The sequence below is a fragment of the Pseudomonas syringae pv. tomato str. DC3000 genome (genome assembly GCF_000007805.1).
Classification (GTDB): Bacteria; Pseudomonadota; Gammaproteobacteria; order Pseudomonadales; family Pseudomonadaceae; genus Aquipseudomonas; species Aquipseudomonas avellanae.
In genome coordinates this window covers 4,447,688-4,558,768 of record NC_004578.1, presented here as the reverse complement: position 1 = coordinate 4,558,768, position 111,081 = coordinate 4,447,688, and the positions used below count along the sequence as shown (strand labels likewise).

Below are 111,081 nucleotides of genomic sequence, written 5' to 3'. Positions count from 1 at the left end.
GGTCTCGGTCAGCGTCGGGCCGCATGATGTGGTGAATTCGAATTGACCACGGCGACCACTTGAACCGACGTTCGCGTGTCTCGTTGTCGTATGGGTTGAACAGCCACCAGCGGCCCATGTACACCTCTCGGCCATCAGCTGACCGGATGTGCAGGTATGGGGTGCGCTGGGCGCGGGTGATGAGCCAGGCAGCGATTGCCGGCCGCGCGAGTACCTTGGCGAGCAGCTGCCAGAAGAGATTGATCATGCTGCCACCTGATGTTGAGCTGATGTGCGCCACGGGTCGTTCGCTCGAGCGAGCGCTGCCATACCCCCACCGGCACCTGGGACACGCTGCGCCTGACCGGTAACGCGCTGACCCCGACCGTCAACACCGAAGTCAGTGACGAGATCACCGACACCCGCCTGAGCCAAGGCTCTGTGGCCACCAGCATCGATATCGGCGGCGATCTTTCGGCCGAGTTCTCGTTCGGCTCGTTCGATCAGCTCTTGGAGGCCGCTTTCTACGGCGCCTGGACGAACGACGTGCTGCGTGTGGGCGATACTCGCAACACCTTCAGCATCGCCAAAGGTTACAACGACATCGGCGTCTACGGCGTCTTCAAGGGCGCTCACGTGTCCACCTTCGCGCTGGAGATTCCAGAAGAAGGCAAGGTCACCGCCACGTTCAACATGGCATGCCTGGACTACACCGACAGCGAGACGCCGATTGTCGTCACGCCGAACGCGCCGACCACCACACCGTTCCTGTCGAACAACAGTGTCGGCACGATTCTGGTGAATGGCCAGTCGCTCGAAGACGTGGCCTGCGTCTCGGCCATGACCATCAACCTGGATAACAGTCTGCAGACTCAGCGCTGCCTGGGCTCCGATCGACTCGGCCCAGGCGCCCACATCGCCACCGAAGCGGCCATCACCGGCAGCATCACCCTGGCATGGTCCAAGCGCGCGTGGCAGATCTGGAAGAACACGTTCACCCGACTGCCGATCGCGGTCGAGTTCCCCATCACCGACTCGCTGGGCAACAAGTACACGTTCAACTTCCCGGCCGTGGAAGTGGATGGCGAACTGCCGAGCGGCGGCAAGCGCGACCTGATCCAGATCGAGCTGAACTACACCGTGGCCAAGCAGAGCCCGACCATCACCCGTGACGCTGCTGACCCAGCACCGTAAACCCTTTTGACCGCTCCGGTGATAACGCCTGCCGGGGCGGTCCTTTTATGGCGTGGCGTTGAGGTTGCATCATGGCTCTCAAGCTGAAGAACAAAGAAGTGGTAGACACTGCTGCGAAGTGGTTCGATTTCGACGCAGACACCAAAGTGCTCATCGCTCCAGTCGATAGCCCGGAATACCAGGTAGCCATTGAGCGCATGCAGCGACGCATCTGGCGCAATGACGCTGTGTTCGCCGAAGGCAGCGTGGGCGTGCTGGAGGGCGAGGTAAGCGAAAAGCGCAACCACTGCATGGTTCTCGCGAAATACATCGTCAAGGACTGGCAGGGCGCTCAGGATCATGACGGCAACGCGCTGCCTTACGACGAGGCGATTGGCGTGTCCATGCTCGAAAGCGACCTTGAATTCTTCCTGTTCGTGATCCGCTCTGCCGAGTCCTTTGCCAAGCAGGTTCAGGAAGAGCGCAAGGAAACGCTGGAAAAGCCGTCGCCCGCTTCCAGTGGGAAAGCGAGTGGGCAGGGCCGGAAGCCGCAAAGCGCAAGCTGATATTTGGTAAGTTCGGCATGGATGTGCCGGACGAGCCCCCGCAAGATCCAATCACGGCGTACCTGCTGAACACTTTCCGCAACGTATGCCGGGGGCGGCGCTACATCTCAGGCATGGGCGGCGTTTTCCCAATGCCGCTGTCTGCGCGCGAGATCACTGACTGGATCGAATCGCATCCGTCACCGATCCACCGTGAAGAGATAGACCTTGTTCTATTCGAGCTCGATCGCCTGTTCATGGATCAGGGCGACGAGGAAGAAGAGGATTAACGGTCGTTCGCCGTTGCGCCCGATGCTGGTAGATTGACGCCATTATCAGGGAGTAATGATTTTATGAAAAAATCTATAGCTGCGGCGTCTGTAATTACCTTGCTATTCAGTTTTAGTGCCAGCGCCAAGCCAGGACAAGCAGAGATGGAGGCTGCAGCTTTGATGGCATTCAATGCTGCAGAAATGTGCCATAACCAGCACGGTCTCTATCTCAGCGCAGCTGAAGCTCACCGAAACGGCCACACCGACCAGAAGATAAAAGACGTCAGCGGTGCCTCGCCAGGCTCAGCTGCTGAGGCGGCGATTAATCGTGCGCTTTCCGATGCAAATACAGGCAGCAACACTTCTGACCAAATGTATGACCAGTGCATGAAAAAGAGTAGGGATGAAGTTTACCGCTTGATAGAAGGCGGAAAGGCTGCCTGACCTAAAGAATCCATCACGACCCGCTACGGCGGGTTTTTTTACGCCCGGAGAAAAGTATGGCCCTCACTTCACGACTTGCCATTGAGGTCGATAGCCGCAGTGCTGAGCAGAAAGTGCAGGACCTTCGTCGCTCGCTTGAGGCTCTGAATAATGCTGGCGTCCGGACAGGCCCCGTCATGTCGGGGGCAGGTGGAGCTATCAACGACACCGGTCGAAGCTCACGCTCAGCCGCCACTCAGGTACAAGGCCTGGATAGGACTGTTCGTTCGTTAGCATCTGCTGCGGCTGGGCTTGCAGGGCCTTTGCTGGCAGCTTTCGCCACAAAGTCGCTGTATGACGCCAGTGAGGCCTATAGCACGCTGACAAACCGCATGAAGCTGGTCACAAGCAACGCCACTGAGCTTGCCGCGGCGCAAAAGGCTGTTTTCTCGATCGCCCAGAGCGCATACCAGCCACTGACGGCAACCGCCGAGCTCTATCAACGCATCGCGACGAACCAAAAGGAATTGAAGCTAACGGGCGAGGGTGTAGCTGGTGTCGTTGGAACGATCAGTAAGACCTTGGCCATCTCTGGCGCGTCAGCTGCATCTGCCAACGCAGCCCTGATCCAGCTGGGCCAGGCATTCGCGTCCGGAGTGCTGCGAGGCGAAGAGCTGAACAGCGTAATGGAGCAGGCCCCGGCGCTGGCTCAAGCTATCGCAGCCGGTATGGGCAAGACAGTCGGCGAGCTTCGGTCGCTCGGCGCGGCAGGCCTCCTAACTGCTGATGCGGTTGTAAAGGCTTTGCAGGCGCAGCGTGGGGCTGTGGACGCTCTGTTTGCGAGGACATCGGCCACCATCGGTAACAGCCTCACAGCGCTGGGCAACTCGACTACCTCGTTCATAGGTCAGCTTGATCAGGCAACAGGATCTAGCGCGTCACTTGCGAAGAGCATCCTGTCACTTTCTAGCGCGATCGACGGCGGGCTGCCGGCCGCAATCAAATTGGCCACTGACAATTCCGAGGAGTTGGGCCAGGTGCTCACCACCGGTCTCTATGTTGCTCTTGCGCGGGTTGCTGGTGGATTTGCTCAACAGGCTGCGCAGGCTGGTTACGCAGCGGTGGCCAACCAAAAGGCGCTGACCGTTTCAGCAGCCACGGCTACGCAGGATCTCGCTGCCGCTAAGTCGAAACAGGTAGACGCCAAAGCTGCAGTAGACCGCGCCAACGCGCAGGTAGCCTCAGCGCAACGGCAAGTTGCTGCCGACAAGGAAGTGATGGCTTCTGAGCTGAACAGGACCAGGGCTGTTCAGGCGGCGATGGTTGCCGAGAGGGAGATAGAGGTTCAGCGTCTAAAAGCGCAAATTTCAGATCAGGGCCGGGCTGCATCTCTTAATAGGCTGGCAGAGCTGAGCCGCGCACATGTTGTGGTAACAAACCAAGTTGCTGCCGCCGAGAAAGCGCTTGCAGCAACCACAGTTTCTGCGTCGGCGACCATCACCGCAGCATACGGCACAAGGACAGCGGCGGTTGCGGCTTACGGGGAAGCGACTGCAGTCGTCAATGCGTTAACGGTCGCATCCAATAACGCAGCGGCGGCGGCAAGCTTGACGTCCAGAGCACTTGGAGCGTTAACCGCAGCAGGCACCGGCCTCCTGGGAATGCTCGGCGGTCCGCTCGGGCTGCTCTTCATTGCAGGCGCTGTCGCTGTGTCCTTCATGGATTTCCGCAGCAGCAGCGACAAGGTGAATGAGGGGCTGCAGAATCTGAAGGGGCCGCTCGACGATGTTATTGCCAGATTCAAGCAGCTCACCAAAGATCAGCAAGCAGCAGCGCTGGTCAAGTGGGGAGAAACCCAGGCCGAGGCGGCAAAGGCAGCAAACGAAGAGTTTCAAAATCTCAACAAAAGCCTGCAGGCCGGCCTGGTCGGACCAAGATCAAGTGCTGCAGGCACAAAGATATTCAGCGACTACTCGGCACAGATCGCCTCAGCAAGAGAAGCGGGCGAGAGCCTGACGCCGATTTTCGAGAAGCTGCGCAGTGAGCCCGGAGTTCCGGAAAGCCTGATAAATAGCCTTGTCAAATCGGCGGGCGCTTATTCTGGCTTATCGGCTTCAGCAAAAGAGGCGAAGGACAGAATCGCAGCGCTAAAAACGGAATCGGCAAACGCCGCCACCACCGCTGCGCTCTCCACTGGCGCAACCAACGTAATGACCGGCGCAGGGAAGAAATACAACGAAGAGCTTCAAAAGCAGCTCGGCAAGCTCCAGGACAACAACGATGCGGTAAAGGAGGCCAACCGCTATATCGCGGAGCACAAAGACCTTACCGAGGCTGACAAGGTCGCCATTCTGTCCACGGCAAATGCGCTGAAATCTCAGGAGGCGGCAAACAAGGCTGCAGCCAAAGCGACCCGAGAGGCCGGCAAGGCGTACACAGAAAGCGCTGGCACGAAGGCTCTTGACGATGCTCGGAAGCAGTACGCCGTTCTCGGCGAGCAGTCGGCGATCATCAAAGCCCAAAGGGGCGACACTGAAAAGCTTGGAGCAGCCGCAACCGAGCTCATCAAGTGGGAGCAGCAGCTCGCCAACATCAAGAGCAAGCAAACCCTGACCGCCGACCAGAAGTCATTGGTGGCGAATCAGGACTTGGTCACGGCTCAATTGCGCCGCAACGCTGCCCTGGAAAAAGAGAACCAGCTCAGCATCACCCGACTGGAAAACGAGTCGAAGCTCAAAGCTTTTCGGGAAAACCTCGACTCACAGCTTGGTCTTGCAAAAGATGGACTGGACAGCGACCTGGCTGGTGCCGGTCTCGGGGATCAGGCCCGGCAGCGCCTCCAAGACGACCTCAAGATACGCCAGTCGTATCAAAAGGACCTGGACAAGCTCAGTCGCGACTACAACAAGATCACGAACCCAACCTCAGCTGATACGTCGCTTTACCAGAACGAGACGAACGCGCTCAACGCCGCGTTGCAGACCCGCCTGGCGATGCAGCGCCAGTACTACACGGATGTAGATCGGGCCCAGTCGGACTGGGCTTTGGGTGCTAATTCGGCGCTTGAGAACTACCTCGAGCAGTCGCGCGACGTGGCCGGGCAGACCAAGCAGCTGTTCACCAACGCTTTCAGCAGCATGGAAGACGCGGTGGTGAACTTCGTGAAAACCGGGAAACTGTCCTTCAAGGACTTTGCCAACGGCGTGATTGAGGATCTGATCCGCATTCAGGTGCGGCAGGCGGCGGCGGGGTTCCTCAGCACAGCATTCAGCTTCCTGAGTGGCGGTAGTGCGGCGCTTGGCCAAGGCACCATGACGGGCTCAAGCCAGACCATTTCCAAAACCGGATTCTCGGGTGGCGGATTTACTGGCATCGGTGGCAAGTACGAAGAAAAAGGCGTGGTGCATGGCGGCGAGTTTGTCGTGAAAAAAGAAGTAGTCAGCCAGCCCGGCGCGCGTGAGTTCCTGGAGCGCATGAATGCCAATACCAAGGGTTACGCCGACGGAGGTTATGTAGGCAGCGCCGCATCAACATCCAGGGTTTCTAGCTCTTCAGCATCGGTAAGCTTGCCAACGATCGAGCAGAACTTTTACTTTCAAGGAAGCGCTGACGAGAACACGGCTCAGCAACTGAAGCAGGCTGCTGACGACGGTGCATCCCGAGGCATGAGGGGTGGCTACGAGATGATGTTGCGCGATCTGCAGAGAAACGGACCGGCAATGCAAATTATTAGGGGTAAACGATGAAAGTTTCCGATGTGGATGTAGGGAAAATGATTGGCCCTATAAATAATGCCATTTCCCCCGTGGTCTTCGAAGGCATTGATGGAAGTACGCCTGCAAGCGAATTGCGGGAACGGGCAAAGCTTCAGGCGGAGATCATGGGCCGCATCATGGGTGTTCTGCTTTGTGGTGATGAGGTAGGTCAGGACGTGACGTGTTTTATCGAACAAAGCATCAAGCGCATGAAGGAATGTAATTCGCAGACCTTTGGCGAGCTGCTCGGCCCTGGCGGCTCTCTGAGCAAAATCCACAAGACCTAAGCCCCAGGCTTTCCCCAAGGAGTAACGCATGGCTCTCACGTGGCCTGCTTCGCTGCGCCCGTCAGAAATGAGCTGGGGCATCGTCAACAACAGCCGGGCGTTCACGTCGTCGCTTTCGAACGCCCAGCAGATCGTTGGCTACCCCGGCGCGTACTGGCAGTGCACCCTGACCTTTGGCCTGCTCACGCGCGCTGAAGAGCGCGAGCTTTCATCGTTCCTCGGCAAGTTGGACGGGATGTTCGGCACTTTCAATCTGCCGGACTTCACCCGATACCGGAAGGTGAGTGTCGGCGCGCTCAGCGTAGTCAGCGGTTTCGCCCAGGCGCGCAGCATGATCATTGCTGGCGCGCCGGCCAACTTACCGGTCTTCAGCGTTGGCGACTACATCACCATTGCAGGCGAGATGTTCGAAGTGACCGACCCGGTTTCGTCGAACGCCCAAGGCCAGGCCACGGTGCTGCTCAACAAGCGCATTCGCAAAACGCTCGCGCCAGGTGCGGCAGTTGAATACATGAACCCCTACTCGGAAATGCGCATGACCTCAGACACATGGGCCATGACGCGCCGGCCAGTGGTCGCCAACGGCAGTTACTCATTCAGGGAGGCATTCTGATGCCATCAGCATTCCCTTTCAGCCAGAACGTGGTGGATATCATCGCCACGGGCAAATTCATGCCGGTGTACGCCGTGCAGCTCGACTTCGCAGACGGCATGGTTTTCGCCCACACCGGAACCGGCGAGCTGGTTGTCGACGGCATCACTTACGAGGGTGTGGGCAATTTCGGACAGGTCAGCCAGTCGCAGGAGAGCGACAACTCTGGCTCGCCCATGTCGGTGGATCTGACGTTGAGCGGTCTGGACTCCTACATCTTGTCCGAAACGAACGTGCGCGGCTGCCGGGGCCGAATGGCCAAGGTCATCTTCGTGGTGTTTGACGAGGCTGGCAACTACGCCGCCGACATCCTGTTTTCTGGGCGCATGGACGCCGCCAAGTTCTCGTTCGCGGGCAATGGCCAGGACGGCAACACCATCACCGTGCCGGTCATTGACCGCATGGCCGAGTGGAGCCGAACCGGCACCGAGCGCTGGACTGACGAAAACCACCGCGCCCGGCACCAGGGCGACCGCTTCTTCTACGCAATCGCGCAAATGTCCGAATGGCCCATCTACTGGGGGTCTGCCAAGGATGCGCCGACCTTCACCTACGGAAGTTAGATATGCGCCATAGAGACTGGACCACGCGTCTGAACGACGTGATCAAGGCTGCCCAAGGGCGGCCTTTTTCATGGGGCGAATTTGACTGCTGCCTATTCGCCGCCGACTGCTCGAATGCGGTATGTGGTGTCGATCCTGCCGAGCAATACCGAGGCTCCTACAAAACGGAAGCGGGCGCCAAGCGTGCGCTGAAGAGGCGTCACGGCAGCCTGGAAGCTGCATGGGACGCCTGTTTTGCAAGGGTTGCAGTCCCGTTCATCCAGCGAGGTGACGTCGTCATGTACGAAGCACCAGCAGGTCGCAGCATGGCCGTGTTCTGGGCTGGTGATTATTGGGCGACGACCGATGACGGCGTTGCTCGCGTTGTGTGCGAGCCGTTGTCAGCCTGGAGGGTTGAATAATGCCCAGTGGCGTTAAAAAGATTGCCCAGGTCGCCGTAGGCGCTGTGATTGGCTTCGTCCAAGGTGGCCCGGTGGGCGCTGCAATTGGAGCTGGCCTGGCCTTCTACGCTGCGTCCCAGCAGGAAAAGCTAAACACCAAATCCCCGTTGCGCGACAACGAGCCGTCCGCTCAGACGGTAAGGTCGTCGAAAGCGCCGATCCGGTTCGTCCTCGGTCGTGTATCCACCGGTGGCGTTCTGGTCTGGGCGCAGGAGCAGTCCGGCACCCTCACAGAGGGCGAGCAAATTCACCTTGTGTACGTGCTGTGTGAAGGCGCGATCGATGCCTTGGAGAACATCTACCTCGGAGAGGAAGAGATCGGCTCGTTCGGTGAGTTCGCCAGCTATGAGCTGATCGTCAACCCGACAGAAGTTAATGCATTCCTCAAGGCAAACTGCCAGGACTGGAAAGACAGCCAGATCGGGCGCGGCCTGTCGTACGTGCGCATCACTCTGAAGTACAGCGCCGAGAAGTTCCCGTCCGGCATCCCTGACACCCGCTTTGTGGTCCGTGGCCGGAATGACATTTACGACCCGCGCACCGGCAACAACATCTATACCGCCAACACCGCACTGCACATCCTCTGGTTCCTGCGTAACCGCTGCAACGTCCCAGACGACGAGATCATTTTCGAGACATTCGCCAGCGCAGCAAACGTCTGCGATGAAGCACTGACCAATGCCGACGGCTCGGTCAGCCAGCGCTATCGCACTTCTTGCGTGATTGGTGCTGACGAGCAACGTCCGGGCGTACTGCAGAAGCTGGAAGCGTCATGCGCCGGCAAGTTGATCCGCGTCGGCGGCCGCTGGATGCTCCAGGCAGGCGCCTACTACGGCCCGTATGACTTCGAGATCACCGAAGACATGATCATTGGCACCGTATCCGGCAGTACCGAGTCGACGAACGATTCCGCCATCAACACGGTGCGCGGCACGTTCATCGATCCTGAGCAGTCCTGGACCGAGACCGATTACCCAGAAGTCAGCGTTTCCGAATGGATTCTTGAGGACGGCGGCGAAGCTGCAGAGACGATGACGTTCTCGTATGTGACCGACGCGTATCAGCCGCAGCGCTTGGCGAATATCTCCCTGCGCCAGCGTCGGGCTGGCGGGACAATCAGCCTGCCGATGAATTTCTCGGGCTACAACTGCCGGCCTGGCCGCGTAGTGCGTGTGAACCTGCCGTCACTGAACGTCCTTGGCGAGTTCATCGTCTCCGACTGGTCTATGGGTGACAGTGAAGGATGCACGGTTCAGGTCAAGCAGTACGAGGCGGCAATCTTCGATGATGCCGTGGGCCAGCCTTACAACCCGCTGGGGTTCATCAACCTGCCAAGCGGCGGGCTTGGCTCGCCCACCGGGCTTGCATGGGCTCCTGGCGATGCTGCTGAGGTGGTGCAGGGCGTACTGTCGTGGGTTCCACCGCAGGGCATCGTCACCTCCTATGTGGTCACGATCCGCCAGGGCGGTGGTGTCGCGCAGTCACGCTCGGTGCCCGCGACGGCCAACACGCTTGCCATCAACGGATTGGCGTCAGGCACATACACAATGAGCGTGGCCGCCTTGGGCCCAATGGCCCGATCTGGCGAAGCAACTATCTCGGTGAGTATTCAGGGTCCGCCAATCCCGGAATCCTGCGTCGTGCAATCTTCGATCGACAGCATCGTGCTGATCCCGCAGAACCCGAACCATGGCCTGAACGGTGGCACCTACGAGTACTTCTTCAGCACCAACCCCAACGCTACATCGGGCACGGCGCAGTACCTGGGGCAGGGCCTGTCGTTCACTCACAACGATTTGGCGTTTTACACAAACTATTATTACTTCATCCGCTCGACCAACGCATATGGGAAGAGCGCCTTTCTTTATGTGCCTACGTCGACATCAAACGATGTGTCGGCCTATCTGTCTGCTCTGGCCGGCAAGATCAGCAAGACCGAGCTTGCGCAGAACCTGCTTTCAGAGATTGAGCTGATTAGTGGCGACGGTGACGGATCGGTTAATGAGCGCCTGGCTGAGCTCAAGGCCGAGATCGGAGAAATCACCGACGCGCTGGTCTATGTGCCGACTGACGCCTATGTCCGCGACAACACCGTGCGCGTGGGTGACAACCTCTGGACGGCCATTGCAGCGGTGCCTGCGGCTGCCAATGGATCGAACGGCCCGCCGAACCCGGCTTACTGGGTGAACACAGGCCAGTCCATTCGCGCCGCTAACGCCCAGGCTGATCAGGTTTCCAAAAACACAGCCAACATCGAGACGGTGAACGGCAGGACCACGGCGACCGCAAGTCAGCTCCAGGCAGTGCAGGCGCAGTACCGGGCCGACAGCGGGGAAGGCGATCTGCTCGATGCGCTCAGAGGTTGGGACAGCACGGCCAGCGCGGCACAGGAAGTGAAGATCAGGGCGGAAGAGGATTTCGCCCAGGCTCAGCGCACCACGACTCTGCAAGCGCGTGTCGGCACCAATGAGGCACGAATCACCACCGTCGAAACGACGACTGCCACGGACCGCGAGGCGACTGCCCAGCGGATTACGGCAATCGATTCTCGCGTAGGTACGAGCGAATCGAAGATCACGACGATTGAGTCAACCGCAAACACGGACCGGCAGGCCACCGCTCAACAGATACAGACGCTGACCTCGTCCGTCGGTAGCAATCAGGCCGCCATCCAGTCTGAAGCAACCACCAGAGCCAACGCAGACGGCGCGCTGTCCACGCGAGTGGATGGGGTTCAAACAACTGCTAATAACGCCAGTGCTGCGGTTCAGACCGTAAGCACAGCCCAGGCGAGCACTGACGGCAAGCTGACGGCGATGTATACCGTCAAATTGCAAGTCAACTCCAACGGCCAGTACGTCATGGCCGGGATAGGCGCAGGGATTGAGAATGTTGGCGGTGTGCTGCAAAGCCAGATCCTCATGTCGGCTGATCGGTTTGCGCTGGTGAACACGTTAGCGGGTGGTGCTATTTCGACGCCTTTCGTTGCACAGAACGGCCAGTTGTTCCTTGGTCCGACGTTCATCCAAGACGGCACGATCACCAACGCCAAGATTGGGAGTTACATCAGTTCGACCAATTACCTGGCCGGGCAGAGCGGCTGGATTCTGAGCAAAGACGGTACGTTCGAAATCAACTCACCACTTGCCGGGGGAGGCAGGCAGGTCATTAACGGTCAAGGCGGCAAGGTTTATGACGAGCGAGGCCAGTTGCGCTACCAGTGGGGGAATTTAGCCGCATGAGTTACGGAGCCAGAGTTTGGGACGAAAACGGGAATTTGGTCATGGATACGACCACGTACACTTATCAGGTGATTTGGCAGGGGGTAGTGGATTTCAGCGATACAACCGGATCAACAGCCAAGGTAATCACGCTGAGCATTCCGGGTTTCGACCCGGCCAATTGCGTTTTCATGATTATTCCCACCCGAGCCCAAGATATCCAGAACGCTGAATCCGACCCTCTCGGAAACATAAAGTCCTACCCGTACGTAACAACGGCAAAAGACCTAGTAGTCATCCGCTCAGCAAATCCATCAGCAAATCTCGGGAACACCAACCAGACAAGGATTGTTGCCAAGGGGTACGCAGTGAGGTTTAAGGTATGAGCTTTGGCGTCATCAGCATCAATGAAAGCTCTTTCGTGCAGATTGATTCGGAAACGCCTAGGCTTTGCGTACTCACGAAGGGCACTTATTCAGGAACCACAAACGCAAACGTCACGTTTCCACGCGCGGTAACAAGTGCAGATCCTCCAATAGTGTTCATCAGGCCCGATCAAAACGGCATCGTCCAGGTGCCGATATCAGTATGGTTTACAGGTGGTCCGGGCAATTGGACAGGCTTCGCAATGAAAGCCTCAAACGTACAGAGTACGCTGAGCGGTCAATATTTTATTGCCGCATGGGCAGCCATGAGTACAGCCTCTTTTGGGATGCGTATTTGGGGAGCTGGCGGCGAGCTTGTATACGACAGCGGTGCACCTCCAGTTGTCGTAACGTTTGCTGCGGGTAACTGGACATACGTCGGGAGCGATCAGCTTAGCGTCGGTCGTCGGTATATATGGAGCATCGATAAATTGCTTGGGGCCGGCGAGTTTATATCAATAAATTCATTTGCTATGAGTTGTCACAACGGCGCAAGCGGTGGAGGCTGCGGAATAGCAGTCGATTACACCAATTCAAAAATAATGATGTATAGCCTCGCTACAACGGCATGGACAGATCAGGGCCACCGGCCATTCCTCTGCGCAAAACTAACCGCCTGAATCAAGGCATATAATTAGGAGAATTCAATGCCTTGGTATAAGACCGGGACGGTTTCCGTCACCCAAAATTCAAACGCCGTTATTGGCATTGGTACGGCATTCATTGCAAACAGCCGCGTCGGCGATGGCTTTCGTGGCCCGGATGGCGGCTGGTACGAGGTGACGAACATCGCCAGTGATACGGCCATGTCGATATCGCCAAACTATCAGGGTGCTACCAACGGCGCGGGCGGGTATGCGCTGGCTCCGCTGCAGGGCTACGTGCAGGCTTCCGCCGATGCGCTGCGCGCTCTGGTCCTTCAGTACGGCCAGAAGCTGGCCGCGCTGGGCACGACCGGGAACTACGACATTCTGCCGATTGCCAAAGGCGGGACCGGCGCTACTGATGGTGCCACGGCGCTCGTAAACCTTGGGCTGAGAGGCGGTGCCAACGATCTGCTGGTCAAGAGTATTGGCTTTCGCGGCACGCCCGTCGGATACAATATTCAAGGCCTGTATATGGGCTGGAACGGCAATGGCGACGGGGGCGCGAACTACATCTGTAATCGCGGGGGCGCGGGCGGCGGGCATTCCTGGTGGTCTGTGAACTCGGACAATACGGCTGCTGGGCCGGTGATGACTTACTCCTATGCCGGCGTTCTTTCCGTCGCCCAACTTAGCGTCACTGCCAGCCCTATTGCGATTTCGTCTGGCGGAACAAGCGCAAATACAGCGGCGGGAGCCAGAACAAATCTCGGGCTTGGGAGTGCAGCGATTGAAAATACAGTGCCGATCACAAAGGGCGGTACTGGTGGCACAGATGGACCCAGCGCACGCTCCGGGATAGGTCTCGGCACAACCGATGTCGCTACCTTCAGGGCGCTGGAGCTGACCCACACAACCCCGTGGATCGATTTTCACTTCAACAACACGGCCGCTGACTATGACGTCCGCCTGATCAATGACTCAGCCGGAACGCTGACGCTCGATGGTCGACTTGCATCGAAAGGAACGTGGTGCCGAACCGGTCTGAATGGTTCAAGAGGCGCTAATATTTACAACCTCAACTGGAATACAAGCAATAGCGGTTATGTAGACGTTTACATTGATGCAAGTTATGTTGGGGCTCTTACTTTGCTTCAATCCGATTACCGGGTTAAGCGTCAAGTAGAAGAGTTTTCCGCTCCGTTCCTTGAAAGAGTAAACGCCTACAGGATAGTTACATTCAAGAGAGCTGCATACGGAGAAGTCTTCAAGGACGGAGAAAATCTTATTCAAGGTCTGATTGCCCATGAAGTCCAAGAGATCAACCCTCTGGCGGCGACAGGAAAGAAAGACGACGTAGATGCGAATGGGAACATTTGGATTCAGCAGCTTGATTCTATAGCACTAATTACAGACGCATTCGGGGCTATAAAGGAGCTTAGCGTGCAGGTTAAAAAGCTGCGCGCCGAACTGGACGCACTAAAGGCATAAATCACGCCATCACATAACACCTGCACAGCATCACCGCACCCCGCCATCGAGCGGGTATTTTTTTGCCTGGAGAACCCAAATGCCGATCACCGCGCAGCAGTTGCTGCAGATACTCCCGAGCGCTGGCCAGAAAGCCGGCGTTTTTGCACCCGTCCTGAACACAGCGATGAGCAAGCACCAGATCTTGACGCCGCTGCGCATCGCGGCTTTCATCGCCCAGGTCGGTCATGAGTCCGGCCAACTGCGCTACGTCCGCGAGATTTGGGGGCCGACTCCGCAGCAGCTGGGTTATGAAGGCCGCAAGGACCTCGGCAATACCGTGGCGGGTGATGGTTCGAAGTACCGCGGGCGCGGCCTGATCCAGATCACCGGCCGGGCCAACTATGCCGAATGCGGCGAGGCGCTGGGCCTAGACCTGATCCATCACCCGGAACTGCTCGAGCAGCCGGAGCACGCCACAATGTCGGCAGCGTGGTACTGGAGCAGCCGTGGCCTGAACTCGCTGGCCGACAAAGGGGACTTTCTTCAAATTACCCGAAGAATCAACGGAGGCACCAATGGACTGGCGGATCGGCAGGCGCTGTACGACCGGGCGCTGAAGGTGCTGGCGTGACCGGCCTTTACGCCAGGGTCGGCGGTGTGCTGCTGATTCTGCTGGCCGTGGCAGGTGCGCTGTACGGCGCATACCGGCACGGCGTGAGCGTGACTGACAGCCAGTGGCAGGCGAAGTGGTCCGAACAGGTCAGCGCCCAGTCGCAGGCCGTGGCCACAACCACCGCCGAATATCGGACCGAAGAGCAACGCCGCCAGAAAGCGGCCAACCAGGTGGCAAACGATGCGAGACAAGAACAGACCGCTGCGCTTACTGATGCTGCTGTCGCTGACGCTGCTGGCGGCCGGTTGCGCATCGAAGCAGGAAAGCTGGCAGCCACAGCAGGTTGTGTGCCCGGCGATACCGGAGCTACCGAGCGAGGCAAGGCAGCCACCCGCGCCGCCATGGTGCTCTCCGACTTGCTCGGCCGGGCTGACGCGCGAGCGGGAGAACTGGCAAAGGCTTATGACGGCGCCCGAATAGCCGGAAAGGCGTGCGAGGCGGCCTCCTATACCTTGACGCGCTGAGTTATCGAAGGCAGCTTGTTCGGGCACTCCGGATCTTCGACGAAGCCCCGGCCAGCGCAGGCCGTGCAGTCCTCCCGCAGGTCGAATCTGTCACAGCAATGGAGGCACCTGATAAATATCGAGTAGCTGTGACGCTCCCATAGGGCTACGTAGGCTTTGAAGTCGCATTGATCGAGAGCTACTGCCGAGGCGTCGATGAGCGCTCGGTATTGATCTTCATCTGCCATGCGCTGGCAGTCCACGCCGTTGATCTGCCTGGATTGCTCCACCAGCGTTAAGGTCTGGCCGGTTTCGGTGTAGATGTACCGCCCCTCAACCGTTCCGTACTTCTTGTGGTCCCTCATGATGAGTTCGTTTTCAGCATTCAGGAATGCGAAGTGAGCGGCATGGTAGGGCGACTGATCCGCCTCATGGAGCACATATCGGGAGTTCAGCAGGCTGCCGACAACGACGCCGCCCTTGTTGAAGGCCAGGTAGTCCGATGCCTGGTGCCGCCATTCGTGGTTGCCTTCTTCTGTGAAGTGGCAGAACGCGGCGCTGGCCAGCTCAAAAAGTTCGAAGCGCTCCAGTGGGTCAATTGCTCCAGCTGCCTGCATATCCTCGGCCATGCGCGCTAGAAACCTGTAGGTGAATGCAGGGTTCGTCCATTGCCTCCTGTCATTGAGCCTTTTGTGCCATTCGGCCAAGGCTTCTGAGCTGTTGCTCTCGTTCATGGGGGTGATTCTCAATTGCTGTATGTGCATACAGTAGTTGAGTCTTTCAGATTTGGGGAGTGGTGTTCGTCGGCAGGACGCCTGGGGAGGGGGTTTCTGTCTAATACTCGGGCATCACAAATCGGCTTCATTGGCCCAAACTGGGCCAAAACCGCCTATGTATTTTAGACGATTTATCGGCTTTAGCCTTTGCCTGTAAGGACTTTGACCGACCTTTTCCCATACTGCTGCATCATCGGCGTATGTGCGGAGAGGTCGGAAATTGCTTTATTCATCAGTGGCTTAGGCAAGTTCTTGAGAAGAGTTGGGCAACCTTGAGGCATGACGGTTGATCCCTCTTTGAATCGAGGGGGCGTCTGCCGGGTCTGTGCGATGGGCGCAAGGTTATCACGCACGGCAGTGTGGTGCAGTGACGGCGTGGCCGCCGCTTATTGGTGACCAGGCGTTTCCTGGCAGCCATGAAGATCGATTTGCCGTATAGACTTTTCATCGCCGCCACTCGATAACCGAGTGGCAACTTATAAAAAGGGACTTTTATATGAAGAACTGTATGAAAAACAAGCGAGCAAGGGACTCTGTCAACGGGCGCTTTATCCCCTTGGACGAAGCCAGAAAAAGACCGAGAGAAACCACGGTGGAAACGGTCAAAAAGCCCGAGCGCAGGAAAAGCGACTGATTGGCCGGCCATTGCAGAGCCGCCGAACTGTGCTGGCGATCACTTTACAAACCTCGTGCATGAACAGGAGAACACTGTGGATCAGATAACCGGGCTTGCCGACACCCTGGGCAAGCTTCTCGACGCAATGAACGCTCAAGTGACCACGGCCGAATCCTGCACCGGCGGCGGTATCGCTGAGGCGATAACACGTATCGCCGGCAGTTCGGCGTGGTTCGAGGCAGGATACGTGACCTATTCCAATGCCCAGAAGACCAGGCAACTGGGCGTTTCAGAGGCGTTGTTCGCGCAGGTCGGGGCAGTCAGCCAGCCGGTCGTCGAAGCCATGGTCAGCGGTGCGCAACGTGAAAGTGGCGCGCGCTTCGCTGTGGCGGTCAGCGGTGTGGCTGGGCCTGGCGGCGGTTCGGTCGACAAGCCGGTCGGTACGGTGTGGCTGTGCTGGGGTGACGGTCATACGCTTGTCGCCCACTGTCGCCGGTTCGATGGCGACCGTGATCAGGTGCGTCGACAAACGGTCGAAGCCGCGCTGCAAGGGCTGATACAGCTTGCGCGTGGAGAAATGCCAAATCAGGGGTAGGCGCGCGCTCATCGCTGTGGAATAATACTGTTTACTTATACAGGTGTTGTGGCCATCAAGGCCCTAATTGAATTTGATTACGTGAGGACTTCAATGGACGACAACAAGAAGAAAGCCTTGGCTGCGGCCCTGGGTCAGATCGAGCGTCAGTTCGGTAAAGGTGCCGTGATGCGCATGGGCGACCATGATCGCCAGGCAATTCCTGCCATCTCTACCGGTTCGCTTGGTCTGGATATCGCACTCGGTATCGGCGGTCTGCCAAAAGGCCGGATCGTGGAAATCTACGGTCCTGAATCTTCCGGTAAAACCACGCTGACCCTGTCGGTCATCGCGCAAGCCCAGAAAATGGGCGCTACCTGTGCGTTCGTCGACGCCGAGCACGCACTTGATCCTGAATATGCCGGCAAGCTGGGCGTCAATGTAGACGACCTGCTGGTCTCGCAGCCGGACACCGGTGAGCAGGCACTGGAAATCACCGACATGCTGGTGCGCTCCAATGCCATCGACGTCATCGTTGTCGACTCCGTTGCGGCCCTGGTGCCCAAGGCAGAGATCGAAGGCGAAATGGGTGACATGCACGTGGGTCTGCAGGCCCGCCTGATGTCGCAGGCGCTGCGCAAGATCACCGGTAACATCAAGAACGCCAACTGCCTGGTTATCTTCATCAACCAGATCCGCATGAAGATCGGTGTCATGTTCGGCAGCCCGGAAACCACCACCGGTGGTAACGCGCTGAAGTTCTACGCTTCGGTACGTCTGGATATCCGTCGCACCGGTGCGGTGAAGGAAGGCGACGAAGTGGTCGGTAGCGAAACCCGCGTCAAGGTCGTGAAGAACAAAGTGGCGCCGCCGTTCCGTCAGGCCGAGTTCCAGATTCTCTACGGCAAGGGTATCTACCTCAACGGCGAAATCGTCGACCTGGCCGTTCTGCACGGTTTTGTCGAGAAGTCGGGTGCCTGGTACAGCTATCAGGGCAGCAAGATCGGTCAGGGTAAAGCCAACTCGGCCAAGTTCCTGGCAGATAACCCGGAAATCTGCAAAGCGCTCGAGAAGCAGATTCGCGATAAGCTGCTCACGCCTGGCGTCGACACCAAGGCTGTCGGTTCCCGTGAAGCTGTTGTTGCCGATGACGTGGCCGAAGCAGACGCTGATAGCTGATATCCATGCCTGCTGTGCTTGATACGCCTGTCGCCATACGGCGAACCGCAATGGACCTGCTCGCACGCCGCGAGCACGGTCGAGTCGAGCTGACGCGCAAACTGCGTCAGCGCGGCGCCCCTCCTGAACTTATCGAAGCGGCTCTTGATCGACTGGTCGAAGAAGGGCTGCTGTCTGAATCCCGTTACCTTGAAAGCTTTGTTTCCTATCGGGCGCGCTCGGGCTATGGCCCTGCTCGTATCCGGGAAGAGCTTAACCAGCGTGGCTTGCAACGCGCTGACGTCGAACGGGCGCTCAAGGAATGCGGCGTGAACTGGCAGGAAAAACTTCAGGAAGTCTGGCAGCGCAAGTTTGCCGGAGAACTGCCTGTCGATGCTCGTGAGCGCGCCAGGCAGGGGAGGTTCTTGAGTTATCGAGGCTATCCACTGGATATGATCGGCCGCTTGCTAAGCGGCCGTGGTGGGGATGACTGATAGTTCAGAGCGTCTGTTGTGGCGCTTGCTCCTGCGCGGCATCTCTTACTGCTGAGGCATCTGCCCAGTGTTCCTGCACGTTGATGTAGTCCACCAATTCACGAAGCCTGCCCTGATTGCGCCCTGTGAAGGTAAACGCAAGTCGCGTCAGGTGGCTGAATTGCGCCTCATCGTGCTCTTCACCCTGATAACCGTGCTGGTGGAAGTTTTCATTGATGCACAGGTCGGCGAACGCTGCCTGCATATGTTCAAGCGCCTGCTCACTGAGTGCATGGTGCATGCGGATCACGAATTTATTCTTCAGCCAGCGGCTGGAGTGGAAGTTGCGGTAAAACTGGTTGATCTCTTCCACTGCCTCGTCGGGGCTATAAACCAGTCTCATCAGTTTCATGTCGGCTGGCAGGATGTAGTGGTTGTCCTGTAGCTGATTCTTGATGAAGTCCAGCGCGCCTTGCCAGAAGCTTCCGCCAGGGGTGTCCAGCAAAACGACAGGCACCAGCGGGCTTTTGCCCGTCTGTATCAGCGTCAATACTTCCAGCGCTTCATCCAGTGTCCCGAACCCGCCCGGGCAAAGTACCAGTGCGTCGGCTTCCTTGACGAAGAACAGCTTGCGAGTAAAGAAGAAGTGGAAAGGCAGCAGGTTTTCAGTGCCTTCCACGGTCGGATTGGCGTGCTGCTCGAATGGCAGCGTGATGTTGAAACCCAGGCTGTGTTTGAGACCGGCGCCCGCGTGGGCTGCTGCCATGATGCCGCCGCCTGCGCCAGTGATGACCATCATGTCGGACTGGGCCAGTTTTTCGCCCAGTTCTCTTGCCTGTGCGTAAAGCGGATGCTCCATGGGCGTACGGGCAGAGCCGAACACGGTGACTTTGCGGCGGCCCTTGAAGCGTTCCAGTACCCGAAAGGCTTTGTCCAGTTCGCGCAGGGTCTGCAGCGTAATCTTGACGTCCCAGCGGTTGCGGTTGTCTTGGGCCATACGCAGCACCGTGAGCATCATGTCTCGGTACAGCGGCAGATTTTGTGTGCCGGGGGCCACTTCGTTGATGTGCGCTTCAATCTTGCCGGTCAGGTCGAGACCGTTGCTTTGAAAGTGTCGGGATAGAACATCGTCAGGTACATAAGGCATTCGGGATTTCTCCTCCTGCAGAGTCAATGGCCCACTGGGCGCGTTGAATCGATCATGTGCCGGTTCGCAGAGAAAGGCTACCCGTTCTCGGTTCGTTTGCAGGCTTGATAAGTTTCAGAATGTCTATGGCCGGTTGGCCGAGCGCGCCTGGTGGTCAGGCGCGCGAGAAGGGCGCTGCGTATCGGTGCAGCTTACTTCTTGGCTTTTACAGTGCAATCCGAAGCCTGAAAGGTCTGGGTCGCGACCGGGCGATTGGTCTTGTACTCGGTGAACTGATATTTGAGTACCGCGCCCTTGGTCATCAACTGGCGAAAGCCGTTGTTATGACAAACGCTGTTGCCCAGCTGATTGCGCATCACGTCCGGGTTGGCACGCATCTGCTGCGCCTGGCCTTCACGCACGCTGAGGTGATTGATCAACTGGTTGCCGCTGACGGTGTAGCCCTGATCGAGAATGTCTTCGTTGATCGCTCTCGGCGTGCCGACACTGCTTTCCTTCGCGACTTTTTCCAGCATTTTGCTGAGTTCGAAGTCCTGTTTCGACGCCGCTTGGGCGCACAGTGGAGCAACGAGCAAAAGCGTGAGGGTAGGGACGATAAGGCGCAGCATTAAACTCTCCTGATTAAGTGGCTGGCCGTTGGACCAGCGACTTCAAAGTGCGTTCCGGGCAACCCGCCGATAACACGGGTTGCGGTGGCGCAGCAGTATAGAGCAGGAGTCTGCACAGAGCCTAGGCTCTGATAAACTGCGCACACTTTAACCCTGCCGAGTTTTTCTGGTGTCGATGTACTCCCTGTATTGGCGTGACCCGCAATGAGCCATGCCGTTTCCCGCCTGCGCGACGAGCGTATGGCCCGCAGCACCAAGCCGTTTATCGCGCGCGGCTCCCGCGCCCCGCGCTGCCCGCAATGCCGGGTCATCGACAGTTATTGCCTGTGCGCGTGGCGACCGACGGTGGCCGCCGAGTCGGGCATGTGCCTGCTGATGTACGACACCGAACCGATGAAGCCGACCAATACCGGCTGGCTGATCGCGGATGTCATCAAGGACACGTATGCCTTCGGCTGGTCGCGCGTTGAAATCGACGCGCACTTGCGGGCCTTGCTGGACGACCCGCAGTGGCAGCCGTACATCGTCTTTCCTGGCGAGTTTGTCGCCCAGGAACGTGTGGTCGCTGAGGTGGCGCGCGAAGACGGCAAGCGCCCGCTGTTCATCCTGCTAGATGCCACGTGGAACGAGGCGCGCAAGATGTTTCGAAAAAGCCCTTACCTGGAAAAATTTCCGGTGTTGAGCCTGGCGCCTGAGCAGATTTCGCGTTACCGCTTGCGTCGATCCAAGCGCGACGATCACTTCTGCACCGCTGAAGTTGCAGCCTTGTGTCTGGAGCTGGCAGGGGATGTGAGCGCCAGCGGCGTGCTGGATGCTTATCTGGACGTATTCAGCGCCCATTATCTGGGTGCAAAATTTCAACGGCCGATTGATCCGGATGACGTGGCGCACACTTATTTAAAAGCTTTCATTTAGAGGCTTTTCGCCGCGGGGCGGTGCGGGTCCACTCTTGCTGGGCTAATTGCCATCCCTGTTCACAGACAACCGCGCTTCGCGCTTGACCGTCATGGTGTTGCTGGGCATGCTTGGCGCCGCCTGGAAGCCGATTCATCTGGTCTGGCGTTGCACTGCTGCCATCGTTGAATGACGATGAGCGCAGTGCGAGTTGCCAGCCTTGCTGTGCGGCCGGTTTTGCCGGCCACTCACTATAAAAACGGGATCACTACATGACCTACGACATCCTGATCGCTGATGATCATCCCCTGTTTCGCAGCGCGCTGCGTCAGGCGTTGACCATCGGTCTTGGGCCTGAAGCGCGACTGGTCGAGGCTGAAAGCATTGCCCAGCTGGAATCGCGTCTGGGCGAGAAAGCCGATTGGGATCTGGTTCTGCTGGACCTGAACATGCCGGGGGCGTATGGCTTCTCCGGGCTGGTCCTGCTGCGCGGTCAGTACCCGCAAATACCGGTGGTGATGGTTTCGGCTCAGGAAGAAGCGTCGATTGTGGTGCGTTCCAGGGAGTTCGGTGCCAGCGGGTTCATTCCCAAGTCCAGCTCGCTGGAAGTCATTCAGCAGGCGGTGCGCACCGTGCTCGATGGCGATGTCTGGTGGCCACCGCAGGTCAACGAATTCGTCAGTGTGTCAGATGAGGCCAAAGCTGCCAGTGCGGGCCTTGCCAGCCTGACACCGCAGCAGTTTCGCGTACTGACCATGGTCTGCGAGGGCTTGCTGAACAAGCAGATTGCTTCCGAACTCAGTGTGTCCGAGGCCACTATCAAGGCGCACGTCACCGCTATTTTCCGCAAGCTGGGCGTACGCACACGAACCCAGGCAGCCCTGTTGTTGCAACAGCTTGAATCCATTTCGTCCAGCTAAGGCTATTCAGGTAACAAGGCTTCACGCTTTTTTGACCTTTATTGCCTTAGCTTTCCTCATCTTTTTTACACAGCAGTCTTTCTATGTCGCCCTTCAAAGGCCAAACCGGTCTGAAACGTATCCTCAATGCCGCAGGTTATTCCCTGGACGGCCTGTCCGCTGCCTTCAAAGGCGAAGCCGCATTCCGTCAGTTGGTACTGCTTAACGTGGTACTGATTCCGCTGTCGTTTTTCCTGCACGTCAGCAAGGCGGAGCACGCGTTGCTGGTTGCCGTGTGCCTGCTGGCGCTGATCGTGGAGTTGCTCAACTCCGCCGTCGAGGCGGCCATCGACCGCATTTCTCTGGACCTGCATCCGTTGTCCAAGAACGCCAAGGACATGGGCAGTGCGGCGCAGTTTATTGCGCTGAGCATGATCGGTCTGGTGTGGGCGATCGTTCTGCTGGGCTGATTCAGTACAGGCTCGGCAATACGATCTCGTCGCTGCGCTGTACGCCAGCGGTAAAGGCGCGGCACAGTTCAAGAAACTCGCGCATGGCAGAGGTCTGGTATTTCTGCTTGTGCCAGATGAAATAGAACTGACGCGACAGATCCAGCTCAGGCGTGGCCAGTTCGACCAGATTGCCGCGACGAAACGCATCGCGCAGCGCCAGTCTGGAAATGCAGCCAATGCCCAGTCCCGACTCGACCGCTCGCTTGATGGCTTCGGTGTGCTCCAGCTCCAGCCGCACATTCAGGCCGTTGCGATGATGACGCATGGCCTGATCGAACGTCAGGCGCGTGCCGGAGCCTTGTTCTCGCAGGATCCAGGCCTCGCGGGTCAGTTCTTCCAGTGTCACCTGCGCGCGCTTGGCCAGCGGATGCTGGGGCGCACAAAACACCACAAGCTCATCCTCGACCCAGGATTGCACTTCGATGTCCGGGTGACTGCAATCGCCTTCGATCAGGCCCAGGTCAATCTCGTAGTGAGCAACCTGCTGGACGATATGCGCTGTGTTCTGGACGTGCAGCTTGACCTGGCTTTCCGGGTGACGCTGCATGTAGCCGCCGATGAGCAGGGTCGCCAGGTAGTTGCCGATGGTCAGCGTGGCCCCCACGGCCAGCGAGCCAAAGCCTGATTTGCCATTGAGCAGGTCTTCGATTTCCTTGGCCTGATCCAGCAGCGCAACGGCCTGAGGCAACAGTTGCCTGCCGGTGGCGTTGAGGCTCAGCCGTTTACCGGCACGATCAAATAGCTGGCAGCTCGACTGGCGCTCCAGTTCGGTGATGGAGGTGCTGGCAGCCGACTGCGACAGCGAAAGCAGCACCGCCGCTTTGGAGACGCTTTCCTGTCGCGCTACGGCGACGAACACTTGAAGCTGGCGGAGAGTAAATCGCATATCTATATAACCGATAACCTATATCTTGATAATTCATTTAACAGATATTGTGTCTGCCACTAGAATGTCGCGCAATAGCGCAGTGCTTCTGCGCGCACTATTTTTTCAGGAGTCCTCACGTACATGAGCAACATGAACCACGAGCGTGTCCTCAGCGTCCACCATTGGAACGACACCCTCTTCAGTTTCAAGTGCACCCGCGACCCTGGTCTGCGTTTCGAGAACGGTCAATTCGTCATGATCGGTCTGCAGCAGCCCAATGGTCGTCCGCTCATGCGCGCTTACTCGATTGCCAGCCCGAACTGGGAAGAGCATCTGGAGTTCTTCAGCATCAAGGTGCCGGACGGCCCGCTGACCTCGCAGTTGCAGCACCTCAAGGAAGGCGACGAAATCATCATCAGCAAGAAGCCTACGGGTACGCTGGTGCTGGATGACCTCAAGCCGGGCAAGCATCTATACCTGCTGAGCACCGGTACAGGCCTCGCGCCGTTCATGAGCGTCATCCAGGACCCGGAAACCTACGAGCGTTTCGAGAAGGTCATCCTGTGCCACGGCGTGCGTTACGTGAACGAGGTCGCCTATCGCGAATTCATCACCGAGCACCTGCCGCAGAACGAGTTCTTCGGTGAATCGCTGCGCGACAAGCTGATCTACTACCCGACTGTCACTCGCGAGCCGTTCGAGAACGAAGGTCGCCTGACCGATCTGATGCGCAGCGGCAAGCTGTTCAGCGACATCGGCCTGCCACCGATCAACCCTCAGGACGACCGCGCCATGCTGTGCGGCAGTCCGAGCATGCTCGACGAAACCAGCGAAGTACTGAACAGCTTCGGCCTGACTGTGTCTCCGCGCATGCGTGAGCCGGGCGATTATCTGATCGAGCGTGCATTCGTCGAGAAGTAAATCAGGCTGACAAGACCCGCCTTTTCCTTGACCGGATCAGGCGGGTTTTTAGTGCGCGGGATTTGTTGCAGACATCGTTTCAGGCGCGCAGCACTTCAAGCACACAAATAACGCCCGCTTGCGGGTAGTGCCAGCGCACATCCACATCCCAGAACCGGGCACCGTAGCGGCGTTCCGGCGCAGGCAGCTGATAAGCTGGACGCGGGTCCTGCGCCAGGCACTGTTCGATCAGCTCGACCAGAGGCTCACTCAGGCGTAGCGCGTGTTCACGGGCCTGTAGAAGGGCCGCGTCCTGCCATTGCACCGGTATCAGGGCCGGCGCAGAACTGGCAATTTGGTTGGTCGCCTCAGCAATGACATCGGCGTAGGGCACATAAGGCTTGATATCCAGCACCGGCGTGCCATCCAGCAAATCGATGCCCGACAACCACAGCCGGCCTGCTTCGACCTTGTCCAGCTTGACCACGGACTGGCCGATGCCATTGGGGCGATGCGTTGCCCGAGTGGCAAATACGCCCATCGATTGATTGCCGCCCAGGCGTGGCGGGCGCACCTTCAAACGCGGTTTGTCTTCCAGCGCCAGATGGAACAGAAACAGCAGCCAGACATGACTGACCTGTTCCAGCCCCTGTACGGCTTCACCCTGATCGAACGGCGCGACCAGCTCGAGCACTCCGCGAGCGGCCGGAGCCAGCTGTGGCTGGCGCGGGATGGCGAACTTCTCCTTGAAGCAGGAGCGCACGAAGCCGACAGGGGAGACGTTGTAACTCATGGTGTCAGCCGGTTCAGACACGTACACGCAGGGTCAGACCCTTGAGGAAGTTGCGCAGCAGTTGATCGCCGCACGCGCGGTAGTTGGTGTGCCCGACCTTGCGAAACAGTGCGCTCAGCTCTGGCTTGGAAACCGGAAATTCTGCAGCTTTGAGGATGGCGTGCATGTCGTCTTCTTTCAGTTCGAAAGCTACACGCAGTTTTTTCAGAACGATGTTGTTGGTGATCGGTAGATCGATCGGCTGCGGCGGACGGCTTTCGTCCTTGCCGCGCTTGAAGTACACCAGCCCATCAAGGAAATGCGCCATGATTTCATCGCTGCAATCCAGATAGCCTTCTTCTTCCTCTTTCTTCATGAAGGCGATGACATCGCTTTTCGATACTTCAAAACCGGTCAGGCCGATGATCTCGACAATCTTGCTGTCGCTGATATCGAGCATGTAGCGCACGCTGCGCAGTACGTCGTTGTTCATCATGAGGCGTGTTTCCTGATAAGTCGTATGGCGGCGCATGACGGTGACCATGCGCGCTGTAAATAGGTGGGGGTGGCGAAGGCGTCAGAACTTTTCCTTGGTCGTCATGTAGCGCCACTGGCCTTCGGGCAGTTTACCCATGGACACGCCGCCGATGCGGATGCGGCGAATGGCGACGATTTTCAGGCCGACGGCCTCACATAAAAGGGCGATGATGCCGGGCTGCGGGTTTTTCATCGCAAAACGCAGGCGGTTCTCGTTCTGCCAGCTGGCCTTCACGGCGGGCAATTCCTTGCCCTTGTAGGTCAGGCCGTGGTTGAGACGGTTCAGGCCGTGAGCGACCATCTCGCCCGAGATTTCTACCACGTATTCCTGCTCGATCTTGCTGCGGTCGTCGGTGAGCTTGCGCAGGATTTTCCAGTCCTGGCTGAACACCATCAGCCCGCTGGCATTGGCTTGCAGGCTCGAAATCGCCTCAAGGCGCATGAAATGGCCCTTGAGCGGACGCTTGCTGTAGCTATGCTCTGCAGAAAGGGTGCCCGGGGTAATCATTTGCAAGGCGCTTTCGGCGCTGGCCGAGGCAGGCTTGTGCAGAATGATGGTGACTGATTCCGGCGAATCGGCCTTGGCGTCCGGGCTCAGTTCGATTTTCTGGGTGCTGACCTTGAAGTGCGGCTCGTCGATAACCACGCCATCCACTGTGACCCAGCCACCCTCGATAAACAGTTCGGCCTCCCGGCGGGAGCAACCGACCAGCTCAATAAGGCGTTTGGAAAGGCGAATGGGGTCTGTCATGACAAAAAAGCCGCTTACTGATGAGAAAGAAGCCATTGTAACCGCCAAAGCCCGGTTAATCGCGGCAACATTGCATTTGCTCTGCAATCGACATCATGGCGGGCTGATCAGGCGCATTCTGAGCATGGGGTAAGGCTGGCCAAGACCATCGACTTCGGAGCGGCTGACAACCTCAAACCCGTGCTTGCAATAAAAGCCGAAGGCTCTGGGGTTCTGCTCGTTCACGTCCAGTTCAGTAATGCCGAAGTGGCCGACAGCATGTTGCAACAGCTGTGTGCCCAAGCCCTGATGGCGGTACTCCGGAGCGATGAAGAGCATGTCCAGCCGGCCACGGTTGACGCCGGCAAAGCCTGCGATGCTCTGCTTATCGGTACGCAGGCAGAACAACGTGACGCTGTCCAGGTACTGGGTGAGCAAACCCTTGAGCCGGATAACGTAAGCGTCCGGCATAAAGTCATGGGTGGCGCGTACCGAGCGCTCCCACACTTCAGCCAGTTCCGGGTAATCCTTTGTGTCCGGTGCACACAACTGCATAGCGCGTCCTCTTTGTCATACCAGTCGTCGGTAGACAGCATCCGCCGACAAAAAAGCCCTGCCGTGTGAAGGGCAGGGCTTTTTGATGACGCGTGGCCGATGTCAGAGCATCTCGGCCCACAGGTCATATTCGTCGGCGTCGGTGACGCGACACATGATCTTGTCGCCCGGCTGGACGGTGCTACCGTCTTCAAGGCCGATAAACACGTTGCCATCGATTTCCGGCGCGTCGAAGAAACAACGGCCTACCGCGCCGCGATCATCGACTTCGTCGATCAGCACTTCGATTTCCTTGCCGATCTTCATCTGCAGGCGGGCGGCGCTGATGGCCTGCTGATGAGCCATGAAGCGATCCCAGCGATCCTGCTTGACGTCATCCGGCACAATGGCGGCGTCCAGCAGGTTGGCAGGAGCACCTTCTACCGGCGAGTACTGGAAGCAGCCAACGCGGTCCAGCTGGGCTTCGGTCAGCCAGTCCAGCAGGTACTGGAAGTCCTCTTCGGTTTCACCAGGGAAGCCGACGATGAACGTCGAACGGATGATCAGATCAGGGCACTGCTCGCGCCAGTTCTTGATACGCGCCAGAGTCTTGTCTTCAAAGGCCGGGCGCTTCATCAGCTTGAGGATTTTCGGGCTGGCGTGCTGGAAGGGGATGTCCAGGTACGGCAGAATCTTGCCTGCCGCCATCAGCGGGATCAGCTCATCGACGTGCGGGTACGGGTAGACATAGTGCAAACGAACCCAGACCCCCATCGAGCCCAGAGCCTGACACAGCTCGGTCATGCGGGTCTTGACCGGCTGACCGTCCCAGAAACCGGTGCGGTATTTGACATCGACGCCGTAGGCGCTGGTGTCCTGGGAAATCACCAGCAATTCCTTCACGCCGGATTTGACCAGACGCTTGGCCTCATCCAGCACATCGCCAACCGGACGGCTCACCAGCTTGCCGCGCATCGACGGGATGATGCAGAAGCTGCAACTGTGGTTGCAGCCTTCGGAAATCTTCAGGTACGCGTAATGGCGCGGGGTCAGCTTGACGCCTTGCGGCGGCACCAGGTCGATCAGCGGGTTGTGATCCTTGCGGGGCGGCACGACATCGTGCACGGCATTGACCACCTGCTCGTACTGCTGCGGGCCGGTCACCGACAGCACACTCGGGTGTACGGCGCGAATCACGCTCGCATCGACGCCCATGCAGCCGGTGACGATGACCTTGCCGTTTTCCTTGATCGCTTCGCCGATCACTTCCAGCGACTCGGCCTTGGCCGTGTCGATGAAGCCGCAGGTATTGACCACAACCACGTCGGCGTCCTCGTAGGTCGCAACGACTTCGTAACCTTCCATGCGCAGTTGGGTCAGGATGCGTTCGGAGTCAACGAGCGCCTTGGGGCACCCTAACGATATCATTCCTACACGTGGGGCTTTTGCTGTCATCATAGGATGATCCTCATCAGGGCTTCTATTTTTAATGGCTAAAAACGGTGCGCGAGTATACAGCTATTTGCGGTTCTCAGACCCTCGACAGTCCACCGGCAGTAGTGCCGATCGTCAGTTACAGTACGCTCAGAAGTGGGCTGCTGAAAAAGGCCTGATTCTCGATGAATCGCTATCCATGCGTGACGAGGGTTTGTCCGCATATCACCAACGCCACATCACTCAGGGTGCGCTGGGAGTTTTCCTAGTTGCGATCGAGGAAGGACGTATTGCATCCGGTTCTGTTCTGGTCGTAGAAGGCCTGGATCGTTTGAGCCGTGCAGAACCGATCCAGGCCCAAGCCCAGCTTGCGCAGATTATCAATGCCGGCATTACCGTTGTAACCGCCAGTGATGGCCGTGAGTACAACCGCGCCGGTTTGAAGGCTCAGCCGATGGACCTGGTTTATTCACTCCTGGTCATGATTCGCGCTCACGAAGAATCGGACACGAAGAGCAAGCGAGTTAAGGCCTCGATCCGGCGATTGTGCGAAGCCTGGCAGGCCGGCACCTATCGGGGGCAGATCCGCAACGGCAAGGATCCTCAGTGGCTCAAATGGACGGGCACCAACTGGGAGTTCATTCCTAAGCGGGTTGCCACTGTGCGTCGAGCCCTGCAGCTGTATCTGGAGGGGATGGGTGCCGCTAGGGCGATTCGTGTCCTGCACGATGAAGGGCTCAGCTATAGCGATGTGGGTATCACTGCGCTACAAATTTATCGCCTGATAAAGCTGAAGGCCCTGCGAGGAGCCAAGAGCCTTACCATTAATGGCGAAGAGTTTGTTTTGGAGGGTTACTACCCGCGCCTCCTGTCGGAGACAGAGTGGGCAGAGTTGCAGCACATGAGCGGCCAAAGATTACGGCGTCGAATGAAAGGTGAAATCCCTGGGATTATCACAGGTATAGGTCTTACCTATTGCGGCTATTGTGGCACTGCTGTGATTGGCCAGAACTATATGAGCCGCGTTCGTGCCGACGGCACACTTGCTGATGGCCACCGGCGCCTGCAGTGTGTGTCTTACAGTAAAAATGATGGCTGCGGTTCAGGTGGGTCTTGCAGTGTCGTACCAATTGAGAAAGCACTGCTGAACTTCTGTTCTGACCGACTCAACCTGCAACGGCTGATGCAGGTGGGTGACGAGGGCCAAGGTCTTCGCCATCAACTGGTAGGTGCCCAGGCAACAGTGCAGAAAATTTCGGAGCAGCTTGAAAGAGTAACAGCCGCGCTGATGGCTGATGATGACGGCCCAGCGCCAATCTCATTCTTACGCAAAGCTCGCGAGCTGGAAGCCCAGAAGCTCGATGCTGAAAAAAACGTGATCAACATCGAATACGAATTGGCGGCAGCTTCAAGATCTGGCAAGCCAGAGCAGCAGGAACAATGGGGCGAGCTGGCTGCTTTGGTCAACGCTGGTGACTACAGTGCCAGAGAAAAAGTGCGCCAGTTGGTCATGGACACTTTTCAGCGGATCGTCGTTTACATGCGTGGCATGGGGGACGAAGACCGCAAGAGCAAGTTTATCGACGTGCAACTGATCTCCCGCACGGGTCAGCACAGATTGCTGCAGATAAACAGGCGATCAGGAGAGTGGGTGGCCAGCGAAGATTGGGACTGATCTTGTAGGTTGGCGAGTCGCTGCAATATACTGTTTTAATATACAGTATAAGCAAGGAGGTTTTATGTCTCGTAGCGTCTATACCGGCGGTCTTCAACCATCGCATACAACATTTCAGCAACTTGCACGCCGCATTCATCGTCAGGTGAACAGCCCGGCAGCGCAGGCGCGAAGGCGGACGATTATCTCCAGGCTATCAAGTGAAAAGCTGGACGACTGGGATTGCTTGCTTGACCAGCTGGACACTGAGGATAGTGTGCGGGTGACACGGCTGGAATGTGGTTCCGTAGGATTGGCATGGACAAACCAGTATGCCAGTCAGACAGCCTCCGCCTAATTATTTGCAAAATTAGTTAGCCTTAGGCTTGATGAATAATAAGCCTTAGGCTAACGTATCCTCCATCAGTTTTGGACAGCTCTTGTGTTGTCCTGATCGCCATGGAGGTCTTCCGCATGATTCGCCCAACTTTCAGCCTTTCGTTTGATGCCAGAGCGCAGCTGGCCGAGCACGTCAAACAAAACGGCATCTTCCCTCTATCTCTCGTCTGTAACTATGCGCCGAGCGTTCTCCTTGCCCATTTGACCATTGAGCAATGCGGCTCTGACGTTGCTGTACAGGTCAGGCTGGGTGAGACGGTTAACACGCTCACCGTTGGGCTCCTGAACGACACGGCTCAAAGAGTGGAGGGTTTCGTTGAAGAGTTGGCCAACGCTCATTACGAACGGATGGCCCAGCCTGTTTTTGATCGGGATCTTGAGTTTCTGTTGCGTAATGCTGCAACGAGTCACCGTGGACTCTATCTGTTGCCCCAGTCGGGAATGCACGACCTCCGGCTTTTACTGACAGCCGCCAACGATAATTCAGAGCAGACGTATTTTAGGTTCCTGCTGGGTGGTGCTGGGATCTCTGCTCCGATGCTCATGCCCGCGGATCCTCATAAAGCCTATGAACTGCTCTCCACGTTCGTCCGCGAAATCAAGGAGTGGCAATGACGACTGCTCAGCTCCTCTTGATATTGGGCGGCTTGACTGTTTGCCAGGTGATCGCCATGGCTCTGCCTTACTGGATGGGGTGGAGGTCTGGCCAGACAGCTGCCGCCGCATCGCTTCAAAGCGAGAATCGACGACTGAGAGATGAGTTGTGCTCAGCACATGCCCAGATCCGCCAGATCAAACAGGGGATGAACTATGCCTAAGCACCTCATCTGCCAGCGGATTCGCTGGCTGCTGCTGGCGATTGCTATCGCGCTTTCCAGTGTCACTGCTCTGTCTGTTGGCATCGCTATGTCGACGCTCATTGCTGACCCACTTCTGGCTGCAGTTTTTGCTACTGCAGCAGTGCTTCTGGATCTCTACAAGTACCTGGCCTGGCCGATCGCACTGGGCATGCTGGCAGCCGGTAAGCGTAGCTATGTGTCAACGCCAACTAAAAAGTGACCCCCTTCCGTGCTAAATCGCCAACTTAGTTTTGACCCCCCTCGGGTTCATATTTTCGAGCCGGTTCGGCCCGAGAAGATTTGGTTCCTGCTTTGCGCTTGTCCTTGAGTCGATAGCTTTCACCTGTCATCTGCACGATATGGGCATGATGTAACAGCCTGTCCAGCATGGCCGCTGTCAGTGTTTGATCATCCGCAAAGGTTCCGGCCCACTGGGTAAACGGCAAGTTACTCGTGAGGATCAGGCTGCCTTGCTCGTAGCGCTTGGCGACAACATTGAAGAACAGGTTGGCTTCATCACGACCAAACGGCAGGTAGCCGATTTCATCGATGACCAACAACCCAGGGGCCATCACCACACGACTGAAGTATTCCTTGAGCCGTTCCTGGCGGTGCGCAGCGGTCAGTTGCAGCATCAAGTCAGCCGCCGTGACGAAGCGGGTTTTGATACCGGCCATCACTGCCCGGTAGGCCAGGGCGATAGCCAGGTGGCTCTTGCCTACACCACTAGGCCCCAGGAACACGATGTTCTCGGCACGTCCAACAAAACTCAGTGCTGCCAGCTCCTGGAGCTGTGCCCGGGGGACGCCGGTGGCAAACGCGAAGTCGTATTGCTCCAGCGTTTTCACAGCGGGCAGCGCGGCAGTTTTCAGCAGGGCCTGTCGAGAGCGTTCACTTCGGGCATCGGTCTCGGCAGCCAGCAGCTTTTCGAGGAAGTCGGCAAAGCTGTCTTCGCCGCTTGCTGCTTGTTGGGCCAGGTGCGGCCAGTCCACCCCGACGCGCTCAAGCTTTAGCCCCTTGCATAGTTCTGTCAGGCGAGCATGTTGAAGGTTCATGCTCTCACCTCCAGCAGTTGCTCATAAACCGACAGCGGATGCTGCAAGCTCTCGTACGGCAGGACCCGTCCCAGGCGTAGGCCTTGGGCGGGTTGTGGGCGCAGGCTCTGTGTTGGCAGTGGTAATAGTACCTGCTGCTCTTGGGCCAGACGTACCGCCGGTTGAACACCCGTCGTGCCGTGAATCCGCTGATGAGCGACTTCGTCGAGCCATTGGCCGATATGTGCGTTGGCCGTCACCACATCCAGCGTCAGACCCGCACTCTTGAGCGTAGCGGCCAACGGGGTAATGAAACTGCCCTTCAGATACCCGTTGAAGCGCTCAACCTTGCCCTTGGTCTGGGCACGGTAAGGGCGGCAGACCTTGGGAATAAAACCAAACTCATCGGCCAGCGCAGCCAATCGGGGATGCCAACGGTGCTGGCCCTCCCCAAAAGCATCTCGCTCGGTGATGATGGTTCCGGCGTTATCAAACAATGCCTGCTCGGGCACGCCGCCAAAGTAAGCGAACGCCTCCCGAAGCCCTGTCAGCCAGGCTTCGCTGTCCTCTCGCTCGGAGAAACGGACAAAGCTTGCTCGACTAAAACCAAGTGTCGCCACGAACGCCTTAAGCGGCTGACGGCCTCGTCGAATGGTGGTGAAGTCCACCTGTATCTGCTTGCCGGGCAGTGTCTCGAAACGTACCACCGGCTCTTCTGCCTTACGTTTGAAGGGGCGAATATAAGCCTTCAGACGACTGACGCCGCCGCTGTACCCCAATGCCGTGATCTCACGCAGCAGGACGGTCGCCGGAATCCAGTGTGGGCGCGCCGCCTCAATACGCTCGTGCAGGTAGTCCTTGAAGGGGTCGATTTTGCACGGACGTGCGGGTCTCACCTTGTCACTGGGTAGCGACCGGGCCTTTCGCAGGTACTTGCGCACGGTGTTACGCGAAATACCCAGCTCACGGGCGATGAATTTGATGCCATGGCCCTGACGGGCCAACACTTTAATTTCCACAGACTGCTCCTGGGTCAACATATTGGCAGCTCAAAGCCGCCAGTTTTACCCAGGGGGGTCAATTCTAGGTTGGCGTTAGGGGGTCATTTTTACAGTGGCGGTGACAGCTATGCCATTCTGATGATCATATCGGCCCTAATACTGGCAGCGGTATCAGCATGGGCTACCTATGACCGACTACTGACGTCCATCGTTTCGGGCCAGGCGCGGTACGCCGCTTTCGCTGAACAACGGATAGTTGATCTTCAGACGGTAAGGTCTGATGGGCTGCGACAGCTCGATTTCTTGGACAAAGACGCTCGCTCGATCGGGGATCAGGCGCGGAAACTGCGCGAGCGAGGCATCATCAGCAAGGCGCAAGAACTTGAATCGTCTGCCTTGGCACGGATCGACGGTCAGCGGGAGCAGGTGCTACATCGGCTCGATCGTGCGTCGGTAGAACTGACAGAGCTGCGTGCTAGGCCGACTGCATCCGTTGGGCTGCCTGAGGCTCTAGCGATATTGCTGTGCGCCGGATTTGCGATCGCCCTGGAAGCGGTGCCCGCTCTGATTGGATCTGCACTTCGGGTTGGCGGCCTGTCCGAGCCCTCGCCTGCAGAGAGGACGGCCTCGACAACACCGACAACGATTACGACAACAACGACAACAGATCCAGAACATCCAGCATCTGGCGAGCAGCAGGATCTATTCGGATCACCGGACGGGGCGTTGATGAAGACGTTGCTCGACATCACACGAAAAGCTCAGCCAGGCACGCCGATATCGCTGCGTGACTTCACTGCTGCAGCTCGGGTCGGGAATCGACGAGCGATGAAGCTATTTCGTGCAGCGCTTGCTCTGGGCGAACTGCGAAAAACTACCGCCGGCTACGTGACCGCTTGAGGAAGCATGACTATGACTCTCGAATTTTCAGAGCAAGACATACGGATGCTTTCCCGCAGCGTGTCTGGTTGGAGAAACGCAAACGTGGAAATCGATGCTGCGATTCGGTCCGAAAACTGGTCAGCAATCGACAGCGCCCAGATTGATCGGTCATCGCACGCAAACACCATCGCGCTGATCGTAAACAAATACACAGACCCACTTGAACAAGGAACACGGCCATGATTGGTATCCCAGAGACAGGCACCCTGGAAAACGGCCGTATCGCTGCCAATGTCACCAGCGGCTACAAATTCACTACAGCGGATGGTCGACCTGCGCGCCTGGCAATCATCGACGACCAGGGCAACGTGGTGGAATCTGGCGATGCGGTGGCACGTGAAGCCTGGAACGTGTGCGTCGCGGTGATCAAGAACTTCAAGATCGGACAGGGCCACATTGTGGTACACAGCGCCCCTCCAGGAAGGGCAGTGGTAAATGCAAGCCATATTCGAGAAGGAGACTGATTGTGAAGACGTTTATATACAAAGCTAGGTCTGTTGGGCCAACGCTACGTGTAGCGGACTGTCAGTCTGTGCTGAAGCTGCATCATCTCCTTATATACTTTCCGAACCTCCCTAAGCGAGCGAGCGGGAAGTTCGATATCCCCGAATTGATAGGCCAAGTCTCCCTCGTTCATTATATCAAACCGCTTTTTGGCGAGATGAAGAAACCTAATCACGTCCAGGTCATCCGTGAGGGCGCGTCTCACGCCATCAATGTTTCTTCTTCCATATTCACGGCCAGGCTCAGGGAGGAACAAGATGGACTCATGTGTCGTCCAGTGGGGTGTGAGGTCGATCAATGCCCCATCAGTATCTTGCCAAACAGCGTGAAACTCAGCTTCGATGTAAAGATCAGCGACTTGCCAGATGGCCCAGCCATTAAGCTGTTTTCCCTTATGAGCAACGATATGCTTTGGGACAGTGTCGAAACTTTCACCGATTGGCTCGCCGTCCAACGGTTCATGAGGGACGACGATGGGGGGCTGGCCCTTGACTATTGAACTGCAGAAATCCAGTACGTGAGGTGAGTCATGACGTGGTACCTGGGAGATCAACATCAGATTATTACTCTCACATGCCTGTTATCTTTGCGTCGATTGCTCGACCGATAATTTCCCAGCCGTCATCCAACACAACTGGTTGATAGCTGGGGTTAAGCGGCACCAGGTAACCAACACCCGCGTCCATCACAAACTGTTTGAATGTAGTCTCCCCGCTGACGGTGTTGCGGGCGACATAGAATTTGCCACTGATGAGATCGAAGCCCTCCGGGCGGATCAATATCGGGGTTCCCTCTGGAAATGTAGGTGGGGTATCGGAGGTCATCGACTTGCCCTTGACCCTCAGCCAGTAGCCCTTTGGGCCAGCGCTCTCGGTGGAGCTGAGCCACTCGTCAGAGATGCCAGTAGGGTAGCTGGCAGACGATTCTATCCCCTGACCAGCATCAACCCAAGTTATCAGAGGGTACTCGGTGGCCTCTCTACGAGGCTGGGTCATAGGGCCTACGTTCGCCATCTCGGAAATTTCAGTCGCGAGCCGTGGGCTGAAGCTCTCGATCGGCTCCTCCAGCATTTTTGCCAAGACAGCAGCAAATCGAGCATTCAGTGGATTTATACCCCTTAGGTACTGGTTGACCGACGCGGGCGTGATTCCTGCTGCCTCTGCAAGCTTTCGCTGAGTGAGTTTCAGCGCGTTCTTCTTCGAAAGAAACAAAGCATTTGCTGCTTTGCTTTCGGCCATGAGGGTGTCGGACAAGGGTTTTTTTATGTATGCCATTAACAAATTATAAGCCGTAGGCTAACGATTGTAGACAAGCCGTTGGCTCTCATAATACGTTTAATGAGTAAGCCTATGGCATATTTATGTTGTGTATGTAAGAGCCATAGGCTAATATCTATGCGTTCATTGCTCCTTTAGGTATATGCCGTGGAAAGAATTTCGTTGAGTGACTTTGTCACGAAGATTGGGCAAGCCCGGGTTGCTCGCGCTTTGGGCTGCAAACCTGCATCCATTGCTAAGGCGCTTAAAGCTCGCAGGAACATCGAAGTGTCCGTGGATACTGACGGTTCATGCATAGCTCAAGAGGTGCGTCCGTTCCCTTCGATAGCTCCAGATGATCTGGAGCTTCAGCAGGCTAAAAGCAGTAGCCTTGCATGAACACGTCCAGTTCAGGACAGATGTCCACCTCCCGTGACCAGGTGCTGGTTGCCCATGCTGCCGAGATGATCGCGCGCACCGGTTTCAGCCAGGACGACTTTGCCCAGGTGCTGAGCAGCAATCTGCATCGCATCGTTCCAGACAAGGCTGTCAGCAAGGACGTGCCGGATTTCGACGAGTTGGCCAAGAGCAACGACGCCCCCGCGTTTCTGAGAGCATCAGGGGCCTGGTTGCGTCGAGTTGGCCGCTGGCTCAATGGTGAGGTAGATCTTCCGTGCTGGCTGGAAGAGGCTTGGGTACGCGCCGACCCGCACGTTTCCTCAGTCGCGGTTCAGTTTCAGCCGCTTGACCGAAGAGCTGCACGCTCAGTTTCCAAACATCAGCTCGTTGCGGTTCGCCAATAGCGACATCGTGTCGGCGCTGGACATCCCGCGCATCAGCACCCTGGCGGTGGTCCTGCAATGATCAAGCTCAAGCTGCCGTTCTGGCTCGAAGGGTTAGAGCTGACCAAGCTGGTGACCACCGCCCAGCTCTGGTGGGAGCAGGCCACCGAGTGGCTGCGCTGGCCTTACCTGCAGTTCGACGCTGACACCTGCCACCTGTCCATTCTGGAACTGTGGGCCTGGCAGCGCGACGTCACCCGCTTTGCCGCCGAGCCGGAAAGTCTGTTCCGGTTGCGGGTCAAGTACGCCTTCATCAATTCCGTCGACGCCGGCAGCACTGCTGGATTGAAACGCATCCTGGAGCGCCTCGGCGTCGGCTATGTCGAGATTCAGGAGCGTATGCCCGAACGCGACTGGGACGTCGTGCTGCTCACCCTGAGCGATTCCCAACTGTCCGAGAACCCCGACCTGTTGCGCGTGCTGATCCGTCAGTACGGGCGCACCTGTCGCCGGTACGACTTCGTAACCATCACCCCGGTGCGGCTTGCTGTTGCCCTGGTGGATTTCAATGACGATCAGCAAACGCTGGTCGCCAGCCTTTAGGAGCCCTCATGGCTGCAAGCATCACCATTGCCGGCGAAAAACTGATCGCCCAGAAACAAGCGGCTAACCTGCCGCTGACCGTTGCCCGCTTCGTGCTGGCCAACGTGCCAGGCCTCAACGTTTCCGGCCCGGTCAACCGTGCCGGCGTCAAGCCGCCAGCGGCTCAGATCGTCTACACCGCAAGCATCACTCAGCAGGGCTTCGTCAATCCCAACCAGGTCGTGTACAGCCTGTTGATGGGCACCGATATCGGTGACTTCGACTGGAACTGGATCGGCATGGAGACCAGCGACGACGTGCTGCTGTCGGTCGCCTACGTGCCGTTGCAACAGAAGCGCAAGAACGTGCTGCCCGACCAGATCGGCAACAACGTCACGCGCAACTTCCTGGTGGTGTTCGACGGTGCCCAGCAACTGACCGGCATCAAGATCGACGCCAGTACCTGGCAGTTCGATTACACCGCGCGCATGAAGGGCATCGACGAGCGCGAACGCATCAGCAACCGTGACATGTTCGGGCGTGCCTGCTTTTTCGGCGCAGGCCTGCAGTTGCAGAAGGTGGGCGCTGCCTACCAGCTCAACCCCGGCGTGGCGTATGTCGACGGCGTTCGTCTGCAGCTCGATGCGGTGTTGCCCGTGACCGTGCCGGCAGTGCCAACCAAAGCCTGGCTGGACGTGGTGCTGCAGCGCGAACTGAGCGATGTCGTGGCCTCGTTCAAGGTTGTGTTCGGCCAGGACGTAAAGGTCGATTACACCGACAGCGCATCGGCCAGGCACTACCTGGTGCCGCTGGCCGACATCACCGGTACCAGCAGCCTGGTCGACCTGCGCCCGGTCGAGGCGATCGACAGCGAGCTGGTGAAGTACTTCGCGGCTCGGGTTGGGGATTATCCGGCGCTGCGTGCGCGCGCGACGACCAAAGGCGACGTCGGTCTGGGCAACCTGCCCAACGCGATCAGCGACGATCCAAACAGCAACAGCGGCGGGGTGCTGGCCACCACCAGAATGGTCAATGCCGTACGCACGGTAATCAACCAGGCGATCGCATCGATTGTTGATGGCTCGACCGCCGTCGGCAGGGCTGCACGTCTGGCCACAGCGCGAGCCATTCGGTTCAACGGCGCGGCCAGTGGCATCGGAACCTATGACGGCGCGGGTGATACCGATATCACCTTGACCCTGGCTGATAGCGGCGTTGCAGCGGGCACTTACACGCGGGTTGCCGTCAATGTGAAAGGCCTGGTGACCAGCGGCGGCAACCCTACGACGCTGGCCGGATACGGTATTACTGACGCGTACAGCAAGGATGACGCGAACAGCAGTTTCGTGAAGCAAGGCGGTGCCCCGGGCATGCTGGGCAACCGAATCAACATCGGCTGGACCGGAGACAGGGTCAAAGTGAGTGTCGACGGCACCGACGGGGGCAGGATCTGGACGGACACCACGTTCAATCCCAACGACAAGGCCAATAAAGCCACCTCGCTGAGCGGCTACGGGATTACTAACGCCTACACCGTCGAGCAGGTAAACGACCTGGTGAACAGGCGGGTACAGGCCGACTCCATCATCCATGCTGGTTTTGCCAGCAACAATACTGACTATCCGTATTTCCGTCGTAGTTCTGATGAAAAGGTTTATTACCTGCAGCCGCAGATCGGTTACACGCCATTGCAGCAGGGCGGTGGTGCTGGTCAGAAGACCAACAAGGTGTTTATCGGTTGGTCGGACGTCGGTCTAAAGCTGACGGTCGACACCATAGACATTGGACGGATCTGGACGGAACAGTCGTTCAACCCCAACGATAAAGCCAACAGGTCCAACTCAATCGCCGGCTACGGCATCACCGATTGCTACACCGTTAACCAAGTGAATTCACTTCTTGGCGACAAAGCCAACAGGTCTAACTCAATTGCGGGCTATGGCATCACTGACTGTTACACGGTCACTCAGGTCAACTCTATCGTGAACCAGCGCGTCGCGGGGGATGCGATCCAGACCGCCGGTTTCGCCAGTGACAACCCTGAATTCCCTTATTTTCGTCGTAGCTCGACAGGTGGCATTCATTACCTGCAGAACCGCCTCGGGTTTACGCCGGTGCAGCAGGGTGGTGGCGCAAACCAGGCCGGCAATCAGTTGCGTCTGGGATGGGCGACCAACGCTGCAGGTATTCGGGCGCAGGTGGATGCCACTGACCTTGGCCTGTTGTGGGGCGAGCAGAACTTTTATCGTCCTGACAACAACAACTTTCTGGCTGTTTCCATCACCGCGACCGAAGTGCGACTGCCTGCAGGCGGCACCTGGTGTTACTCGCTGATGCATTACTACTCAGGTGGTGCAGGTGTGGTCGGTCGAAGTGGCCAGGCAGCCGGCGGCACCGTTATTTCATTCAGTGGCGGAAGCACCATTTACGGTTTCGCCTGGAGGTACGCAGCATGACAGACGCAATTCTCGACACTCCCGAAGAGGTTTTGCCGCCCACGTTTGCGCCTCCCGAAGAACCGGTGACCTTGAGCGTAACGTTCTCCGATGTGGCCCTTAAAAACGATGGCTCGTTCGTGATAACCGTTGCTGGCAACCGTTGTCACGTTACCCAGGACTACAATCCGCCGCTTTACCAAGCCGTTGTCGAGTACCTGGACGCCGGTGGCCACGCTACCGAGTACGCCGAGGACGTTGTTGTCCAGGCCGATCCTGCGTTGCTGGCCAAGCTCTGGGTAGAACTGCGTTTGAAGGTGTCGGATAACCTGGTATCGCAGTACCGCGATGCTCGCGATCTGGGCGGTGAACTGCCGATCACACCCGAACAGTTCACCCAGTTGCTGACCTGGCGGCAAGCAGTGCGCGAATGGCCGCAGGTGCCTGGCTACCCGAAGCAGACAACACAGCCTGTTACCCCTGACTGGATTGAAGCGGTCGTGCTCGATGGCGAATGAATGGGCACCGATCAAACTGCAGTGGCCGGTGCAGGCCACGCAGTGGATGGATCAGATGGCAGGTGCACGCGACCTGATCCAGAGCGAAATGGCAATCACCGGTCAGCGCGTCTCGATGCTGGCCGATATCGCCAAGACCAGTCCTGGTCTGATTGCGGGTGCCGCGAAGTCGGCCATTAGCGCTGGGCGCGATGCATTGGTCGCCCAGTTTGAAAACGTCCCGTCGTGCATCGTCGTGACGCCCTTTCAGCACGGTGTAGGGCAGGGCAGCGGTGGTCACCAGCGCTTTTTGTCTGCGCCGAACCTGCTGCAGCTACTAGCCGACAAGCTCACTGATACCACTGACGCTGTGCGGCCCCAAGGTCAGCAAAGCGCCCTGGTACTGATATTCCTCGCCACGCGCCTGGACCAGCTCGCCGCGACGTTGGGTCGGTTCAACGTGGTGTTGCCTATGCCTGACCTGGTGCGCGCCGAGCGCCGTGCCGAACACCTGGCCAAGCTGGAGGTGGAAAAGTGGGTGATGCCGATCGCCGGGCAAATGCCGCTCTGGAGCCAGTTGCCGCTGCAGCGCTGCCCGATCACCAAGCTGGCCAGCCAGTCCATGGCCGGCCAACTGGCGGTACTTGAGGGCTATGCCGCCGACAGTTCGCCGATGGCGGACCTGGCCGATCTGCAGGCCCGAAAGAAGGCACAGGTACAAGAACGCGAGCAGCAGCTGGCCGACCTGAAAGCCCAGTTCATCAACAGTGCCGACGATGTATCGATCCAGTCCAGGATGCTGGGACCGGGTGACGTGGGCCAGCTCCGCCGCGAGCTCCTCGAGGGCGAAGCACCAGGTCATGAGTGGCCGCTCTGTGCCGGCGCACTGTTGGTGGGCTCTGCAGAGAGCCTGAGCTTTGTTCAGGAACTGGTGGGCCTATGACGCTGCTACTCAACGGCGAGCAGATCATCGGCCACCGCATGAAGCTGACGGCCAACCTCAAGATCGAGGCCGACGAGCTGGGCGGTCAGACATCGGGCACCGACAAATCCCATAAGGGTTTCAAACCCAAGACGCTGACGGTGGCCCTGACGATCCCTTACAAGTCGCTCGAGAACCTGCGCACGATCATGCGCCTGGCCGAGGCGACTGCAGGCGGTGGCCAACTGCAGACCTACCGGATCGTCAATGACACGGCCAAGGCCTTTGGCATCCGGCAGGTGACGTTCTCCGACGGGGTCAGCGCCCGTGAAGACGACACACTGGCCCAATGGATCGTCCAGTTCACCTTGAGCGAGAAGCTATCCAACCCGGAGAAGGTCGAGAACCGACGCGCCGGCAACGGCGTGACATCCCAGTCAGCGCCTGGCGATGGTGTGGCGGGCAGTGGATCCGGATCGGGCGCAGCCGAAGAGCTGACCGGCTTTGAGGCCGTGCTCAAGAAGGTGGACAGCTACCTGGGCGGCACGCCATGAGCATGAAGCTGCACAAGGTGCTGACGATCGGCGGCGTGACCATGCCGCTTATCAATGACGATGTTCGACTGGACCTCAAGAGTCCGGGCCGCGCCACGTTCACGATCAAGGCGGGCGCCACCGTCAAAGGTTTGGTCACGTTCGATATCGGATACAACGAAGCGGTCCTGCAGCGTCACTTCATTGGCTATGTTGAGCGTTGCACCGCTACCAACGGCATCGAGCAGGTGGTGCTGTGCCGCGAGTTAGCCGCGGTGCTGGCCAACCCCTTGCCCATGAACCTGCGCCATGTGGATCTGCGCGCGGTGCTGGCCGATATCGGCGGCAAGACCGGGCTGCGTTTCCGGGTTCCGGATCAGGCCTACACACGCGTCAAGACTCCGTTTTTCTACAACCTGGCCGCTGGTTACCAGGCACTGGACAGCATGGCGCGGGTGTTCGGCATCAAGGACTTTATCTGGCAGCAACAGGGTGACGGCGAGATCTACGTCGGTGCCTGGGCTGACAGTTTCTTCGGCGCTCGGTCGCCATTGCAGTTGCCGGTCAACCTTTTCGACGGTTACCAGGGCAGCCAGAGCGCAATGATCGCGGCCTTGCCAGGTTTGCGACCAGGCGTATCAATCAACCAGGGCGAGCGGATCACGAACGTGACGCTGGCCGGCACACAGATGGCCATCAAATGGACGACGCAATAAAGCGCAGCGTAGAACGACAATTCCCTGAACTCACCGGCGGCTATCACTTGCCGCGCTTCGCCAAGGTCGTGGCCGTGGCGGATGCACCGGCAAGCGCCGGACTGTGTGACGACTTCCGCCCGCGCTTCTCGGTAGACCTGCAGGTGATGGGGCCTGACGGCGAGATCGATACAGCGCTGCCGGTACTGGCCGGTGTGCCGCTGCCCATGCCGGTGGGCGGTGATGAAATGGGTTTCTTTGCCTTTCCGGAGGAGGGCACCAGCGTGGTGGTGTGCTTTGCCTATGGCCTGCCACATAAGCCCTACATCCAGACCATCCTGCCGCACGGCCTGACACTGCCGAAGGTCCCAAAGGGCGACCAAGTGTGGCAGCACAGTGACGCCGTGCAGCAGCGCGTCGACGCGGATGGCAACTGGCTGCGTAAGACTGACGGCAAGATCCAGGACCAGGCGATCGAACGCGAGGTCGACGCGATGACCAACGCCGAGCGCTTCCAGAGTCACACCAGGACAGTCGACGACCATTCGACCGAGTCAGTGGGTGGCGTGAAGAAGATCGAGGCCCTGGGAGCGCTCAAGCTGCTGTCCGGCGGATCCGCGAGCCTGGCGGCAGTGGACGACCTGCACCAGGCAACCGGTCGAGATCTGAACCTGGTGGTCGGCCAGAAGCACAATGCCACGGTGGGTGGCGACATGGTGGAGAGGATTCAGGGTCTGCGTGAGAGCATCACCAGTAAGAGTCAGCGTTTGCAGGCTCCTAAAAACTGGGTTGGGTCGGGCGGTGTTAACATCTTTCAGGTGGTGTGCGACTTGCTGGATCTGGTCCAGGAAATGAATACCCAGCTTGCCGCGCACCAGCATGGGCCATCCCCGATACCGAGTAACGCAGCTGCGTTTACGGCGGACGCAGCCAAGGCAGCGTTACTGTGCGCCAAACTCAAGTCAGTGACGCTTTGATGTCTAAACCCGGCGCCAGCAAAATTTTGGGGAATTATCTTATAAGCTTGGAACCGATCCGCTCCCTATGACCACTCAAGTGGCGTCATAAATGCTGTACTAAAGAGGGTATACGAATGGGAAATATATGTGTCGGCGGATCCAGGATGGCCCATCAGGTGAACTCCCCAGACCGAGTTAGTAACAACTCGGGTGACGAAGATAACGTAACGTCCAGTCAACTGCTGAGCGTCAGACATCAACTTGCGGAGTCTGCTGGTGTACCAAGAGATCAGCATGAATTTGTTAGTAACCAAGCACCTCAAAGCCTGAGAAATCGCTACAACAATCTTTACTCACATACGCAAAGAACACTGGATATGGCGGACATGCAGCATAGGTACATGACGGGAGCGTCAGGAATCAATCCGGGAATGCTGCCACATGAGAATGTGGACGATATGCGTAGCGCTATAACTGATTGGAGTGACATGCGCGAAGCTCTGCAGTACGCAATGGGTATCCATGCCGACATCCCACCGTCTCCAGAGCGATTTGTTGCGACTATGAACCCGAACGGATCAATTCGAATGTCAACACTTTCTCCTAGCCCGTACCGTAACTGGCAATGATGTCAAGCCGTGTGTGGCGTCATAATGTCGACGCACACGGCCTGCATCTGTGATGCAATCCGTTGTGATCGCCTGATCTAAAATTCTACGTATTTACAGGTGAGTGCAGAGGTTCTTCAGTGCGTCACAACGGTCGATAGACAAAACTAAAGAGCAGTTAATTATAAGATGTGTCTCTAGAAGAACTGGAGTGTAGCAGCGCTTAACAGCACTACGATTAAAAAAGTATCACCCCCTTTTAAGAGGGGGGTGTATTCATTCAGTAATGTAATCTTTCCTTGTGAACCAAAATACTCCGCGTCGCAGCATGCTTCGATATTCTCAATAACACAAGCCTACGCGTATGTACAGCCGTCGACGCATTCAATACCACTGAGCACAAACCGTTGTGGGCCATTGGTGGCCAATGTGACGTCCACCAGCTCCGGAAGCCGCTGTTCCTCTTTTGGGCATGCCTGCCTAAATATTCGCAGTGAGTCGATCGGACTATCACGTTCCCTTGTATCGCTTCGTACCGCTCCCTCTCTCTCGGTTCCAACGCTATATCCTTGCGCCTCATTGGAATGACCAAGACCTGCATCAGGCGGCACTTTCTGATGCAGGGAGGTATAGCTGCTCCTCAATTGCATATGCTAGCGCTCCGTCAGCGAGTTCCAGCATGTCGCTGTACTCCTCTGCGTTCACGATTTGCGAGGTATGCAGAGCGCAAGCACGTTGCAGCAGCAATTTGTGATGGACTCCGGGACAAGCGAGCAACGCAGTGATGTCCTCAAGCAACGCGACCCATGCATCAACCTCTGCTTTTTTCTCTGTGATAACCACTGCAATGACCATCTGATCTCCGAATTTAACTGTATGTACGTACAGTTCCTTAGCTTGCTTTGGCTTCGCCACCACTCTCCGATAGAAGGACTAAATCTCAGATGATCTTGGCTTGAGGGAAAATTGGCCTAGGAATAAAAAAACGCAAGGAAAAGCACTTATCCCCCTCCCGCCGACGAGCTTCGTGTCCCGTTTTTGTGCAAAAAGGCGATGGGGTGCAACCAAGACTCAAGGCCAGGCTGAATGTGGGCTCGCGTAAGCCGGACGGCCACCTTCGCCCTTTGGATAATGTGGTTCGATAAGGGCAATCAAGCCTTTCCAGGGCACAACCTGATCCATCTCGATGAGAAAGCGCTCGCGGCGGGTATGCTTACGTTTACCCGCGTACTCGGCATCGGCGAAGGTCATCTGTTTCATCAGGGAAGCTCGGTGAAAGGTGTTGGGGTATTTTGCCAAATCAGGAAACCTTTTTCAGAGTTTCCTTAGTACTGTTTATGCACGCACCGTAGGCGTGTTGTTTTGTAAGCGATCCACCAACCACACCTACCATCAGATGCGGCTTCCGTTTATCTTGGCATTTCCGGTGAGCAGTTCCACGGCAGCAACGCCTCATAGTCGGCCACCGACTGCGCAAGTGGCAACCTCTCCAGTACGTGGCGCAGCCACGTATAGGGCTCCTGGCCGTTGACCTTGGCGGTCTCGACCAAGCTATAGATCTGTGCACTGGCGGTGGCGCCTTTAGGCGTGTCGCTGAACAGCCAGGCTTTGCGCCCAATAACAAACGGCTTTATTGCGCGCTCTGCCGGGTTGTTGTCGATCGGTAAAAAGCCGGCTTCCACGTAACGCTTCAGCCGACTCCAGTTATTCGCCAGATAACCAACTGCCTTGCCCAGCACGCTTTGCGGCGTCACGTGGGACTGAGTTTTATCCAGCCAGCTTTTCAACTGAGCCAAGATTGGCAGGCTTTTCTCCTGCCGACCGGTAAAGCGCTGTTCGTCGCTGCCGTCTTTCAATTCGCGCTCGATACCGTACAGCTTATTGATCATCGTCAGCGCGATATCGGCACGCCCGGTCTTGCCCTTAGGTTGCACTTTTTGTGCTTCGACAAATTTGCGCCGCGCATGGGCCATACACGCCAAGCGCTCCACGCCCGGTTGTAACGCCAGCGCGTTATAGCCCGCGTAATCATCAGTCATCACATAGCCGCGATAACTTTCCAGCAGCCGTAACGGTACGTCCTGCGCGCGGCTGGAAGTGTAGTCGAACAATACGACTTTATGATCTGGAGGCCCGCTGGCCTGTACCCACATCCAGGATTGGCTGGTCGGGTCTCGATCTGGTTCTTTCAGTACCTGAACGCGGGTTTCGTCACAGTGGATGACCGGGCTTTCCAGCAATCGATCACGCATCAGATTTAACAGCGGCTGCAAATGTTCGCCGCACTGGATAATCCAGCGGGCCAACGTTTGACGCGGGATTTCTATGCCATGTCGGCTTAGCACCGTTTCAAAACGATGCAGCGGCAAGCCGTCGACATACTTGGTGGTCAGCAGCATGGCCAACACGCTGGGGCTGGCCATGCTCTTTTCAATCAACTGCGCAGGCTTGCCGGCTGTGACCGGTGCCGACTCACAGCCACGACAGCCGTAGACTTTGCGGATGTGTTTGATCACCCGAATCTGCATCGGCACGATATCCAGTTGCTCGCTGGTTTCCTCGCTGACGACATGCTTGCGGCAACCGCAGGCACAGGTCAGTTCGTGTTCGGGCAGCTCGTGGATGACTTCAATGCGCGGCAGATCAGCCGACAGTGGCTTGCGCTTGCCACGGCGTGGCGCAGGAGCAACTACTTCCTCATCAGCATCGCCGACCGGGAGCATAGGCTCGCTTTCAGGTTCATTGAACAAGGCAAGTTGAGGGGTATTAGGCTCGACGGTTTGTTCGGACTTTCGACCAAAAATACGGTCACGCAGCAGCTTGATCTGCTCTTTGAGATCAACGATGTGAGTGGCGTAGGCGTCTTTAACTTCCTGTTCGCGCGAGCGTGCTTCGTAGCTCTCAAGCAGCATCTGTTTGAGCAATACGGGATCGTCAGGAAGGTTGTCGGGCAATGGTCGCATGCCCTGGATTATACCCGTCAGGCAACAAACCTTGGAGTCAAAATCTTATGAGGACGGTTGCGCCACAGATCAAATCCATCCAGCAGCCAATTCAATTCCTGAACCGTCAGCACAATGGCTTCGTCGACATCATCTGGCGAGATTTTGAAACGCTCGGACTCGAGACGCTTGAGCCAAAGGCAGAAGCCGTTACGCTCCCAATACAAAATCTTCACTCGATTCCGGGATTTGTTGAGAAAGACAAAGAGCACCGGATCAAAGACCGCCACTTTAATATCCAACTCGACCAAAGCAGCTAAGCCATCGATGGATTTTCTGAAATCCACGGGTTTGGGATAGAGGTAGACTTTCTCGACTTTGGCGTCGGGTCGCATCATGGTGCTGGCTCCTGAAAGAAAACGGGAGCACAGCATCAGGCGTCAGCCAGTGGCTTGAAATGTGGGGTTCGTGGATCGGATACGTTGTTTTGGTGTCTCCCCCTATAGATCCCTAGATGGGCGGTGAGCTCCTCGCAGATCGTCTGATCCCCCGCCGAATGAATGCTACGGTAAGGTGTTCGCCGGTGGCGCAGTCCTGTACTTCATGTGTCTTCTAAGGTGCCGCTGTCGAATTTACAAATGATCTAAACGGCGATTTGGTCACGTTACATCGCTTGGAGAAAAAGCATTTGGAAGATCTTGTGCATCAATTCAAATGGGTGCTCAGTACGAGCGTGGGCAGACCTCTCGGGGCGGTGCAGAGGGAAGGTGATGGTGAGTGTCCATTAGTATCCGATCCACGAACCCCACATTTCAAGCCACTGGCTGACGCCTGATGCTGTGCTCCCGTTTTCTTTCAGGAGCCAGCACCATGATGCGACCCGACGCCAAAGTCGAGAAAGTCTACCTCTATCCCAAACCCGTGGATTTCAGAAAATCCATCGATGGCTTAGCTGCTTTGGTCGAGTTGGATATTAAAGTGGCGGTCTTTGATCCGGTGCTCTTTGTCTTTCTCAACAAATCCCGGAATCGAGTGAAGATTTTGTATTGGGAGCGTAACGGCTTCTGCCTTTGGCTCAAGCGTCTCGAGTCCGAGCGTTTCAAAATCTCGCCAGATGATGTCGACGAAGCCATTGTGCTGACGGTTCAGGAATTGAATTGGCTGCTGGATGGATTTGATCTGTGGCGCAACCGTCCTCATAAGATTTTGACTCCAAGGTTTGTTGCCTGACGGGTATAATCCAGGGCATGCGACCATTGCCCGACAACCTTCCTGACGATCCCGTATTGCTCAAACAGATGCTGCTTGAGAGCTACGAAGCACGCTCGCGCGAACAGGAAGTTAAAGACGCCTACGCCACTCACATCGTTGATCTCAAAGAGCAGATCAAGCTGCTGCGTGACCGTATTTTTGGTCGAAAGTCCGAACAAACCGTCGAGCCTAATACCCCTCAACTTGCCTTGTTCAATGAACCTGAAAGCGAGCCTATGCTCCCGGTCGGCGATGCTGATGAGGAAGTAGTTGCTCCTGCGCCACGCCGTGGCAAGCGCAAGCCACTGTCGGCTGATCTGCCGCGCATTGAAGTCATCCACGAGCTGCCCGAACACGAACTGACCTGTGCCTGCGGTTGCCGCAAGCATGTCGTCAGCGAGGAAACCAGCGAGCAACTGGATATCGTGCCGATGCAGATTCGGGTGATCAAACACATCCGCAAAGTCTACGGCTGTCGTGGCTGTGAGTCGGCACCGGTCACAGCCGGCAAGCCTGCGCAGTTGATTGAAAAGAGCATGGCCAGCCCCAGCGTGTTGGCCATGCTGCTGACCACCAAGTATGTCGACGGCTTGCCGCTGCATCGTTTTGAAACGGTGCTAAGCCGACATGGCATAGAAATCCCGCGTCAAACGTTGGCCCGCTGGATTATCCAGTGCGGCGAACATTTGCAGCCGCTGTTAAATCTGATGCGTGATCGATTGCTGGAAAGCCCGGTCATCCACTGTGACGAAACCCGCGTTCAGGTACTGAAAGAACCAGATCGAGACCCGACCAGCCAATCCTGGATGTGGGTACAGGCCAGCGGGCCTCCAGATCATAAAGTCGTATTGTTCGACTACACTTCCAGCCGCGCGCAGGACGTACCGTTACGGCTGCTGGAAAGTTATCGCGGCTATGTGATGACTGATGATTACGCGGGCTATAACGCGCTGGCGTTACAACCGGGCGTGGAGCGCTTGGCGTGTATGGCCCATGCGCGGCGCAAATTTGTCGAAGCACAAAAAGTGCAACCTAAAGGCAAGACCGGGCGTGCCGATATCGCGCTGACGATGATCAATAAGCTGTACGGTATCGAGCGCGAATTGAAAGACGGCAGCGACGAACAGCGCTTTACCGGTCGGCAGGAGAAAAGCCTGCCAATCTTGGCTCAGTTGAAAAGCTGGCTGGATAAAACTCAGTCCCACGTGACGCCGCAAAGCGTGCTGGGCAAGGCAGTTGGTTATCTGGCGAATAACTGGAGTCGGCTGAAGCGTTACGTGGAAGCCGGCTTTTTACCGATCGACAACAACCCGGCAGAGCGCGCAATAAAGCCGTTTGTTATTGGGCGCAAAGCCTGGCTGTTCAGCGACACGCCTAAAGGCGCCACCGCCAGTGCACAGATCTATAGCTTGGTCGAGACCGCCAAGGTCAACGGCCAGGAGCCCTATACGTGGCTGCGCCACGTACTGGAGAGGTTGCCACTTGCGCAGTCGGTGGCCGACTATGAGGCGTTGCTGCCGTGGAACTGCTCACCGGAAATGCCAAGATAAACGGAAGCCGCATCTGATGGTAGGTGTGGTTGGTGGATCGCTTACGTCCATTACATCACGACATTCAGGAAGTGTTCGAATCGTTTCACTTCGAGAACTTGAAGATTCGATACGGCAACTTTAATCGACCGGATTGTATAGCAGAAGTAACAGGCGGGCAGTTATTGCAAGTTGGGAGTCAGTGACGCTAGGTATAAGTTTTTAGGATTAGGGAGCCCGGTATGCTTTGAAGCTTCTCGGGCTATGACTTGAGCCAAATGTAGATCTACGCAATTCTGCAAAAGCTCAGACTGCAGTATGGCTACCTCTTTTCAGATAGATAGAACTTATGTTCCAAGTCAATAAAGACAACATAAAAAGTGTTAAAGTCATAACTAAAGTGATCTGTAGTTTCATGCGGTCTGAATGTTCCGGGTATGGTGAATCCTATCAGTCTTGAAAGGTTCTCCAACCGGAATCTTCCCCAGTTGACGTCATGCGGTATTGCCTTAGGGAACTTAAATTCGCTGCGGGCTGGGAAGGATTTGTAATCTGCATAAACTTTAAGGCTATGAGCTCCACATCTCTCATTACGCCAGTAATTTAGATCGTTCCGAGTGAACGATTTTATTTTGAGGAGTATATCAGCAAGGACCCCAGCCTCCAGTTCGTGAAAGCCGGAGCCATGAGGTTGCGAATCATCAAAAAAAGAAAAGTTAAATTTACATCGTGATCGTATATCGCTGTCCGATAAACTGTTCTCGGGGAATTCGCTAATGAATTTGGTCTTACGAGGACTACCGAATTTTTTCATATCTTAGGAACACCCCCCAGCTTGCCATCACGATAAAGAGCTGAAATCGACCGGTCATTTCTAATGATGTCTCCCGGGATCTCATCTAGGCGATAGCAAAAACTTTCTCCGCATTCTTTAGATACCAAGTAGGTTCTGTATTTTCCGAGGTAGTCCATGATCTCAAGGTTGTGAGATGTGAAGATAAATTGTGCATCATTCGGGTTGGAGTCTTCGCTCAAAAATAGATCAAGAAACTTAGGTAGTAAGTCGGGGTGGAAGTTTGTATCGAATTCATCCATTACCAACACGCCTCCCGTTTTAAGCACTTTCCAGTACTGGTACAGGCGCCGGTATAGAGCCGAGGTCCCGTCGGACTCCTCATGATAGGTTAGCCAGTTTTCCCCGCCATAACCACATTGGGCGTTATGAAGGAATACGGGAAAATATCGAGTTTTGCCATCTGCACTTTCGCTTTGGTGTATGCCCAAGCCACTAATTCCAAGATCTGCTTCTTGGATTATTTTGGATGCAAAACTTAAAGCTTCGGGATGCTCATGATAAAGCTTGCTTATAGACCCATAGTTGTACAGGGTCGTATCTGAAACGATTCCGAAGCCGTGAACGTTCCCTCCAAATGTGCTAAAGAAGCGATGGATGTTTGAAAGGTCATCACCGATATCCTTCAGCTTGTAATGTTCAACGGTATCAATTATGGAGGCGTTATCTCTCAGTGTGATTAAGTCTATGCCCGCCAAGTCAGAAGTTCGGTAGGTAATAGAATTGTGTTTTCTTTCCAAAAGCGGGGTTTTGCGCGTTACTTTCTTGTAAACAGCTTCGCGAATCACCAAGGTCCTCGTGGTGGTGAGTTCATACCTATATCTCACGCCATTTTGCGTGAAGTCTATATAGAAATCTGAAGGTTTTGTATTTCCGAAAAATGCACTAAGATGCATGGCGTCGCTAGGCTCGGATTTGAAAGACTCAGTAGTGAACCATGCGAGGAACTTTAAGCATTTGAGTATGTTGGTTTTACCAGATGCATTGGCACCTTTTATGCCCAATATATTTGAAACCTTTTTAGACCTTGAGATGCTTTTTGGGACTTTGGAATTGAATTCGAGTGAAACCTCAAATCCGTCTTTGAAAGAGAAATAATTTCTTGCGCCGAAAGAGTAGATCACTGAGCTTATCCTTAACCGTGAAACGCGTCAAAAATGACGTGAGGTTAGGATAAGGCATGTCCGGCGGCTTGGCTACACCTTATCAAGCATCCCCTGACGGCCAGTCAGGTAGCACTCATGGCGTATAGGCGCAACGTCGGTATATTTTTGATTTCGTTAGGTCAACCCAGAGAAACGAATCCGACCTTGGGGGCGGATGGCGTGGTGACGGTGGACATGGCAAACCTCGGCGTGAAGGGCACCTGAACGCAACGCGCAGGCACTGACTGGGCGCTCGTTGCGCCTCTGATCAAAAAGTGCGCAATTCTAGCGGTGAGTGGCCGGGATGACCAGCGTTTGGGTGAGAATAACGATGAGTGTTGTGTGGGGGAGGGCATCAAACGTGACTGAGCTGAGCAAATTATAATGCACCACTCAGCAACGTGTTCAAGGCGATGCCGGGTACTGGAGAGGGGGGTGTGACAATGTCTATGTTGATATCGGGTAAGCCGGTTCCCATGATTTTGTCAGTCCAAAGCCCGCAATTGCGGACTTTGACTCATGTGCCGTTTGCCTCACGGGCTCTCCCTCAGCCCCGCGGCTCACGCATCGGACACCCATTATGCTGGCTGCGAAACCCGGCCGAGTGCTCATAAGCAGGTTTGCGTACGCGCATGACCCCGCCCAGCGGGCGGTGTGCTTCCAGGCCGTGCCATGGGCTGAAGGCCATCGCTTCGTCGATTTCCTGAACGCTTTGCTCCGACCACGACGACTGGCGTGGCACATTGATCCGAGCGACGGCCACGTAAGGGCTGAGGTCTTCCGGCCAGACGGCTGAGGCGTCTTCGATGGGCATTTTTTCAAGGTCTGTTGCCAGCTGGATACGGACCTCCCAGCTGGCATCGTTTTCGAGGAAGAACGTTTTGACCGCTTCACGCAAGCCGTCAGGATTATCCTTCAGGTCCACAGCCTTGTCGGTCAGCGCAACCAGCTCTGCAGAGACGGGAACGATGCTCAGTTTTGCGTAGTAAGGCCCGTACAGAAAAGGCACGACCGTGTAGTACGTTTCGCCGAGGATATGAGTAATCGGATGCCCGCCCAGACTTTTCAGGGTCCCGCTTTCACCCCCCACCGACTCGATCACAGACTCGATGCCCCGAAGTACGGCGGACAGCGCCTTCTTCATGCCCGGTGCCTTGTCGGTCGTTTTGGCCAGCAGCTTCAAGGTCTTCAAGAAGGCCTTGGGGTCCTTGGCGGTGAATGCCTTGGCGTTCTGCATGACAAAATCCTGCGTAGACGCCTCGGCACTGCCCGGCAATCGCGCCCCTTCGACACCGACGATTTTGACCGCCAGGCCGCGGGGCGTCGATACCTTGTCATCAAGGATGTCTCCGGGATTGGTCGAGAAGCGCATGACGACTGGCAGATTGCCGGGTGTCGCAAACGCGCCTTGAGCCAGAGGCTCGGGCAGCTCGCCGTACACCTGTATATGCCCGTGCAGCAGGCCGTGAGCTTTTGCGTGCACACTGCGTATGGCGTGGCCGGTGTCCTGAAACGTGGTTTCAAGGATGGCGTGCATCGCTTCCACCAGCTCTTTACTGGTTTGCGCTTCATCGTCAGGGATCACTTCAAATGAGGGCTGGAAGTGCAATGCCTGAACAGTCAGTTCGTTGGTCATCAGAGCATCTCGGTCAGGAAAGAATCAGGGCGCCTGAGCGTCGATGCGGTTCTTGAGTGACCCTATGAGCGACAGGCCTGACTAGTGACTGGCCGGTTTTGCGGTCGTTCCAAAAGAAACGTCGCGCCGCGATGGCGCGTCAAGGGCGTCGTAACAAGACCATCACACGCAAGATCTGCGTTTCACCAAGAATTACAACCGGTGCTGCGTTATGCTTCGCGCCATCGTGGTCGGGCGTGTCAACGTCTGGCTGAATCTGAATTGTTACGCGTTGTGATGTTCTCAGTGTTGAACCTCATGTCTGGTTTCCGGGAGTAGTGGATGAGTCAAACAAACAGTCATGCCCAGGCCGGAGGCACTGCGAAGCCCATCGGGTTGTTGATTGCAGCAGTGGGGGTAGTTTACGGCGACATCGGCACCAGCCCGCTGTACACCCTCAAAGAGGTGTTTCAGGGCGGATACGGCGTAGAAGTCACGCATGACGCGATACTTGGGGTGTTGTCACTGATCTTCTGGTCGCTGATCTGGGTGGTTTCGTTCAAGTACATGGCGTTTGTTCTGCGTGCCGATAACCAGGGTGAGGGCGGCATCATGGCGCTGATGGCGCTGGCGCGCAGGGCGTCGGCCAAACACCCCAAACTGCAAATGATGATGGTGGTGTTCGGCCTGTTCGGTGCTGCACTGTTCTATGGCGATAGCATGATCACCCCGGCGGTGTCGGTTCTGTCGGCGATGGAAGGGCTGGAACTGGCGTTCGATGGCCTTGATCACTGGATCGTGCCCATGGCACTGGTCGTGCTGGTGGGGCTGTTTCTGATTCAGCGCCACGGCACGGCGCGCATCGGCGTGCTGTTCGGGCCAGTGATGGTCGTCTGGTTTCTGGTGCTGGGCGCGCTGGGCGTTTACGGCATCATGCAGTCGCCGGAAGTGCTGAAAGCGGTCAATCCGGCATGGGGTCTGAATTTCTTCATTATCCATCCAGGGATCGGCGTTGCCATTCTGGGCGCTGTGGTCCTGGCGCTGACCGGCGCCGAGGCGCTGTACGCCGACATGGGCCACTTCGGTCGCAAGCCCATCTCGCGTGCCTGGTTCATCCTCGTATTGCCCGCGCTGTTGCTCAACTATTTTGGTCAGGGCGCGCTGGTGCTGGGCAATCCGGAAACAGTGCGTAACCCGTTCTACCTGCTGGCGCCGAGCTGGGCGCTGCTGCCACTGATCGGCCTGTCGACGATGGCGACCATTATTGCCTCCCAGGCGGTCATCTCCGGCGCGTTCTCGATGACGCTGCAGGCCATCCAGCTGGGCTACATTCCACGGATGCATATCCAGCACACCTCCAGCGACGCGCAGGGCCAGATCTATATCGGTGCCGTGAACTGGGCGTTGATGGTGGGTGTGATCATGCTGGTGATCGGTTTCGAGTCTTCCGGCGCGCTGGCCTCGGCCTATGGCGTGGCGGTAACCGGGACCATGCTCTGCACCACTATTCTGGTCTCGACGGTCATGCTGATGCTCTGGAAATGGCCGCCGTTGCTGGCCGTTCCGCTGTTGATCTGCCTGTTGCTGGTAGACGGCCTGTTCTTTGCGGCCAACGTGCCGAAGATCTTTCAGGGCGGTGCCTTTCCGGTGCTGGCAGGCGCGGTGTTGTTCATCCTCATGACCACCTGGAAGCGTGGCAAGCACTTGCTGGCCGAGCGGATCGACGAAGGCGGGCTGCCGCTGCCAATCTTCATTGGCAGCATTCGCGTGCAGCCGCCGCATCGCGTGCAGGGTACGGCGGTGTTCCTGACCGCGCGTTCGGACGCTGTGCCTCATGCGTTGCTGCACAACATGCTGCATAACCAGGTGCTGCATGAGCAAGTGGTGCTGTTGACGGTGGTGTATGAAGACACACCTCGCGTGCCTTCTGCGCAGCGCTTTGAAGTGGAGTCGTATGGCGAAGGCTTCTATCGGGTGATCCTGCACTTCGGCTTTATCGACGAGCCTGATGTGCCTGCTGCGTTGGCGCTGTGTCATCTGGCCGAGCTGGACTTCAGTCCGATGCGCACCACCTACTTCCTCAGTCGCGAAACCGTCATCCCGTCCAAGATGGATGGCATGGCGCGCTGGCGTGAAGCGCTGTTCGCCTTCATGCTCAAGAACGCCAACGGCAACCTGCGCTTCTTCAAGCTGCCGTTCAACCGCGTGATCGAGCTGGGTACGCAAGTGGAGATGTAACCCGCTGCTGTACAGCCGTCAGTGCAGACAAAAAAATCCCGGCGACCTTACGGTGCCGGGATTTTTTATGGCAGCAGACTTCGATAGGCGATGCTTACTGAGCGGCAACCTTGCCCTGACGCTTGTTGATGGCATCGATCAGGCGCTTGGCCAGTGCCGGGTAGTCTTCATCAAAGTGATGACCACCGGGCAACTGAACGGCCTCGCCGACTGCGGTGGTGTCGGTACAACCGCTGTCTTTCTTCTCTTCGATGCCGTACACACAGAACACCTTGGCGGCTGGCAGTCTGGCCATTTCCTGCCCGGTGGTGGCTTCCTTGCCTGCGTTGCCAAGCCAGCCGTCTACGTGAATCTCGAAGCTGCCGGTGCGAGCGAAGGCGAGCAGAATGATCGCATCGACCCGGTTCTGATCATCCGCTGCAAGGCGATTGTAGATGGCAGGCATGACATCGGCGCCGAACGAATAGCCCGCCAGAATGAAGCGCTTGGTGCCCCACTTCTGCCGGTAGTGGTTCATCAGGTCGGTGAGGTCGGCAGCGGTCTGTTCCGGCGTCTTGTGTTCCCAGTAATAGCGCAGCACGTCGATGCCCACGACCGGATAACCCATCTTGGCCATGTCGCCTGCGACGACCTTGTCCAGGTCGCGCCAGCCACCGTCACCGGACATGAACAGCGTCACGGTGTCGGAAGGCTGGCTTGCCGGCACTTCGACGGTCGGGATGCCCAGGCCGCCGCTGTCGTTTTCACCAAGCAGCAGGTGACGCAGCTCGCTGTTGAGGACCTGCGGCAGCGGAATGTCGTAGTCGCTGATGCTGGTTTCGGCATTGGTCTGATCGCGCACGAACGCTGCACTCGGATCATCCGGTGCGTCGTTCCAGGCGGCCAGCCAGTGCCCGTGTGCAGCTTTTTGTGGCAGCGGCACGTCACAGATTTGTGGCGGCTTCTCGTCCTCCTCCAGAACAGGCGGAGGATTGGAAACATGTTCAAGCGCAAAGCCGACGGAGATGGCCTGCGCTTTGTCGTCAGTTTGTTCCGCCAGCCAGCGCCACGCCAGCGTTGCGCCAGGGCCTATGCCGCCGACAACCTTCGCTGGGCCGTCGAGCTTCTGCAGGGCAGCCTGAAAGGTTTTCTGTTGCAGTACGCAGTCGTCCTTGGGCAACACCACCTGAATGATACGTGCCGAAGCATCTTTACTGATCGCCAGCAATTGCTTGTCAGTGAGCATTTCTTCGGCGGTGACTGCCAGTGCAATGCGGGTCTTGATGGTGGTGGCCGGTGTCACGCTGGTCAGTGGCGCACCGCCTTCCAGGTCCAGGTGTTCCAGCGATGCGGGTGGAGCGGGGCGAGTCCAGATCCATACGCCCGAAGCTACGATAAAAAGAACAATTGCCAGGGCTGCGAGCAAAAGGCGCCAGGAGCGTCGAATCATCAGCGTTTCACCAATCCAGTCAGGCCGCCCGCAATCAGGGCGGCGGTGTCAGCCAGTGCCACAAGCGGATCAAGTCCGGCAGGCACGGCCATATATCGAGGTTCCCAATCGGGCTGGAACTTGTCCTTGAAGCGGCGCAGCCCCTGGAAGTTGTACAACTGTTCGCCGCGTCGGAAGATCATCGACCCCAAACGCTGAGTGATCGGCGCGCCGCGTCGCGGTTGCAGGCCGGAGAGCGGCACCATCCCCAGGCTAAAGCGTGCGTAGCCCTGGGCTTTGTAATGCAGAATCAGACCGACCATCATGAACTCCATGGTCAGTTTCGGAGCGTCCGGGTGCGAGCGCATCAGGTCTAGGCTGGCCAGTTCCGGGCTGGTGGTTTCCAGCAGGTTGGAAAAGGCTACCGGCTTGCCCTGAAAGTGCACGATGGCAATGCGGAAATACTCAAGGTACTCAGGGCTGAAACGGCCCAGCGAGAAGCCTTTTTCGCGCACGTTCTTGCCGGTTAGCCAGGCATCGGAAATGACTTTCAGCTCGTCGATGGGCGCTTGACCCGGCTCGTATATTTCCAGCGAAAGCCCGTCACGCCCACCACGGTTCCAGGTGTAGCGCAGGTCTTTCATCTCCTTGCCCTTGGCTTCGATGTCGAAGCGTCGCAAATCCACACGCGCTTCTTCGCCAAGCTTGATCGCCGTCAGGCCGATGTCCATATAAAACGGCAGGTTTTCCGCGCGCACCTGGTAGAACACCGGGCGAGCATGGTGCACGTCGCACAGGTCGCGGAATTGCCAGATCAGCTCGGCACGCTGTTGGGTCGGACCGATCGGATCGTACAGCGCCACCAGACTGCGCCCGCGATGCGAGTACATCAGAAACGCGTTGCCGGTCGGGTGAAACAGAATGGCCTTGTCGCCGGTCAGAACCAGCCCACCATCGGGCTGGCTGGAGGCCTTGAGAATTTCGGCGGCCTTGTCCAGGTCGGCGGCATCGGGCAGCTTGATCACCGGCCTTGCGGTGCGCAGCAGCCAGGTCAGCGAGACCACGACCAACAACACCGCACTGCCCAACGCCGAACGCAGCCCGCGCGGCGCGTCCGCATCAAGGGTGAATTGCCACCACAGTTGATGGCTGTAGGGCACGTCCTGATAAGCGAACAGCAGCAGCCAGATAGACGCACCGACCACGCAGATGCTGGCAATCAGGTAGAGCGGCGAGAACGGCAACTCCAGCAGGCGACTTGGACGGTAGAACGAACGACGGAAGGTCAGCAGCAGGCAGGCGGTCAGCAGCAGCATGCTGGCCTCTTCCCAGTCGAAGCCCTTGAGTATCGACAGCACTGCACCTACCAGCAGCAAAATGGACGTCAGCATCCAGGCGGCAGACAGTCGACGACGCAGGCCCTGGGCAAGCAGCAGGCACAGCACGCCGACCAGGCTGGCACCAAAGTGCGAAGCGTCGATCAGCCGATGCGGAATCATGAAGCCGACGTTTTCCAGCCGGGTATCGATTTCAGGGGTGGCACCAGAGAAGAGCAGCACCACCCCCGACAAGAAAACCAGTAGGGCCAGAATGGGCGCCGCCAGCCCCGAGGCAACGCGCATGGCTTGCTTGGTCGGCAGCAGGCGCTGGGCTTCGGTAAACAGCAGGGTCAGACAGGCCAGCAGCAGTGGCAGCACTACGTAGATCAGGCGGTACAGTAGCAGCGCAGCGGCGAGAGGGGCAGCCCCCAGTTCGTTGGCAAACGCTGCGAGCAGAATGGCCTCGAACACGCCAACGCCGCCAGGCACATGACTGAGTACGCCTGCCGCGAGTGCCAGCAGGTAAATGAGGATGAACGCGCCGAGAGGTGGCGCATGCGGCAGCAACAGGTACAGCACCATCGCGGCGGCGGCGACGTCGAGCGCGGTGATCACCAGCTGGATCAGGGTCAGCTTCAGGTTCGGAAGGCGCAGGGTGCGGCGACCCAGGCGGACCAGAATATTGTGCGCAATGTTCTGTTCCGGCAAGCGACGACGATAGACGAAGGCCGCCAGCAGCAGGCTGCCGATCAATACGGCTGTGGCAACGACGGCCAGCACTTCTACCGGAAGCTTGAGCGCCAGTGAGGCACCGGACAGGTTGCTCAGCGTTGCCAATGCAGCGAGTGGTGGCAACGCGCAGCCGAGTGAAAGGCTGGCAAATACGGTCATGCGGGCGATTTCGATTGCCCCCACGCCGTAGCGTGAGTACAGGCGATAGCGCACCGATCCACCGGAGAGCATCGACAGGCCTACCGCGTTACCGATGGCAAACGAGGTAAAGCCGCCGAGTATCAGCGTTTTGGTCGGCAGGTCGACGTTGGCGTAGCGACTGGCGGACAGTTCATAGCCCATGAGAATGACATAGCCAATGACTGCCGCCAGCAGCGCTCCGCCCAGAGCGGGCAGGGGGACTGCGAACAACGAGTCGTGCAGCGCATACCAGTCCATTTCGACCAGCATGTGGCGGCAGGCAATCAGGGCAAGACCGAACAACAGCAGCATCACCGCCAGCCCGATAGGCTGTCGGTATTTGCTCAGCAGCTCCCGCCAGTTCAGGCGCGGTGCGGAGCCTTGTTGTTCTGCATCATCTGTTTCATCGGAATCGGACATTTTGTCGCGCATCAATCACTCCTTGGATCGTGCGCGACAGGATGGAGGTATACAGCCAAGTTACCAATCCCTACGCAGAAAATATTTCAGGATGTTAGCGCGTCAACGCCTAACGAGCGAATAGCGAATCGAGCCGGTTGAAGCTGTTCAGCTACGGTTCAGTCGTGATCAGCTTAGTAACAAGCCTATCGGCAGCGCATGCTAAAACTGTCGTCAATGAAAGCATTACGTTACAGATGTGATGATAGGGTTTCAAAGGGCTTTGGAAATAGTCTTTTTTGTCAGACAGTTAGCAGTTGCGTGGAGTGTTTTTCCAGCGCAAACAAAAAAGGCCACTCTTTCGAGTAGCCTTCTTTGATGTTTGGTTGCGGGAGCCGGATTTGAACCGACGACCTTCGGGTTATGAGCCCGACGAGCTACCAGACTGCTCCATCCCGCGTCTGTGTGGCGTCATTCTACAGCCGAACGCGAAAGTGTCAACCCTTAATCTCGAAAGGAGGTAAATGAGTGGTGATGCGTGTTTTTCTCCACAGGGAGTTTTCGTCGCGAACCGGAGAAGCAAGCGTGAGCGAAGCACTTTTCAGGCGCGCACAAAAAAGGCCACTCTTTCGAGTAGCCTTTTTTGATGTTTGGTTGCGGGAGCCGGATTTGAACCGACGACCTTCGGGTTATGAGCCCGACGAGCTACCAGACTGCTCCATCCCGCGTCTGTGTGTCGGCATTCTACAGAGAGATGGCGGGGTGTCAATGGCTAGTTTTAAAAAAGTGCTTTTTCTTCAATCGCTTAGCGAGGCAGATCAACCGTTTGGTCCAGCACTGGTGCAGTTATGACTGGATTGTCGGGCCATAAAGGTCGCGCTTGTGGCCGGCTACGCGATTTTTCCGCTGCCTTTTGCATCATGGGGTGTTACTTGTTGATACGGGTGAGATACTGCGCAGCCATTGATTGCAAAATCCCATCAGGTCATGACGCAGCGCAAAATCATCCACATCGACTGTGACTGCTTTTATGCAGCCATCGAAATGCGTGACGAGCCCGAACTCGCCGGCAAGCCGCTGGCGGTGGGCGGCTCTGCGGAACGGCGCGGGGTGATTGCTACCTGTAACTATGAAGCGCGTGCGTATGGGGTGCGCTCGGCCATGTCGTCTCGCCATGCGCTCAAGCTCTGCCCGGACCTGACCATCGTCAAGCCGCGCATGGAGGCTTATAAAGAAGCCTCGCGGGAAATTCACAGCATCTTTCGTGATTACACCGACCTGATCGAGCCTTTGTCGCTGGATGAGGCGTTTCTGGACGTATCTGACACCCATCACTTTTCCGGCAGCGCCACGCGCATCGCCCAGGACATTCGGCGTCGGGTCTCGAATCAGTTGCACATCACGGTTTCGGCGGGCGTGGCCCCCAACAAGTTTTTGGCCAAAATCGCCAGCGACTGGAAAAAGCCCAACGGTTTGTTCGTGATTACGCCGGATCAGGTCGAGGATTTCGTTGCTTCGTTACCGGTGACCAAGCTGCACGGCGTCGGAAAGGTGACTGCCGACAAGCTGGGTCGGCTAGGAATCGTCGATTGTGCGGACCTGCGCAGCCGTAGCAAGCTCGCGCTGGTACGCGAATTCGGCAGCTTCGGCGAGCGTCTCTGGAGTCTGGCGCACGGGATAGATGACCGGCCGGTGCAAAACGACAGCCGACGTCAGTCAGTCAGTGTTGAAAATACTTACGACACAGATTTACCCGATCTGGCCGCCTGCCTGGAAAAGCTCCCCGCCTTGCTGGAAACCCTGGGTACGCGCATGGAAAGAATGGAGGGGCAGTACCGCCCCGGCAAACCGTTCGTCAAAGTGAAGTTTCATGACTTCACACAGACCACGCTTGAACAGTCCGGGGCAGGCAGGGATCTGGGTAGCTATGAGCAGTTGTTGACGCAGGCGTTTGCCCGGGGTGGCAAGCCGGTTCGGTTGCTGGGCATCGGCGTGCGTCTGCACGACCTGCGCGACGCTCATGAGCAGTTGGAGTTGTTTTCAACGTAATGGAGGACTGCGGTTGCATCCCGCAGCCGCTCGCATTACTCGCTTTGGGCGGGAACCGCGACCAGTCGACCAGCGTCCCTGGCAAGTGATTTGAGAAACTCGCCCTGCAACTGCGGATCGTTGCGCGTGAGTTCGATCAGGCTTTGCTCAAGCTCGCTCGCTTCCTCTTCCAGGCCCATGTCAGAGAGGCGTTTGACTCGATGCACCCACTGGCTGACCTCGTCATCTTCCAGGTCGTCGTAGATCAGCGCATGCGCCTCCAGCAATTTACCGCGCAGAGAATGGCTGATCGGCAAGCTGGCATTGGCGTGTGCGCTGTCCTGATCATCTTCGACATTGATGTAAATGCGCGTGATGCGGCTCAGGTCCTGTTCGGCAAACGGACTGTCCAGCAGATTCAGGCGCAACACGCCGTTGCGGTCAGTGCTCATTTCATGCGTTTGGTTGCCGGCCTTGACCATCACCGGGCGCTCATTCCATGGCAGCGTGGAGTTCTCGATTCGCTTGTCCTTCTGGACCTCATCGATACTCGCAAGATTCTGCTGGGCGCGACCATGGGAAGGGGCGTTCATGAATGGATTCAGGCCAGCCACTCCATAGTGAATCCAGTCCTTGGTCATGCTTTCCGGCAAGTTGCCCAGTGCAAACACGTTGACCACATTCGCGCCGACGCCAGCGACGACTGCAACCGCGCCAAGCGGGATCTCGTAGATTTCCCGCCACGGCTGATAAGGGGTGTAGCGGTCATAGTGACGCGTCACCTCGAAATCGGTGACTTCGAATGACTTGTGTTCGTGAATCCGCACACGCCGTTGCGGCAACTCCAGCGTTTTGGGTTCGCCAATGTCGACTTGCAGCGTGTGTTCGAGCAGTTTGCGCTCGACGCGCTCTTCGTGCTCACTGCGTTGCGATAACTGGTTGGCACAGCCGCCGACGAGAAAAGTGCCGCACAGAACGGCGCTGCCGAGGCTTAAGGTGCTTCGTTTGAGCATGGGATCTCTGATGCGGATGGGGTAAGTGATGAGCGGCGCACCTGTAAGGCAGGTGCGCCTTGTGGCTCAGCGTTTCACTCGGCCCTGAATGAACGACAGCACATCCGCGACGGCAATGGCTTGCGGTTGCGACTCGGTACGGCTCTTGTATTCCAGATTGCCTTCGGCCAGGCCACGATCACTGACCACGATGCGATGCGGAATACCGATCAGTTCCATGTCGGCGAACTTGATGCCCGGGCTGGTCTTCTTGTCGCGGTCATCAAGTAGCACTTCAAAGCCGGCGGCGGTCAGCTCGGCATACAGTTTGTCTGTCGCTTCACGGACGGCGTCGGTTTCGTAACGCAGTGGAATCAGCGCGATCTGGAAAGGTGCCAGTGTGTCGTTCCAGATAATGCCGTTTTCGTCACTGTTCTGTTCGATGGCGGCGGCAACCACTCGAGAAACGCCGATACCGTAGCAACCCATGGCCAGATTGACCGGTTTGCCGTTTTCACCCAGTACCTGACACTTCATCGCTTCGCTGTATTTGGTGCCCAGCTGAAAGATGTGGCCCACTTCGATACCGCGTTTGATTTCCAGCGTGCCCTGGCCATCCGGGCTTGGATCGCCGGCAACCACGTTACGCAGGTCAGCAACGGTCGGCACCGGCAAGTCGCGCTCCCAGTTGACGCCGAAATAATGTTTGTCGTCGATGTTGGCGCCGACGGCGAAGTCGCTCATCAGCTCGACCGAACGGTCGATGATGCACGGCAGCGGCAGATTCAATGGGCCGAGCGAGCCTGCGCCTGCGCCGATGGCGTCACGCAGTTCTGCTTCGGACGCCATCACCAGCGGGCTGGCGACCAGTTCTTGCTGGCTGGCCTTGATTTCGTTGAGTTCGTGATCGCCGCGAATGATCAGCGCGATCAGCTTGCCTTCTTCGGCAGCGTGCACAACCAGCGTCTTTACCGTCTTTTCGATTGGCAAACCGAAGCCTTCGACCAGTTGCGCGATGGTCTTGGCATTCGGTGTGTCGACCAGGCGCAGCTCTTCAGTAGCGGCCGCACGCGCTTTTTCGCGAGGCACTGCCTCGGCTTTTTCGATATTGGCGGCGTAATCGGAGCCGTTGCTGAACACGATATCGTCTTCGCCGGATTCGGCCAGGACGTGGAACTCGTGCGAGCCTGCGCCACCGATCGAGCCGTTGTCAGCCTCGACCGGGCGGAACTTCAGGCCCAGGCGACTGAATACGTTGCTGTACGCCAGGTGCATGCGGTCGTATGTGACCTGCAACGAAGCGTTGTCGGCGTGGAACGAGTAGGCGTCTTTCATGACGAACTCGCGGCCGCGCATCAGGCCGAAGCGCGGGCGGATCTCGTCACGGAATTTGGTCTGGATCTGGTACATGTTGATCGGCAGCTGTTTATAGCTGTTGAGCTCATTGCGGGCCAGATCGGTGATGACTTCTTCGTGGGTCGGGCCCAGGCAGAATTCGCGGTTGTGGCGGTCGACCAGGCGCATCAGCTCCGGGCCGTATTGCTCCCAGCGACCGGATTCCTGCCACAGCTCTGCAGGCTGAATGCCGGGCATCAGAATTTCAAGTGCGCCGACAGCGTTCATTTCTTCACGAACGATCGCTTCGACCTTGCGCAGCACGCGCAGGCCCATGGGCAGCCAAGTGTAGAGGCCGGACGCCAGTTTACGGATCATGCCGGCACGCAGCATCAGCTGATGGCTGACCACGACCGCATCGGAAGGGGTTTCTTTCTGTGTGGCGAGCAAAAATTGACTGGTGCGCATGGTAGGCCGTTGTCGGTTGCTGAGACTGGAAATGACCTTGCATTGTACGGAGGTGTTCCGGTCGCGTACAGGGCAGGGCGGGCATGCAGATGGCGGGAGGGTATTTCAGGTCTTGATGAAAATGAAGAAGCCCGGCATGCGCCGGGCTTCTTCTATTAACGAGTGCTGAGTTGTGATTACAGGATCGAGATCGGGTAATCGACAATCAGGCGGAACTCGTTGACGTCGCCGTCTGACTGAGCATCATTGCCGCGGTGCCAGGCTTGACGCATGCGGAAGGACAGATCTTTCGCCGGGCCAGCCTGAACTACATATTTAGCTTCAAGGTTGGTTTCGTGGTGTTTGCCGTCTGCGCCGTACATGTTGGCGTACAGGCTGGAGGCATCCACTTTGGTACCGTCAATATTGTCACCATTGAGGTAGCGAGTCATAAAGCTCAGGCCAGGAACGCCATAAGGAGTCATGTTCAGGTCATAGCGAATCTGCCACGACTTTTCGCCCGGGCCGTTGAAGTCAGAGTACTGAACGGAGTTGGCCAGGAAGATAGAGTCGCCACCACGATTATTGTCGCCGATGCCGATGTAGTCGAATGGAGTGTCACCGTCGACCTTCTGATACGCGACAGTAACGGTGTGCGCTGCCAAGAAGGAATAGGCTGCCGAAGCTGAGTACGTAGTGTTGTTGATCGAGTCAGCTTTGGAGCTACCCTCGTCAAGTGTGCGATAAAGGTTGACGTCAAACGCCAAGGACTGGTCATTGCCCAGAGGCAGCGCGTAGTTCACGTTGCCGTAGTACTGATCCCAGATATCTTCGAGCTTGGCTGCGTAAAAAGCTACGCCCAGGCCGTCGGTTATTGCGTATTTACCGCCCAGGAAATCCGCACTATTAGCTTTCAGGCCATTAAAACCATTGGCGTAGGTTGCCCAGATGCTACCGTTGTGGCTGGTGTCATCCTGGCTTGTGCCTGAGTAAAAATGTCCAGCTTCAAGGTCAAGACCGGCAATCTCGCTGCTCTGCAGGCTCAGGCCGCTAGCGGTCTGAGGCAGTATGCGCGAACCGCCAACTGCGAATACAGGGCTGGTCGGCTGCATGTCGCCCACTTTCAGCTCTGTCTTCGAAACGCGGAATTTCACAGCACCGCCAAATTTACCTTGTGTTGCTTCGTTGTCGCCATTGGAGTCGGTAACCAGGTTGCCCGAGCCCGAATACTTGTCTGGACCCCAGAGTCTGAGGGCGCCGTAACCGAAGGCCTCTGCGGCGACACCTATAGTGCCTTGGGTGTAGCCAGTGCTGAAGTTGGCCCAGATGCCCTGAGTCCAGTCTTTGTCACTACGGCCGCCCGGAGCGGGATTATTCTTTCTGTCACGGTTGTAGTAGTAATTGCGCAACTTCAGGTCAAGCGTGCTGCCTTCGACGAAACCCTTGGCCTCAGCCTGATCGCTGACGAAAGGTGCCGCTGTTGCCAGTTGGGTGCTGGCTGCCGTAACGGCCAGTGCGATTGCGCTCCACTTCATCACTCTCATCGTGATTGCTCCTTTGGTTTTTAGAAGATTTTTGCCGTCCACCTGTTTTTTTATCTGGGCGGCTCTTTCTATTTTTGGTCGGCGGAATCTATATCACGCTGACGCTGGTTGCTATAGGTACAGCTCTATCCTTTCAGATTCTTTACGACAGGGTGTTCGGCACGTCGTGTGAAGCAGGCACAGTGCCTTTACTCAAGTGTGTCCGGATCTCGTCGCTACGTTCTGTGCCTGATCAGATCGACTCAAGCCCAGACCACCGAAACGTCTCCCAGGGTCGTACGCCTTTTCCCTTGATCCTTTCATCCCTGTTTTCCGCCAGGGATGCTTTGATCATGTGGGTGATAAAGCAACAAGCGTGCACAAAGTTCCTGGAAATGAAAAAATTTGTGAAAAATCAGAATTCGCATTGCGTTTTTATAATAAGTAATTGATTTATATAGATATATTAATTTTGTAAAAATAGCGATAGCTTTTCATCGGTGCATCTATGCGTGGTTTTTTCACCCCAAAGCGTTACCTGAGGCCCTGCCAATTGAGTAGAAAAAGAACCCGCAGTGTTGCTGTTGCAACAGCGGTGTGTTGTTTTGGTGCAGTGATTGCCCGCTTCGCTTGAACCTGGAGCACGGTCCGGGCGACGCCTATGGTGAGGGAAGGGTTGTTTCATTTTCGTGTACCAGAGTCAGGCGGCAGGTCTGCATGTGGCGGCTTGTCCCGTATTCATCGGCATGGGTACCCGGTTACGGCGTCAAATCGGTGCGATTCGAATTCTGTGGGGCGCATTCTGGTGCGCGGACACGCCAGCGGGTGAAGCTTGGCAAGAACCCTAGTATTCTGCGTGGCATCTCGCATCACCCTGTTACCCACAGGGCAGGTACATTCACCTGGCCGTCAGGAGTTTTTTATCGTGTTCGTTCTGGATTCTCGTCTTCAACAAGACACCTTGCCCATCGGCGACTTCCCGCTGTGCCGCCTGTTGCTCTCCAACGATACACATTACCCATGGTTCATTCTGGTGCCGCGTCGGGCTGATATCACCGAGGTGTTCCAACTGAGCGCCGCGGATCAACTGCAGCTCTGGCAGGAAACGACTGCGCTGTCGAAGGTGCTGAAGGAGGTCTTCGTTGCGGATAAAATCAACGTTGCTGCACTGGGCAACGTGGTCAGCCAGCTTCATATGCACGTCATTGCGCGCAAGCGTGACGACATTGCGTGGCCTGCGCCCGTCTGGGGCAAGCATGCGGCGGTTGCCTATTCCGATGAGCAATTTGCAGAGATCTGCCGGCAGCTCAAGCCTGCACTGACCAATGATTTTCGATTTGAGGGAGAGCGGCCATGAACCTTGAAGAGCGAGTCATGGAGCTGGAAAGTCGTATGGCCTTTCAGGACGACACGATTCAGGCACTCAATGATGTGCTGGTAAAGCAGCGGCGCGAGTTTGATCATCTGCAGCAGCAGATGGCGGCGATGATCAAGCGCCAGGAGGAGATGGGCAGCCAGTTCGATACGTTCGAGGAAGATGCACCGCCACCTCACTATTGATCTGTCTGCATAAAAAAACCGCGACGTCCGCTGGGATGTCGCGGTTTTTTAATGCCTGAAGCAAATTATTGATTCAGGCAATCAGCGGCGGGGCAGGGCAGCGATGACATCTTCAGCCTGCAGGCCCTTGTCGCGGTTCATGACAGAGAACTCGACGCGTTGGCCCTCGACCAGCACGCGGTGACCTTCACCGCGAATGGCTCGAAAATGCACAAAAATATCGTCGCCCGAATCCCGGGAGATAAAGCCGAAGCCTTTGGATGTGTTGAACCACTTTACGGTGCCAGTATCGCGATTTCCCATGTCGTGACTTTGAGTGGCGGGCGAAGGGGAGTAGGACCTGTAAAAGCTGACACCCAGATGCAGGGCGACGGCCACAATGGCGATGGCAAGGCTCACAATGACTGCAGGTTGACCGGCAATGATCTGTAATGGAACAAGCAATGTCAGCGTTTGCGCGACTACCGCAATGACAAGCAGGGCGCTGACCAGATTTTGCAGATTGTGTCGTGGGCCTCGATTCCAGTAAGGGATCACCGGAGCGAGTATCAGGTTAAGCAACCCAAGAAAGGCGAGGCAAAGCGCGTCAGGGTTTTGCAGGTAGGGGGACACGGCTTCGCTGCGCAGACTGGGTATGAAAGAAAGCAGCAGGGCTGCTGCTCCCGTTACCAGATGGACGATTTTCAACATTTTAAAAAGCTCACATGCAAGAAGGATTACAAGAAATAGCGGGTAACGCCCGGTACGCTTCTGAACAAGATGAGGCGTGATGCACGAGCGGTGGGCCAGCCTATGCGCCGATGCTGAATGGCAACTCATTGGCGACACGCCGTGTATTTAACAGCAAACACCGATGCTACTCAAATCAGCAATCAATAACGCCCCCTGAGCCAGCCCTGCATGGGCAGCAAGGCGCTGTAGTGCGCCTCTACAAGTACCGGCGCAGAGCGCTCGAGTCGGGTTTGGTGATGTTTCCCCTCTATGTGTCTGAAAGGTCCGCTGATAACGACCCCTGCTACGGCGTCGAACCGCTGGAAGAATTTCTGGCTGGCCCTTTACGGACGGCGTGGGCTGCACGGAAAGCTGCACCATTCGGGTTCTCTTGATAGAGTAGCGGTCGTTACTGATTTTCAATCCTCACTAAAAGGGCATGAAACATGGCAATCGATATTGGTATCAGTGAAGAGGATCGCAAATCGATCGTGGACGGTCTTTCGCATCTGCTGTCGGATACTTATGTGCTTTACCTCAAGACTCATAACTTTCACTGGAATGTCAGCGGGCCGATGTTTCGCACGCTGCACCTGATGTTTGAAGAGCAATACAACGAACTGGCGCTGGCGGTTGACTCTATCGCCGAGCGTATTCGCGCGCTGGGCTTCCCGGCACCCGGCACTTACTCGACGTATGCTCGCCTGTCTTCCATCAAGGAAGAAGAAGGTGTGCCAAGTGCTGAAGATATGATCAAAAGTCTGGTTCAAGGTCAAGAAGCCGTTGTCCGCACTGCTCGTAGTATCTTTCCTCTTTTGGATAAGGTTAGTGACGAGCCGACCGCTGATCTGTTGACCCAGCGCATGCAGGTTCATGAAAAGACTGCCTGGATGCTCCGCTCGATGCTTGAGTCGAAGTAACCGCTATGGCGAGTGGCTTTCAGTGCCGCTCGCCTGCTCTGTATCTCTGCTTTCACCTGCCGCCTTGCAGTCAGCACTTGTCTGGCTGCTACTACGTTTTCGGTTCAAGGGCGCTGCGCTGTAGGCCCCAGACCTTGGCGTGCTCTGCCTGTCGCTAATTTCGTGGGCTTTCAACGTCTATTCATTAGCCCTTCAAAGTTAAACGATATTCCGCTGCGTGCTGTAGCCATGTCCTACAGTTACAGAGTGTAGGGGCGGCTGGATATATAGTCTTGAATCCTGTTTTATACATCGAAGCATTTATTTGTTTTTTAATATTTCTTCTGGTGTTTTGAATTTAATGATTCGAGGTGGTTGTCATGATATTACGAGGTGTTGAACGAGAGGTTAAAGCTTTACCGCGGGAGGTGGAAATACGCCATGATCCTTTTGTCGAGGATTTCAATATGACGCTGGCGCAGCCTCACTCGAAATCGGTTCGGCTCAACGGTCTGGCAACGTGCCTGCGGCTAGAGAACGTCTATTGGAATATTCTTACAGGCATCGCAACTTCCAATGAATGTTCCGTCAATGCGGTGTTGTCCTACATCGATAGGGAGGTTCACTTGCGCTACGGCGGGGTCAAAAATTTCAGTGGCCTGATTCGTGTTGTCTGCGTTGCGCATCTGTTGAAAGGCGATCGCCTGGAAAATTCCCACGCCTAGCTCGACCTTGTCCTCATTTCTGCGGGTCCGCTTCGGCGGGCCTGCTTCCCTCCACAGTAGCACTGCCGGGCTGTGGGGGGCGCTCACGAACTTATCCGGACGGGATAGGTTCGTTCGGCTGCACGCTGGCAATTAACTCTATATAATCCTCCGTCTTGCTAGCGGGCGTGACTCTGCATGGGCCAAGGCTGGTTTGAACCTTGTGCCGGTGTCTTGTGCCACCGAGCGCAAGCCAGGAGCGAAAGCGCCACCGAATTCGAATTACGAGAAGTGAAAACACCATCATGATGCGCAGCCATTATTGCGGCCAACTGAACGAGAGTCTGGAAGGCCAGGAAATTACCCTTTGCGGATGGGTCCACCGTCGTCGTGACCACGGGGGCGTTATCTTCCTTGATATCCGCGACCGTGAAGGCATGGCTCAGGTAGTGTTCGACCCCGATCGTGCAGACAGCTTCGCTGCCGCCGACCGTGTGCGCAGCGAGTACGTGGTCAAGGTCGTCGGCAAGGTCCGCGCCCGTCCTGCCGGTGCCGTCAACGCCAACATGGCATCCGGTGCCATCGAAGTGCTGGGCTACGAGCTCGAAGTACTGAACGAGTCCGAAACTCCGCCGTTCCCGCTGAACGAATATTCCGATGTCGGCGAAGAAACGCGCCTGCGTTATCGCTTCATCGATCTGCGTCGTCCGGAAATGGCTGAAAAGCTGCGTCTGCGTTCGCGTATCACCACCAGCATTCGTCGTTATCTGGATGAAAACGGCTTTCTCGATGTTGAGACGCCGATCCTGACCCGTGCCACACCGGAAGGCGCTCGTGACTATCTGGTCCCTAGCCGCACACATCCGGGCAGCTTCTTCGCGCTGCCGCAATCGCCTCAGTTGTTCAAGCAACTGCTGATGGTGGCCGGCTTCGACCGCTATTACCAGATCGCCAAGTGCTTCCGCGACGAAGACCTGCGTGCTGACCGTCAACCGGAATTCACCCAGATCGACATCGAGACCAGCTTCCTCAACGAGGAAGACATCATTGGTCTGACCGAGAAGATGGTTCGCCAGTTGTTCAAGGAAGTTCTGAACGTTGAGTTCGGTGACTTCCCGCACATGACCTTCGAAGAAGCCATGCGTCGCTACGGTTCCGACAAGCCGGACCTGCGCAACCCGCTGGAACTGGTAGACGTCGCCGATCAGCTCAATGCCGTGGAATTCAAGGTGTTTAGCGGTCCGGCCAACGATCCGAAAGGGCGTGTTGCCGCACTGCGTGTACCGGGCGCTGCCAGCATGGCGCGCAGCCAGATCGACGACTACACCAAGTTCGTCAGCATCTACGGCGCCAAAGGCCTGGCCTACATCAAGGTCAACGAGCGTGCGAAAGGGCCTGAGGGCTTGCAGTCGCCGATCGTCAAGTTCATCCCTGAAGAAAACCTGAACGTCATCCTTGATCGCGTGGGCGCGGTCGATGGCGATATCGTTTTCTTTGGTGCGGACAAATTCAAGGTCGTCAGCGAAGCTCTGGGCGCGCTGCGGATCAAGATCGGTAACGACCTCAAGCTGCACACCTGCGAGTGGGCGCCGATGTGGGTCGTCGACTTCCCGATGTTCGAAGAAAACGACGACGGCAGCTTCTCGGCGTTGCACCACCCCTTCACTGCACCCAAGTGCACGCCTGAAGAGCTGGAAGCCAACCCTGCCACGGCGCTTTCCCGTGCCTACGACATGGTGCTCAACGGCACCGAACTGGGTGGCGGTTCGATCCGTATCCACCGCAAGGAAATGCAACAGGCGGTATTCCGTCTGCTGGGCATCGCCGAAGACGAGCAGCAGGAGAAGTTCGGCTTCCTGCTCGATGCCTTGAAGTACGGTGCACCGCCGCACGGTGGCCTGGCATTCGGTCTCGACCGCCTGGTCATGCTGATGACCGGCGCGCAATCGATTCGTGAAGTCATCGCCTTCCCGAAAACCCAGAGCGCGGCCGATGTCATGACCCAGGCGCCTGGCGTTGTCGATGCCAAAGCGTTGCGCGAGTTGCACATCCGTCTGCGCGAGCAGCCAAAAGCCGAGTGATGCCGGACAGGGCGTATCGTCGATACGCCCTGTATTACCCTCATTGAGTGAAGCTTTTTGCCTGGTTGTTCGGGGCAAAAGGTGAAGGTGTTTCAAAAGAATCTGGAGCGGAAAATGGCAGGTCATTCTAAGTGGGCGAACATCAAGCACCGCAAAGAGCGTCAGGATGCCAAAAAAGGCAAGATTTTCACCAAATGGATTCGTGAGCTGACCGTTGCTGCGCGTCAGGGCGGTGGCGATCCGGGTTCCAATCCGCGTCTGCGTCTGGCGCTGGACAAGGCGCTTGGTGCGAACATGACCCGTGACACCATTGATCGCGCCGTGGCGCGTGGCGTGGGTGCATCAGATGGCGACGATGTCGAAGAGCTGGGTTACGAGGGCTACGGCCCGGGTGGCGTAGCGGTCATGGTCGAAACCATGACCGACAACCGCAACCGCACCGCGGCGGCGGTTCGCCATGCGTTCACCAAGTGCGGTGGTAATCTTGGCACCGACGGCTCTGTTGCCTACCTGTTCGATCGCAAGGGCCAGATTTCCTTTGCTGCTGGCGTCGATGAGGATTCCCTGATCGAGGCCGCCATGGAAGCCGATGCCGACGATGTCGTGACCAACGACGACGGCTCGATCGACGTGTTCACATCGTTCTCCGGGTTCTACGCGGTTCGTAACGCTTTGGAGGCGGCCGGTTTCATGGCTGCAGATGCAGAAATCGTCATGTTACCGACCACCAGTGCTGTGCTCGATCTGGAAACCGCTGAAAAAGTCCTCAAGCTGATCGACATGCTTGAAGACCTGGATGACGTGCAGAACGTGTATTCAAATGCGGAAATCCCCGATGAAGTCATGGAGCAACTGGGCTGATCGCCGACAGGTAACACCGTGTCAGAAGCCGGGGGAACGACGCTGTGCACATCACGCAGCTATCGGCCTCCGGCTTCTGCCTTTATGCTGCACCTATTGTTTTGCGTGACCTTCTCAAGCTGCAGGCGTTATGACTCTTATTCTTGGTATCGACCCCGGTTCGCGAATCACCGGCTATGGCGTGGTGCGTGACACCGGGCGTGGCTGCGTTTACGTGGCCTCGGGGTGTATTCGCACCGGCACCGGCAGCGGCGAGCTGCATGAGCGTTTGCAGATCGTCTATCGTGGTGTGCGTGAGGTCATCAAGACCTACGGGCCCGTGACGATGGGCATCGAAAAGGTGTTCATGGCGCGCAATGCCGATTCGGCGCTCAAGCTGGGGCAGGCGAGGGGGGCGGCTATCGTCGCAGGGGCCGAAGAGGCACTGGAAATCGCCGAGTACACAGCCACTCAGGTCAAACAGGCGGTGGCCGGGACGGGCGGGGCCAATAAAGAGCAGGTAATGATGATGGTCATGCATCTGCTCAAACTGACCCAGAAGCCGCAAATCGATGCGTCCGATGCCCTCGCCATCGCGTTGTGTCACGCACACACGCGTTCCAGTCTGATTCCCCACGGGCTGGGCACGGCGCGCAGTCGTGGCGGTCGGTTAAGGCTCTGATTGCATCATTCGCACGCATATTTTTACTTGCAGGCCGGTTACTCCTGCGATGATTGTATTCAACTTCTTCTTCGCGCAAGCGACAGGCAACACGAGAGGATCTGAAACGTGATTGGACGTTTACGCGGCGCCATTGCCGAAAAACAGCCTCCGCACCTGGTGTTGGATGTCAACGGCGTTGGCTATGAGCTGGAAGTGCCGATGACGACGCTGTACAGGCTGCCGCATGTCGGCGAGACCGTGACCTTGCACACCCATCTGGTGGTTCGCGAGGACGCGCATCTGCTGTATGGCTTCTATGAAAAACGCGAGCGTGAGCTGTTTCGTGAGCTGATCCGTCTGAACGGCGTCGGGCCGAAGCTGGCGCTGGCATTGATGTCCGGTCTGGAAGTCGATGAGCTGGTGCGCTGCGTTCAGGCTCAGGATACGTCCGCGCTGACCCGTATCCCCGGTGTCGGCAAGAAGACTGCCGAACGTCTGCTGGTCGAGCTCAAGGATCGTTTCAAGGCCTGGGAGAGCTTGCCAGGCACTTTTACACTGGTTTCCAATGGTCCGAATCACGCAGATCCCGTGGCCTCGGCCGAGTCCGATGCGGTCAGTGCGCTGATTTCGCTGGGCTACAAACCTCAGGAGGCGAGCAAGGCCGTCTCCGCGATCAAGGAAAAAGACTTGAGCAGTGCAGATCTGATTCGCCGTGCGTTGAAGGGGATGGGTTAAGTGATAGATGCCGACCGCCTGATAACCGCCGTTGGCGGCCGTGATCGTGATGAACAGCTGGATCGTGCGATTCGCCCGCTCAGCCTTGCGGACTATATCGGCCAGCCCACCGTGCGCGAGCAGATGGAGCTGTTCATCCAGGCTGCCCGAGGCCGCAGCGAGGCGCTGGACCACACGCTGATCTTCGGCCCGCCCGGTCTGGGCAAGACGACCCTGGCCAATATCATCGCCCAGGAAATGGGCGTGTCGATCAAGAGCACCTCCGGCCCGGTGCTGGAGCGGCCCGGTGATCTGGCGGCAATCCTGACCAACCTTGAACCGAACGACGTGCTGTTTATCGACGAGATTCATCGGTTATCACCGATTGTCGAGGAAGTGCTGTATCCGGCGATGGAGGACTTCCAGCTCGACATCATGATTGGCGAAGGCCCTGCAGCACGCTCGATCAAGCTTGATCTACCACCGTTTACGCTGGTTGGCGCAACCACCCGCGCGGGCATGCTGACCAACCCGCTGCGCGACCGCTTCGGGATTGTGCAGCGCCTGGAGTTCTACAATATTGCCGATCTTTCGACGATCGTGGCTCGTTCGGCAGGCATTTTGGGGCTGGTCATCGAGCCCGCAGGTGCGTTCGAGATCGCCAGACGCGCCCGTGGTACGCCGCGTATAGCCAACCGTTTGTTGCGCCGCGTGCGGGACTTCGCCCAGGTGCGTGGCAATGGTCAGATCACCCGGCAGACAGCCGACAAGGCGCTTAACCTGCTGGATGTCGACGAGCACGGCTTTGATCATCAGGACAGGCGTCTACTGCTGACCATGATCGAGAAGTTTGACGGCGGGCCTGTCGGTGTCGACAGCCTCGCGGCCGCGATCAGTGAAGAGCGTCACACAATTGAAGACGTACTGGAGCCCTATTTGATCCAGCAAGGCTATATCATGCGCACACCTCGCGGGCGCGTGGTCACCCGTCATGCGTATCTGCATTTCGGGCTGAACATTCCGACGAGGATGGGCGAGATGCCGGTCGCAGGTGAATTTGTCGACGATGCCGCGGATTTATAGCAATGGTTTGCAATTTATTTGCAGTCGGCGTGGTCACATTGCCAGTTCTGCTGCCATTACCGCTCACCGAGTGGCAAATCGTTGAAAAACAGTTGCCTGACCCGATTGGCAACCCGAGGAGTAAGCACTAGAGTATGCGCGCGCAAAACGGGGTTCAGTCGTTCGCACATCGCTGTCGCGTTTATTACGAGGACACCGATGCAGGCGGCATCGTCTACTACGTCAATTATCTGAAATTCATGGAGCGGGCTCGTACCGAGCGGCTACGGGAATTGGGTTTTGCCCAATCCGAACTGGCGCAGGAAAACCTTTTATTTGTCGTGCACTCCAGTGAGGCCCGTTATCACAAGCCTGCGCGGCTGGATGACGAGTTGCTCGTCAGTGCACAAGTAACCGAATTGAACCGTGTCAGCCTGCGCTTTCAACAGCAGATCAGGCGGGCGTCGGATGCAACACTGCTCTGTGAAGGGCAGTTTCTGGTGGCGTGTGTACGCGCCGATAGTTTCAAACCCCGGGCCATTCCCGAAGCTCTGCGAGCGGCCTTTGCCGACCAGGGCGGCGCGGGCATACATTCAGAGCAGGAGATAAAGCGTGGAAGCTAACGTCGTCGACCATTCCTCCATGTGGAGTTTGGTCAGCAATGCCAGCATTGTTGTTCAGTTGGTCATGCTGATTCTGGTGGCCGCTTCGGTCACCTCGTGGATCGTGATTTTTCAGCGCAGCAACATGCTGCGTGCAGGTCGGCGTGCACTGGACAGCTTCGAAGAGCGTTTCTGGTCGGGTATCGACCTGTCCAAGCTGTACCGTCAGGCAGGTAGCAATCCTGATCCTGATTCGGGCGTCGAGCAGATTTTCCGTGCCGGTTTCAAGGAATTCTCCCGCCTGCGTCAGCAGTCCGGCGTTGATCCTGATGCGGTCATGGAAGGTGTGGCGCGTGCCATGCGTGTAGCCATTTCCCGCGAGGAAGAAAAGCTCGAAGCAGGCCTGCCGTACCTGGCAACCGTAGGTTCTACCAGCCCTTATGTCGGTCTGTTCGGTACGGTCTGGGGGATCATGAACTCCTTCCGCGGCCTGGCAACTGCCCAGCAGGCAACATTGGCCACCGTGGCGCCAGGTATTGCCGAAGCACTGATTGCAACGGCCATCGGCCTGTTCGCAGCCATCCCGGCCGTTATTGCCTACAACCGTTTCGCCGCGCGCAGTGAGACCTTGATCAGCCGTTACTACACGTTCGCTGACGAGTTCCAGGCCATCCTGCACCGTAAAGTGCACACCAGCGAAGAGTGAGCAGGTAATTCCCCATGGCTTTAATCGCTCGAGATCGTCGCAGAAAACGCAAGCCGGTCGCTGAAATGAACGTAGTGCCCTACATCGACGTGATGCTGGTGCTGCTCGTGATTTTCATGGTGACGGCTCCCATGATCAACCAGGGCGTGAAAGTCGATTTGCCCAAGGTCTCCAGCGAGGCTTTGCCGCAAGACAACAACAATCAGGTCCTGACCATTTCGATCAAGGCTGACAAGACCTATTACTGGAACCTTGGCAGCGAAGTCGATACCGACAAGCAGATGGACAAGGCAATGACCCTGCCGCAACTGACCGCTGCAGTGACCAAGATCGTCGCTGCCGGTCGTGACGCAGGCAAGCAGACGCAGGTTTTCATTCGTGGTGACAAGACCGTCGATTACGGCTCGGTCATGGGCACGATGGGCGGGCTGCAGAAGGCTGGGGTCGGGAATGTTGGTTTGATTACCGAGGCACCCTGATGCAGCCGATTCGAGAGCCGTCCGCCTCGGAAAGCTTCTTCTGGCCCAGTGTCTGGGCCGTGGCATTGCATATCCTGATTTTCGGCATGCTGTTCGTCAGTTTTGCCATGACTCCGGATCTGCCCGAAGCCAAGCCTATCGTTCAGGCAACGCTCTATCAGCTCAAGTCCAAGAGCCAGGCCACTACCCAGACCAACCAGAAGATTGCCGGTGAGGCGAAGAAAACTGCTGCGCGACAGACTGAAGTCGAACAGCTGGAGCAGAAAAAGATCGAGCAGCTCAAACAGGAAGCTGTAAAAGCTGCGGAACAAAAGAAAGAAGAGTCGGCTCAAAAAGCCGAAGAGCAGAAAGCCGCCGACGAGGCCAAGAAAGCCGAGCAGAAGGCAGAAGAGGCCAAAAAGGCTGATGATGCAAAGAAAGCTGACGAAGCCAAGAAGGTCGCTGACGCTAAAAAGGTTGAAGAAAAACAATTGGCTGATATAGCCAAGAAGAAAGCCGAAGACGAGGCGAAGAAAAAAGCCGAGGAAGACGCCAAGAAAGCTGCTGCCGAGGAAGCCAAGAAACAGGCTGCTGATGAGGCCAAGAAAAAGGCCGCAGAAGACGCCAAGAAAAAGGCTGCCGAGGACGCGAAGAAAAAAGCCGCTGCCGATTCTGCCAAGAAGGCGCAGGAAGCAGCTCGTAAATCAGCTGAAGACAAGAAGGCGCAGGCACTGGCCGATTTGCTGTCCGACAAACCGGAACGGCAACAGGCTTTGGCTGACGAACGTGGCGATGAGACGGCTGGCAGTTTCGATGATCTGATTCGTGTTCGGGCGTCCGAGGGCTGGAGTCGTCCTCCATCGGCACGTAACAACATGTCGGTAACGTTGCAGATCGGAATGTTGCCGGACGGTACGATTGCTTCCGTATCGATTGCCAAGTCCAGTGGAGACGGGCCGTTTGACAGCTCTGCAGTTGCAGCGGTGAAGAACATTGGACGTTTGACAGAAATGCAGGGTCTGAAGCCGGCTGACTTCGCTCCCTATCGTTCATTCAAGATGACATTCACACCTGGAGATCTAGCCTTGTGATCAACCTTTTTCGAGGACTGCTCGTCGTTCTCTGTTTCGCCTCCGCAATGGTGGCGGCAGAAGAAAAGAACATTCTGGTCACCAGCGGCAGTGACCGCGCGGCTCCAATTGCTGTTGTGCCATTCGGTTGGCAGGGCGGTAACGTGCTGCCGGAAGACATGGCAGAGATAATCAGCAACGACCTGCGCAACTCCGGTTACTACGCGCCGATTCCAAAGCAGAACATGATCAGCTTGCCGACTCAGGCCAGCGAAGTCATTTTCCGTGACTGGAAAGCGCTGGGTGCACAGTACGTCATGGTCGGCAACATCACGCCTGCTGGCGGACGTCTGCAGATTCAGTACGCGTTGTTCAACGTGGCCACTGAGCAGCAGGTCCTGACCGGTAACGTGTCCGGCACCAACGATCAACTGCGGGACATGGCGCATTACATTGCCGACCAGTCGTTCGAGAAGCTCACCGGTATCAAAGGTGCATTCTCTACTCGCATGCTGTACGTGACTGCCGAGCGTTTTTCGGAGAACAACACGCGTTACACGCTGCAGCGTTCGGATTACGACGGTGCTCGTGCGGTAACCCTGTTGCAATCCCGTGAGCCGATTCTGTCGCCGCGTTTCGCGCCAGATGGCAAACGTATCGCCTACGTGTCGTTTGAGCAGAAGCGTCCGCGCATCTTTGTTCAGCATATCGATACCGGTCGTCGCGAGCAGATCACCAACTTCGAAGGCCTTAACGGTGCACCTGCGTGGTCGCCGGATGGCAGCAAGCTGGCGTTCGTACTGTCCAAGGACGGTAACCCGGAAATCTACGTCATCAATCTGGCTTCGCGTCAGTTGAGCCGCGTAACCAATGATTCTTCGATTGATACTGAACCTTTCTTCGGCAAGGACGGGTCTACGCTATACTTCACGTCGGACCGTGGCGGGAAGCCACAGATCTACAAGACAAACATTAATGGCGGCGGTGCCGAACGTGTAACGTTCGTGGGTAACTACAACGCCAACCCGAAATTGTCAGCCGATGAAAAGACGCTGGTAATGATTCACCGGCAGGACGGCTTCACTAATTTCAAGGTGGCAGTGCAGGATTTGGCCCGCGGTAGCGTAAAAATCCTCACAGATAGCAACCTTGATGAGTCGCCTACTGTTGCGCCCAACGGCACCATGGTAATCTACGCCACCCGCCAGCAGGGCCGGGGAGTCTTGATGCTCGTGTCCATCAATGGACGCGTAAGGCTCCCGCTTCCTACCGCTCAAGGCGAAGTCAGAGAACCTTCCTGGTCCCCTTACCTGAACTGACGCGGCGCTACACGATTTGCTTAACACACTGGGGTTCATTAGGAGTTTCAAGATGGAAATGCTGAAGTTTGGTAAATTTGCTGCGCTGGCTCTGGCCATGGCTGTAGCTGTAGGTTGCTCGTCCAAAGGCGGCGACAATGCCGGTGCAGGCGGTGCTGTTGATCCTAACGCTGGTTACGGCGCCAACACCGGTGCAGTTGACGGCTCCCTGAGCGAAGAAGCTGCTCTGCGCGCAATCACCACCTTCTACTTCGAATACGACAGTTCGGACTTGAAGCCAGAAGCCATGCGCTCCCTGGACGTGCACGCCAAAGACCTGAAAGCTAACGGCGCTCGCGTTGTTCTGGAAGGCAACACTGACGAACGTGGTACTCGCGAGTACAACATGGCACTGGGCGAGCGTCGTGCGAAAGCCGTTCAACGCTACCTGGTTCTGCAAGGTGTTTCCCCAGCTCAGCTGGAACTGGTTTCCTACGGCGAAGAGCGTCCAGTTGCTACCGGCAACGACGAGCAGTCCTGGGCTCAAAACCGTCGCGTCGAACTGCGTAAGTAATTTGACATGCGAACGTGCCGACGTGCTCTAACCGTTTTGGCCCTCGCCCTTCCGCTTTCAGCGTTGGGTGCGGCACCTGTGGTCGATAACAATTCTGGCTCTGGCAGCAGCAGTTATCCGCCAGCGGGTTATGGCACGTCCGGCGCCTATGCCGGGGGAGGGGTTACGGCCCCTGCCTCGGCACAAGGTCAGCTGTTCATGCAATTGCAGCAAATGCAGGACGAAATCGCGCGTTTGCGCGGTGTTGTCGAGGTCCAGCAAAACGACATCCAGCGCATGAAGCAAGAAGCTCTGGAGCGTTATCAGGAACTCGATCAACGCATAGCCAGTGGCGCATCCGCTCCGGCTACCAATAATTCTCAACCTTCTGGTGGCGCTATCGACGCCAGTGGGACGCCTTCGGCCTCAGCGGCTCAGCAGGCACCGGCAGCAGGCACCGAGCCTCCTGATCCGGCGAAGGAAAAGCTGTATTACGAAGCGGCCTTCGATTTGATCAAGGCAAAGGATTTCGACAAGGCCAGTCAGGCCTTCACCGCTTTCCTGCGCAAATACCCCAACAGTTCATACGCGGGCAATGCCCAGTATTGGCTGGGCGAAGTGAATCTGGCCAAAGGCGACCTTCAGGGTGCCGGTCAGGCGTTCGCCAAAGTCAGCCAGCAGTACCCCAAGCATGCCAAGGTGCCTGACTCGCTGTACAAGCTGGCTGATGTCGAGCGTCGTCTGGGTCATACCGACAAGGTCAAAGGCATATTGCAGCAGGTTGTCGCCCAGTATCCGGGCACTTCAGCTGCACAGTTGGCGCAACGAGATCTCCAGCGCCTCTGATGTTCTGACCCGCTGATCAAGAAAGCCGCGCTAGTCGCGGCTTTTTTCGTTAGAATCTCGCACCCGAAATTCCGGTACACCTTACGCTTTTCCGGATTCTGCGATTGCAGGGTTCCTTGAAGTGCCTGACGGAGGCGGACGGCCTGTTTAGCTGTTACGCCCGTGGCTGATATGCAAGAAACATTACGCATCACCGAAATCTTTCACTCGTTGCAGGGTGAAACCCGTACGGCTGGCCTGCCCACCGTGTTTGTCCGCCTGACCGGCTGCCCATTGCGCTGTCAGTACTGCGACAGTGCCTACGCGTTCAGTGGCGGCACCATTCAGACGCTGGATGACATCGTCGGGCAAGTCGCGTCCTATCGTCCCCGCTACGTCTGTGTCACCGGTGGCGAGCCGCTTGCCCAGCCCAACGCCATTCCATTGCTCAAGCGTCTTTGTGATGCGGGCTATGAAGTGTCGCTGGAGACCAGTGGTGCATTGGATATCTCGGCAGTGGACCCTCGTGTCAGCCGCGTCGTCGATCTCAAGACCCCGGGGTCGAAGGAAGTCGCACGCAACCGCTACGAAAACATGGCGTTGCTGACGCCGAACGATCAGGTCAAGTTCGTGATTTGCTCGCGCGAGGATTATGACTGGGCGGTTTCCAAGCTGATCCAGTACGGCCTCGATCGGCGTGCGGGTGAGGTGCTGTTCTCGGCCAGCCATCACGAGCTTAAAGGCCGCGACCTGGCAGACTGGATAGTGGCCGACAATTTGCCGGTACGCTTGCAGATGCAGTTGCATAAAATTCTTTGGGATGACGAGCCGGGGCGCTGACATGAGTGAATTGACCAATACTGAAAAAAGAGCCGTAATCCTGCTGTCCGGCGGCCTCGACTCCGCGACCGTAGTCGCCATGGCCCGCGCAGAAGGTTACGCCTGCTACACCATGAGCTTCGACTACGGCCAGCGTCATCGCGCCGAGCTGGATGCCGCAGCCCGCGTTGCCCGCGATCTGGGTGCGGTCGAACACAAGGTTATCGGCCTGAACCTCAGCGGCATTGGCGGCTCGGCACTGACTGACAGCTCCATTGCCGTGCCTGAGTCGCCCTCTGAGGGCATTCCGGTAACCTACGTACCGGCACGCAACACCGTGTTCCTGTCGCTGGCGCTGGGCTGGGCAGAAGTGCTCGGTGCGCGGGATATCTTCATCGGCGTCAATGCGGTGGATTACTCAGGCTACCCTGATTGCCGTCCCGAGTTCGTGGAGTCTTTCGAGCGCATGGCCAACCTGGCGACCAAGGCTGGAGTGGAAGGGCAGGGCTTCACAATCAGGGCGCCGCTGCAGAACCTGAGCAAGTCGGACATCGTCAAGGCGGGCATTGCTTTGGGGGTCGACTACGCACTGACGGTTTCCTGCTATCAAGCCGATGATCAGGGACGTGCCTGTGGCAAATGCGACAGCTGCCGCTTGCGCGCAGAGGGCTTCACAGCCTCCGGCATGTCAGACCCGACACGTTATTTTTAAAGTTTTTCAAAAAAAGTGTTGAATTACTGATAAAAATCAGTAATATACGCGCCACACAACAGAGGGTCGTTAGCTCAGTTGGTAGAGCAGTTGGCTTTTAACCAATTGGTCGTAGGTTCGAATCCCACACGACCCACCATTTCAAAAATCTGGAAGGCCCATGAAAATGAGGATTTCCGGATTTTTTTTTGCTTTGCGGATCTAGACGCACGGATCGCTGCTCTGAGCCAGCAAGGCCAAAACTTGGTTTTCGCAGTCTTGAGAAACAAGCCAAGCGGTTGGGGGCACCAAGCCTGGCAATGGCCAGCGAGTAATAAACGTACTGATCTCAACTAGCTTCATAGAAATTCCTCCGATACGGATAATGTGCGGGTAGATCCACTTGGCTGACGCTAGGACAAGGGAGTCCCCCGATAACTCACGTGAAGGCCATGCCTGGGCTTTGCTGAGCTGAGCTGAGTAGATGACTTCACCGGACGAATACTAGCAGTGTGCTTAATCATGACGACTGGTTTGATTTTTACGGAGCACTGCCATTCCCATCGCATTCGCCGATTCGCTGGTGTACCAAGAATTTTCATATGGGGTAGCAGTACAAGCTTTCAGGGCATTCATGGAATCTGCGGGAGGGCGGACGGCGAGCATCAGGGCTGGCGGGTGCTGAATGAGTAGGGCGTGGAGATGTGCGCCAGACGCTCAACACCCGGTTGCAACGCCAATGCGTTATAGCCCGCGTAATCATCGGTCATCACGTAGCCGCGATAACTTTCCAACAGGCTCAGCGGCACCTCCTGCGCACGGCTGGTGGTGTAATCGAACAGCACAACTTTTCGGTCTGGCGGGCCACTGGCTTGCACCCACATCCAGGATTGGCTGGTCGGGTCACGATCCGGCTCTTTTAGTACCTGGACTCGGGTTTCATCGCAGTGGATAAACGGGCTTTCGAATAATCGATCACGCATCAAATTCAAGAGCGGCTGGAAGTGTTCGCTGCACTGGATAACCCAGCGTGCCAGTGTTTGACGCGCTATCTCGATGCCATGTCGACTCAGCACCGTTTCAAAGCGATGCAGAGGCAAGCCGTCGACATACTTGGTGGTCAGCAGCATGGCCAATACGCTCGGACTGGCCATGCTCTTTTCGATCAACTGAGCCGGCTTGTCAGCGGTGACCGGTGCCGTTTCACAACCGCGGCAACCGTAGACTTTGCGGATGTGTTTGATCACACGGATCTGCATCGGCACGATATCCAGCTGCTCACTGGTTTCTTCGCTGATGACATGCTTGCGGCAACCGCAGGCACAGGTCAGTTCGTGCTCGGGCAGTTCGTGAATGACTTCGATGCGGGGAAGATCTGCCGACAGTGGCTTGCGCTTACCACGGCGCTTGACCGGTGCAACGACCTCTTCGTCGGCGTCGCCGACGGGAAGCATCGGCTCGCTTTCGGGTTCGTTGAATAGTGCGAGTTGCGGCGTGTTGGGTTCGACCGCCTGTTCGGACTTGCGACCAAAGATACGGTCACGCAACAGCTTGATCTGTTCTTTCAGATCAACGATGTGGGTGGCGTAAGCTTCTTTGGCGTCCTGCGCTTCAAGCAGCATCTGCTTAAGCAAAAACAGGATCGTCAGGAAGGTCGTCGGGTATCAATTTCATGCCCTGGATTATACCCGTCAGGCGACAAATCGTGGAGTCAAAACCTTGTGCGGACGGTTACGCCAGAGATCAAATCCATCCAGTAACCAGTTCAGTTCCTGGACCGTCAGCACGATGGCCTCGTCCGTCTCATCGGGAGAGGTTTTGAACCGCTCGGACTCCAAACGCTTGAGCCAAAGACAGAAGCCGTTGCGCTCCCAATAAAGTATTTTCACCCGGTTACGGTGGCGATTCAGAAAAACAAAAAGCACGGGGTCGAACACGGCGACTTTGATGTCCAGTTCAACCAGCGCAGCAAGGCCATCGATAGATTTTCGGAAATCCACAGGCTTGGGGTAGAGGTACACTTTTTCGACTTTGGCGTCGGGTCGCATCATGGGGAGCTGGCTCCTGAAAAGAATCGGGAGCACAGCATCAAGCTTCAATTGCTGGCTTGGAATGTGGGGTTCATGAGGCGCTTACAAAGCAATGGTTGCAGCAGGGTGATCAATCGTGTCGATTGGTTAAGGCACGCTGTTAGTCGCTTATTACTATTTCGCTGCAAAGACGGTGCGAATAATCTTCGCCCGATTGAGTCGTGCAGTAGATACCAGTCCACGGGGGCGCGCGCGTCCCCGTGGACTGTGCCTTACACTGCCGGGGCACACATTGTGAAATTATCCATATAACAATGATCCCCCACTTCCACCTCTACCCGTGAAAGTAGCTTGTCTATCGGCGCCTTGAACTCCACCCACTGGTGCCTTCCACCCGCGTTTGAGTTCAGTATTCTTGTTTCTAAAATCTCGCCCCCCTCATCATAAAATCGAATTGTCGCAGCACCATCAAGATGAACAAACGCAAAACGAAGACACTTGCAAGCGACATTGAATTGCAACCCCGTTATTTGGGGTGGCACGGCGAATCCACTTTGGTTAAAACACATCACTATGGCCGGCCCCGACATGTAGCCAGGAACATCCCCATAGTTGTATATTCCCCCATGGCTAGTTGTAGCCGCTTGGATCATGGTGATGGTCATTGCGGCTGTGGTAATGATTTCGCCGGTGGCAATGAATTTATTTGGTTCCCCATCGAATCCGTCGAAGATCTCCAGGCTTTTGAACAGCCTCAGCAGGACAGGATTAAAGGGAACCGGCTCATCTCCAGGGAACGTCACATCCAGTTGCAGGGTGATAGAGCTGCCATCGAGAAAGGGCGATAACTGGGCGTTTGAAATCGCCATCTCCAATCCTTGCTGAACTTCCGCCGTTGTTACCGCTCGTAGTGGTGTCAAGGTCACGGTGATATCCTCGCCACCGACTGAGGTTCCCTTACAGCTCAAGGAAATTTTGTTAGTTGTGGCGATATCCGGCCACGCTCCTACCACAAGGTGCGCGGATCCGCAGCACAGCTCGACGAAACTCAATACACCTTGTAGCGACTCCGGAACCTGCGGTTGCGGCAAATTCAGGGTGGGGTCTACCCGCAGCAGCGTGGTGGTGCGTAGGTGAAAGTCTTGGGCATTAATGGGCAGCGGGTTCTCGTGGACAGGGTCATCATGCTGAGGCAGCACTGGTTCAGCGCCGTCCCAAATGACCCCCATATGAGTCGTTAGCGCCGAATAGTCCTGCCGTCGCGACATCCAATTACGCGATAACCTGAACTCAAAGACATGATCTGGGTTTGCTTCAGCCACCGTCACTATATGGTCAAAAGCAATCCAAAAAAATGAATACGGTAATTGATGTTGATCACCTGCTACAGTAACAAACAGGCGTTGCCCGGCCTGAATCATCGGCCATGACTTGATCTTAATGGTTTCATCACCCTGCAATTCGTACATGTTCAACCACCAAGTGCTCGACTCCAGCTTGGAGTGCACGAACACCGGCAACGACTTTCGAAGATCCGCCTCTCTGATGTCCTGAATCTCCAACTCTAAGACCAATGATGTTTGGAGCCGTTCGGAAACTGTTGCCGTGTACCAGATCAATACCGTGTGCCCGATGCAAGCACTGACGTGCTCCTTGGGGATAGGGATTTCAATGCTGCCACTGGTGCTACCAAGCCGAACGATTGGCTCGAATTTAGGTTCATCCTGGCCTTTGATTGCCCAACACAGCGTAATTGGTGTCGCCTCCATGTGTGTGAAAGCAATGCTTGCAGAAGTGCCGTCTATCGCGTCAATTGGATACAGCACGCTGTTATTCGTTGCGTATTCAATCGTCGGGTAAGGTAATTCGTGGATGAGGTTCGAATGTTGCTCTGCAGCGGTAGCCGGTTTTCCCCCAAAATAAGCCGCTATTTGTTGAAAAATCGATCGATTAATCGCGCATGTGCCGCTTTTTCGCGCGGTTTCCCATGTTAGACGCGCAGCTCGCCCGTACCCATAAGCTGTTTTCGTACCATCCACAGGTTCGACAACGCGAACAGGGTAGTCAGCTGAGCCGTTTTTTTCATCAGTCCACGAAAGCGCACTTTCACGTAACCAAACTGGCGCTTGATCACGCGAAACGGATGCTCGACCTTGGCTCGTGTCTTGGCTTTGCAGTACTCAATCTTGCGCTTGATCTTGTAAAACACACTGTCCTTATACCAGCGTGGAATAGGTACTGTGGCGCGCTGCGATCTGCCAGACAATCTTACTATTTTCATGCTCTTTGCGCTTCTCGGCACCGGTGTATCCGGCGTCTGCATAGATAGCGTTTTCTTCGCCATGCAGAAGTTCTGCAACCTGTGTGACATCGGCCACGTTGGCGGCGGTACCGTAAACATGATGAACCAGTCCGGATTCAACATCGGTGCCGATATGAGGCTTCTTCCATGCATGGATCGCTAAGGGAGAACCAGTTTTGCAACAGGTGAATGCGCAACATGGTTTCCAGCGGGTAGGGTTTTCGACCGCCACCGGCCTTGAGGTAGAACGGCTCTATCAGTCCCGGCAGACCTTTCCAGGGTACAACCTGATCCATTTCGGCAAGGAAACGTTCGCGGCGGGTTTGCTTGCGTTTGCCAGCGTACTCAACGTCGGAAAAGCTCATTTGGCCATGGGAGGCTCGGATCAGGTGGTCAGGCGATTTTCGCATATTTGAGACTTGTTCGGAGATTCCTTAGGGAAACTCTGAAAAAGGTTTCCTGATTTGGCAAAATACCCCAACACCTTTCACCGAGCTTCCCTGATGAAACAGATGACCTTCGCCGATGCCGAGTACGCGGGTAAACGTAAGCATACCCGCCGCGAGCGCTTTCTCATCGAGATGGATCAGGTTGTGCCCTGGAAAGGCTTGATTGCCCTTATCGAACCACATTATCCAAAGGGCGAAGGTGGCCGTCCGGCTTATCCGCTGATGGCGATGCTGCGTATTCACCTGATGCAGAACTGGTTTGGTTACAGCGATCCGGCGATGGAGGAAGCACTTTACGAGACAACGATCCTGCGCCAGTTCGCAGGGTTGAGTCTGGATCGAATCGCCGATGAAACCACGATTCTCAACTTCCGGCGTCTGTTGGAAAAGCATGAGTTGGCAGGCGGGATTTTGCAGGTCATCAATGGCTATCTGGGTGATCGAGGTTTGATGCTGCGCCAAGGTACGGTGGTCGATGCGACGATCATTCATGCGCCGAGCTCGACCAAGAACAAGGACGGCAAACGCGATCCCGAAATGCATCAGACGAAGAAAGGAAACCAGTATTTCTTCGGCATGAAAGCGCATATCGGCGTCGATGCCGAGTCGGGTTTAGTCCATAGCCTGGTGGGTACTGCGGCGAATGTGGCGGACGTGACTCAGGTTGATCAATTGCTACATGGTGAGGAAACCTATGTCAGCGGTGATGCGGGCTACACCGGCGTGGACAAGCGTGCGGAGCATCAGGATCGTCAGATGATCTGGTCAATTGCGGCCCGCCCAAGCCGTTATAAAAAGCATGGCGAGAAAAGTTTGATCGCACGGGTCTATCGCAAAATCGAGTTCACGAAAGCCCAGTTACGGGCGAAGGTTGAACATCCGTTTCGCGTGATCAAGCGCCAGTTTGGTTATACGAAAGTCCGGTTTCGCGGGCTGGCTAAAAACACCGCGCAACAGGCTACTCTGTTTGCCTTGTCGAACCTTTGGATGGTGCGAAAACGGCTGCTGGCGATGGGAGAGGTGCGCCTGTAATGCGGAAAAACGCCTTGGAAAGGTGCTGTTTGAAGGAAAATCGATGAGTTAAGAGCGGAAAACGTCTAATTATCTGATCGGGCGAGCTTTTTTTGAACCTCAGGCCATGAGAGCGTCAAAAATCGATGCCTACTTCAGACCTTCCTTAGATTGATGAAAAAATATTCTTTGTCGTGGGTAATTGGCGTCGGTGATCAGGTCAATGGTGGGAATAAAAAGCTTCCGGCTTGGCAAGATGTTGACTACTATCTCGATAAAATTAATATAGGGAAAGGCTCTCTAACGTTAAGTATCGTTGGTGGTGCAGATATAGGTCCACAGCGCCTAAAATTTTTCGGATGAAGGTGGTTATGTTTTATCCCTAGGGTGAAGATGATGGAACGGATTCTGTTGTGCGTTCCTATTTGAACCCAGAGCCAAAGAATAGTGAATATGAGATTTTAAGAAAACTCTGAAAAAGGTTTCCTGATTTGGCAAAATACCCCAACACCTTTCACCGAGCCTCCCTGATGAAACAGACCTTCCTTAGGTGATATTTGGAACGGTGAATTGGTCTGCTTGGATTTCTCCATTGTAAAAGAGGCGCTTGAGGAGTTTTTCTTGACAGGTGATGTTAGCTTAGATCTATTGAGTTGAATCAATCTCCTTTGTAGCGGTATCTATTAAATTTGAGGTGGGCCTGATTTCGGTTTTTTTGCACCCTGTGTGCCCCTTCTTGTAGCCCTTTTGTACCCCCGCTTGAAGACCTTCGGCCGCCCTGTCTTTAACCGGTGTTCAGGCATTCGCATTTAAAAAATGCGCTTATTTGACATTTTCAGATTCATATCCTCACAGTGTTTTATTGTTCCCATGAGGATCTCCAAAAACCAAACAGCCGTCTGCGAGGGATTCCCCCCCCCCCCCCCCCCGCAGCACTACCCGACAACCACCACCCGTTAAAACGGAGCCCCAGGCACCACGGATTTCATCGGCACAAACGCTGCCGTGCAATCGACCGGCGTGCCCTCTCCAGGACTGCCGGAGACCGTGACGTTATCCTTTATCGAAGGCACCAGCTTGTTGGCAAAACTCACCGGCCCTGGCCCCAGAATGAAGTGGGTCGCCGTAAGACCGGTGAGGTTGGGCTGGGTGCCATCGAAAACAACGTTATCCAGCGTAATGGAAATCGGCCGTTTCTGACCGTTGTCGTTGTAGCCAACAAAAGTCATCTTGCCGCCGCCGAATCTCGGGCTGCCCAGGTAGTGGAAGCCTTTGACGGTGATACCGCTGAAGTCAGGGTACGAGGTTCCGCTGGCGCTGCCGTACTGGGTGTCGAACACCAGCGGGAATTTGACGTTACGCATGCACACATTCTCGTAGCTGACGCCGTCTACGATTCCGCCGTTTTTGGCTCCCGACTTGATTCTGAGCCCAATGCCGTCCTGGCTATCTGCGCCGTCCGCTGCAAGATCCACAACGCTGACGTTATGTACGCCGCCGTTGGTTTCACTGCCGATGGACAAGCCGTGCCCATAGTAGAAATGGTTGTGCGCAAACATCAGGTCGCGGCTGCCGGAGGTCCGGCTGGACTTTATCGCTACATTGTCGTCGCCGGTGCTGATGTAGGAGTAGGCCAGCAGTACCTTGTTTGACTGGCCGGGGTCGAAGCCATCGGTGTTCTTCACGGTTTCCGGGGTGAAACAGGTGCCAGGGGTCTTCTGGTCGGGCGTCGAGCCGGTAGGACAGTGGTAGCCTTCAACCGTGTAGACCCGGCTTGGAGTCAGAATCTTGATCCCCCAGACAGTCACGCCTGTCACGCCGTCAGTCACAATGTTGAAGTCCGGGGCGTTTTGCAGTGTCACTCCCTGGATGACGAAGTCCGTTCCGCCACTGACCTGGATGAGGCGCGGCTTTTGCTGATAAGCGTTGGACAGGGTCTTCTGGTAGACGAGGTCCCACCAGCTGCGCTGGTTGGCATTTGCCCCGGAGGTGAGCAGGCTGCCGCCGCGACCGTCTATCACGCCTTTTCCGATCACGCCGCTGGCGCGGGTATTTTTTGCTGAAATCAGCGAGCTGCAGGCGTCCTGATTGGCGATCGTTGTTACGCCGCAGGTGCCTTTGCCGTTGTCGTAGTCTTTGGGGTTGCGTGACGCGAAGAGCGTAACGCCGTCGTCGATCCACAGCGTAACGCCGGATTTAAGCTGCAGGGCTCCGCTGAGGAATGCCGAGTTGTCGCCAGTGCCTTTAATCAGTTGGACGGCTTGCCCGGCTGCGCAGCCATTGATTGCGCTCTGAATTCTGTCCTGGTCAGGTCTGGAGTAGAGCGCCGCGCTGTCGACGCTGTCCAGCGAGCCATCCTTGGGGGCCAACGCGGCCGATAATTGCTTGCAGACCTGCGGGCTGGCGGGCTCGTTTATCGTGCCCCAGGGCGTTACCACTGCAGCCTCGCCAGCGGCCTGTACGGGCGCGGCGATCATCAGCGAAGCGGTCAGAGAGGTAATTGCCCAAGAGGTTTTTCGGAAAGCGGAGTTGGAGAAGTGTGCGGCGCCTGACATCAAGAATCCCTGTGAAATTGAGTAGTCTTATTTGGAGCACGAAAGATAGTTTACGAATGTGTCAAAGTGAAATTTATTACTGATTGTTGCCAGATATTATTTTTAAATGAGCCTGCGTATTCTGAGCAGTCAAGTGCTCAAGAACGCTTCTCATCAGCATCCGAGAAGCCAGAAACTGCTGTTAAATCAGTTTTTTAGCGTTAGAATCGGCGCGCCGTCAGATGTCAGTCTGATCTCTACTGAACATTTGCAACCTGCTTGATCGCAGGCAGTAGCGCCTAAACAGGGCGATGCATGCGTAAAGCTGGATTGGCCATCTCAGATGAGGTTTCCGGCTTTTTTATGGCCTGTCTTTATCGGGTGTAAACTTGCCTCTCGCGCTCAAGCGCCTTCAGGTATCGCGAACATGACACAGATTTCCGAACGCTTTCTGGTGCAGGCGCACCTTGATGCCAAGCAGCCCAAGGCGCTGAGCCCCGAAGAGCAAGCGCACTACCGTGCCGCGATTGCTGCCGAGCTCAAGAAGCAGGACGCGGTCATGGTCGCTCATTACTATTGCGACCCGGTGATTCAGGCGCTCGCCGAAGAAACCGGCGGCTGCGTGGCTGACTCCCTGGAAATGGCGCGTTTCAGCAACAATCATCCGGCCAGCACCGTACTGGTCGCCGGTGTGCGTTTCATGGGCGAGACCGCCAAGATCCTCAACCCGGAAAAACGCGTGTTCATGCCGACGCTGGAAGCCACCTGCTCGCTTGATGTGGGTTGCCCGGTCGATGAGTTTTCCGCGTTTTGCGATCAGCATCCAGAACGTACCGTGGTGGTCTACGCCAACACCTCGGCGGCAGTAAAGGCCCGTGCCGACTGGGTGGTGACCTCAGGCTGCGCACTGGAAATCGTCGAAAGCCTGATGGACAACGGCGAAAAGATCATCTGGGCGCCTGACAAACACCTCGGTCGCTACATTCAGCGCGAAACCGGCGCCGACATGCTGTTGTGGGACGGTGCCTGCATCGTCCACGAAGAGTTCAAATCCAAGCAGCTGGAAGACATGAAAGCCCTGTACCCCGAGGCTGCGATTCTGGTTCATCCAGAGTCTCCGGAAGCGGTCATCGAGCTGGCTGACGTGGTCGGCTCCACCAGTCAGATGATTGCAGCCGCCCAGCGTCTGCCGAACAAGATGTTTATTGTGGCCACGGATCGAGGCATCTTCTACAAGATGCAGCAGCTGTGCCCGGACAAGATCTTCATTGAGGCGCCTACGGCCGGTAACGGTGCGGCGTGCCGCAGTTGCGCACATTGCCCGTGGATGGCGATGAATACGCTTGAGCGCACCTTGCAGTGCCTGCGCGAGGGCGGCAACGAGATCTTCGTTGAGCCTGCGCTGATTCCCAATGCAGTGCGCCCGCTGCAACGCATGCTGGACTTCACGCAGGCCGCTCGCTTACGTCAGGCGGGCAATGCCTGACCGCTGCAGCGAGAAATGCAACGAAAAAGCCCGACTGACGTGTCGGGCTTTTTCATTCTGGTGACGGTAAGGCCGTTTTAACGGAGCTCGCTCATGAACTATCAGTTCATCATGTCCTTGACCATGCGTTCCTGCTCGATCAAATCCTTTTGCCGGGCATCGATTCGCGAGGCCAGCTGGAAGTTGTTGGCGGCCCGGCGTTTGGCGAAGTCCAGTTGCTGGATCGCCTGACGGAAGTCGCCGACCAGCGCGAAGTACTCGGCACGGGCCTGATGCAGGCCGACCGTGTTGCCGTTCAGGCCACGGGTTTCTGCCACCACGTACCAGATGTCCGGATCATCGGGACGGGTCTTGAGCAACGCTTCAAGGCTTTTTTCGGCTTCGGCGGTACGGTTCTGCTTGAGCAGCACATCAATACGCACATCGTTGAGCGGGTAACTGGTCGGGTACAGCGTCAACATGCGATCGACCCGTTGCTGTGCATCCGCCAGCCGGTTGTTGGTGATGTCCAGGTCGATTTGCGTCAGGTTGTAAGTGATGTCGTTCGGCGATTTTTCCAGCAGAGGCTTTAGGCTTTCCCGTGCTTCATTGAGCTGTCCACCCTTGATCTGCGCGATGGCCAGACCGTAGCGCGCGGGCTCGGATTTCGGATTTTCAACCAATTGGGCACGGAAGCGCTTGGCGGCAATGCCTGGCGTTTCTTCATAGATAAGCGCCACCCGCGCGCGCATCAGTTGGTACAGCACGCTGTCTTCCTTGCCGCCCGGTTTGGCCTGCTCGGCGCGGTTGCGCGTGTCGGCGATACGCGATTCGCTGACCGGGTGAGTCAACAGAAACTCCGGAGGCCTGGCGTCGAATCGGTACTGGCGCATGAGACGCTCGAACATGGTCGGCATATTGCGCGGGTCATAGCCGGCTTTTTCCAGGTTGAGAATGCCGATGCGGTCAGCTTCCTGCTCGTTCTGACGCGAGAACCGGCGCTGCTCCTGAATCGCAGCCGCCTGTGAGCCGGCGATGGTCGCGATACCGGCATCACCGGCACCCGCAGCCGCCATGACAATACCCGCCAGCATCGCCGCCATTACGGGCACCTGCATGCGCTGCTGGGCTTCTATGCCTCTGGCGAAGTGGCGCTGGGACAAGTGAGCCAGTTCGTGAGCCAGAACCGATGCGTATTCCCCCTCGGTCTGAGCGTTGAGAAACAGGCCGCCGTTGACGCCGATGATCCCGCCAGGTGCTGCGAAGGCGTTGAGCTGCGGGCTATTGATGAGGATAAATTCAAGTCGCCGGTCCTGAACCTGGCTGGTTTCGGCCAGACGATAGACCGATGTCTCGACGTAGTCCTTGAGTTGCGGGTCCGACAGTTGCCCGACCTGACCACGCAGTAAACCCAGCCATGCACGGCCCAGGCGGTGTTCCTGCTCCGGGGAAACAATCGATGAGCTGGAGTCGCCCAGTGACGGAAGATCGTCAGCGATGCCGTGTGTGGCGAACAGGCAGGCGAGGGTGAGCAGTGTAGGACGCAAAAAATTCATGCACGAAGCTCTGGTCAGAAGAACCTGTACTGTAGCTGGCCCAATGGCGTGCTGACCAGAGTGAGGTATTCTTGCTGCCTTGTCCGCCTTGCCTTTTCGGACCTGCTTTGTAATTCGATGTGTCCGCCTGGAGAGAAACGATGTCTGACGCTGTACTGCGCCCCGAGGCCTGTGACGCCGAACTGGATGCCAGCGGGCTCAACTGCCCGCTGCCCCTGCTGAAGGCCAAGATGGAACTCAATCGTCTGGCCAGCGGTGCGGTGCTGAAGGTGATCTCGACCGATGCCGGGTCGCAACGGGATTTTCGAACCTTTGCCAGGCTCGCCGGCCATGAACTGTTGCATGAAGAAGTCGAGGCCGGCATTTACCGCTACTGGCTTCGCAAGGCCTGATCTACCGCCGTTTTTTCCGAAAAGGATGTTTGATGTTCAATGTGCTTCGCAATTGGGTGCAACGCTATTTCTCTGACGAGGAGGCGGTGGTACTGGCGGTCTTGCTGTTTGTGGCGTTTACCCTCGTCCTGACGCTGGGCGGGATGCTCGCTCCGGTGCTGGCCGGGCTGGTTCTGGCTTTTTTGATGCACGGGCTGGTCGGTCTTCTGGAGCGCCTGCGGATGCCCGAGGTGGCCGCAGTCGGCGTGGTGTTCACGTTGTTCATCGGCGCGCTGCTGGTGTTTCTGCTGGTGCTGGTGCCGTTGCTCTGGCATCAGTTGATCACGCTGTTCAACGAGGCGCCGGGCATGCTTGCCAAATGGCAGTCGGTGCTGCTGTTGCTGCCCGAGCGCTACCCGCATCTGGTTTCCGACGAGCAAGTGCTGCTGGCAATTGAAGTCGCCCGTGGCGAGGTCGGCAAGATCGGCCAGCTGGCACTGACGTTCTCGATCTCCAGCCTGCCGTTGCTGGTCAACCTGATGATCTATCTGGTGCTGGTGCCGATTCTGGTGTTCTTCTTCCTCAAGGATCGCCATGTGATCGGTCGCTGGGCGCGTGGCTATCTGCCTCGCGAGCGTGCGTTGCTCAATCGGGTGGCGGACGAGATGAAGCGCCAGATTGCCAATTACATTCGCGGCAAGGTCATCGAGATCTTCATCTGTGGCGGCGTGACCTACATCGCCTTCGTGGCGCTCGGGCTCAATTACGCCGCGCTGCTGGCAATGCTGGTGGGCATCTCGGTGGTGGTGCCTTATGTCGGCGCGGTGGTGGTCACGGTGCCGGTGGCGCTGATCGGTCTGTTCCAGTGGGGCTGGAGTGATCAATTCATCTACCTGATGATTGCTCACGGTGTCATTCAGGCGCTGGATGGCAACGTTCTGGTGCCGCTGCTGTTTTCCGAAGCCGTCAATCTGCACCCGGTCGCGATCATCTGCGCCGTGTTGCTGTTCGGCGGGCTGTGGGGCTTCTGGGGGATCTTCTTTGCGATTCCGCTGGCGACCCTGTTCAAGGCCGTGCTGGATGCCTGGCCACGCAATGAGCCCACCGTAGCGCCGCTGCTTTAGCGCGTTGCTGCGAATAGCAGGGCGCAATCGCTGCGGCACCTTGCGTGCCGCAGCCGGTATCGGTCATCAGCCTTTGTTAAGGGCTTGGGCCTTGGCCAGCACATCAGCGACATGGCCGGGCACTTTCACGCCGCGCCATTCCTCACGCAACACGCCTTCCTTGTCGATCAGGAACGTGCTGCGATCAACGCCCAGGTATTCCTTGCCATAAAGCTTTTTCAGCTTGATCACGTCGAACAGCTGGCAAAGCGCTTCTTCCTTGTCCGAGATCAGCTCGAACGGAAATGACTGCTTGGCCTTGAAGTTCTCGTGGGTTTTCAGGCTGTCGCGGGAAACGCCCAGTACCACAGTGTTGGCTGCCTGGAATTGAGCGATGTGATCGCGAAAGTCCTGACCCTGCGTGGTGCAGCCGGGCGTGTTGTCCTTGGGGTAGAAATAAATCACGACCTGCTGACCCTTGAACGCAGACAGCTCTACCGTCTGTCCGCTGGTAGCAGGTGCCTGAAAATCGGGAACCGGTTGATCTACTGTAACGGCCATGAGGATTCCTTACATTGGGGCTTGTGGGCGCCACGGTTCGATCAGCGCATCAAGATTCAGCGCATCGGCAAAATCGAGGAACTGATCACGCAGCCAGCTGATTTGCGTACCGGCGGGCAGTGTTACCGTGAACGTTGCATTGAGCATGGTGCCGCCGGTCTGCGGGGCCTGATAGGTATCGCAGATCAGGTTTTCCAGCTCGACATTGTGGTCGATAAAGAACTGGCACAGCTCGTTGATGATGTCCGGGCGGTAGGCCGAACTGACATACGCCACGTAGGGCAGGGCCTCGGGGCGGCTTTCCAGCGTGGCACTGCGCACCACGCTGGTGGTGAAGGCGTGCTTCTTGGAGAGGCTCGACAGGCCGGTTTCAAGACGCGCCAGCGCGTCCCAGCTACCCGATACCTGCAGAATCAGTGCACTGCACTCACCATGACGGGTCAGGCGAGAGGTGACGACCGAGCAGCGGTTTTCATGGCTGGCGCGGCACAGGACGTTGGTCAGCTCCATGGGGTTGGCGCCAAGGGCACTGATGACAAGGAATTGTTCGCGAACTGTGGGGGTGGACGACATGCAGCATTCCTAGACGATGAGCGGTCGGTACTTTTTCGGACTTGCGGGGCTGTTTCGCCAATCGGCGGCGCGAGATAGCTGCCCGGGTCCCGGAGCGTCTGGCTTGCATGGACATGCCATGACTGGGCTGGAGTGCGCTGGGGCGGGGCTTCTGGCGACAAATTCGACCGATTGAGCGAGGTGCGCAGGTGACCAGTACCGATCAAAGCACGAAGGGTAGCGAAAACCATCGCTCAGGGGAATGCTCAGAGCGCGGTACTTCGCTTGTACAAGGTTGATAGCGCCAGTACCATTACCGCTCTCTTTTTCCGGCAGGAGCGGTTGCATGATTGCGGGCAGTATGGTGGCACTGGTCACACCAATGGATGCACAAGGTCGTCTGGACTGGGACAGCCTGAGCAAACTGGTTGACTTCCACTTGCAAGAGGGCACCAACGCCATTGTTGCCGTCGGCACCACAGGTGAATCGGCGACGCTGGATGTGAGCGAACACATCGAAGTCATCCGCCGTGTGGTTGCTCAGGTTGCAGGACGTATTCCGGTCATCGCCGGTACAGGCGCCAATTCGACGCGCGAAGCCGTCGAGCTGACCACCAACGCCAAGACCGCTGGCGCTGATGCGTGCCTGCTGGTAACGCCTTATTACAACAAGCCGACGCAGGAAGGCCTGTTCCAGCATTTCAGCCACATCGCCAATGCCGTAGACATCCCGCAGATCCTCTACAACGTGCCGGGCCGTACGGCCTGCGACATGCTGCCAGAGACTGTTGCGCGTCTGTCCAGGGTCAAGAACATCATCGGCATCAAGGAAGCCACCGGCAACCTGCAGCGCGCCAAGGACATTCTGGCCAGCGTCAGCAGCGATTTTCTGTTGTACTCCGGTGATGACGCGACGGCTGTCGAACTGATGCTGTTGGGCGGCAAGGGCAATATTTCCGTCACGGCCAACGTTGCACCACGCGCCATGAGCGATCTGTGCGCAGCGGCCATGCGTGGCGACGCCGAGACTGCACGGGCGATTCACCAGACGCTCATGCCGCTCAACAATACCCTGTTCATCGAATCCAACCCTATCCCCGTGAAATGGGCCTTGCATGAGATGGGTTTGATGCCAGACGGTATCCGTCTGCCGCTTACCTGGCTCAGCGAAGCCTGTCACGAACCGCTGCGTCAGGCCATGCGCCAGTCCGGCGTCCTGGTTTAATTGAGGAAGTATCACGCAATGAAGCGATTGGCCGGACTATCCGCACTTGCTCTTATTATCTCCAGCACCAGCGGTTGCGGTTGGCTCTGGGGTGAAGATGGCTACTTCCGTGATCGCGGTAGCGATTACCTTCAGGCAACCCAGACCCCTCCCATGCAGGTGCCTGCCGATGTTTCCGGCGTCAAGCGCCTGGATCCGTTGTTGCCGATCCCGCGTAACGTGGCTGACAGCACCCAGAAAGACGGTGAATACACCGTTCCTCGTCCTCTGCCGCTGGCCTCGACGTCCGAGTCGAGTGATTTCAGCTTGCAGAAGAGCGGTGATTCGCACTGGATTCTGGCCCAGCGCCAGCCAGCCGAAGTCTGGCCGGTGGCCCACCAGTATTTTGAAGACAATGGTTTTCGCATCGCTGAAGAGCGTCCGCAGACGGGCGAATTCAGCTCTTCGTGGCAGCGTCTTGATGAGCTATCTGCCTCGGTGGCCAAGCGTCTGAGCGCGGCGGGTGTCGCGGCCGACGCAGAAACCCGTGTGCGGGTTCGCATCGAGCCAGGCGTGCAGCGCAACACCAGCGAAGTTTACGTGGTCAGCGTCGAGCGTCCTGCCGGCAGCACGGCCGATGTGGCGTTCCCGACACGCACCACCAACCTGGGGCTCGATGCAGCACTGACCGATGACCTGCTGGCCAGCATGGGCCGCAACGCCGAGAAGGGCGGTTCGATTTCCCTGCTGGCAGCGCGTGACTACGATACCCCGAGCCGTGTTGCCTTGAGCGAAGACGGCAGCGGCAACCCGGTCTTGAACCTCGGTGCCGATCTGGACCGTGCGTGGTCGAGCGTCGGCCGTGCGCTGGATCAGGGCGACTGGCGTGTCGAGGACATCAACCGTAGCCTGGGCCTGTACTACATCAACCTGGCCGAAAAAGCCAAAACGCCTGAGAACGAGCCTGGTTTCTTCGGTCGCATGTTCGGCAGCAAGTCGAGCAAGGAAGAGATCGATGCCCGCGCCGAGCGTTATCAGGTGCGCCTGAGCAAGGTCGGTGACAACGTTCAGGTGACCGTCGAGAAGAACATCAACACTGTTGCACCTGCGGATATCGCTCGTCGGGTGTTGAGCGTTATTCAAGATAACCTGGGTTAAGTGCGTTTCGCAGTTCTCGGCAGCGGCAGCCGTGGCAACGGCACGCTGGTCGCAAGCAACGATACGTATGTATTGGTCGATTGCGGTTTCTCCCTGCGGGAAACCGAGCGGCGTCTGGCTCGTCTGGGTGTCGCGGCAAGCCAGCTGAGTGCCATTCTGGTGACCCACGAACATGCCGATCATGTGCATGGCGTGGGTTTGCTGTCGCGGCGCTACAATGTGCCGGTCTACCTCAGTAGCGGCACCTTGCGCGGAATGCGCAAGCCGGTGGAAGTTGCCGGTTTGCTGGCAGGCGGGGAGAGCTTGCAGATCGGCGCACTGGACATCGACGTGGTGTCTGTTGCGCATGATGCACTTGAACCGACGCAGTTCGTCTTCAGTGACGGCTCGCGCCGCTTCGGCCTGCTGACCGACCTCGGCTCTTACTGCTCCAACGTATTACAGCGTTATCAAGGCTTGGATGCCTTGATGATCGAGGCCAATCACTGCCGCGACATGCTTGCCCGAGGCCAGTACCCGGTCTTTCTCAAGCAGCGCGTGGGCTGTGAAACCGGTCATTTGAACAACCATCAGGCCGCCAGCCTGGTGAGCGAACTGGGATGGCAGGACCTTCAGCACCTGGTGCTGGCGCATCTCAGCAGCAAGAACAACCTGCCGCACCTGGCCCGGCAATGTTTTGTCGACACCCTTGGGTGCGACCCGGACTGGCTGCAACTGGCCGATCAAGATTCAGGGCTCGACTGGCGACATATCGCCTAGCCCAACCACTTAGCAAGCGGAGCCCATCATGGAAAAACGTGAAGAACTCTACCGCGGCAAAGCCAAATCGGTTTACAAGACCGACGACGCTGACCGCTTGATCCTGCTGTTCCGTAACGACACCTCGGCGTTCGACGGCAAGCGCATAGAACAGCTGGACCGCAAAGGCACGGTGAACAACAAGTTCAATGCCTTCATCATGCAAAAACTCGAAGAAGCGGGTATCCCGACCCAATTCGACAAGCTGCTGGGCGACAACGAATGCCTGGTCAAGAAACTGGACATGATCCCGGTCGAATGCGTCGTGCGTAACTACGCCGCTGGCAGTCTGGTCAAGCGTCTGGGCATCGAAGAGGGTACCAAACTCAATCCGTACACCTTCGAACTGTTCCTCAAGGACGACGCCAAAGGCGACCCGTTCATCAACGAATCCCACGTTGTGGCGTTCGGCTGGGGCACTGCTGAGCAACTGGTTCGCATGAAAGAGTTGTCGATCAAGGTCAACGAAGTCCTGACCAAACTGTTCGACGACGCTGGCCTGCTGCTGGTCGACTTCAAACTCGAGTTCGGCGTATTCCACGGCGAAATCGTCCTCGGCGACGAATTCAGCCCCGACGGCTGCCGCCTCTGGGACAAGGACACCCGCAAGAAAATGGACAAGGACCGCTTCCGCCAGGGTCTGGGCGACGTTATCGAAGCGTACGAAGAAGTCGCAAACCGTCTGGGCGTACCGCTGTAACCCGAAAAAACACGCAAGCGCTTGATAGCACAAAAAAAATCAGCGGAAGGGCTTCGCCTTCCGCGCCGATGCTGTTATTATTCGCGCCGTTGGAGAGATGCCAGAGTGGCCGAATGGGACGGATTCGAAATCCGTTGTACCTTCACCGGTACCTAGGGTTCGAATCCCTATCTCTCCGCCATACATAAGGCCCCGAGCGTTAATAGCGCTCGGGGCTTTTTTCGTTTGGGGGAATTATGGGGGAATGGGGGAGGATGTTATTCCCCCGTACCACCGGTTATGATTCCGTTTATGGCCTATTACGAAAAGCGTGGCGACGCCTGGCGCGCCCAGATACGACGCAAAGGATATCCGACGTTATCCGCAACCTTCGACACCAAAGCAGAAGCCCAGCGCTGGGCTGCTGAACTCGAAGGTGATATGTCGCGCGCGAGATTTGTGGACGTGCGTGAGGCTGAAGCAACCAGTCTGGCCACAGCTCTTGAGCGGTACGAATCAGAAGTCACAGAGAGCAAGAAGGGAGCCAAGCAAGAAAGGGTTCGCATCAAGAAGTGGATGGAGTCCAAGTTCGCGGGTAAATCATTGGCTTCTTTACGATCGAGCGATATGGCCTCCTATCGTGATGCAGAGATCAAAGCTGGCCGATCCACTGCTACCGTCCGTCTTGACCTCGCGGTCATCAGCCATCTTTACACCGTCGCGACAAAGGACTGGGGTATCGAAGGGCTGACGAATCCATGTCGGGCATTGCGTATGCCCAAAGGCAGCAAGCAGCGAGAACGCCGGCCGACTGCCGATGAATTGAAGTCGCTATACAAGGCTGCCGGCGAAATCAGTCCAGAGTTGCCAGTTATCATCGAGCTGGCTGTTGAGACGGCGATGCGCCGATCCGAGCTGGTCACATTGCGTAAGGATCAAATTCAGGGAAAGGTAGCTTTCCTTGAGGACACGAAGAACGGCGAGCGCCGGTCAGTGCCGCTTTCATCGAGAGCGCGCGAGCTGATAGAGGGGGTGCCTGCGCCTATCAAGGGCGGGCCACTGTTCCGGCTTAAGGCCGATACGGTCAGTAACTACTTCCCGCTCGCTTGCGAGAAGGCGAATATCCAAGGGCTCCGCCTTCATGACCTGCGGCATGAAGCCACAAGCCGCCTGTTTGAGCGCGGCTTCACCATGATGGAAGTTGCCAGCATAACCGGGCACAAAACTCTTGCGATGCTGAAGAGGTATACCCATTTAAGCCCGCAAGACCTCGCTGAAAAGCTCGGTTAAAGCATACGCTTCGTCGGCCGATAGCTTTGTTGATAGCAAAATGCTTCAAATGTGCTTTCGTAAGGTGTGAGCGGTCTATAGAATGCGACGACTTTTTCGCCGGCATTAGGCGAACGGAATCGTGGGCGATAATAGTTCTTATGGATTTTGAGATTGCACGGGAGATATCTCCTGAAACCGTTGGCCCGATCATTGCAGCATTGAATGAATCGGACGACAACGGCGAGATAAGAGTCGTTTTACGCCATAATAATGGCGGTCAGGTCCCCTCAGCCTTTGCTTTGATCCTTGCGATAATCAATACAAAAGCTAAAGTGGAGATTCTGATGGACCGGCACATCATGAGCGCAGCGGCGTTCATATGGGTGTGGTTTGCGATTCGTAAGCAGGATAATGTGTTGGCTCTCCATCCGTCCGAGCCAGCAGTGGTGATGTACCATCGCCCTAGGCATACCAACCTTGAGTCGGGCGAGCATTACCTTTTCAGGGATGATTTAGAGGAAGGACATCCTCTTCGTGATCACCTGGCCGTCGGGGAGCGTGTTTTTGACACGCTTTTCGAGGAACTTATCCAAGCGTTAGGGTACTCAGATGAGATGGAATACCTAACGCATGATGGTGCGCAGTACCGGCATAATCTCAGTCATATGAGAGCCGCCTACTACCAAAATCGGGACTGTGTCCTGACTTTCTGAAGGGAATAGCTATGACTACCGTGGCCATGAATAATCTTGACCTCAGCAAAATTAAGCGTTCGAAGTCGAATGCGGAGCTGACCGGCATGCTAGCCGAATATATTCGATCGGATGAGCGACTGCGAGCAGAATGCCAGCGCCAAGGAAAGCCGATTCCGAATGTCAGGGCCCAGCAGAAAGATTAAAAAAAGCCCCGCTAGCCGGGGCTTTTTTACGCCACTTGTTTAAGCGACGGAGGCGTTTTGCGCTTTCGTCCAGGCTTGACCTTTTCGTGCTCGCCGTCTCGAAAGTCATGCAGAAACCTGCGTACGTCCTCTTTCAACCAGCAGTGCCTGCCGCCCATCTTGAAGCTCTTCGGCAGCCACTCTACGCCTCGGCGAATCCCTTCCCTTATCGACGCCTCCGTGCGTCCGAGCATCTTGGCCAGCCCCTCAACATGCAGGACTTCCGTCTCTTCTGTCATGGTGCACCTTCCTGACGCGTCAGATTTTGGTTTGTTGCTAAAGCTGTTGCATCACGGCCGCGCGCCACGCGCGCAGGAAAAGCCTCTCCCTCCCACTTGCCTGGCTTGCCGCGAATCTGCTCGCGCTCTTGATACAGGTGCGGACGCTTTGCGCTGAACGCCTCGGCGCATGCCTCAAAGCGCTGGCCCCCGTCCTCGATCGCAATCAGCTGCTGGCCAACCTGCGAGCCGATCTGTACCCAGCCGGACTTGTCGCGCCCGAAGTTTTCCGTCTTGAACAGGCGGTACCGGTTGCGGTGGCCTGTGCCTGGCGAGCTGGACTCGGTGTTCATGTAGAACTGAACACCGTCCTGGCGGGCGTGTAGGACTGTCTTAGCCACGACGGCCCCCTTGAGCTTCCACCGGCGGCAGTGCAGGCTTGGATTCAATAAACACACTGCTTTCAACCTTGCCACCCACATGGCGGATGTAGTCGATTTCGACGCGTGCGGTGTCGACGATCACTTTGGCCACATTGCTGACGGCGTCTGCCTTGCGCACGGCTTTATCAAGGTCTTCGCCATCTGCATCCACGAGGTTTTCCAACGCCAGGAACAGGTGGTCCCGCAGATCGGAGAGTTTATTTTTCATTGCCACGTTTCCTTTTGATGGTCTTTCGGATTTCGTTCTGCAGGTGCAGGACGTCGACGAGTTCGTTGGGCAGGTTCTGATAGTTGGGACAGGTGCGGACTACATGCTCGCTCACCGTTCTAAGGCACAGGTTGTCCAGGCTTATGTTCTTCCGGTTACTGTCCTTGGCAGCGACGATGTGGCCGTTGGGCACCGGCCCGTTGACCAACTCCCACGCGTGGATGTGTAGGCCTTTCCAGATATCGGGCTGACCAAGCTTGATCAGCACCCTCGTTTGCTCATGTCGCAACGAGCCCAGCGGTTTCTCCCAAAACTCCCGACCGAGCCGCTCAGCGCCGGCTTGCATATTGGCCGCGCCCAGGTCGCGCATGTACTTGCTGCTTTTCTTCACTCCCAGCAGGTACGCACGGTGTGTAATCGATGCATAGGACCGACCTGGAAGATGGGGAGACAGCACGTCGTGGCTGCTCTCGGGGTAGCGCTCCCGCAGAATCTCGTCCTCGACCGGGGTCCAGCTGACTCGCTTGGTCCTCGGCCGAGGGTTATCAGCTTTCATCGTCGCGCAGCCCTGACTCAGCGATCGTCCGCAGCTTGAGCGCGATACCGCATGAGCTGGCCAAGCTGGTTAACTGGCCCACAGTGGTGGCCGGGTCTTGAAGCGCCTGACCGAACCGAATCAGACGCTCGCCCAGGCTTTCGAACTCGGTGCGCAGGTGGATCTGTGTGCCTTGAGTGATCGTGCTCATGGTCGCCGCTCCTGGCCCCACGCACGTGGGTAAGCCTGCATAGCCCGATCTATCTCGGCATCCAGCTCGCTATCGGCCAGCATGTTCTGGTGGCGGTCACGCAGCGCCAAGTCCTGACGTGGTGTGTCCCAAGCTACGTCTCGCAGCCAGCGGTAACGCCGGGCGTCGGAAGCCGCATTGAGGTGTTCATCAGCACATGCACACCGGGCAACTATCGAGGATTCCTCGGCAGTTCGGTTGATGTTTTCGACGGTCTTAGCAATTGCGGGGTTTTCCGTAATTAAACTACCCGGGGCATGGGTAGTTAACAGATCGGGCTCCATCGCCCGCTCAAGACGCTGCTTGAACATCATCAGCACTCGCAGCGCCTGGCCCGCTTTATATTCGGCCTCCGCCTCGTCGTCGCCGTCATTCAAGGCCTCCCGCTTGACCTCATTAGAGACTTGCAGATAAAGCCCTGGAACTTGATCTATCAGTCGGCGCAGGCTTGGCGTGTGATCCTCTTCCATGTCGAGCAACCCGTTCACTGCGTCGCCCTCATACACAGAGCTGATAACGCCCAGTGCGCGCCCTACCGACACCGGTGCGCCGAGAGTTGAATAGAACTGCAGGCCGTCCAAAGTTTCGCCTTCGCGCGGACGCAGCACCAGCGTGATTCGATTATCAGCCGACATGGCGCTCACTCCCGTTGCGTGGGTTGGCCAGCTTGGCGGTACGGATCTCGGAACGGTCAACGGCCAGGCCGGCCGGAGCATCAATGCCCAGGCGGATCTGGCCGTCACGACCAGATATCACGGTGATTTTGATGTCGTTACCGATGATGATTGATTCGCCGAAGCGACGGGTTAGACACAGCATGGTGGCTCCTTGCAGGCGCTGCGCGCCCAAAGCAGTTAATGAATCAGCGAATGAATCTGCGGACGGGGCGGACGCGAAGCTCGTTGAACTCGTCGTAGTCGTGCTGAGTGCCACCATCGAAGCCCTGAGTGAATGCGAAGTCGGCGGAGCGCTGCGTGCTCGACCAGTAGCTGCCCTCTTCAAAGCGGTCGGAAAGGTATGCCCAACCGTGATTCAGTTCAGCGGCGGAGGGCAGGTAGAAGTCGCTTTGACCGTCTGCCGTGTACTGACTCGCATAGAAAGCTGCAGGAAAGTCAGCGTTCAGAGTAAGCAGTGCCTGGGTATTGGTGCGTCCATCGAACCTGCTCGTCGCACCAGTTTCAGTGCCGCTCGGACCCCATTTGAAATTCCCGGCATCCTCTTGCGCGTAGATCACATGGCACAGCCCTTCGGGATACTGGCGCACGCCGCCGTAGATGCCGCCCTGCCCAGCCCAATACGCGCCGATCTCAGGGGTTACCAGTGTTTCCGAGTGCGCATCCTTCGCCGGCTCTGGCCGGGTTGCTCCGCTTGCCAGAAAACCGCGCACAAGACAGGCCGCGACAGGGGATAACCCTTCGACGGAAATGTTCACGTTCAGCGTGTTGATCAGTGGTGCCTTCTTCATTTCACTTTCTCCAGGCAAGCCGAGGGCCTGCCGCGATTGTTGGCTTTCGCAAAATCAGGTTTGGGTTATGCGGCTAGCGTCACTTCATGGCGCTTTGCTGCAATTCGGGTTTCGATCTTGGATTCACTGCCGCCGCTGCGGCGAACCTTGGTGATAGGGTCTTCGGCGAGGGCGCCGTGGGCAGCTAGGACAAGCGCAAGTGCAGCGGCGGGGGAGATCAGGCCGCGCTTGAAGGCCTCGGCGATGGGGCGGGTTCGTGACTCACGCGACTGGCTGCACTGGGCGCATGCGTACGCACACCCGTCTGTTCTAACCCGGCGTAAATCAGAGGCACCACGGATTCAGGATCTGGCTGCTATCGGCGACCTGACACTGGTGCAGAAGATAGGCGATGACGTCGCAGCTCTGGCCGTCATTGTTCAACGCATCAACGATGCTGGCCTGCTCGATAAGGTGGGCCTTGACCCGGCCGGCATCGGCGCGGTGCTCGACGCGCTTTCGGATGTTGGTATCAGCGAAGAGCAAATCATCGGCATCTCTCAAGGCTGGAAACTCACGGGCGCTATCAAAACGACCGAGCGCAAGCTGGCCGAGGGCGCTTTCCTGCATTGCGGGCAGCCGCTTATGGCTTGGGCTTGCGGCAATGCCAAGGGCGTGCCCTCGGCAAATGCATTTTTGATCACCAAGCAAGCGTCGGGCACCGCGAAAATTGACCCGCTCATGGCCACGTTCAACGCCGTTTCGCTGCTTTCCCTCAATCCAGAGGCTAAAGGCGGCCTGGACGACTACCTCAATAACGGATTTTTCGGACTAGTAGGCTGAACATGGCATTTCGTTGGTACAACCCCCGATCGTGGGGATTCCTTGGCTACACCGATCCAACGACCGGCAAACACGTCGAAGTCGACATGGCGGTCGGCGGCAAGAAAACCAAAGCCGGCGTTACGGTGACCACCAAGACCGCGCTGTCGATCAGCATGGTGTGGTCATGCGTGAAAATCCTCTCTGAGTCGTTGAGCGGACTGCCTTTGAAGCTGTATGAGGACAGCGCAGAAGGTCGGAAGCTGATTCCTGGCACTGATCGCGCGCTGAAGCTTTTGCGCAAGCCGAATCCCTACATGACGATGCTGAACTTCCTCAAGTTCGTCGTGGTGAACATGGCGTTGAGGGGTAATGCGTTTGCCTTGATTGAGCGGAACCGCAATGGCGAACCTGTCGGGTTCGTACCGCTGGACTGCAACACCGTAACGATCGACACAGATGACGACCTTATCTACTGGGTAACTCCAAAGGCCGGCGATCGCTTCCCGGTTTCGCCAGAAAGCATGCTGCACTTCAAGCTTTTCAGCCTGGACGGGATCGTCGGGCTTTCACCGATTGAATATCAGGCAGAGACGATGGGGCTGCCTACGCCGTGTTGCAGGACCTTTCGGCCATTTTCCACGGCATGAGCACCTGGGATGGCAGCCAGATCACGTTCACCGCTGATATGCCTGGCGACCCGGTCTACACCTACAACCCTTCGCAGATCCTGAACAACGGCGAGATCCAGTATTCGGGCACCCGGGCGCGCGACCGCCACAACCTGGCAATGGTGACGTGGGACAACCCGGACCAGAGTTTTACGACGGACAAAGAGCCTGTCTTTGATGATGTGGCGATGGCTGAATCTGGATCAGTCAATGAACTGTCGGTGGACGCATACGGCTGCACGTCACTCGGGCAGGCGCAGCGCGCTGGCCAGTACGCGCTGATCACCGAGCAGACGCAGACAAGGCCCGCGACCTTCCGTGTGGGCCTGGACGGCGGCATTCCTAAGACCGGGCAGATCATCGCCGTGGCCGACCCGATGCTGGCCGGCCGCGCGAATGGCGGGCGTATCAGCTCGGTGGCAGGGCGGGTGATTACCGTTGACCGTGACATCGATCTTTCGACCGGTGCCAAGCTGCGCGTGAACCTGCCCAGCGGCAAGACCGAGGCGCGTGTGATCAGCTCGCTGGATGGGCGTCGCGTCACCCTCGCGGCCAGCTTTAGCGAGGTGCCGGAAGCCGAATGCGGCTGGATTCTCGAATACGACGACCTGAAAACCATGCAGTTTCTGGTGCGCAACATCACGCGCCCGGAATGGCACCAGTACCAGCTCGAGTGCATCCAGCACGAGCCGAGCAAGTTTGACGCCATCGACTTCGGTGCCGTGGTTGATATCCGGCCCATCAGCGGCATACCGGTGGGCGTGCAGGCTGCGCCGGGCGCGGTGTTCGTGACCCAGCACGTTGTGATTGAGCAGGGTATCGCCGTCACCAACATGACCATCAGTTGGGATGCTGCGCCAGGCGCGGTTGCGTATGACGTGGAATGGCGCTGGGGCTCGCGTGAGTGGGTCAAGATGCCACGCACGGGCGAGCAGTCGGTTGATGTGCCCGGAATCTACTCCGGCCAGTACATGGCCAGGGTGCGCGCTGTCAGCGCCCTGAACGTCTCGTCTCTGCCTGTCACGTCGCTGCTGACGAACCTGCAGGGCAAGACCAGCTTGCCACCGGCTGTCACCTCGCTGACTGCCGCTTCGCTGATCTTCGGTATCAAGCTGAAATGGACCTTCCCACCAGGCGCAGAGGACACGCAGCGCACTGAAATCTGGTACGGCCCGACGACCGATCTGGCCAAGGCCACGAAGCTGAGCGACCTGGCGTACCCGCAGTCGGAACACGTCATGCAGGGTCTGCTGGCGGGTGTCACGTTCTTCTTCTGGGCGCGGCTCGTGGACCGGACCGGCAACGTGGGGTCGTGGTATCCAACGGGTGTCGGCGTGATGGGGCAGGCCAGCAGTGATGCTGGGGCAATCCTTGAAATGATTGCCGACCAGATTTCGGAAACGGAGCTGGCCAAGAACTTACTGGACCGTATCGACCTCATTGACGGCAGCGGACCTGGCTCTGTGAACGAACGCCTGGACGAGCTCAAGGCCGAGATCGGAGAAATCACTGACGCGCTGGTCTACGTGCCGACTGACGCCTATGTCCGCGACAACACCGTGCGCGTGGGTGACAACCTCTGGACGGCCATTGCAGCGGTGCCTGCGGCTGCCAATGGATCGAACGGCCCGCCGAACCCGGCTTACTGGGTGAACACAGGCCAGTCCATTCGCGCCGCTAACGCCCAGGCTGATCAGGTTTCCAAAAACACAGCCAACATCGAGACGGTGAACGGCAGGACCACGGCGACCGCAAGTCAGCTCCAGGCAGTGCAGGCGCAGTACCGGGCCGACAGCGGGGAAGGCGATCTGCTCGATGCGCTCAGAGGTTGGGACAGCACGGCCAGCGCGGCACAGGAAGTGAAGATCAGGGCGGAAGAGGATTTCGCCCAGGCTCAGCGCACCACGACTCTGCAAGCGCGTGTCGGCACCAATGAGGCACGAATCACCACCGTCGAAACGACGACTGCCACGGACCGCGAGGCGACTGCCCAGCGGATTACGGCAATCGATTCTCGCGTAGGTACGAGCGAATCGAAGATCACGACGATTGAGTCAACCGCAAACACGGACCGGCAGGCCACCGCTCAACAGATACAGACGCTGACCTCGTCCGTCGGTAGCAATCAGGCCGCCATCCAGTCTGAAGCAACCACCCGAGCCAACGCAGACGGCGCGCTGTCCACGCGAGTGGATGGGGTTCAAACAACTGCTAATAACGCCAGTGCTGCGGTTCAGACCGTAAGCACAGCCCAGGCGAGCACTGACGGCAAGCTGACGGCGATGTATACCGTCAAATTGCAAGTCAACTCCAACGGCCAGTACGTCATGGCCGGGATCGGCGCAGGGATTGAGAACGTTGGCGGTGTTCTGCAAAGCCAGATCCTCATGTCGGCTGATCGGTTTGCGCTGGTGAACACGTTAGCGGGTGGTGCTATTTCGACGCCTTTCGTTGCACAGAACGGCCAGTTGTTCCTTGGTCCGACGTTCATCCAAGACGGCACGATCACCAACGCCAAGATTGGGAGTTACATCAGTTCGACCAATTACCTGGCCGGGCAGAGCGGTTGGATTCTGAGCAAAGACGGTACGTTCGAAATCAACTCACCACTTGCCGGGGGAGGCAGGCAGGTCATTAACGGTCAAGGCGGCAAGGTTTATGACGAGCGAGGCCAGTTGCGCTACCAGTGGGGGAATTTAGCCGCATGAGTTACGGAGCCAGAGTTTGGGACGAAAACGGGAATTTGGTCATGGATACGACCACGTACACTTATCAGGTGATTTGGCAGGGGGTAGTGGATTTCAGCGATACAACCGGATCAACAGCCAAGGTAATCACGCTGAGCATTCCGGGTTTCGACCCGGCCAATTGCGTTTTCATGATTATTCCCACCCGAGCCCAAGATATCCAGAACGCTGAATCCGACCCTCTCGGAAACATAAAGTCCTACCCGTACGTAACAACGGCAAAAGACCAAGTAGTCATCCGCTCAGCAAATCCATCAGCAAATCTCGGTAACACCAACCAGACACGGATTGTTGCCAAGGGTTACGCAGTGAGGTTTAAGGTATGAGCTTTGGCGTCATCAGCATCAATGAAAGCTCTTTCGTGCAGATTGATTCGGAAACGCCTAGGCTTTGCGTACTCACGAAGGGCACTTATTCAGGAACCACAAACGCAAACGTCACGTTTCCACGCGCGGTAACAAGTGCAGATCCTCCAATAGTGTTCATCAGGCCCGATCAAAACGGCATCGTCCAGGTGCCGATATCAGTATGGTTTACAGGTGGTCCGGGCAATTGGACAGGCTTCGCAATGAAAGCCTCAAACGTACAGAGTACGCTGAGCGGTCAATATTTTATTGCCGCATGGGCAGCCATGAGTACAGCCTCTTTTGGGATGCGTATTTGGGGAGCTGGCGGCGAGCTTGTATACGACAGCGGTGCACCTCCAGTTGTCGTAACGTTTGCTGCGGGTAACTGGACATACGTCGGGAGCGATCAGCTTAGCGTCGGTCGTCGGTATATATGGAGCATCGATAAATTGCTTGGGGCCGGCGAGTTTATATCAATAAATTCATTTGCTATGAGTTGTCACAACGGCGCAAGCGGTGGAGGCTGCGGAATAGCAGTCGATTACACCAATTCAAAAATAATGATGTATAGCCTCGCTACAACGGCATGGACAGATCAGGGCCACCGGCCATTCCTCTGCGCAAAACTAACCGCCTGAATCAAGGCATATAATTAGGAGAATTCAATGCCTTGGTATAAGACCGGGACGGTTTCCGTCACCCAAAATTCAAACGCCGTTATTGGCATTGGTACGGCATTCATTGCAAACAGCCGCGTCGGCGATGGCTTTCGTGGCCCGGATGGCGGCTGGTACGAGGTGACGAACATCGCCAGTGATACGGCCATGTCGATATCGCCAAACTATCAGGGTGCTACCAACGGCGCTGGCGGGTATGCGCTGGCTCCGCTGCAGGGCTACGTCAAGGAATCTGCCGACCGGCTGCGCGCTTTGGTTTTGCAGTACGGCGACAAGCTGGCGGCCCTCGGCACGACGGGCAACTACGATATCCTGCCTCTGAACAAGGGCGGGACTGGCGTTGCGGTTTCGAGCAATGCGGCGCTTCTCGTCGCACTAGGGGCGATGCCGTCCACGGGTGGTGCGTACGCGCCAAAATTCCAGAACGTTCAGGTTTCACAAGTTTCCGTTACGGCCACCCAGGGCGGTTACATGGGCTGGAACGAAGGTTACGTACCTGGCTTTAGCGGTGAGGTTGCATTCGTTTGCAACAAGGGTGGCGGTACTGGCGGATTCACATTCA

General features: G+C 56.9%; 114 protein-coding genes, 4 tRNA genes and 8 pseudogenes (1 of these 126 running past the window's edge). 81 read left to right on the top strand and 45 right to left on the bottom strand.

All coding sequences use genetic code 11. The annotated features are described in order from the left end of the window. Positions 1-247: the beginning of a hypothetical protein gene (locus PSPTO_RS21005; protein ID WP_011104848.1), read on the bottom strand. Its footprint begins 329 nt before the window's first position; the window shows 247 of its 576 coding nt (coding positions 1-247); it begins with the start codon at positions 245-247; the stop codon falls past the left edge of the window. A gap of 86 nt (positions 248-333) precedes the next feature. On the opposite strand from PSPTO_RS21005, the gene PSPTO_RS21000 reads away from it, so the two are divergent. The 15 genes from PSPTO_RS21000 to PSPTO_RS20930 all read left to right on the top strand — a co-directional run bounded on the left by PSPTO_RS21000 (position 334) and on the right by PSPTO_RS20930 (position 14,929). Beyond that, entirely contained in the window at positions 334-1,173 is an 840-nt protein-coding gene (locus PSPTO_RS21000; protein ID WP_226992704.1) for a phage tail tube protein, read from the top strand. A gap of 71 nt (positions 1,174-1,244) precedes the next feature. Then, entirely contained in the window at positions 1,245-1,718 is a 474-nt protein-coding gene (locus PSPTO_RS20995) for a hypothetical protein (protein ID WP_046463589.1), read from the top strand. A 17-nt stretch (positions 1,719-1,735) separates the two neighbouring features. Then, positions 1,736-1,987 (top strand): hypothetical protein, encoded by a 252-nt coding sequence (locus PSPTO_RS20990; protein ID WP_004418135.1) that lies wholly within the window; start codon positions 1,736-1,738, stop codon positions 1,985-1,987. Between the two features lie 63 nt (positions 1,988-2,050). Then, positions 2,051-2,413 carry a hypothetical protein gene (locus tag PSPTO_RS20985; RefSeq protein WP_011104845.1) on the top strand — a complete coding sequence of 121 codons (363 nt, stop codon included), beginning with the start codon at positions 2,051-2,053 and terminating at the stop codon, positions 2,411-2,413. 56 nt (positions 2,414-2,469) lie between these two features. Next, on the top strand, positions 2,470-6,138 hold the full coding sequence (locus PSPTO_RS20980; protein WP_011104844.1) for a phage tail tape measure protein: 3,669 nt from the start codon (positions 2,470-2,472) through the stop codon (positions 6,136-6,138). Next, entirely contained in the window at positions 6,135-6,434 is a 300-nt protein-coding gene (locus PSPTO_RS20975; RefSeq protein WP_011104843.1) for a hypothetical protein, read from the top strand. Before PSPTO_RS20980 ends, PSPTO_RS20975 begins: the two co-directional genes overlap by 4 nt. Positions 6,435-6,462: 28 nt before the next feature. Beyond that, positions 6,463-7,047 carry a hypothetical protein gene (locus tag PSPTO_RS20970; RefSeq protein ID WP_011104842.1) on the top strand — a complete coding sequence of 195 codons (585 nt, stop codon included), beginning with the start codon at positions 6,463-6,465 and terminating at the stop codon, positions 7,045-7,047. Beyond that, positions 7,047-7,649, top strand: a complete 603-nt coding sequence (locus tag PSPTO_RS20965; RefSeq protein ID WP_007244232.1) for a hypothetical protein — start codon at positions 7,047-7,049, stop codon at positions 7,647-7,649. Before PSPTO_RS20970 ends, PSPTO_RS20965 begins: the two co-directional genes overlap by 1 nt. Before the next feature lie 2 nt (positions 7,650-7,651). Beyond that, entirely contained in the window at positions 7,652-8,050 is a 399-nt protein-coding gene (locus PSPTO_RS20960; RefSeq protein WP_011104841.1) for a DUF6950 family protein, read from the top strand. Then, positions 8,050-11,331 (top strand): phage tail protein, encoded by a 3,282-nt coding sequence (locus tag PSPTO_RS20955; RefSeq protein ID WP_011104840.1) that lies wholly within the window; start codon positions 8,050-8,052, stop codon positions 11,329-11,331. Before PSPTO_RS20960 ends, PSPTO_RS20955 begins: the two co-directional genes overlap by 1 nt. Continuing rightward, positions 11,328-11,696 carry a hypothetical protein gene (locus PSPTO_RS20950; RefSeq protein WP_011103841.1) on the top strand — a complete coding sequence of 123 codons (369 nt, stop codon included), beginning with the start codon at positions 11,328-11,330 and terminating at the stop codon, positions 11,694-11,696. The genes PSPTO_RS20955 and PSPTO_RS20950 overlap by 4 nt, the downstream gene beginning before the upstream one ends. Continuing rightward, positions 11,693-12,355 (top strand): hypothetical protein, encoded by a 663-nt coding sequence (locus PSPTO_RS20945; RefSeq protein WP_007244228.1) that lies wholly within the window; start codon positions 11,693-11,695, stop codon positions 12,353-12,355. The genes PSPTO_RS20950 and PSPTO_RS20945 overlap by 4 nt, the downstream gene beginning before the upstream one ends. Positions 12,356-12,382: 27 nt before the next feature. Beyond that, complete coding sequence (locus tag PSPTO_RS20940; RefSeq protein WP_011103842.1) at positions 12,383-13,810, top strand: tail fiber domain-containing protein; 1,428 nt, start codon at positions 12,383-12,385, stop codon at positions 13,808-13,810. A 79-nt stretch (positions 13,811-13,889) separates the two neighbouring features. After that, on the top strand, positions 13,890-14,423 hold the full coding sequence (locus tag PSPTO_RS20935) for a glycoside hydrolase family 19 protein (protein WP_011103843.1): 534 nt from the start codon (positions 13,890-13,892) through the stop codon (positions 14,421-14,423). After that, complete coding sequence (locus tag PSPTO_RS20930) at positions 14,420-14,929, top strand: DUF2514 domain-containing protein (RefSeq protein WP_046463977.1); 510 nt, start codon at positions 14,420-14,422, stop codon at positions 14,927-14,929. The genes PSPTO_RS20935 and PSPTO_RS20930 overlap by 4 nt, the downstream gene beginning before the upstream one ends. On the opposite strand, the gene PSPTO_RS20925 is transcribed toward PSPTO_RS20930, so the two are convergent. Beyond that, the gene (locus PSPTO_RS20925) at positions 14,911-15,642 is read right to left on the bottom strand and encodes a hypothetical protein (RefSeq protein ID WP_046463976.1); all 732 of its coding nucleotides are present in this window, start codon (positions 15,640-15,642) and stop codon (positions 14,911-14,913) included. The genes PSPTO_RS20930 and PSPTO_RS20925 overlap by 19 nt on opposite strands. Positions 15,643-16,394: 752 nt before the next feature. Here PSPTO_RS20925 and PSPTO_RS20920 point away from each other — a divergent pair. From PSPTO_RS20920 to recX, 3 genes are all read left to right on the top strand, one after another. Further along, positions 16,395-16,895 (top strand): CinA family protein, encoded by a 501-nt coding sequence (locus tag PSPTO_RS20920; RefSeq protein WP_005766018.1) that lies wholly within the window; start codon positions 16,395-16,397, stop codon positions 16,893-16,895. Between the two features lie 93 nt (positions 16,896-16,988). Continuing rightward, on the top strand, positions 16,989-18,053 hold the full coding sequence (gene recA / locus PSPTO_RS20915; RefSeq protein ID WP_004397594.1) for a recombinase RecA: 1,065 nt from the start codon (positions 16,989-16,991) through the stop codon (positions 18,051-18,053). A gap of 5 nt (positions 18,054-18,058) precedes the next feature. Then, positions 18,059-18,526, top strand: coding sequence for a recombination regulator RecX (gene recX / locus PSPTO_RS20910; protein ID WP_005766020.1), 468 nt, complete (start codon positions 18,059-18,061; stop codon positions 18,524-18,526). A gap of 4 nt (positions 18,527-18,530) precedes the next feature. On the opposite strand, the gene PSPTO_RS20905 is transcribed toward recX, so the two are convergent. Then, positions 18,531-19,652 carry a TIGR00730 family Rossman fold protein gene (locus tag PSPTO_RS20905; RefSeq protein WP_005766024.1) on the bottom strand — a complete coding sequence of 374 codons (1,122 nt, stop codon included), beginning with the start codon at positions 19,650-19,652 and terminating at the stop codon, positions 18,531-18,533. A 191-nt stretch (positions 19,653-19,843) separates the two neighbouring features. Continuing rightward, on the bottom strand, positions 19,844-20,260 hold the full coding sequence (locus PSPTO_RS20900; RefSeq protein WP_004397588.1) for a quorum-sensing-regulated virulence factor family protein: 417 nt from the start codon (positions 20,258-20,260) through the stop codon (positions 19,844-19,846). 204 nt (positions 20,261-20,464) lie between these two features. Between PSPTO_RS20900 and PSPTO_RS20895 the strand changes: the two genes are divergently transcribed. The 3 genes from PSPTO_RS20895 (at position 20,465) to PSPTO_RS20885 (ending at position 22,523) form a co-directional block, all read left to right on the top strand. Continuing rightward, positions 20,465-21,175, top strand: coding sequence for a tRNA-uridine aminocarboxypropyltransferase (locus PSPTO_RS20895; RefSeq protein ID WP_005766026.1), 711 nt, complete (start codon positions 20,465-20,467; stop codon positions 21,173-21,175). A 251-nt stretch (positions 21,176-21,426) separates the two neighbouring features. Then, positions 21,427-22,074, top strand: coding sequence for a response regulator transcription factor ErdR (gene erdR / locus PSPTO_RS20890; RefSeq protein ID WP_005616037.1), 648 nt, complete (start codon positions 21,427-21,429; stop codon positions 22,072-22,074). Positions 22,075-22,157: 83 nt separating this feature from the next. Continuing rightward, on the top strand, positions 22,158-22,523 hold the full coding sequence (locus PSPTO_RS20885) for a diacylglycerol kinase (protein ID WP_005766041.1): 366 nt from the start codon (positions 22,158-22,160) through the stop codon (positions 22,521-22,523). Between the two features lies 1 nt (position 22,524). Here PSPTO_RS20885 and PSPTO_RS20880 read toward each other — a convergent pair whose 3' ends face one another. Next, positions 22,525-23,451 (bottom strand): LysR family transcriptional regulator, encoded by a 927-nt coding sequence (locus tag PSPTO_RS20880; protein ID WP_005736179.1) that lies wholly within the window; start codon positions 23,449-23,451, stop codon positions 22,525-22,527. 123 nt (positions 23,452-23,574) lie between these two features. On the opposite strand from PSPTO_RS20880, the gene fpr reads away from it, so the two are divergent. Next, entirely contained in the window at positions 23,575-24,354 is a 780-nt protein-coding gene (gene fpr, locus PSPTO_RS20875; RefSeq protein WP_005616041.1) for a ferredoxin-NADP reductase, read from the top strand. A gap of 79 nt (positions 24,355-24,433) precedes the next feature. Here fpr and tsaA read toward each other — a convergent pair whose 3' ends face one another. The 5 genes from tsaA to rimO all read right to left on the bottom strand — a co-directional run bounded on the left by tsaA (position 24,434) and on the right by rimO (position 28,361). Beyond that, positions 24,434-25,126, bottom strand: a complete 693-nt coding sequence (gene tsaA, locus PSPTO_RS20870; RefSeq protein WP_005766043.1) for a tRNA (N6-threonylcarbamoyladenosine(37)-N6)-methyltransferase TrmO — start codon at positions 25,124-25,126, stop codon at positions 24,434-24,436. Positions 25,127-25,139: 13 nt separating this feature from the next. Continuing rightward, on the bottom strand, positions 25,140-25,601 hold the full coding sequence (locus tag PSPTO_RS20865) for a DUF1456 family protein (RefSeq protein WP_005766044.1): 462 nt from the start codon (positions 25,599-25,601) through the stop codon (positions 25,140-25,142). Between the two features lie 81 nt (positions 25,602-25,682). Further along, a complete protein-coding gene (locus PSPTO_RS20860; RefSeq protein WP_004397570.1) occupies positions 25,683-26,393 on the bottom strand; it encodes an rRNA pseudouridine synthase in 711 nt (236 codons plus the stop codon). A 93-nt stretch (positions 26,394-26,486) separates the two neighbouring features. After that, a complete protein-coding gene (locus PSPTO_RS20855) occupies positions 26,487-26,927 on the bottom strand; it encodes a GNAT family N-acetyltransferase (protein ID WP_005766046.1) in 441 nt (146 codons plus the stop codon). Between the two features lie 102 nt (positions 26,928-27,029). Then, the gene (gene rimO, locus PSPTO_RS20850) at positions 27,030-28,361 is read right to left on the bottom strand and encodes a 30S ribosomal protein S12 methylthiotransferase RimO (RefSeq protein ID WP_011104834.1); all 1,332 of its coding nucleotides are present in this window, start codon (positions 28,359-28,361) and stop codon (positions 27,030-27,032) included. Positions 28,362-28,395: 34 nt separating this feature from the next. Between rimO and PSPTO_RS20845 the strand changes: the two genes are divergently transcribed. The 5 genes from PSPTO_RS20845 to PSPTO_RS20825 all read left to right on the top strand — a co-directional run bounded on the left by PSPTO_RS20845 (position 28,396) and on the right by PSPTO_RS20825 (position 31,452). Next, positions 28,396-30,015, top strand: a complete 1,620-nt coding sequence (locus PSPTO_RS20845) for a recombinase family protein (protein ID WP_011104833.1) — start codon at positions 28,396-28,398, stop codon at positions 30,013-30,015. A gap of 64 nt (positions 30,016-30,079) precedes the next feature. Next, positions 30,080-30,352: a DUF1654 domain-containing protein gene (locus PSPTO_RS20840; RefSeq protein ID WP_080946640.1), complete on the top strand. Its 273-nt coding sequence runs from the start codon at positions 30,080-30,082 to the stop codon at positions 30,350-30,352. A 116-nt stretch (positions 30,353-30,468) separates the two neighbouring features. Beyond that, positions 30,469-31,008: a hypothetical protein gene (locus tag PSPTO_RS20835; RefSeq protein ID WP_011104832.1), complete on the top strand. Its 540-nt coding sequence runs from the start codon at positions 30,469-30,471 to the stop codon at positions 31,006-31,008. Continuing rightward, positions 31,005-31,211, top strand: coding sequence for a hypothetical protein (locus PSPTO_RS20830; RefSeq protein WP_011104831.1), 207 nt, complete (start codon positions 31,005-31,007; stop codon positions 31,209-31,211). The genes PSPTO_RS20835 and PSPTO_RS20830 overlap by 4 nt, the downstream gene beginning before the upstream one ends. Further along, positions 31,204-31,452: a hypothetical protein gene (locus tag PSPTO_RS20825; protein WP_011104830.1), complete on the top strand. Its 249-nt coding sequence runs from the start codon at positions 31,204-31,206 to the stop codon at positions 31,450-31,452. The genes PSPTO_RS20830 and PSPTO_RS20825 overlap by 8 nt, the downstream gene beginning before the upstream one ends. 25 nt (positions 31,453-31,477) lie before the next feature. On the opposite strand, the gene istB is transcribed toward PSPTO_RS20825, so the two are convergent. Both istB and istA read right to left on the bottom strand, forming a co-directional pair. Beyond that, complete coding sequence (gene istB, locus PSPTO_RS20820; protein ID WP_005741073.1) at positions 31,478-32,287, bottom strand: IS21-like element ISPsy4 family helper ATPase IstB; 810 nt, start codon at positions 32,285-32,287, stop codon at positions 31,478-31,480. Next, positions 32,284-33,306: an IS21-like element ISPsy4 family transposase gene (gene istA / locus PSPTO_RS20815; RefSeq protein ID WP_002551322.1), complete on the bottom strand. Its 1,023-nt coding sequence runs from the start codon at positions 33,304-33,306 to the stop codon at positions 32,284-32,286. Before istA ends, istB begins: the two co-directional genes overlap by 4 nt. On the opposite strand from istA, the gene PSPTO_RS20810 reads away from it, so the two are divergent. Both PSPTO_RS20810 and PSPTO_RS20805 read left to right on the top strand, forming a co-directional pair. Next, complete coding sequence (locus PSPTO_RS20810; protein WP_164923169.1) at positions 33,253-34,167, top strand: hypothetical protein; 915 nt, start codon at positions 33,253-33,255, stop codon at positions 34,165-34,167. The genes istA and PSPTO_RS20810 overlap by 54 nt on opposite strands. A 221-nt stretch (positions 34,168-34,388) precedes the next feature. Next, entirely contained in the window at positions 34,389-34,673 is a 285-nt protein-coding gene (locus PSPTO_RS20805; RefSeq protein ID WP_011104828.1) for a hypothetical protein, read from the top strand. Between the two features lie 44 nt (positions 34,674-34,717). Here the strand turns inward: PSPTO_RS20805 and PSPTO_RS20800 are convergent, their stop codons facing one another. Further along, positions 34,718-35,269 carry a hypothetical protein gene (locus PSPTO_RS20800; RefSeq protein WP_149032201.1) on the bottom strand — a complete coding sequence of 184 codons (552 nt, stop codon included), beginning with the start codon at positions 35,267-35,269 and terminating at the stop codon, positions 34,718-34,720. A 13-nt stretch (positions 35,270-35,282) separates the two neighbouring features. Then, positions 35,283-35,951, bottom strand: coding sequence for an XRE family transcriptional regulator (locus PSPTO_RS20795; protein ID WP_226992647.1), 669 nt, complete (start codon positions 35,949-35,951; stop codon positions 35,283-35,285). Between the two features lie 186 nt (positions 35,952-36,137). Here PSPTO_RS20795 and PSPTO_RS20790 point away from each other — a divergent pair, with 186 nt between their 5' ends. The 10 genes from PSPTO_RS20790 to avrPto1 all read left to right on the top strand — a co-directional run bounded on the left by PSPTO_RS20790 (position 36,138) and on the right by avrPto1 (position 44,003). After that, the gene (locus PSPTO_RS20790) at positions 36,138-36,368 is read left to right on the top strand and encodes a Cro/CI family transcriptional regulator (protein WP_011104826.1); all 231 of its coding nucleotides are present in this window, start codon (positions 36,138-36,140) and stop codon (positions 36,366-36,368) included. Then, positions 36,365-36,772: a hypothetical protein gene (locus PSPTO_RS20785; protein ID WP_011104825.1), complete on the top strand. Its 408-nt coding sequence runs from the start codon at positions 36,365-36,367 to the stop codon at positions 36,770-36,772. The genes PSPTO_RS20790 and PSPTO_RS20785 overlap by 4 nt, the downstream gene beginning before the upstream one ends. A 57-nt stretch (positions 36,773-36,829) precedes the next feature. Continuing rightward, complete coding sequence (locus PSPTO_RS20780; protein ID WP_005767209.1) at positions 36,830-37,354, top strand: phage tail protein; 525 nt, start codon at positions 36,830-36,832, stop codon at positions 37,352-37,354. A gap of 8 nt (positions 37,355-37,362) precedes the next feature. After that, entirely contained in the window at positions 37,363-39,789 is a 2,427-nt protein-coding gene (locus PSPTO_RS20775) for a phage tail protein (protein ID WP_005767207.1), read from the top strand. Beyond that, positions 39,786-40,286 carry a hypothetical protein gene (locus tag PSPTO_RS20770; protein WP_032710641.1) on the top strand — a complete coding sequence of 167 codons (501 nt, stop codon included), beginning with the start codon at positions 39,786-39,788 and terminating at the stop codon, positions 40,284-40,286. Before PSPTO_RS20775 ends, PSPTO_RS20770 begins: the two co-directional genes overlap by 4 nt. Continuing rightward, complete coding sequence (locus PSPTO_RS20765; RefSeq protein WP_005767206.1) at positions 40,276-41,208, top strand: hypothetical protein; 933 nt, start codon at positions 40,276-40,278, stop codon at positions 41,206-41,208. The genes PSPTO_RS20770 and PSPTO_RS20765 overlap by 11 nt, the downstream gene beginning before the upstream one ends. Further along, complete coding sequence (locus tag PSPTO_RS20760) at positions 41,205-41,741, top strand: hypothetical protein (protein ID WP_005767203.1); 537 nt, start codon at positions 41,205-41,207, stop codon at positions 41,739-41,741. Before PSPTO_RS20765 ends, PSPTO_RS20760 begins: the two co-directional genes overlap by 4 nt. After that, on the top strand, positions 41,738-42,436 hold the full coding sequence (locus tag PSPTO_RS20755) for a hypothetical protein (RefSeq protein WP_032710640.1): 699 nt from the start codon (positions 41,738-41,740) through the stop codon (positions 42,434-42,436). The genes PSPTO_RS20760 and PSPTO_RS20755 overlap by 4 nt, the downstream gene beginning before the upstream one ends. Continuing rightward, positions 42,421-43,392 carry a hypothetical protein gene (locus PSPTO_RS20750; RefSeq protein ID WP_005767199.1) on the top strand — a complete coding sequence of 324 codons (972 nt, stop codon included), beginning with the start codon at positions 42,421-42,423 and terminating at the stop codon, positions 43,390-43,392. Before PSPTO_RS20755 ends, PSPTO_RS20750 begins: the two co-directional genes overlap by 16 nt. Before the next feature lie 116 nt (positions 43,393-43,508). After that, positions 43,509-44,003: a type III secretion system effector AvrPto1 gene (gene avrPto1 / locus PSPTO_RS20745; protein ID WP_011104823.1), complete on the top strand. Its 495-nt coding sequence runs from the start codon at positions 43,509-43,511 to the stop codon at positions 44,001-44,003. Between the two features lie 335 nt (positions 44,004-44,338). On the opposite strand, the pseudogene PSPTO_RS30695 reads toward avrPto1, so the two are convergent. From PSPTO_RS30695 to tnpB (PSPTO_RS20725), 5 genes and pseudogenes are all read right to left on the bottom strand, one after another. After that, positions 44,339-44,583: pseudogene (locus PSPTO_RS30695) on the bottom strand (hypothetical protein). Further along, positions 44,583-44,831, bottom strand: coding sequence for a hypothetical protein (locus tag PSPTO_RS20740; protein ID WP_122365905.1), 249 nt, complete (start codon positions 44,829-44,831; stop codon positions 44,583-44,585). The pseudogene PSPTO_RS30695 and the gene PSPTO_RS20740 overlap by 1 nt, the downstream one beginning before the upstream one ends. A 249-nt stretch (positions 44,832-45,080) precedes the next feature. Further along, positions 45,081-45,242, bottom strand: a pseudogene (locus PSPTO_RS20735) (IS5/IS1182 family transposase); the annotation flags it as partial. A gap of 149 nt (positions 45,243-45,391) precedes the next feature. Beyond that, positions 45,392-46,945: an IS66-like element ISPsy5 family transposase gene (locus PSPTO_RS20730; protein ID WP_003409202.1), complete on the bottom strand. Its 1,554-nt coding sequence runs from the start codon at positions 46,943-46,945 to the stop codon at positions 45,392-45,394. Positions 46,946-46,962: 17 nt separating this feature from the next. After that, positions 46,963-47,322: an IS66 family insertion sequence element accessory protein TnpB gene (tnpB, locus tag PSPTO_RS20725; RefSeq protein ID WP_003409203.1), complete on the bottom strand. Its 360-nt coding sequence runs from the start codon at positions 47,320-47,322 to the stop codon at positions 46,963-46,965. Between the two features lie 116 nt (positions 47,323-47,438). Between tnpB (PSPTO_RS20725) and PSPTO_RS30295 the strand changes: the two are divergent. From PSPTO_RS30295 to PSPTO_RS20715, 3 genes and pseudogenes are all read left to right on the top strand, one after another. Next, positions 47,439-47,654 (top strand): annotated as a pseudogene (locus tag PSPTO_RS30295) (DNA adenine methylase); the annotation flags it as partial. Between the two features lie 140 nt (positions 47,655-47,794). After that, positions 47,795-48,154 (top strand): IS66 family insertion sequence element accessory protein TnpB, encoded by a 360-nt coding sequence (gene tnpB, locus PSPTO_RS20720; protein ID WP_003409203.1) that lies wholly within the window; start codon positions 47,795-47,797, stop codon positions 48,152-48,154. Positions 48,155-48,171: 17 nt separating this feature from the next. Further along, complete coding sequence (locus tag PSPTO_RS20715; protein ID WP_003409202.1) at positions 48,172-49,725, top strand: IS66-like element ISPsy5 family transposase; 1,554 nt, start codon at positions 48,172-48,174, stop codon at positions 49,723-49,725. 789 nt (positions 49,726-50,514) lie between these two features. On the opposite strand, the gene PSPTO_RS20710 is transcribed toward PSPTO_RS20715, so the two are convergent. Together PSPTO_RS20710 and PSPTO_RS20705 are read right to left on the bottom strand one after the other, a co-directional pair. Then, positions 50,515-51,681, bottom strand: a complete 1,167-nt coding sequence (locus tag PSPTO_RS20710; protein WP_011104822.1) for an AAA family ATPase — start codon at positions 51,679-51,681, stop codon at positions 50,515-50,517. Between the two features lie 568 nt (positions 51,682-52,249). Next, a complete protein-coding gene (locus PSPTO_RS20705) occupies positions 52,250-53,338 on the bottom strand; it encodes a catalase family protein (protein WP_011104821.1) in 1,089 nt (362 codons plus the stop codon). A gap of 321 nt (positions 53,339-53,659) precedes the next feature. On the opposite strand from PSPTO_RS20705, the gene PSPTO_RS20700 reads away from it, so the two are divergent. Continuing rightward, a complete protein-coding gene (locus tag PSPTO_RS20700) occupies positions 53,660-55,555 on the top strand; it encodes a potassium transporter Kup (protein WP_005766050.1) in 1,896 nt (631 codons plus the stop codon). 94 nt (positions 55,556-55,649) lie between these two features. On the opposite strand, the gene PSPTO_RS20695 is transcribed toward PSPTO_RS20700, so the two are convergent. The 4 genes from PSPTO_RS20695 to PSPTO_RS20680 form a co-directional block, all read right to left on the bottom strand. Next, entirely contained in the window at positions 55,650-56,984 is a 1,335-nt protein-coding gene (locus PSPTO_RS20695) for a virulence factor family protein (RefSeq protein ID WP_011104820.1), read from the bottom strand. Next, positions 56,984-59,626: a bifunctional lysylphosphatidylglycerol flippase/synthetase MprF gene (gene mprF / locus PSPTO_RS20690; protein WP_011104819.1), complete on the bottom strand. Its 2,643-nt coding sequence runs from the start codon at positions 59,624-59,626 to the stop codon at positions 56,984-56,986. Before mprF ends, PSPTO_RS20695 begins: the two co-directional genes overlap by 1 nt. A gap of 350 nt (positions 59,627-59,976) precedes the next feature. Next, positions 59,977-60,053: transfer RNA gene (locus tag PSPTO_RS20685), tRNA-Met, on the bottom strand. Positions 60,054-60,244: 191 nt separating this feature from the next. Continuing rightward, positions 60,245-60,321, bottom strand: a tRNA-Met gene (locus PSPTO_RS20680). A 259-nt stretch (positions 60,322-60,580) separates the two neighbouring features. Here PSPTO_RS20680 and dinB point away from each other — a divergent pair. Next, a complete protein-coding gene (dinB, locus tag PSPTO_RS20670) occupies positions 60,581-61,642 on the top strand; it encodes a DNA polymerase IV (protein WP_011104818.1) in 1,062 nt (353 codons plus the stop codon). A 35-nt stretch (positions 61,643-61,677) separates the two neighbouring features. Here the strand turns inward: dinB and PSPTO_RS20665 are convergent, their stop codons facing one another. The 3 genes from PSPTO_RS20665 to PSPTO_RS20655 form a co-directional block, all read right to left on the bottom strand. Further along, positions 61,678-62,634 carry a lipoprotein gene (locus tag PSPTO_RS20665; RefSeq protein ID WP_007245435.1) on the bottom strand — a complete coding sequence of 319 codons (957 nt, stop codon included), beginning with the start codon at positions 62,632-62,634 and terminating at the stop codon, positions 61,678-61,680. A 66-nt stretch (positions 62,635-62,700) separates the two neighbouring features. Then, the gene (locus tag PSPTO_RS20660; protein ID WP_011104817.1) at positions 62,701-64,416 is read right to left on the bottom strand and encodes a proline--tRNA ligase; all 1,716 of its coding nucleotides are present in this window, start codon (positions 64,414-64,416) and stop codon (positions 62,701-62,703) included. A gap of 176 nt (positions 64,417-64,592) precedes the next feature. Next, positions 64,593-65,939, bottom strand: coding sequence for an OprD family porin (locus PSPTO_RS20655; protein ID WP_011104816.1), 1,347 nt, complete (start codon positions 65,937-65,939; stop codon positions 64,593-64,595). 904 nt (positions 65,940-66,843) lie between these two features. Between PSPTO_RS20655 and PSPTO_RS20650 the strand changes: the two genes are divergently transcribed. Both PSPTO_RS20650 and PSPTO_RS20645 read left to right on the top strand, forming a co-directional pair. Continuing rightward, entirely contained in the window at positions 66,844-67,275 is a 432-nt protein-coding gene (locus PSPTO_RS20650) for an HIT domain-containing protein (RefSeq protein ID WP_011104815.1), read from the top strand. After that, positions 67,272-67,478: a SlyX family protein gene (locus tag PSPTO_RS20645; RefSeq protein WP_005766070.1), complete on the top strand. Its 207-nt coding sequence runs from the start codon at positions 67,272-67,274 to the stop codon at positions 67,476-67,478. Before PSPTO_RS20650 ends, PSPTO_RS20645 begins: the two co-directional genes overlap by 4 nt. 81 nt (positions 67,479-67,559) lie before the next feature. Here PSPTO_RS20645 and PSPTO_RS30545 read toward each other — a convergent pair whose 3' ends face one another. Continuing rightward, on the bottom strand, positions 67,560-68,168 hold the full coding sequence (locus tag PSPTO_RS30545) for a cold-shock protein (RefSeq protein WP_044390721.1): 609 nt from the start codon (positions 68,166-68,168) through the stop codon (positions 67,560-67,562). Positions 68,169-68,635: 467 nt separating this feature from the next. On the opposite strand from PSPTO_RS30545, the gene PSPTO_RS20635 reads away from it, so the two are divergent. The 17 genes from PSPTO_RS20635 (at position 68,636) to PSPTO_RS20555 (ending at position 82,335) form a co-directional block, all read left to right on the top strand. Then, positions 68,636-69,109 carry a Dps family protein gene (locus PSPTO_RS20635; RefSeq protein WP_003314356.1) on the top strand — a complete coding sequence of 158 codons (474 nt, stop codon included), beginning with the start codon at positions 68,636-68,638 and terminating at the stop codon, positions 69,107-69,109. A 359-nt stretch (positions 69,110-69,468) separates the two neighbouring features. After that, a complete protein-coding gene (locus tag PSPTO_RS20630; RefSeq protein ID WP_007245440.1) occupies positions 69,469-69,813 on the top strand; it encodes a ribbon-helix-helix domain-containing protein in 345 nt (114 codons plus the stop codon). 284 nt (positions 69,814-70,097) lie between these two features. Further along, complete coding sequence (aspS, locus tag PSPTO_RS20625; protein WP_011104814.1) at positions 70,098-71,873, top strand: aspartate--tRNA ligase; 1,776 nt, start codon at positions 70,098-70,100, stop codon at positions 71,871-71,873. 114 nt (positions 71,874-71,987) lie between these two features. Continuing rightward, positions 71,988-72,734 (top strand): YebC/PmpR family DNA-binding transcriptional regulator, encoded by a 747-nt coding sequence (locus tag PSPTO_RS20620; RefSeq protein ID WP_011104813.1) that lies wholly within the window; start codon positions 71,988-71,990, stop codon positions 72,732-72,734. A gap of 130 nt (positions 72,735-72,864) precedes the next feature. Next, a complete protein-coding gene (gene ruvC / locus PSPTO_RS20615) occupies positions 72,865-73,395 on the top strand; it encodes a crossover junction endodeoxyribonuclease RuvC (RefSeq protein WP_011104812.1) in 531 nt (176 codons plus the stop codon). A 108-nt stretch (positions 73,396-73,503) separates the two neighbouring features. Next, entirely contained in the window at positions 73,504-74,112 is a 609-nt protein-coding gene (ruvA, locus tag PSPTO_RS20610; RefSeq protein WP_007245442.1) for a Holliday junction branch migration protein RuvA, read from the top strand. Further along, complete coding sequence (gene ruvB / locus PSPTO_RS20605; protein WP_010209286.1) at positions 74,113-75,174, top strand: Holliday junction branch migration DNA helicase RuvB; 1,062 nt, start codon at positions 74,113-74,115, stop codon at positions 75,172-75,174. It begins immediately after the preceding gene. A 134-nt stretch (positions 75,175-75,308) separates the two neighbouring features. Further along, on the top strand, positions 75,309-75,776 hold the full coding sequence (gene ybgC / locus PSPTO_RS20600; protein ID WP_003378990.1) for a tol-pal system-associated acyl-CoA thioesterase: 468 nt from the start codon (positions 75,309-75,311) through the stop codon (positions 75,774-75,776). Beyond that, the gene (gene tolQ / locus PSPTO_RS20595) at positions 75,766-76,461 is read left to right on the top strand and encodes a protein TolQ (RefSeq protein WP_002554655.1); all 696 of its coding nucleotides are present in this window, start codon (positions 75,766-75,768) and stop codon (positions 76,459-76,461) included. The genes ybgC and tolQ overlap by 11 nt, the downstream gene beginning before the upstream one ends. Before the next feature lie 23 nt (positions 76,462-76,484). Continuing rightward, positions 76,485-76,940 carry a protein TolR gene (tolR, locus tag PSPTO_RS20590; protein WP_161420636.1) on the top strand — a complete coding sequence of 152 codons (456 nt, stop codon included), beginning with the start codon at positions 76,485-76,487 and terminating at the stop codon, positions 76,938-76,940. Continuing rightward, positions 76,940-78,010, top strand: a complete 1,071-nt coding sequence (tolA, locus tag PSPTO_RS20585) for a cell envelope integrity protein TolA (RefSeq protein ID WP_005616090.1) — start codon at positions 76,940-76,942, stop codon at positions 78,008-78,010. Before tolR ends, tolA begins: the two co-directional genes overlap by 1 nt. A 47-nt stretch (positions 78,011-78,057) precedes the next feature. Next, a complete protein-coding gene (gene tolB, locus PSPTO_RS20580; RefSeq protein WP_005616092.1) occupies positions 78,058-79,308 on the top strand; it encodes a Tol-Pal system beta propeller repeat protein TolB in 1,251 nt (416 codons plus the stop codon). Positions 79,309-79,360: 52 nt separating this feature from the next. After that, entirely contained in the window at positions 79,361-79,861 is a 501-nt protein-coding gene (pal, locus tag PSPTO_RS20575) for a peptidoglycan-associated lipoprotein Pal (protein WP_002554651.1), read from the top strand. Between the two features lie 6 nt (positions 79,862-79,867). Then, the gene (gene ybgF / locus PSPTO_RS20570; RefSeq protein WP_011104810.1) at positions 79,868-80,686 is read left to right on the top strand and encodes a tol-pal system protein YbgF; all 819 of its coding nucleotides are present in this window, start codon (positions 79,868-79,870) and stop codon (positions 80,684-80,686) included. A gap of 171 nt (positions 80,687-80,857) precedes the next feature. Next, the gene (queE, locus tag PSPTO_RS20565) at positions 80,858-81,505 is read left to right on the top strand and encodes a 7-carboxy-7-deazaguanine synthase QueE (RefSeq protein ID WP_011104809.1); all 648 of its coding nucleotides are present in this window, start codon (positions 80,858-80,860) and stop codon (positions 81,503-81,505) included. Position 81,506: 1 nt separating this feature from the next. Beyond that, on the top strand, positions 81,507-82,196 hold the full coding sequence (gene queC, locus PSPTO_RS20560; protein WP_046463447.1) for a 7-cyano-7-deazaguanine synthase QueC: 690 nt from the start codon (positions 81,507-81,509) through the stop codon (positions 82,194-82,196). 63 nt (positions 82,197-82,259) lie between these two features. Then, positions 82,260-82,335: transfer RNA gene (locus tag PSPTO_RS20555), tRNA-Lys, on the top strand. A gap of 541 nt (positions 82,336-82,876) precedes the next feature. Here PSPTO_RS20555 and PSPTO_RS20550 read toward each other — a convergent pair. The 4 genes and pseudogenes from PSPTO_RS20550 to PSPTO_RS20535 form a co-directional block, all read right to left on the bottom strand. Beyond that, positions 82,877-83,849 (bottom strand): annotated as a pseudogene (locus PSPTO_RS20550) (IS66-like element IS684 family transposase); the annotation flags it as partial. Positions 83,850-83,866: 17 nt separating this feature from the next. Continuing rightward, a complete protein-coding gene (tnpB, locus tag PSPTO_RS20545; protein ID WP_005747908.1) occupies positions 83,867-84,226 on the bottom strand; it encodes an IS66 family insertion sequence element accessory protein TnpB in 360 nt (119 codons plus the stop codon). Positions 84,227-84,477: 251 nt separating this feature from the next. Then, a complete protein-coding gene (locus PSPTO_RS20540; RefSeq protein ID WP_162491828.1) occupies positions 84,478-86,244 on the bottom strand; it encodes a hypothetical protein in 1,767 nt (588 codons plus the stop codon). Continuing rightward, a pseudogene (locus tag PSPTO_RS20535) lies at positions 86,196-86,872 on the bottom strand (transposase). Before PSPTO_RS20535 ends, PSPTO_RS20540 begins: the two are co-directional and overlap by 49 nt. Positions 86,873-87,010: 138 nt before the next feature. Here PSPTO_RS20535 and PSPTO_RS20530 point away from each other — a divergent pair. Beyond that, complete coding sequence (locus PSPTO_RS20530) at positions 87,011-87,988, top strand: IS5-like element ISPssy family transposase (RefSeq protein ID WP_007247571.1); 978 nt, start codon at positions 87,011-87,013, stop codon at positions 87,986-87,988. 935 nt (positions 87,989-88,923) lie between these two features. Here PSPTO_RS20530 and PSPTO_RS20525 read toward each other — a convergent pair. Continuing rightward, positions 88,924-90,522, bottom strand: a complete 1,599-nt coding sequence (locus PSPTO_RS20525) for a glycoside hydrolase family 28 protein (protein WP_011104804.1) — start codon at positions 90,520-90,522, stop codon at positions 88,924-88,926. 406 nt (positions 90,523-90,928) lie between these two features. Between PSPTO_RS20525 and nadA the strand changes: the two genes are divergently transcribed. Then, complete coding sequence (nadA, locus tag PSPTO_RS20520) at positions 90,929-91,987, top strand: quinolinate synthase NadA (protein ID WP_011104803.1); 1,059 nt, start codon at positions 90,929-90,931, stop codon at positions 91,985-91,987. A gap of 101 nt (positions 91,988-92,088) precedes the next feature. On the opposite strand, the gene PSPTO_RS20515 is transcribed toward nadA, so the two are convergent. Continuing rightward, on the bottom strand, positions 92,089-93,522 hold the full coding sequence (locus PSPTO_RS20515; protein WP_005767670.1) for a M48 family metalloprotease: 1,434 nt from the start codon (positions 93,520-93,522) through the stop codon (positions 92,089-92,091). Between the two features lie 140 nt (positions 93,523-93,662). Here PSPTO_RS20515 and PSPTO_RS20510 point away from each other — a divergent pair, with 140 nt between their 5' ends. Both PSPTO_RS20510 and PSPTO_RS20505 read left to right on the top strand, forming a co-directional pair. After that, entirely contained in the window at positions 93,663-93,914 is a 252-nt protein-coding gene (locus PSPTO_RS20510) for a sulfurtransferase TusA family protein (RefSeq protein WP_011104802.1), read from the top strand. Between the two features lie 32 nt (positions 93,915-93,946). Next, positions 93,947-95,017 (top strand): AI-2E family transporter, encoded by a 1,071-nt coding sequence (locus tag PSPTO_RS20505; protein WP_007245780.1) that lies wholly within the window; start codon positions 93,947-93,949, stop codon positions 95,015-95,017. Positions 95,018-95,083: 66 nt separating this feature from the next. On the opposite strand, the gene PSPTO_RS20500 is transcribed toward PSPTO_RS20505, so the two are convergent. Next, positions 95,084-95,557 (bottom strand): peroxiredoxin, encoded by a 474-nt coding sequence (locus tag PSPTO_RS20500; RefSeq protein ID WP_011104801.1) that lies wholly within the window; start codon positions 95,555-95,557, stop codon positions 95,084-95,086. A 9-nt stretch (positions 95,558-95,566) separates the two neighbouring features. Continuing rightward, complete coding sequence (locus tag PSPTO_RS20495; protein WP_003379024.1) at positions 95,567-96,130, bottom strand: glycine cleavage system protein R; 564 nt, start codon at positions 96,128-96,130, stop codon at positions 95,567-95,569. A gap of 325 nt (positions 96,131-96,455) precedes the next feature. On the opposite strand from PSPTO_RS20495, the gene dapA reads away from it, so the two are divergent. The 8 genes from dapA (at position 96,456) to PSPTO_RS20455 (ending at position 102,118) form a co-directional block, all read left to right on the top strand. Further along, on the top strand, positions 96,456-97,334 hold the full coding sequence (gene dapA / locus PSPTO_RS20490) for a 4-hydroxy-tetrahydrodipicolinate synthase (RefSeq protein WP_003379025.1): 879 nt from the start codon (positions 96,456-96,458) through the stop codon (positions 97,332-97,334). An 18-nt stretch (positions 97,335-97,352) separates the two neighbouring features. Beyond that, positions 97,353-98,471 (top strand): outer membrane protein assembly factor BamC, encoded by a 1,119-nt coding sequence (gene bamC / locus PSPTO_RS20485; RefSeq protein ID WP_007245782.1) that lies wholly within the window; start codon positions 97,353-97,355, stop codon positions 98,469-98,471. Beyond that, complete coding sequence (locus PSPTO_RS20480; RefSeq protein WP_005767663.1) at positions 98,472-99,230, top strand: MBL fold metallo-hydrolase; 759 nt, start codon at positions 98,472-98,474, stop codon at positions 99,228-99,230. A gap of 28 nt (positions 99,231-99,258) precedes the next feature. Beyond that, positions 99,259-99,969 (top strand): phosphoribosylaminoimidazolesuccinocarboxamide synthase, encoded by a 711-nt coding sequence (purC, locus tag PSPTO_RS20475; RefSeq protein WP_003379028.1) that lies wholly within the window; start codon positions 99,259-99,261, stop codon positions 99,967-99,969. Positions 99,970-100,060: 91 nt separating this feature from the next. After that, positions 100,061-100,150, top strand: a tRNA-Ser gene (locus tag PSPTO_RS20470). 110 nt (positions 100,151-100,260) lie between these two features. Beyond that, positions 100,261-101,238: a tyrosine-type recombinase/integrase gene (locus tag PSPTO_RS20465; protein ID WP_046463475.1), complete on the top strand. Its 978-nt coding sequence runs from the start codon at positions 100,261-100,263 to the stop codon at positions 101,236-101,238. 140 nt (positions 101,239-101,378) lie between these two features. Then, on the top strand, positions 101,379-101,933 hold the full coding sequence (locus PSPTO_RS20460) for a hypothetical protein (RefSeq protein WP_046463470.1): 555 nt from the start codon (positions 101,379-101,381) through the stop codon (positions 101,931-101,933). Between the two features lie 11 nt (positions 101,934-101,944). Beyond that, positions 101,945-102,118 carry a hypothetical protein gene (locus PSPTO_RS20455; RefSeq protein ID WP_155490819.1) on the top strand — a complete coding sequence of 58 codons (174 nt, stop codon included), beginning with the start codon at positions 101,945-101,947 and terminating at the stop codon, positions 102,116-102,118. A 26-nt stretch (positions 102,119-102,144) separates the two neighbouring features. On the opposite strand, the gene PSPTO_RS20450 is transcribed toward PSPTO_RS20455, so the two are convergent. The 8 genes from PSPTO_RS20450 to PSPTO_RS20415 are packed head-to-tail and all read right to left on the bottom strand — an operon-like array spanning position 102,145 to position 105,276. Then, positions 102,145-102,396, bottom strand: a complete 252-nt coding sequence (locus PSPTO_RS20450; protein WP_046463469.1) for a hypothetical protein — start codon at positions 102,394-102,396, stop codon at positions 102,145-102,147. Next, a complete protein-coding gene (locus tag PSPTO_RS20445) occupies positions 102,393-102,728 on the bottom strand; it encodes a hypothetical protein (RefSeq protein WP_193383849.1) in 336 nt (111 codons plus the stop codon). The genes PSPTO_RS20450 and PSPTO_RS20445 overlap by 4 nt, the downstream gene beginning before the upstream one ends. A gap of 40 nt (positions 102,729-102,768) precedes the next feature. Further along, entirely contained in the window at positions 102,769-103,026 is a 258-nt protein-coding gene (locus PSPTO_RS20440; protein ID WP_011104798.1) for a hypothetical protein, read from the bottom strand. Beyond that, on the bottom strand, positions 103,016-103,582 hold the full coding sequence (locus PSPTO_RS20435; RefSeq protein WP_046463468.1) for an HNH endonuclease signature motif containing protein: 567 nt from the start codon (positions 103,580-103,582) through the stop codon (positions 103,016-103,018). Before PSPTO_RS20435 ends, PSPTO_RS20440 begins: the two co-directional genes overlap by 11 nt. Beyond that, entirely contained in the window at positions 103,572-103,772 is a 201-nt protein-coding gene (locus PSPTO_RS20430) for a hypothetical protein (RefSeq protein ID WP_011104796.1), read from the bottom strand. The genes PSPTO_RS20435 and PSPTO_RS20430 overlap by 11 nt, the downstream gene beginning before the upstream one ends. Continuing rightward, positions 103,769-104,446: a hypothetical protein gene (locus tag PSPTO_RS30285; protein WP_011104795.1), complete on the bottom strand. Its 678-nt coding sequence runs from the start codon at positions 104,444-104,446 to the stop codon at positions 103,769-103,771. The genes PSPTO_RS20430 and PSPTO_RS30285 overlap by 4 nt, the downstream gene beginning before the upstream one ends. After that, positions 104,436-104,630 carry a carbon storage regulator gene (locus tag PSPTO_RS20420; RefSeq protein ID WP_010216576.1) on the bottom strand — a complete coding sequence of 65 codons (195 nt, stop codon included), beginning with the start codon at positions 104,628-104,630 and terminating at the stop codon, positions 104,436-104,438. Before PSPTO_RS20420 ends, PSPTO_RS30285 begins: the two co-directional genes overlap by 11 nt. 43 nt (positions 104,631-104,673) lie before the next feature. Next, complete coding sequence (locus PSPTO_RS20415) at positions 104,674-105,276, bottom strand: hypothetical protein (protein ID WP_011104794.1); 603 nt, start codon at positions 105,274-105,276, stop codon at positions 104,674-104,676. 237 nt (positions 105,277-105,513) lie between these two features. Here PSPTO_RS20415 and PSPTO_RS20410 point away from each other — a divergent pair. The 6 genes and pseudogenes from PSPTO_RS20410 to PSPTO_RS30690 form a co-directional block, all read left to right on the top strand. Beyond that, positions 105,514-106,098: pseudogene (locus tag PSPTO_RS20410) on the top strand (terminase large subunit); the annotation flags it as partial. Between the two features lie 2 nt (positions 106,099-106,100). Further along, positions 106,101-106,682 (top strand): annotated as a pseudogene (locus tag PSPTO_RS20405) (phage portal protein); the annotation flags it as partial. An 8-nt stretch (positions 106,683-106,690) separates the two neighbouring features. Then, positions 106,691-109,456, top strand: coding sequence for a phage tail protein (locus PSPTO_RS20400; RefSeq protein WP_159229463.1), 2,766 nt, complete (start codon positions 106,691-106,693; stop codon positions 109,454-109,456). Next, positions 109,453-109,821, top strand: a complete 369-nt coding sequence (locus PSPTO_RS20395; RefSeq protein ID WP_011104793.1) for a hypothetical protein — start codon at positions 109,453-109,455, stop codon at positions 109,819-109,821. Before PSPTO_RS20400 ends, PSPTO_RS20395 begins: the two co-directional genes overlap by 4 nt. Continuing rightward, complete coding sequence (locus PSPTO_RS20390; RefSeq protein WP_007244228.1) at positions 109,818-110,480, top strand: hypothetical protein; 663 nt, start codon at positions 109,818-109,820, stop codon at positions 110,478-110,480. Before PSPTO_RS20395 ends, PSPTO_RS20390 begins: the two co-directional genes overlap by 4 nt. 27 nt (positions 110,481-110,507) lie before the next feature. Next, positions 110,508-110,819, top strand: a pseudogene (locus PSPTO_RS30690) (phage tail protein); the annotation flags it as partial. Positions 110,820-111,081 lie beyond the last annotated feature (262 nt).

Coding starts and splice junctions, on each gene's coding strand:
- PSPTO_RS20510 (WP_011104802.1), top strand. CDS start 93,663: ATGTCTGACGCTGTACTGCGCCCCGAGGCCTGTGACGCCGAACTGGAT.
- PSPTO_RS20810 (WP_164923169.1), top strand. CDS start 33,253: ATGGCCCTGACGGGCCAACACTTTAATTTCCACAGACTGCTCCTGGGT.
- nadA (WP_011104803.1), top strand. CDS start 90,929: ATGACACAGATTTCCGAACGCTTTCTGGTGCAGGCGCACCTTGATGCC.
- PSPTO_RS20975 (WP_011104843.1), top strand. CDS start 6,135: ATGAAAGTTTCCGATGTGGATGTAGGGAAAATGATTGGCCCTATAAAT.
- PSPTO_RS20860 (WP_004397570.1), bottom strand. CDS start 26,393: ATGACAGACCCCATTCGCCTTTCCAAACGCCTTATTGAGCTGGTCGGT.
- PSPTO_RS20835 (WP_011104832.1), top strand. CDS start 30,469: ATGATTCGCCCAACTTTCAGCCTTTCGTTTGATGCCAGAGCGCAGCTG.
- recA (WP_004397594.1), top strand. CDS start 16,989: ATGGACGACAACAAGAAGAAAGCCTTGGCTGCGGCCCTGGGTCAGATC.
- PSPTO_RS20715 (WP_003409202.1), top strand. CDS start 48,172: ATGCGACCATTGCCCGACAACCTTCCTGACGATCCCGTATTGCTCAAA.
- PSPTO_RS20775 (WP_005767207.1), top strand. CDS start 37,363: ATGGCTGCAAGCATCACCATTGCCGGCGAAAAACTGATCGCCCAGAAA.
- istA (WP_002551322.1), bottom strand. CDS start 33,306: ATGTTGACCCAGGAGCAGTCTGTGGAAATTAAAGTGTTGGCCCGTCAG.
- bamC (WP_007245782.1), top strand. CDS start 97,353: ATGAAGCGATTGGCCGGACTATCCGCACTTGCTCTTATTATCTCCAGC.
- PSPTO_RS20780 (WP_005767209.1), top strand. CDS start 36,830: ATGATCAAGCTCAAGCTGCCGTTCTGGCTCGAAGGGTTAGAGCTGACC.
- dinB (WP_011104818.1), top strand. CDS start 60,581: ATGACGCAGCGCAAAATCATCCACATCGACTGTGACTGCTTTTATGCA.
- PSPTO_RS20840 (WP_080946640.1), top strand. CDS start 30,080: ATGTCTCGTAGCGTCTATACCGGCGGTCTTCAACCATCGCATACAACA.
- recX (WP_005766020.1), top strand. CDS start 18,059: ATGCCTGCTGTGCTTGATACGCCTGTCGCCATACGGCGAACCGCAATG.
- aspS (WP_011104814.1), top strand. CDS start 70,098: ATGATGCGCAGCCATTATTGCGGCCAACTGAACGAGAGTCTGGAAGGC.
- PSPTO_RS20435 (WP_046463468.1), bottom strand. CDS start 103,582: ATGAAAGCTGATAACCCTCGGCCGAGGACCAAGCGAGTCAGCTGGACC.
- PSPTO_RS20515 (WP_005767670.1), bottom strand. CDS start 93,522: ATGAATTTTTTGCGTCCTACACTGCTCACCCTCGCCTGCCTGTTCGCC.
- PSPTO_RS20880 (WP_005736179.1), bottom strand. CDS start 23,451: ATGCGATTTACTCTCCGCCAGCTTCAAGTGTTCGTCGCCGTAGCGCGA.
- PSPTO_RS20830 (WP_011104831.1), top strand. CDS start 31,005: ATGACGACTGCTCAGCTCCTCTTGATATTGGGCGGCTTGACTGTTTGC.
- PSPTO_RS20495 (WP_003379024.1), bottom strand. CDS start 96,130: ATGTCGTCCACCCCCACAGTTCGCGAACAATTCCTTGTCATCAGTGCC.
- PSPTO_RS20440 (WP_011104798.1), bottom strand. CDS start 103,026: ATGAAAAATAAACTCTCCGATCTGCGGGACCACCTGTTCCTGGCGTTG.
- PSPTO_RS20465 (WP_046463475.1), top strand. CDS start 100,261: ATGGCCTATTACGAAAAGCGTGGCGACGCCTGGCGCGCCCAGATACGA.
- PSPTO_RS20905 (WP_005766024.1), bottom strand. CDS start 19,652: ATGCCTTATGTACCTGACGATGTTCTATCCCGACACTTTCAAAGCAAC.
- istB (WP_005741073.1), bottom strand. CDS start 32,287: ATGAACCTTCAACATGCTCGCCTGACAGAACTATGCAAGGGGCTAAAG.
- tsaA (WP_005766043.1), bottom strand. CDS start 25,126: ATGAGTTACAACGTCTCCCCTGTCGGCTTCGTGCGCTCCTGCTTCAAG.
- PSPTO_RS20960 (WP_011104841.1), top strand. CDS start 7,652: ATGCGCCATAGAGACTGGACCACGCGTCTGAACGACGTGATCAAGGCT.
- purC (WP_003379028.1), top strand. CDS start 99,259: ATGGAAAAACGTGAAGAACTCTACCGCGGCAAAGCCAAATCGGTTTAC.
- ybgF (WP_011104810.1), top strand. CDS start 79,868: ATGCGAACGTGCCGACGTGCTCTAACCGTTTTGGCCCTCGCCCTTCCG.
- PSPTO_RS30285 (WP_011104795.1), bottom strand. CDS start 104,446: ATGTCGGCTGATAATCGAATCACGCTGGTGCTGCGTCCGCGCGAAGGC.
- ybgC (WP_003378990.1), top strand. CDS start 75,309: ATGCGCGCGCAAAACGGGGTTCAGTCGTTCGCACATCGCTGTCGCGTT.
- PSPTO_RS20705 (WP_011104821.1), bottom strand. CDS start 53,338: ATGACCAACGAACTGACTGTTCAGGCATTGCACTTCCAGCCCTCATTT.
- PSPTO_RS20645 (WP_005766070.1), top strand. CDS start 67,272: ATGAACCTTGAAGAGCGAGTCATGGAGCTGGAAAGTCGTATGGCCTTT.
- PSPTO_RS20505 (WP_007245780.1), top strand. CDS start 93,947: ATGTTCAATGTGCTTCGCAATTGGGTGCAACGCTATTTCTCTGACGAG.
- PSPTO_RS20700 (WP_005766050.1), top strand. CDS start 53,660: ATGAGTCAAACAAACAGTCATGCCCAGGCCGGAGGCACTGCGAAGCCC.
- fpr (WP_005616041.1), top strand. CDS start 23,575: ATGAGCAACATGAACCACGAGCGTGTCCTCAGCGTCCACCATTGGAAC.
- PSPTO_RS20460 (WP_046463470.1), top strand. CDS start 101,379: ATGGATTTTGAGATTGCACGGGAGATATCTCCTGAAACCGTTGGCCCG.
- PSPTO_RS20500 (WP_011104801.1), bottom strand. CDS start 95,557: ATGGCCGTTACAGTAGATCAACCGGTTCCCGATTTTCAGGCACCTGCT.
- PSPTO_RS20620 (WP_011104813.1), top strand. CDS start 71,988: ATGGCAGGTCATTCTAAGTGGGCGAACATCAAGCACCGCAAAGAGCGT.
- tnpB (WP_003409203.1), bottom strand. CDS start 47,322: ATGATGCGACCCGACGCCAAAGTCGAGAAAGTCTACCTCTATCCCAAA.
- pal (WP_002554651.1), top strand. CDS start 79,361: ATGGAAATGCTGAAGTTTGGTAAATTTGCTGCGCTGGCTCTGGCCATG.
- PSPTO_RS20455 (WP_155490819.1), top strand. CDS start 101,945: ATGACTACCGTGGCCATGAATAATCTTGACCTCAGCAAAATTAAGCGT.
- queC (WP_046463447.1), top strand. CDS start 81,507: ATGAGTGAATTGACCAATACTGAAAAAAGAGCCGTAATCCTGCTGTCC.
- PSPTO_RS20390 (WP_007244228.1), top strand. CDS start 109,818: ATGAGCTTTGGCGTCATCAGCATCAATGAAAGCTCTTTCGTGCAGATT.
- PSPTO_RS30545 (WP_044390721.1), bottom strand. CDS start 68,168: ATGTTGAAAATCGTCCATCTGGTAACGGGAGCAGCAGCCCTGCTGCTT.
- PSPTO_RS20845 (WP_011104833.1), top strand. CDS start 28,396: ATGGCTAAAAACGGTGCGCGAGTATACAGCTATTTGCGGTTCTCAGAC.
- PSPTO_RS20760 (WP_005767203.1), top strand. CDS start 41,205: ATGACGCTGCTACTCAACGGCGAGCAGATCATCGGCCACCGCATGAAG.
- tnpB (WP_005747908.1), bottom strand. CDS start 84,226: ATGATGCGACCCGACGCCAAAGTCGAAAAAGTGTACCTCTACCCCAAG.
- PSPTO_RS20445 (WP_193383849.1), bottom strand. CDS start 102,728: ATGAACACCGAGTCCAGCTCGCCAGGCACAGGCCACCGCAACCGGTAC.
- tolA (WP_005616090.1), top strand. CDS start 76,940: ATGCAGCCGATTCGAGAGCCGTCCGCCTCGGAAAGCTTCTTCTGGCCC.
- ruvC (WP_011104812.1), top strand. CDS start 72,865: ATGACTCTTATTCTTGGTATCGACCCCGGTTCGCGAATCACCGGCTAT.
- PSPTO_RS20395 (WP_011104793.1), top strand. CDS start 109,453: ATGAGTTACGGAGCCAGAGTTTGGGACGAAAACGGGAATTTGGTCATG.
- PSPTO_RS20730 (WP_003409202.1), bottom strand. CDS start 46,945: ATGCGACCATTGCCCGACAACCTTCCTGACGATCCCGTATTGCTCAAA.
- PSPTO_RS20925 (WP_046463976.1), bottom strand. CDS start 15,642: ATGAACGAGAGCAACAGCTCAGAAGCCTTGGCCGAATGGCACAAAAGG.
- PSPTO_RS20450 (WP_046463469.1), bottom strand. CDS start 102,396: ATGACAGAAGAGACGGAAGTCCTGCATGTTGAGGGGCTGGCCAAGATG.
- PSPTO_RS20415 (WP_011104794.1), bottom strand. CDS start 105,276: ATGAAGAAGGCACCACTGATCAACACGCTGAACGTGAACATTTCCGTC.
- PSPTO_RS20750 (WP_005767199.1), top strand. CDS start 42,421: ATGGACGACGCAATAAAGCGCAGCGTAGAACGACAATTCCCTGAACTC.
- PSPTO_RS20980 (WP_011104844.1), top strand. CDS start 2,470: ATGGCCCTCACTTCACGACTTGCCATTGAGGTCGATAGCCGCAGTGCT.
- PSPTO_RS20765 (WP_005767206.1), top strand. CDS start 40,276: ATGGCGAATGAATGGGCACCGATCAAACTGCAGTGGCCGGTGCAGGCC.
- PSPTO_RS20990 (WP_004418135.1), top strand. CDS start 1,736: ATGGATGTGCCGGACGAGCCCCCGCAAGATCCAATCACGGCGTACCTG.
- PSPTO_RS20945 (WP_007244228.1), top strand. CDS start 11,693: ATGAGCTTTGGCGTCATCAGCATCAATGAAAGCTCTTTCGTGCAGATT.
- PSPTO_RS20420 (WP_010216576.1), bottom strand. CDS start 104,630: ATGCTGTGTCTAACCCGTCGCTTCGGCGAATCAATCATCATCGGTAAC.
- queE (WP_011104809.1), top strand. CDS start 80,858: ATGCAAGAAACATTACGCATCACCGAAATCTTTCACTCGTTGCAGGGT.
- PSPTO_RS20995 (WP_046463589.1), top strand. CDS start 1,245: ATGGCTCTCAAGCTGAAGAACAAAGAAGTGGTAGACACTGCTGCGAAG.
- rimO (WP_011104834.1), bottom strand. CDS start 28,361: ATGACAGCAAAAGCCCCACGTGTAGGAATGATATCGTTAGGGTGCCCC.
- erdR (WP_005616037.1), top strand. CDS start 21,427: ATGACCTACGACATCCTGATCGCTGATGATCATCCCCTGTTTCGCAGC.
- avrPto1 (WP_011104823.1), top strand. CDS start 43,509: ATGGGAAATATATGTGTCGGCGGATCCAGGATGGCCCATCAGGTGAAC.
- PSPTO_RS20655 (WP_011104816.1), bottom strand. CDS start 65,939: ATGAGAGTGATGAAGTGGAGCGCAATCGCACTGGCCGTTACGGCAGCC.
- PSPTO_RS20965 (WP_007244232.1), top strand. CDS start 7,047: ATGCCATCAGCATTCCCTTTCAGCCAGAACGTGGTGGATATCATCGCC.
- PSPTO_RS20825 (WP_011104830.1), top strand. CDS start 31,204: ATGCCTAAGCACCTCATCTGCCAGCGGATTCGCTGGCTGCTGCTGGCG.
- PSPTO_RS20895 (WP_005766026.1), top strand. CDS start 20,465: ATGAGCCATGCCGTTTCCCGCCTGCGCGACGAGCGTATGGCCCGCAGC.
- PSPTO_RS20695 (WP_011104820.1), bottom strand. CDS start 56,984: ATGATTCGACGCTCCTGGCGCCTTTTGCTCGCAGCCCTGGCAATTGTT.
- tnpB (WP_003409203.1), top strand. CDS start 47,795: ATGATGCGACCCGACGCCAAAGTCGAGAAAGTCTACCTCTATCCCAAA.
- PSPTO_RS20805 (WP_011104828.1), top strand. CDS start 34,389: ATGATTGGTATCCCAGAGACAGGCACCCTGGAAAACGGCCGTATCGCT.
- PSPTO_RS20525 (WP_011104804.1), bottom strand. CDS start 90,522: ATGTCAGGCGCCGCACACTTCTCCAACTCCGCTTTCCGAAAAACCTCT.
- PSPTO_RS20985 (WP_011104845.1), top strand. CDS start 2,051: ATGAAAAAATCTATAGCTGCGGCGTCTGTAATTACCTTGCTATTCAGT.
- PSPTO_RS20665 (WP_007245435.1), bottom strand. CDS start 62,634: ATGCTCAAACGAAGCACCTTAAGCCTCGGCAGCGCCGTTCTGTGCGGC.
- mprF (WP_011104819.1), bottom strand. CDS start 59,626: ATGCGCGACAAAATGTCCGATTCCGATGAAACAGATGATGCAGAACAA.
- PSPTO_RS20660 (WP_011104817.1), bottom strand. CDS start 64,416: ATGCGCACCAGTCAATTTTTGCTCGCCACACAGAAAGAAACCCCTTCC.
- PSPTO_RS20630 (WP_007245440.1), top strand. CDS start 69,469: ATGATATTACGAGGTGTTGAACGAGAGGTTAAAGCTTTACCGCGGGAG.
- PSPTO_RS20955 (WP_011104840.1), top strand. CDS start 8,050: ATGCCCAGTGGCGTTAAAAAGATTGCCCAGGTCGCCGTAGGCGCTGTG.
- PSPTO_RS20530 (WP_007247571.1), top strand. CDS start 87,011: ATGAAACAGATGACCTTCGCCGATGCCGAGTACGCGGGTAAACGTAAG.
- PSPTO_RS20950 (WP_011103841.1), top strand. CDS start 11,328: ATGAGTTACGGAGCCAGAGTTTGGGACGAAAACGGGAATTTGGTCATG.
- PSPTO_RS20970 (WP_011104842.1), top strand. CDS start 6,463: ATGGCTCTCACGTGGCCTGCTTCGCTGCGCCCGTCAGAAATGAGCTGG.
- PSPTO_RS20935 (WP_011103843.1), top strand. CDS start 13,890: ATGCCGATCACCGCGCAGCAGTTGCTGCAGATACTCCCGAGCGCTGGC.
- PSPTO_RS20900 (WP_004397588.1), bottom strand. CDS start 20,260: ATGCTGCGCCTTATCGTCCCTACCCTCACGCTTTTGCTCGTTGCTCCA.
- PSPTO_RS20755 (WP_032710640.1), top strand. CDS start 41,738: ATGAGCATGAAGCTGCACAAGGTGCTGACGATCGGCGGCGTGACCATG.
- dapA (WP_003379025.1), top strand. CDS start 96,456: ATGATTGCGGGCAGTATGGTGGCACTGGTCACACCAATGGATGCACAA.
- PSPTO_RS20800 (WP_149032201.1), bottom strand. CDS start 35,269: ATGTTGATCTCCCAGGTACCACGTCATGACTCACCTCACGTACTGGAT.
- PSPTO_RS20940 (WP_011103842.1), top strand. CDS start 12,383: ATGCCTTGGTATAAGACCGGGACGGTTTCCGTCACCCAAAATTCAAAC.
- PSPTO_RS20770 (WP_032710641.1), top strand. CDS start 39,786: ATGACAGACGCAATTCTCGACACTCCCGAAGAGGTTTTGCCGCCCACG.
- PSPTO_RS20885 (WP_005766041.1), top strand. CDS start 22,158: ATGTCGCCCTTCAAAGGCCAAACCGGTCTGAAACGTATCCTCAATGCC.
- PSPTO_RS20635 (WP_003314356.1), top strand. CDS start 68,636: ATGGCAATCGATATTGGTATCAGTGAAGAGGATCGCAAATCGATCGTG.
- PSPTO_RS20865 (WP_005766044.1), bottom strand. CDS start 25,601: ATGATGAACAACGACGTACTGCGCAGCGTGCGCTACATGCTCGATATC.
- PSPTO_RS20855 (WP_005766046.1), bottom strand. CDS start 26,927: ATGCAGTTGTGTGCACCGGACACAAAGGATTACCCGGAACTGGCTGAA.
- PSPTO_RS20785 (WP_011104825.1), top strand. CDS start 36,365: ATGAACACGTCCAGTTCAGGACAGATGTCCACCTCCCGTGACCAGGTG.
- PSPTO_RS20430 (WP_011104796.1), bottom strand. CDS start 103,772: ATGAGCACGATCACTCAAGGCACACAGATCCACCTGCGCACCGAGTTC.
- tolB (WP_005616092.1), top strand. CDS start 78,058: ATGGTGGCGGCAGAAGAAAAGAACATTCTGGTCACCAGCGGCAGTGAC.
- PSPTO_RS20795 (WP_226992647.1), bottom strand. CDS start 35,951: ATGGCCGAAAGCAAAGCAGCAAATGCTTTGTTTCTTTCGAAGAAGAAC.